This window comes from Alkaliflexus imshenetskii DSM 15055 (assembly GCF_000517065.1).
Classification (GTDB): domain Bacteria; phylum Bacteroidota; class Bacteroidia; order Bacteroidales; family Marinilabiliaceae; genus Alkaliflexus; species Alkaliflexus imshenetskii.
Map to the genome: position 1 here is coordinate 2,680,436 of NZ_KI912105.1, position 115,343 is coordinate 2,795,778.

101 protein-coding genes, 1 tRNA gene, 1 rRNA gene, 1 CRISPR repeat array and 1 other annotated feature (2 of these 105 running past the window's edge) are annotated in these 115,343 nt (G+C 44.0%); of the genes, 70 read left to right on the top strand and 33 right to left on the bottom strand.

Features of this window, described 5'->3' with window-relative positions; all coding sequences use genetic code 11:
- Positions 1-134: a sequence feature (23S ribosomal RNA rRNA prediction is too short), on the top strand; it begins 134 nt to the left of the window's first position.
- Between the two features lie 166 nt (positions 135-300).
- A 5S ribosomal RNA gene (gene rrf / locus ALKIM_RS0111325) occupies positions 301-411 on the top strand.
- Positions 412-587: 176 nt separating this feature from the next.
- Here the strand turns inward: rrf and ALKIM_RS19915 are convergent.
- Both ALKIM_RS19915 and ALKIM_RS0111335 read right to left on the bottom strand, forming a co-directional pair.
- Positions 588-704, bottom strand: a complete 117-nt coding sequence (locus tag ALKIM_RS19915) for a transposase (protein ID WP_449353783.1) — start codon at positions 702-704, stop codon at positions 588-590.
- A gap of 477 nt (positions 705-1,181) precedes the next feature.
- Positions 1,182-1,682, bottom strand: a complete 501-nt coding sequence (locus ALKIM_RS0111335) for a hypothetical protein (RefSeq protein WP_026474755.1) — start codon at positions 1,680-1,682, stop codon at positions 1,182-1,184.
- A gap of 333 nt (positions 1,683-2,015) precedes the next feature.
- Here ALKIM_RS0111335 and ilvA point away from each other — a divergent pair, with 333 nt between their 5' ends.
- A complete protein-coding gene (gene ilvA / locus ALKIM_RS0111340; RefSeq protein ID WP_026474756.1) occupies positions 2,016-3,257 on the top strand; it encodes a threonine ammonia-lyase IlvA in 1,242 nt (413 codons plus the stop codon).
- Positions 3,258-3,311: 54 nt separating this feature from the next.
- On the opposite strand, the gene fabD is transcribed toward ilvA, so the two are convergent.
- Together fabD and ALKIM_RS18335 are read right to left on the bottom strand one after the other, a co-directional pair.
- Positions 3,312-4,193 carry an ACP S-malonyltransferase gene (gene fabD / locus ALKIM_RS0111345; protein ID WP_026474757.1) on the bottom strand — a complete coding sequence of 294 codons (882 nt, stop codon included), beginning with the start codon at positions 4,191-4,193 and terminating at the stop codon, positions 3,312-3,314.
- A gap of 266 nt (positions 4,194-4,459) precedes the next feature.
- Entirely contained in the window at positions 4,460-5,962 is a 1,503-nt protein-coding gene (locus tag ALKIM_RS18335) for a M28 family metallopeptidase (RefSeq protein ID WP_162148812.1), read from the bottom strand.
- Positions 5,963-6,495: 533 nt separating this feature from the next.
- Between ALKIM_RS18335 and rpsL the strand changes: the two genes are divergently transcribed.
- The 36 genes from rpsL (at position 6,496) to ALKIM_RS18340 (ending at position 30,987) form a co-directional block, all read left to right on the top strand.
- Complete coding sequence (gene rpsL / locus ALKIM_RS0111355) at positions 6,496-6,906, top strand: 30S ribosomal protein S12 (RefSeq protein ID WP_026474758.1); 411 nt, start codon at positions 6,496-6,498, stop codon at positions 6,904-6,906.
- Positions 6,907-7,024: 118 nt separating this feature from the next.
- A complete protein-coding gene (rpsG, locus tag ALKIM_RS0111360) occupies positions 7,025-7,501 on the top strand; it encodes a 30S ribosomal protein S7 (protein ID WP_026474759.1) in 477 nt (158 codons plus the stop codon).
- 24 nt (positions 7,502-7,525) lie between these two features.
- Entirely contained in the window at positions 7,526-9,634 is a 2,109-nt protein-coding gene (gene fusA, locus ALKIM_RS0111365) for an elongation factor G (protein WP_026474760.1), read from the top strand.
- Positions 9,621-9,962: a 30S ribosomal protein S10 gene (gene rpsJ / locus ALKIM_RS0111370; RefSeq protein WP_449353782.1), complete on the top strand. Its 342-nt coding sequence runs from the start codon at positions 9,621-9,623 to the stop codon at positions 9,960-9,962. The genes fusA and rpsJ overlap by 14 nt, the downstream gene beginning before the upstream one ends.
- Before the next feature lie 21 nt (positions 9,963-9,983).
- Positions 9,984-10,601 carry a 50S ribosomal protein L3 gene (rplC, locus tag ALKIM_RS0111375; protein WP_026474762.1) on the top strand — a complete coding sequence of 206 codons (618 nt, stop codon included), beginning with the start codon at positions 9,984-9,986 and terminating at the stop codon, positions 10,599-10,601.
- The gene (rplD, locus tag ALKIM_RS0111380) at positions 10,601-11,230 is read left to right on the top strand and encodes a 50S ribosomal protein L4 (protein WP_026474763.1); all 630 of its coding nucleotides are present in this window, start codon (positions 10,601-10,603) and stop codon (positions 11,228-11,230) included. Before rplC ends, rplD begins: the two co-directional genes overlap by 1 nt.
- Positions 11,231-11,241: 11 nt before the next feature.
- Positions 11,242-11,532 carry a 50S ribosomal protein L23 gene (gene rplW / locus ALKIM_RS0111385; protein ID WP_026474764.1) on the top strand — a complete coding sequence of 97 codons (291 nt, stop codon included), beginning with the start codon at positions 11,242-11,244 and terminating at the stop codon, positions 11,530-11,532.
- Positions 11,533-11,537: 5 nt separating this feature from the next.
- Complete coding sequence (rplB, locus tag ALKIM_RS0111390; protein WP_026474765.1) at positions 11,538-12,362, top strand: 50S ribosomal protein L2; 825 nt, start codon at positions 11,538-11,540, stop codon at positions 12,360-12,362.
- A 20-nt stretch (positions 12,363-12,382) separates the two neighbouring features.
- On the top strand, positions 12,383-12,652 hold the full coding sequence (rpsS, locus tag ALKIM_RS0111395) for a 30S ribosomal protein S19 (protein WP_026474766.1): 270 nt from the start codon (positions 12,383-12,385) through the stop codon (positions 12,650-12,652).
- A 34-nt stretch (positions 12,653-12,686) separates the two neighbouring features.
- Positions 12,687-13,103 carry a 50S ribosomal protein L22 gene (gene rplV, locus ALKIM_RS0111400; protein ID WP_026474767.1) on the top strand — a complete coding sequence of 139 codons (417 nt, stop codon included), beginning with the start codon at positions 12,687-12,689 and terminating at the stop codon, positions 13,101-13,103.
- A 7-nt stretch (positions 13,104-13,110) separates the two neighbouring features.
- A complete protein-coding gene (rpsC, locus tag ALKIM_RS0111405) occupies positions 13,111-13,854 on the top strand; it encodes a 30S ribosomal protein S3 (RefSeq protein ID WP_026474768.1) in 744 nt (247 codons plus the stop codon).
- A gap of 32 nt (positions 13,855-13,886) precedes the next feature.
- Positions 13,887-14,318, top strand: a complete 432-nt coding sequence (gene rplP, locus ALKIM_RS0111410; RefSeq protein WP_026474769.1) for a 50S ribosomal protein L16 — start codon at positions 13,887-13,889, stop codon at positions 14,316-14,318.
- A gap of 3 nt (positions 14,319-14,321) precedes the next feature.
- Positions 14,322-14,519 (top strand): 50S ribosomal protein L29, encoded by a 198-nt coding sequence (rpmC, locus tag ALKIM_RS0111415; RefSeq protein ID WP_026474770.1) that lies wholly within the window; start codon positions 14,322-14,324, stop codon positions 14,517-14,519.
- 8 nt (positions 14,520-14,527) lie between these two features.
- The gene (gene rpsQ / locus ALKIM_RS0111420) at positions 14,528-14,785 is read left to right on the top strand and encodes a 30S ribosomal protein S17 (RefSeq protein ID WP_026474771.1); all 258 of its coding nucleotides are present in this window, start codon (positions 14,528-14,530) and stop codon (positions 14,783-14,785) included.
- 2 nt (positions 14,786-14,787) lie between these two features.
- Positions 14,788-15,153: a 50S ribosomal protein L14 gene (gene rplN / locus ALKIM_RS0111425; protein ID WP_026474772.1), complete on the top strand. Its 366-nt coding sequence runs from the start codon at positions 14,788-14,790 to the stop codon at positions 15,151-15,153.
- A gap of 21 nt (positions 15,154-15,174) precedes the next feature.
- Positions 15,175-15,495 carry a 50S ribosomal protein L24 gene (gene rplX, locus ALKIM_RS0111430; RefSeq protein ID WP_026474773.1) on the top strand — a complete coding sequence of 107 codons (321 nt, stop codon included), beginning with the start codon at positions 15,175-15,177 and terminating at the stop codon, positions 15,493-15,495.
- Positions 15,495-16,052, top strand: a complete 558-nt coding sequence (rplE, locus tag ALKIM_RS0111435) for a 50S ribosomal protein L5 (protein WP_026474774.1) — start codon at positions 15,495-15,497, stop codon at positions 16,050-16,052. The genes rplX and rplE overlap by 1 nt, the downstream gene beginning before the upstream one ends.
- A gap of 4 nt (positions 16,053-16,056) precedes the next feature.
- Positions 16,057-16,326 carry a 30S ribosomal protein S14 gene (gene rpsN, locus ALKIM_RS0111440; protein ID WP_026474775.1) on the top strand — a complete coding sequence of 90 codons (270 nt, stop codon included), beginning with the start codon at positions 16,057-16,059 and terminating at the stop codon, positions 16,324-16,326.
- A 65-nt stretch (positions 16,327-16,391) separates the two neighbouring features.
- Positions 16,392-16,787, top strand: a complete 396-nt coding sequence (gene rpsH, locus ALKIM_RS0111445) for a 30S ribosomal protein S8 (RefSeq protein ID WP_026474776.1) — start codon at positions 16,392-16,394, stop codon at positions 16,785-16,787.
- 16 nt (positions 16,788-16,803) lie between these two features.
- Positions 16,804-17,355: a 50S ribosomal protein L6 gene (gene rplF, locus ALKIM_RS0111450; protein WP_026474777.1), complete on the top strand. Its 552-nt coding sequence runs from the start codon at positions 16,804-16,806 to the stop codon at positions 17,353-17,355.
- A gap of 20 nt (positions 17,356-17,375) precedes the next feature.
- Entirely contained in the window at positions 17,376-17,732 is a 357-nt protein-coding gene (gene rplR / locus ALKIM_RS0111455; protein ID WP_026474778.1) for a 50S ribosomal protein L18, read from the top strand.
- A gap of 6 nt (positions 17,733-17,738) precedes the next feature.
- Positions 17,739-18,257, top strand: coding sequence for a 30S ribosomal protein S5 (rpsE, locus tag ALKIM_RS0111460; protein ID WP_026474779.1), 519 nt, complete (start codon positions 17,739-17,741; stop codon positions 18,255-18,257).
- A gap of 11 nt (positions 18,258-18,268) precedes the next feature.
- A complete protein-coding gene (gene rpmD / locus ALKIM_RS0111465; protein ID WP_026474780.1) occupies positions 18,269-18,445 on the top strand; it encodes a 50S ribosomal protein L30 in 177 nt (58 codons plus the stop codon).
- 30 nt (positions 18,446-18,475) lie between these two features.
- On the top strand, positions 18,476-18,922 hold the full coding sequence (rplO, locus tag ALKIM_RS0111470) for a 50S ribosomal protein L15 (RefSeq protein ID WP_026474781.1): 447 nt from the start codon (positions 18,476-18,478) through the stop codon (positions 18,920-18,922).
- 4 nt (positions 18,923-18,926) lie between these two features.
- Complete coding sequence (gene secY, locus ALKIM_RS0111475; RefSeq protein WP_044117905.1) at positions 18,927-20,264, top strand: preprotein translocase subunit SecY; 1,338 nt, start codon at positions 18,927-18,929, stop codon at positions 20,262-20,264.
- 18 nt (positions 20,265-20,282) lie between these two features.
- A complete protein-coding gene (gene map / locus ALKIM_RS0111480) occupies positions 20,283-21,062 on the top strand; it encodes a type I methionyl aminopeptidase (RefSeq protein ID WP_026474783.1) in 780 nt (259 codons plus the stop codon).
- 18 nt (positions 21,063-21,080) lie between these two features.
- Complete coding sequence (gene infA / locus ALKIM_RS0111485) at positions 21,081-21,299, top strand: translation initiation factor IF-1 (RefSeq protein WP_026474784.1); 219 nt, start codon at positions 21,081-21,083, stop codon at positions 21,297-21,299.
- A 97-nt stretch (positions 21,300-21,396) separates the two neighbouring features.
- Positions 21,397-21,513 (top strand): type B 50S ribosomal protein L36, encoded by a 117-nt coding sequence (gene ykgO / locus ALKIM_RS19645; protein ID WP_015361145.1) that lies wholly within the window; start codon positions 21,397-21,399, stop codon positions 21,511-21,513.
- Positions 21,514-21,524: 11 nt separating this feature from the next.
- Positions 21,525-21,902, top strand: a complete 378-nt coding sequence (gene rpsM / locus ALKIM_RS0111490) for a 30S ribosomal protein S13 (RefSeq protein WP_026474785.1) — start codon at positions 21,525-21,527, stop codon at positions 21,900-21,902.
- Positions 21,903-21,912: 10 nt separating this feature from the next.
- The gene (gene rpsK / locus ALKIM_RS0111495; protein ID WP_026474786.1) at positions 21,913-22,302 is read left to right on the top strand and encodes a 30S ribosomal protein S11; all 390 of its coding nucleotides are present in this window, start codon (positions 21,913-21,915) and stop codon (positions 22,300-22,302) included.
- 141 nt (positions 22,303-22,443) lie between these two features.
- The gene (rpsD, locus tag ALKIM_RS0111500; protein ID WP_026474787.1) at positions 22,444-23,049 is read left to right on the top strand and encodes a 30S ribosomal protein S4; all 606 of its coding nucleotides are present in this window, start codon (positions 22,444-22,446) and stop codon (positions 23,047-23,049) included.
- 9 nt (positions 23,050-23,058) lie between these two features.
- On the top strand, positions 23,059-24,051 hold the full coding sequence (locus ALKIM_RS0111505) for a DNA-directed RNA polymerase subunit alpha (protein ID WP_026474788.1): 993 nt from the start codon (positions 23,059-23,061) through the stop codon (positions 24,049-24,051).
- A gap of 6 nt (positions 24,052-24,057) precedes the next feature.
- Positions 24,058-24,576 carry a 50S ribosomal protein L17 gene (rplQ, locus tag ALKIM_RS0111510; protein WP_026474789.1) on the top strand — a complete coding sequence of 173 codons (519 nt, stop codon included), beginning with the start codon at positions 24,058-24,060 and terminating at the stop codon, positions 24,574-24,576.
- A gap of 170 nt (positions 24,577-24,746) precedes the next feature.
- Positions 24,747-26,051, top strand: coding sequence for a phosphopyruvate hydratase (gene eno / locus ALKIM_RS0111515; RefSeq protein ID WP_026474790.1), 1,305 nt, complete (start codon positions 24,747-24,749; stop codon positions 26,049-26,051).
- 191 nt (positions 26,052-26,242) lie between these two features.
- Positions 26,243-27,556, top strand: a complete 1,314-nt coding sequence (locus tag ALKIM_RS0111520) for a citrate (Si)-synthase (protein ID WP_026474791.1) — start codon at positions 26,243-26,245, stop codon at positions 27,554-27,556.
- A 194-nt stretch (positions 27,557-27,750) separates the two neighbouring features.
- Positions 27,751-30,987: a two-component regulator propeller domain-containing protein gene (locus ALKIM_RS18340; protein ID WP_044117906.1), complete on the top strand. Its 3,237-nt coding sequence runs from the start codon at positions 27,751-27,753 to the stop codon at positions 30,985-30,987.
- Between the two features lie 59 nt (positions 30,988-31,046).
- Here the strand turns inward: ALKIM_RS18340 and ALKIM_RS0111530 are convergent, their stop codons facing one another.
- The 3 genes from ALKIM_RS0111530 to ALKIM_RS18350 form a co-directional block, all read right to left on the bottom strand.
- Positions 31,047-32,795, bottom strand: coding sequence for a response regulator (locus tag ALKIM_RS0111530; protein ID WP_026474792.1), 1,749 nt, complete (start codon positions 32,793-32,795; stop codon positions 31,047-31,049).
- A gap of 237 nt (positions 32,796-33,032) precedes the next feature.
- Complete coding sequence (locus tag ALKIM_RS18345) at positions 33,033-35,399, bottom strand: T9SS type A sorting domain-containing protein (RefSeq protein ID WP_084555870.1); 2,367 nt, start codon at positions 35,397-35,399, stop codon at positions 33,033-33,035.
- A gap of 171 nt (positions 35,400-35,570) precedes the next feature.
- Positions 35,571-37,133: a helix-turn-helix domain-containing protein gene (locus tag ALKIM_RS18350; RefSeq protein WP_052345528.1), complete on the bottom strand. Its 1,563-nt coding sequence runs from the start codon at positions 37,131-37,133 to the stop codon at positions 35,571-35,573.
- Between the two features lie 209 nt (positions 37,134-37,342).
- Between ALKIM_RS18350 and ALKIM_RS0111545 the strand changes: the two genes are divergently transcribed.
- From ALKIM_RS0111545 to ALKIM_RS18360, 4 genes are all read left to right on the top strand, one after another.
- Positions 37,343-38,185: a hypothetical protein gene (locus tag ALKIM_RS0111545; protein ID WP_026474793.1), complete on the top strand. Its 843-nt coding sequence runs from the start codon at positions 37,343-37,345 to the stop codon at positions 38,183-38,185.
- A 182-nt stretch (positions 38,186-38,367) separates the two neighbouring features.
- Complete coding sequence (ettA, locus tag ALKIM_RS0111550; protein WP_026474794.1) at positions 38,368-40,059, top strand: energy-dependent translational throttle protein EttA; 1,692 nt, start codon at positions 38,368-38,370, stop codon at positions 40,057-40,059.
- 501 nt (positions 40,060-40,560) lie between these two features.
- Positions 40,561-44,304: a type II CRISPR RNA-guided endonuclease Cas9 gene (gene cas9 / locus ALKIM_RS18355; protein ID WP_162148813.1), complete on the top strand. Its 3,744-nt coding sequence runs from the start codon at positions 40,561-40,563 to the stop codon at positions 44,302-44,304.
- Between the two features lie 159 nt (positions 44,305-44,463).
- Positions 44,464-45,105 (top strand): transposase, encoded by a 642-nt coding sequence (locus ALKIM_RS18360; RefSeq protein ID WP_052345529.1) that lies wholly within the window; start codon positions 44,464-44,466, stop codon positions 45,103-45,105.
- Between the two features lie 737 nt (positions 45,106-45,842).
- Here ALKIM_RS18360 and ALKIM_RS0111570 read toward each other — a convergent pair.
- Positions 45,843-46,232, bottom strand: a complete 390-nt coding sequence (locus ALKIM_RS0111570; RefSeq protein WP_026474795.1) for an HU family DNA-binding protein — start codon at positions 46,230-46,232, stop codon at positions 45,843-45,845.
- 436 nt (positions 46,233-46,668) lie between these two features.
- On the opposite strand from ALKIM_RS0111570, the gene cas1 reads away from it, so the two are divergent.
- From cas1 to ALKIM_RS0111585, 3 genes are all read left to right on the top strand, one after another.
- Positions 46,669-47,598, top strand: a complete 930-nt coding sequence (gene cas1 / locus ALKIM_RS0111575) for a type II CRISPR-associated endonuclease Cas1 (protein ID WP_026474796.1) — start codon at positions 46,669-46,671, stop codon at positions 47,596-47,598.
- Positions 47,586-47,918 carry a CRISPR-associated endonuclease Cas2 gene (gene cas2, locus ALKIM_RS0111580; protein ID WP_026474797.1) on the top strand — a complete coding sequence of 111 codons (333 nt, stop codon included), beginning with the start codon at positions 47,586-47,588 and terminating at the stop codon, positions 47,916-47,918. The genes cas1 and cas2 overlap by 13 nt, the downstream gene beginning before the upstream one ends.
- A gap of 162 nt (positions 47,919-48,080) precedes the next feature.
- Positions 48,081-51,992: a CRISPR direct-repeat array (repeat unit 46 nt; unit sequence GTTGTTAGCAATCCACCAAAGGTACAATTTGAAAGCAATTCACAAC).
- A gap of 718 nt (positions 51,993-52,710) precedes the next feature.
- Positions 52,711-53,409: an energy transducer TonB gene (locus tag ALKIM_RS0111585; protein WP_084555871.1), complete on the top strand. Its 699-nt coding sequence runs from the start codon at positions 52,711-52,713 to the stop codon at positions 53,407-53,409.
- 85 nt (positions 53,410-53,494) lie between these two features.
- On the opposite strand, the gene ALKIM_RS0111590 is transcribed toward ALKIM_RS0111585, so the two are convergent.
- Positions 53,495-54,598, bottom strand: coding sequence for an adenylate/guanylate cyclase domain-containing protein (locus tag ALKIM_RS0111590; RefSeq protein WP_026474799.1), 1,104 nt, complete (start codon positions 54,596-54,598; stop codon positions 53,495-53,497).
- 393 nt (positions 54,599-54,991) lie between these two features.
- Here ALKIM_RS0111590 and ALKIM_RS0111595 point away from each other — a divergent pair, with 393 nt between their 5' ends.
- Together ALKIM_RS0111595 and ALKIM_RS0111600 are read left to right on the top strand one after the other, a co-directional pair.
- Positions 54,992-55,312, top strand: coding sequence for a DUF4870 domain-containing protein (locus tag ALKIM_RS0111595; protein WP_026474800.1), 321 nt, complete (start codon positions 54,992-54,994; stop codon positions 55,310-55,312).
- A 53-nt stretch (positions 55,313-55,365) separates the two neighbouring features.
- On the top strand, positions 55,366-55,833 hold the full coding sequence (locus tag ALKIM_RS0111600) for a WbuC family cupin fold metalloprotein (protein WP_026474801.1): 468 nt from the start codon (positions 55,366-55,368) through the stop codon (positions 55,831-55,833).
- Positions 55,834-55,981: 148 nt separating this feature from the next.
- Here the strand turns inward: ALKIM_RS0111600 and ALKIM_RS0111605 are convergent, their stop codons facing one another.
- From ALKIM_RS0111605 to ALKIM_RS0111620, 4 genes are read right to left on the bottom strand one after another with little or no spacing between them, the layout of a single operon-like run.
- Complete coding sequence (locus tag ALKIM_RS0111605; RefSeq protein ID WP_026474802.1) at positions 55,982-56,158, bottom strand: MarR family transcriptional regulator; 177 nt, start codon at positions 56,156-56,158, stop codon at positions 55,982-55,984.
- Positions 56,159-56,218: 60 nt separating this feature from the next.
- Complete coding sequence (locus ALKIM_RS0111610; protein WP_026474803.1) at positions 56,219-57,283, bottom strand: ABC transporter ATP-binding protein; 1,065 nt, start codon at positions 57,281-57,283, stop codon at positions 56,219-56,221.
- Positions 57,280-58,935 carry an ABC transporter permease gene (locus ALKIM_RS18365; protein WP_044117908.1) on the bottom strand — a complete coding sequence of 552 codons (1,656 nt, stop codon included), beginning with the start codon at positions 58,933-58,935 and terminating at the stop codon, positions 57,280-57,282. The genes ALKIM_RS0111610 and ALKIM_RS18365 overlap by 4 nt, the downstream gene beginning before the upstream one ends.
- 45 nt (positions 58,936-58,980) lie before the next feature.
- On the bottom strand, positions 58,981-60,000 hold the full coding sequence (locus tag ALKIM_RS0111620) for a Fe(3+) ABC transporter substrate-binding protein (RefSeq protein ID WP_026474804.1): 1,020 nt from the start codon (positions 59,998-60,000) through the stop codon (positions 58,981-58,983).
- Between the two features lie 452 nt (positions 60,001-60,452).
- On the opposite strand from ALKIM_RS0111620, the gene ALKIM_RS0111625 reads away from it, so the two are divergent.
- Both ALKIM_RS0111625 and hisS read left to right on the top strand, forming a co-directional pair.
- Positions 60,453-61,589 carry an acyloxyacyl hydrolase gene (locus tag ALKIM_RS0111625; RefSeq protein WP_026474805.1) on the top strand — a complete coding sequence of 379 codons (1,137 nt, stop codon included), beginning with the start codon at positions 60,453-60,455 and terminating at the stop codon, positions 61,587-61,589.
- A gap of 145 nt (positions 61,590-61,734) precedes the next feature.
- The gene (gene hisS, locus ALKIM_RS0111630) at positions 61,735-63,096 is read left to right on the top strand and encodes a histidine--tRNA ligase (protein ID WP_026474806.1); all 1,362 of its coding nucleotides are present in this window, start codon (positions 61,735-61,737) and stop codon (positions 63,094-63,096) included.
- A gap of 77 nt (positions 63,097-63,173) precedes the next feature.
- Here the strand turns inward: hisS and ALKIM_RS18370 are convergent, their stop codons facing one another.
- The 3 genes from ALKIM_RS18370 to ALKIM_RS0111645 form a co-directional block, all read right to left on the bottom strand.
- Positions 63,174-63,665 carry a hypothetical protein gene (locus ALKIM_RS18370; RefSeq protein ID WP_052345530.1) on the bottom strand — a complete coding sequence of 164 codons (492 nt, stop codon included), beginning with the start codon at positions 63,663-63,665 and terminating at the stop codon, positions 63,174-63,176.
- A 26-nt stretch (positions 63,666-63,691) separates the two neighbouring features.
- Positions 63,692-64,108, bottom strand: coding sequence for a hypothetical protein (locus ALKIM_RS0111640; protein ID WP_026474807.1), 417 nt, complete (start codon positions 64,106-64,108; stop codon positions 63,692-63,694).
- 279 nt (positions 64,109-64,387) lie between these two features.
- Positions 64,388-64,939: an RNA polymerase sigma factor gene (locus tag ALKIM_RS0111645; protein ID WP_026474808.1), complete on the bottom strand. Its 552-nt coding sequence runs from the start codon at positions 64,937-64,939 to the stop codon at positions 64,388-64,390.
- A gap of 180 nt (positions 64,940-65,119) precedes the next feature.
- On the opposite strand from ALKIM_RS0111645, the gene ychF reads away from it, so the two are divergent.
- Together ychF and ALKIM_RS20090 are read left to right on the top strand one after the other, a co-directional pair.
- A complete protein-coding gene (gene ychF / locus ALKIM_RS0111655) occupies positions 65,120-66,220 on the top strand; it encodes a redox-regulated ATPase YchF (RefSeq protein ID WP_026474810.1) in 1,101 nt (366 codons plus the stop codon).
- 230 nt (positions 66,221-66,450) lie between these two features.
- Positions 66,451-66,603, top strand: coding sequence for a hypothetical protein (locus tag ALKIM_RS20090; protein WP_173400721.1), 153 nt, complete (start codon positions 66,451-66,453; stop codon positions 66,601-66,603).
- 11 nt (positions 66,604-66,614) lie between these two features.
- Here ALKIM_RS20090 and ALKIM_RS0111665 read toward each other — a convergent pair whose 3' ends face one another.
- From ALKIM_RS0111665 to amrB, 6 genes are all read right to left on the bottom strand, one after another.
- On the bottom strand, positions 66,615-67,007 hold the full coding sequence (locus ALKIM_RS0111665; protein ID WP_026474811.1) for a DUF3859 domain-containing protein: 393 nt from the start codon (positions 67,005-67,007) through the stop codon (positions 66,615-66,617).
- Between the two features lie 7 nt (positions 67,008-67,014).
- A complete protein-coding gene (locus ALKIM_RS0111670; protein WP_026474812.1) occupies positions 67,015-69,222 on the bottom strand; it encodes a tetratricopeptide repeat protein in 2,208 nt (735 codons plus the stop codon).
- A 6-nt stretch (positions 69,223-69,228) separates the two neighbouring features.
- A complete protein-coding gene (locus tag ALKIM_RS0111675) occupies positions 69,229-73,080 on the bottom strand; it encodes a translocation/assembly module TamB domain-containing protein (RefSeq protein WP_026474813.1) in 3,852 nt (1,283 codons plus the stop codon).
- Between the two features lie 27 nt (positions 73,081-73,107).
- Entirely contained in the window at positions 73,108-74,877 is a 1,770-nt protein-coding gene (locus tag ALKIM_RS0111680; RefSeq protein WP_044118284.1) for a BamA/OMP85 family outer membrane protein, read from the bottom strand.
- A gap of 357 nt (positions 74,878-75,234) precedes the next feature.
- The gene (gene amrS, locus ALKIM_RS18375; RefSeq protein ID WP_044117909.1) at positions 75,235-76,254 is read right to left on the bottom strand and encodes an AmmeMemoRadiSam system radical SAM enzyme; all 1,020 of its coding nucleotides are present in this window, start codon (positions 76,252-76,254) and stop codon (positions 75,235-75,237) included.
- 65 nt (positions 76,255-76,319) lie between these two features.
- Entirely contained in the window at positions 76,320-77,732 is a 1,413-nt protein-coding gene (gene amrB / locus ALKIM_RS0111690) for an AmmeMemoRadiSam system protein B (protein WP_026474815.1), read from the bottom strand.
- A gap of 319 nt (positions 77,733-78,051) precedes the next feature.
- Between amrB and ALKIM_RS0111695 the strand changes: the two genes are divergently transcribed.
- Positions 78,052-78,124 (top strand) — tRNA-Lys (locus tag ALKIM_RS0111695).
- A 702-nt stretch (positions 78,125-78,826) separates the two neighbouring features.
- On the top strand, positions 78,827-80,071 hold the full coding sequence (locus ALKIM_RS0111705; RefSeq protein WP_052345532.1) for an APC family permease: 1,245 nt from the start codon (positions 78,827-78,829) through the stop codon (positions 80,069-80,071).
- 344 nt (positions 80,072-80,415) lie between these two features.
- Here the strand turns inward: ALKIM_RS0111705 and ALKIM_RS0111710 are convergent, their stop codons facing one another.
- The 5 genes from ALKIM_RS0111710 to ALKIM_RS0111730 form a co-directional block, all read right to left on the bottom strand.
- Positions 80,416-82,356: a tetratricopeptide repeat-containing sensor histidine kinase gene (locus tag ALKIM_RS0111710; protein WP_026474817.1), complete on the bottom strand. Its 1,941-nt coding sequence runs from the start codon at positions 82,354-82,356 to the stop codon at positions 80,416-80,418.
- Positions 82,357-82,466: 110 nt separating this feature from the next.
- Positions 82,467-82,967 carry a hypothetical protein gene (locus ALKIM_RS0111715; protein ID WP_026474818.1) on the bottom strand — a complete coding sequence of 167 codons (501 nt, stop codon included), beginning with the start codon at positions 82,965-82,967 and terminating at the stop codon, positions 82,467-82,469.
- Between the two features lie 206 nt (positions 82,968-83,173).
- Positions 83,174-83,539 (bottom strand): hypothetical protein, encoded by a 366-nt coding sequence (locus ALKIM_RS0111720; RefSeq protein WP_026474819.1) that lies wholly within the window; start codon positions 83,537-83,539, stop codon positions 83,174-83,176.
- Between the two features lie 563 nt (positions 83,540-84,102).
- Positions 84,103-86,574, bottom strand: a complete 2,472-nt coding sequence (locus tag ALKIM_RS0111725) for a helix-turn-helix domain-containing protein (RefSeq protein ID WP_026474820.1) — start codon at positions 86,572-86,574, stop codon at positions 84,103-84,105.
- 695 nt (positions 86,575-87,269) lie between these two features.
- Positions 87,270-87,716: a nucleoside deaminase gene (locus ALKIM_RS0111730; RefSeq protein WP_026474821.1), complete on the bottom strand. Its 447-nt coding sequence runs from the start codon at positions 87,714-87,716 to the stop codon at positions 87,270-87,272.
- Positions 87,717-88,000: 284 nt separating this feature from the next.
- Between ALKIM_RS0111730 and aspS the strand changes: the two genes are divergently transcribed.
- On the top strand, positions 88,001-89,764 hold the full coding sequence (gene aspS / locus ALKIM_RS0111735) for an aspartate--tRNA ligase (protein WP_026474822.1): 1,764 nt from the start codon (positions 88,001-88,003) through the stop codon (positions 89,762-89,764).
- A gap of 88 nt (positions 89,765-89,852) precedes the next feature.
- Here aspS and ALKIM_RS0111740 read toward each other — a convergent pair whose 3' ends face one another.
- Complete coding sequence (locus ALKIM_RS0111740; RefSeq protein ID WP_026474823.1) at positions 89,853-91,007, bottom strand: 1-acyl-sn-glycerol-3-phosphate acyltransferase; 1,155 nt, start codon at positions 91,005-91,007, stop codon at positions 89,853-89,855.
- 102 nt (positions 91,008-91,109) lie between these two features.
- Complete coding sequence (locus ALKIM_RS0111745; protein WP_026474824.1) at positions 91,110-91,457, bottom strand: carboxymuconolactone decarboxylase family protein; 348 nt, start codon at positions 91,455-91,457, stop codon at positions 91,110-91,112.
- 730 nt (positions 91,458-92,187) lie between these two features.
- Here ALKIM_RS0111745 and ALKIM_RS0111750 point away from each other — a divergent pair.
- The 3 genes from ALKIM_RS0111750 to ALKIM_RS0111760 all read left to right on the top strand — a co-directional run bounded on the left by ALKIM_RS0111750 (position 92,188) and on the right by ALKIM_RS0111760 (position 95,705).
- The gene (locus tag ALKIM_RS0111750) at positions 92,188-93,027 is read left to right on the top strand and encodes a universal stress protein (RefSeq protein WP_026474825.1); all 840 of its coding nucleotides are present in this window, start codon (positions 92,188-92,190) and stop codon (positions 93,025-93,027) included.
- Between the two features lie 178 nt (positions 93,028-93,205).
- Complete coding sequence (locus ALKIM_RS0111755; protein WP_044117910.1) at positions 93,206-93,661, top strand: SPOR domain-containing protein; 456 nt, start codon at positions 93,206-93,208, stop codon at positions 93,659-93,661.
- 142 nt (positions 93,662-93,803) lie between these two features.
- Positions 93,804-95,705: an amidophosphoribosyltransferase gene (locus ALKIM_RS0111760; protein WP_026474827.1), complete on the top strand. Its 1,902-nt coding sequence runs from the start codon at positions 93,804-93,806 to the stop codon at positions 95,703-95,705.
- A gap of 101 nt (positions 95,706-95,806) precedes the next feature.
- Here the strand turns inward: ALKIM_RS0111760 and ALKIM_RS0111765 are convergent, their stop codons facing one another.
- From ALKIM_RS0111765 to ALKIM_RS0111780, 4 genes are all read right to left on the bottom strand, one after another.
- Positions 95,807-96,952 carry a serine hydrolase domain-containing protein gene (locus ALKIM_RS0111765; protein ID WP_026474828.1) on the bottom strand — a complete coding sequence of 382 codons (1,146 nt, stop codon included), beginning with the start codon at positions 96,950-96,952 and terminating at the stop codon, positions 95,807-95,809.
- Positions 96,953-97,157: 205 nt separating this feature from the next.
- Positions 97,158-98,639: a dihydrolipoyl dehydrogenase family protein gene (locus ALKIM_RS0111770; protein WP_026474829.1), complete on the bottom strand. Its 1,482-nt coding sequence runs from the start codon at positions 98,637-98,639 to the stop codon at positions 97,158-97,160.
- 157 nt (positions 98,640-98,796) lie between these two features.
- Positions 98,797-99,747: a GNAT family N-acetyltransferase gene (locus ALKIM_RS0111775; protein WP_044117911.1), complete on the bottom strand. Its 951-nt coding sequence runs from the start codon at positions 99,745-99,747 to the stop codon at positions 98,797-98,799.
- A gap of 32 nt (positions 99,748-99,779) precedes the next feature.
- Positions 99,780-100,634: a 1-acyl-sn-glycerol-3-phosphate acyltransferase gene (locus ALKIM_RS0111780; RefSeq protein WP_235714409.1), complete on the bottom strand. Its 855-nt coding sequence runs from the start codon at positions 100,632-100,634 to the stop codon at positions 99,780-99,782.
- 374 nt (positions 100,635-101,008) lie between these two features.
- On the opposite strand from ALKIM_RS0111780, the gene ALKIM_RS18380 reads away from it, so the two are divergent.
- The 13 genes from ALKIM_RS18380 to ftsZ form a co-directional block, all read left to right on the top strand.
- On the top strand, positions 101,009-101,467 hold the full coding sequence (locus tag ALKIM_RS18380; protein ID WP_044117912.1) for a division/cell wall cluster transcriptional repressor MraZ: 459 nt from the start codon (positions 101,009-101,011) through the stop codon (positions 101,465-101,467).
- Between the two features lie 76 nt (positions 101,468-101,543).
- Positions 101,544-102,452, top strand: a complete 909-nt coding sequence (gene rsmH / locus ALKIM_RS0111790; protein WP_026474832.1) for a 16S rRNA (cytosine(1402)-N(4))-methyltransferase RsmH — start codon at positions 101,544-101,546, stop codon at positions 102,450-102,452.
- A gap of 59 nt (positions 102,453-102,511) precedes the next feature.
- Positions 102,512-102,886 carry an FtsL-like putative cell division protein gene (locus ALKIM_RS0111795; protein ID WP_026474833.1) on the top strand — a complete coding sequence of 125 codons (375 nt, stop codon included), beginning with the start codon at positions 102,512-102,514 and terminating at the stop codon, positions 102,884-102,886.
- 36 nt (positions 102,887-102,922) lie between these two features.
- Positions 102,923-105,013: a penicillin-binding protein gene (locus ALKIM_RS0111800; protein WP_235714410.1), complete on the top strand. Its 2,091-nt coding sequence runs from the start codon at positions 102,923-102,925 to the stop codon at positions 105,011-105,013.
- Between the two features lie 10 nt (positions 105,014-105,023).
- Complete coding sequence (locus tag ALKIM_RS0111805; RefSeq protein ID WP_044117913.1) at positions 105,024-106,490, top strand: UDP-N-acetylmuramoyl-L-alanyl-D-glutamate--2,6-diaminopimelate ligase; 1,467 nt, start codon at positions 105,024-105,026, stop codon at positions 106,488-106,490.
- A 45-nt stretch (positions 106,491-106,535) separates the two neighbouring features.
- Complete coding sequence (mraY, locus tag ALKIM_RS0111810) at positions 106,536-107,765, top strand: phospho-N-acetylmuramoyl-pentapeptide-transferase (RefSeq protein WP_026474836.1); 1,230 nt, start codon at positions 106,536-106,538, stop codon at positions 107,763-107,765.
- Positions 107,766-107,770: 5 nt separating this feature from the next.
- The gene (gene murD / locus ALKIM_RS0111815; RefSeq protein WP_044118285.1) at positions 107,771-109,105 is read left to right on the top strand and encodes a UDP-N-acetylmuramoyl-L-alanine--D-glutamate ligase; all 1,335 of its coding nucleotides are present in this window, start codon (positions 107,771-107,773) and stop codon (positions 109,103-109,105) included.
- A gap of 1 nt (position 109,106) precedes the next feature.
- Entirely contained in the window at positions 109,107-110,318 is a 1,212-nt protein-coding gene (locus ALKIM_RS0111820; RefSeq protein ID WP_026474838.1) for an FtsW/RodA/SpoVE family cell cycle protein, read from the top strand.
- Positions 110,319-110,323: 5 nt separating this feature from the next.
- Positions 110,324-111,418 carry an undecaprenyldiphospho-muramoylpentapeptide beta-N-acetylglucosaminyltransferase gene (gene murG / locus ALKIM_RS0111825; protein ID WP_044117914.1) on the top strand — a complete coding sequence of 365 codons (1,095 nt, stop codon included), beginning with the start codon at positions 110,324-110,326 and terminating at the stop codon, positions 111,416-111,418.
- 55 nt (positions 111,419-111,473) lie between these two features.
- Positions 111,474-112,865 (top strand): UDP-N-acetylmuramate--L-alanine ligase, encoded by a 1,392-nt coding sequence (gene murC / locus ALKIM_RS0111830; protein ID WP_044117915.1) that lies wholly within the window; start codon positions 111,474-111,476, stop codon positions 112,863-112,865.
- A gap of 107 nt (positions 112,866-112,972) precedes the next feature.
- Positions 112,973-113,704: a cell division protein FtsQ/DivIB gene (locus ALKIM_RS0111835; RefSeq protein WP_026474841.1), complete on the top strand. Its 732-nt coding sequence runs from the start codon at positions 112,973-112,975 to the stop codon at positions 113,702-113,704.
- 29 nt (positions 113,705-113,733) lie between these two features.
- A complete protein-coding gene (ftsA, locus tag ALKIM_RS0111840; protein ID WP_026474842.1) occupies positions 113,734-115,086 on the top strand; it encodes a cell division protein FtsA in 1,353 nt (450 codons plus the stop codon).
- 36 nt (positions 115,087-115,122) lie between these two features.
- A protein-coding gene (gene ftsZ, locus ALKIM_RS0111845; protein ID WP_026474843.1) for a cell division protein FtsZ crosses the window boundary here: on the top strand, positions 115,123-115,343 show its 5' end (the start). Its footprint extends 1,282 nt past the window's final position; 221 of the gene's 1,503 nt are visible here — the first part of the coding sequence; its start codon is at positions 115,123-115,125; its stop codon lies off the right edge, out of view.

The following is a 115,343-nucleotide window of genomic DNA, read 5'->3' on the forward strand; positions in this document are numbered from 1 at the left end:
AGTGCTGAAAGCATCTAAGCACGAAGCCTGTCTCAAGATGAGATCTCCATATAAGGGGCGTTAGAGACTATGACGTTGATAGGCTGCAGGTGTAAAGATGGCAACATCAAAGCCGAGCAGTACTAATTACCCGAAACTTTCTGAGCAAGGTTTATTTGTGGCTGTTTCTTTTTCGAGGTCAATATATCTATAACATAGAATTAGATATTGAGATATTAAGACAGATAGATAAGATGAAAGAGAAAAAGCACTTCATCTATTCATCTAAAAATCTATATCTTTAATCATCTAGTAAGGTATTCAGGTGGCTATAGCGTAGGGGTTCCACCTCTTCCCATTCCGAACAGAGAAGTTAAGCCTTACAGCGCCGATGGTACTGCGTAACAGTGGGAGAGTAGGTCGCCGCCGATTTTTTAAGACAAAGGAGTAGTTGAGCAATCAGCTACTCCTTTTTGTGTTTAAGCCCGTTGGTGCGTATGCAGTAAAACTGCAATTAACCACAAAGGCGCAAAGGGGTTTCGAAAAATTAACCACAAAGACGCAAAGGGCGCAAAGGGGTTTTAATGGGTCATATTTAAAATCTGGGTCTACGCATAAATTTCAGCTAATCTGTAAAGGAAAAATTTCACATCCGTTACACCTCTGAATTGTCTTCTGAAATCCTTTATTTTTGCATTGATTGACTCTGCTGCTGCATTTGTTATGGATTAACCACAAAGGCGCTGAGGGCGCAAAGGGGTTTGTTTTTGTATTTATCATTGATTGGCAGTTTATTTTCTCTTTTCAGATGTTATCTGGTGCTGGCATGGCTGAAGAGTGGTGTTATATTTAAATGCTATCCATTCAAAGTTGACTGTTTAGTTCAGCGCTTAAATTCTGTGGCTATACACTGTATGCTGAAAATGCTTGCTTCATTGGATCCGGACATGTTGTAAGTGAATTAGAGAAAGCTAGTTTTGTATCTTTTAACGGATCCATAGATGGCACGAGAATAGATGTTATTGAGATGCGATTATTCTTTATGTTTGACTTTTCGTGCAACAATCTCAATCTGACTTACATTGTTTTTTAATTAGGCTATGTGTTATGAGCAGAATGCAGATGCTATTTGCCGCTACTATCAAATAAAAAAGCCTGTCAGGTTTCTTCCCGACAGGCTTTCTGATTGGTTTAACTATTGCTTAGTTTGACATCATCACATTGATGTTTCTTAAAAGTTCTGGATAGTAGCAAGCAATAAGGCCGAGTGCATTGTCAACTGAAACTTGCTCAGTGGTGATTTTTGATTGAATTCTTAGAGCGTCACTCGAAAGAAATCTCTCATTTGTATCAACTGGATATAAAGAAAATCTCTCGTTAAGGGTGGTGGCACCAAACCCATTTTTTCTGCACACGTACATCACCTCCATTGCATGTCCTCGTACTATATACTCGCGGCAGCGTGAACGCTCATTCAGATAGATAACAACAGGTGCTTTTCCATTTTCATAGGTAAGCTGGAATTTACGCATTGTTTCTCTTCCGACAGTTTCTGGTTCAAGCTCAGTAATTGTGTAAGCACCAAGTATAGTTGGTGTTTCTCCTTGAACCGAAATCGGAGCGTTTTCTGCAAATGAGGTAGCAGATACAAATAAGAACATAGTTGCTGCAATAATGCCTGAGAATAAGTTTGCTCGTTTCATAGTTATGTAATTTAAAATTGTTTTTAATGTTTAACTGGTTATAAATTGACAATTCATGTACCAATTCATGTAATACATTAAAAAAGAGCGAAATGGTGGCTTTGGATTAATTATGAATATGACCGATATCGGATATGTGATGTTCGATTACGAACAATCTGTAAGTTCTTGTATGAAATCATAACATTTTTAGATGGATAATCATGCAAAACTACTGTGATTTTAGTTATTAATTATCGTAAACACCTGAAAAAGAGTGTGGTGATGGTTTGTAAATTAAAATAGTTTTTAGATACCAGAAATGGGATATATCTTTGTGATAAATTATAAGAAATGATAAGTAGTTCTAGTATTAATGCGGCTTATGACACTATTAAAGATATTGTGAGCCAAACTCCGCTGGTTTTCGACCCTATTCTTTCTGAAAGATATGGGGCAAATATCTATTTAAAGCGGGAAGATTTACAGGTTGTACGCTCATATAAAATTAGGGGCGCTTACAATAAAATAGCCAACTTATCTAAAACTGATAGGGATCGGGGGATTGTATGCGCCAGCGCAGGGAACCATGCTCAGGGTGTTGCATACTCATGCCATCATTTGGGCATAAGTGGACGAATATTTATGCCGTCAACTACTCCTAAGCAAAAAATCAGACAAGTAAGGATGTTCGGTAAAGAGCTTATTGAGATAGTGCTTGTTGGTGATACTTATGATGAGGCGTATGCTGCTGCAATGGATGATTGCCGCGAAAACAATACTGTCTTTATTCATCCTTTTGATGATGAACGTGTGATAGCCGGGCAGGCAACTGTTGGTTTGGAGATTTTAATGCAGTCTACCTTTCATGTGGATTACATGATGGTTCCCATTGGTGGAGGCGGGTTAATCAGCGGGGTAGGTTCTCTGTTTCGAGAGAAGAGTCCGGGAACGAAAATTATCGGTGTTGAACCTGAAGGTGCTCCTGCTATGAAGGCATCATTGGATAAGGGAGAACGTATCCGGTTAGAGAATTTCGAAAAATTTGTGGATGGTGCAGCTGTGGCAACTGTTGGGAAGCTCACTTTTGACATCGCACAGGAAGTCATTGATGACATGATACTGGTGCCCGAAGGCAAGGTATGCACAACCATTCTTCAATTGTATAATGAAGAGGCTATTGTGGTAGAACCGGCAGGTGCATTAAGTATTGCTGCGCTGAATTTCTATGCCGATGAAATAAAAGGAAAGAGTGTTGTATGCATAATTTCGGGTGGAAATAATGACATAACACGAACCGAAGAGATAAAGGAGCGGTCGTTGCTTTATGAAGGATTAAAACACTATTATATTATCAGATTCCCACAACGCTCGGGGGCATTGCGCGATTTTCTGAACAAAGTGCTCGGGCCGGATGATGACATCACCCATTTTGAGTACACAAAGAAGAACAGCAGAGAGCAGGGCCCTGCGCTCGTTGGAATTGAAACCAGATCAAGAGAGGATTACCTTGCCCTTGAGGAACGAATGCGAACTCAGAAGATCAATTTTAAATCGGTGAACGAGTCGCCCGATTTGTTCCACTTTCTTATATAAAACATAAAGCCTCACGAAATCTCGTGAGGCTTTATGTTTATTCAGCAACCGTGTTTATAAGGAGCTTATGCTTACAGCTTCTGCGTTGCGGTCTATTTTCTTGATGAGACCCTGAAGTACTTTTCCAGGACCAATTTCAGTAAAATGGGTCGCACCATCGGCCAGCATATTCTGAACGGTTTGTGTCCATCTAACAGGTGCAGTGAGCTGGGCAATCAGATTTTTCTTTATTTCTGCCGGATCTGTAAATGGAAGTGCATTCACGTTTTGGTAAACCGGACACACAGGTGCCACTATGTTGGTTTCTTCAATGGCTTTGGCCAACTCGGCGCGGGCAGGCTCCATCAATGGGGAGTGAAATGCGCCTCCAACCGACAGCTTTAAGGCTCTTTTGGCACCTTTTTCTGTCAGTTTTTCGCACGCTTTGTCAATGCCTTCAATAGAACCAGATATAACCAACTGTCCGGGACAGTTGTAGTTGGCAGCAACCACCACATCGTCGATTGAAGCGCAAACTTCTTCTACAACAATATCTTCCAGACCAACAATTGCAGCCATGGTAGATGGTTCTATCTCACAAGCTTTTTGCATGGCCATGGCACGTTGCGACACCAGTTTAAGCCCATCTTCAAATGATAAGGCGCCTGCAGTTACCAATGCTGAAAATTCTCCCAAAGAGTGGCCTGCGGTCATTTCTGGCTTGAAATCGTCAATGTTTTTTGCCAGAATAACTGAGTGAAGGAAAATGGCCGGCTGAGTCACTTTGGTTTGACGCAGATCTTCGTCGGTACCTTCAAACATCAGATCGGTGATGCGGAAACCAAGAATCTCGTTGGCCTTCTCAAACATCTCTTTTGCCAGGGGCGACTGCTCGTAAAGGTCTTTACCCATACCTACAAATTGGGCTCCCTGACCCGGAAATACATAAGCTTTCATGCGTTTACGATTTGTTTATGTTATTGGTCTCATGGAAGTTCCATGAGATAATATGCATTTGATTTTATGAGCTTTTTATTTACCCGCAGAACTTTCAAATGCATGCGTTTGTTGTTTGACTGTCAGAGCTTTCGTTCTTGCGACTGTGTTTTTTGAAGATGCAAATATATAATATATTACGAAACCGAATAGAGTGATTAGGTAATAGTTTTAAATGTTGCATTTTCAATTTTCTTTAAGCATATCCTGATAAAATGCGTTGTTCTCTAGTCATTTGCCAATTGCCACAATACACTAAAGCTGGCTTTTACAATAGCAGTCATTTTTGTGTAGTTTATTTTGTCGGCGTGGTCAAATGGACCGTGATAATCATCGTGTCCGCCGGTATGATACCACATAATTGGGATATCTTTACGGGCAAATGGCGCCTGATCACTTCCTTGAACGGGTCTGGCCACTGGCGCATATCTAATGTTCAAATCCAGATTTTGTGATTCATTGGCATCACTCGTCATCTCTTCCAGCTCTTTGTTGGCTTCGGTATAAATAAATGCGGTGTTCATGGTTGGGTTGTTTGGGTCGGGATCCCTGCCAATCATGTCATAATTGAGGTAATATTTTATTCTCTCCGGATTTTGGAAGCTGTTTACGAAATGTGTTGAGCCATGTAAGCCCCTCTCTTCGGCTGTCCATGCGGCAAACAGTATGGTACGTCTGGGCTTCACTCCTGCTTGGGCAAAAGCTTTGGCCAGTGCCACCACACCGATGGTTCCTGTAGCATTGTCGTCGGCGCCATTCCAAATATATCCGTCATATTCTCCCAGATGGTCATAATGGGCGCCTGCCACAATAAATTCATCTTTTATCTCACCTTCAATCATGCCTATCACATTGCGGCATTCAATAAGTTCACGATTGGTTTTTGTTGAGATAGTAACTTTTCTGTTGGTAAGCGGTCGTCCATTCCAGCGCACGTTGTTAATTCTTTGCGTTTCATCATCACTGTTTGTGAGCAAGGTCGTTAGCATATCTTTTGATATGTGAAAAACAGGAATTGGAGTTGCACCATCATTCGGCGCCAATTGTACCGCCTTCTTATACATGCCCGATGTATGCTTGGTAAGAGGCGTTTCAGATCTGTTGCGTGCCAGGTTGGGATGTGGCATTGATACTGGCCAGGGGGTATTTGGGTTATACTCTAGAACTGCTGAGAAACCAGCTTTGCGGGCTGTTTCGTTTTTTAGCGCGTTGATTTGCGCTGGAGACATCTCGCCAAACAACTTATACCCGTTTGACGTGGTGTCACTCATCCCCGGAAATCCTGTGATTCGCACCAATATCTGACCCGGCTTTGCCCCTTTGGTTTGATTAAAAGTGGCGTAATCAATGCCATATCCGCCAAAAAAAAGTTCACCATCCAATAACAGATCATTAACCACTCCTGCCGTCCTAAAGTCAACGTGGTGTTGATAGGTAGTTGTGTTTGAGTTGGCACTATTTCTTATTGCTATGGAGGCATCCTCAAGACTTGAAGTAACTAAACGAACTGTTTGGAAGTAACCCTCTTCGGCGTTTGCAGAGAAAGGCACTATACCAAACAGCTTCATCTGGCTGGCTATGTAGTCGGCGGCCATGTATGCACCCGCCGTTGCTGTTTCGCGTCCCGAGAACCAATCGGATGAGAGAAACTCCACCTGCGCCTCCAGCGCTTGTTCGGTGATGCTCTGAATGCCTTTTTGGAATGGAGAGAGTGGTTCATTCGCAGTCATGCTGAACACTTTGATTAGCATTATGCCAGTAAAAAGTAGTGATTTCATTTCTTTCATTAAAATAGAGTTCGTATTATATTATGGTATGTGAATTACAGATATGACAAGGCTTAAAATCAAAGTCAAATGAAGTTGAGTTTCCTGAGTTTGAGTGATAAAAAATCATAAAATCAATCAGAAACAGCTTATGGTTAGTTGAGAATTGAAATTGTTATTAATACCAAGGTGTATTGTGTGATTCAAAATAACAGATAATTTTCAAATTATAATATGATGTTTGCGCATTCATTCGCAGATATACATGATAGAATGAAGTCAGATTCTGTTTTATTCTGATTTTTAGGTTTTTTAGTTTTTGTATTGGCTAAAAAAGATTGCTTACTGTTGTGTTTTTATGCTGAAAATTAGTACTTTTGCACCGCTTTTTGTCTAAAAGTGCGAAAATGTTTGAGAATCAGTGGGATTTTTAGGTTAAAAAGAATACCTTTGCAACCCATTTGTCGATAGTCATTTATAGTTAAATCAAAGTTTATATGCCAACAATTCAGCAATTAGTAAGAAAAGGACGTAACAAGCTGGTTGACAAGAGTAAGTCTCCTGCGTTGGATTCATGTCCGCAAAGAAGGGGGGTTTGTGTGCGTGTATATACCACTACTCCAAAGAAGCCAAACTCAGCCATGCGTAAGGTGGCCAGGGTTCGTCTGACCAACGGAAAAGAGGTGAACGCATATATTCCGGGAGAAGGCCACAACCTGCAGGAGCACTCAATTGTGCTTGTTCGCGGCGGTCGTGTAAAAGACCTTCCAGGTGTTCGTTATCACCTTGTTCGCGGTGCATTGGATGCTTCCGGTGTAGAAGGCCGTACCCAGCGTCGTTCAAAGTACGGAACAAAACGTCCCAAAAAAGGACAAGTTGCAGCTCCTGCTAAAGGAAAAAAGAAGTAATTAACTGACTTGTAGTTTTGTTTATTGGTTAGTGTTTAGGTTGAGTAAATGGGTAAAGTCCTGTTGAAGAGTCGAATACAGCCAGTAATAGTTCAAAGCTAATAAACAAAAAGAAAGCATGAGAAAGAGTAAACCAAAAAAGAGGGTGTTGCTACCCGACCCAAAGTTTAATGATACTTTGGTTACGCAGTTTGTTAACAACTTAATGTTCGACGGGAAAAAATCCATTGCTTACGGAATTTTCTATTCAGCATTAGAGCAAATTAACGACAAGGCTGAAAAAGAGGGAAAATCAGTTTTGGAGATGTGGAAGAAAGCATTGGAAAATATCACCCCCAACGTAGAGGTTAAAAGCCGTCGTGTAGGTGGTGCTACATTCCAGGTGCCAACTGAGATTCGTGCCGAGCGTAAAGTGTCATACAGCATGAAAAACCTGATTCTCTTTGCGCGCAAGCGGAGTGGAAAATCTATGGCCGATAAATTGGCTGCTGAAATTGTTGCTGCATATAACCAGGAAGGCGGCGCCTATAAGAAGAAAGAGGACATGCACAGAATGGCTGAAGCCAACCGTGCTTTTGCTCATTTCAGGTTTTAATAATTTGTTGATTGAAATAAACTAATGGCAAAAGATCTAAAATATACAAGGAACATTGGGATTATGGCTCACATCGATGCCGGTAAAACAACCACTTCCGAGCGGATTCTGTTTTACACCGGTATCACCCACAAACTAGGTGAGGTGCACGATGGAGCTGCTACAATGGACTGGATGGAGCAGGAGCAGGAGCGTGGTATTACCATTACTTCTGCTGCCGTGAGTACCCAATGGAAATATAACAACGAAGAGTACAAGATCAACCTGATTGATACCCCGGGACACGTTGACTTCACCGTTGAAGTAGAGCGTTCGTTGAGGATTCTTGATGGTGCTGTGGCTCTTTTTTGTGCAGTAGGTGGCGTGGAACCGCAGTCTGAAACTGTATGGAGACAAGCCAACAAATATCATGTGCCACGTATCGGTTTTGTAAATAAAATGGACCGCTCAGGTGCCAATTTTTATGATGTGGTACGTCAGGTTCGTGAAGTGTTAGGTGCAAATCCTGTACCCATCACCATTCCAATTGGTGCCGAAGAAACTTTTCGCGGCGTTGTTGACCTTATCGAGAATAAGGCCATTATTTGGTATGATGATGATGTAATGGGTGCCCGTTATGAGCTTCAGGACATACCTGCCGACATGGTAGAGGAAGTAGAAGAGTGGAGAGGTAAACTCATCGAGGCTGTTGCCGAATACGATGATGAGTTGATGGAGAAATTCTTCGAAGATCCTGCTTCAATCGAAATGGAGCAACTTATTAATGTGATTCGTCAGGCTACCATCGAAATGAAAATCGTTCCGATGATGTGTGGTTCTGCCTTTAAAAACAAAGGTATCCAACGTCTTCTCGATAGCGTAATCCGTTTCCTTCCTGCGCCTAATGACATCCCTGAAGTTAAAGGAACCAACCCAGACACCGGTGAAGAAGTTAGCCGTCCAAACAACGAAGACGCCCCTTTTACCGCGCTCGCGTTTAAAATTGCTACCGACCCATTTGTGGGCCGTCTGGCTTTTATCCGTGTATATTCTGGTAAACTGGATGCAGGTTCTTATGTATATAACTCCAGAAGCGACAAAAAAGAACGTATATCGCGGTTGTATCAAATGAAATCTAATAAGCAGATGCCTATTGAGTCAATCTCAGCTGGTGACATCTGTGCCGGTGTAGGTTTCAAAGACATTCGTACCGGAGATACCTTGTGCGACGAGAAAAACCCCATCGCGCTTGAATCAATGGAGTTCCCGGATCCAGTAATCGGTATCTCTGTTGAGCCAAAAAGCCAGAAGGACATCGATAAACTATCTAATGGTCTTGCAAAATTAGCCGAAGAGGATCCTACCTTTAAAGTGCATACCGACGAAGAGAGTGGTCAAACTGTAATCAGTGGAATGGGTGAACTTCACCTTGAGATCATTATCGACCGTTTGAGACGTGAGTTTAAAGTAGAATGTAACCAGGGTCGTCCGCAGGTTAACTACAAAGAGGCTATTTCAGGTAATGTTGAGCATCGTGAGGTGTTTAAGAAACAGACTGGTGGTCGTGGTAAATTTGCCGATATCGTGGTGAGAGTATGTCCTATCGATGAAGGTAAAACTGGTCTTCAGTTTGTTGACCTTGTGAAAGGTGGTAATATCCCCAAAGAATATGTTCCTTCAGTTGAAAAAGGATTTAAAAACGCAATGCAAAATGGTGTACTTGCCGGATTTGCAGTTGAAAATCTGAAAGTAGAACTTCTGGACGGTTCTTTCCACCCTGTAGACTCCGATTCACTCTCATTTGAGATTTGTGCCCGTCAGGCCTTTAAAGCAGCTTCTGCCAAAGCCAGACCAGTACTTCTGGAGCCTATCATGCGTGTAGAAGTTGTTACCCCCGAAGAGTATATGGGTGATATCATTGGTGACTTTAACAAACGTCGCGGTCAGGTTGAAGGAATGGAATCCAAAGCCGGAGCCCGTGTTGTTAAAGCCCGTGTGCCCCTGGCCGAAATGTTCGGTTATGTAACCGCATTGCGTACCATCTCTTCAGGTCGTGCCACATCGTCTATGGAATTTTCACATTACGAGGAAGTGTCTAAAAGCATCGCCATCGAAGTTGTGAAGGAGGCTAAAGGTAAAGTTGAATTATTATAAGAACTCGTTCGCATATACCATTATGAATCAAAAAATAAGAATTAAGCTGAAATCATACGATCATAACCTGGTGGACAAGTCTGCCGAAAAGATCGTTAAAACAGTGAAGAGCACAGGGGCTGTAGTAAGCGGTCCTATTCCTCTGCCCACTCACAAGCGGGTTTTCACTGTGTTGCGTTCAACCTTCGTTAATAAGAAGTCGCGTGAGCAGTTTCAATTGTCATCTTACAAGAGACTTATTGACATCTACAGCTCAACAGCAAAAACTATTGACGCGCTGATGAAACTCGAACTTCCCAGCGGTGTGGAAGTAGAAATTAAAGTTTGATATTAATTAAATCACAAAGCAATGCCAGGATTAATTGGAAAGAAAATCGGAATGACATCCGTTTTCAGTGCCGATGGAAAAAATGTTCCATGCACTGTTATCGAAGCTGGTCCTTGCGTCGTAACCCAGGTTAAAAAGCTGGAAACTGACGGCTACGAAGCCGTTCAGTTGGCGTTCGACGAAAAACGTGAGAAGAGTACCACACAGCCCATGAAAGGGCACTTTCAAAAAGCAGGTACCACTCCAAAGGCCAAGCTGGTAGAATTTAAAGAGTTTGAGAATGAGTTCAAACTGGGTGATGTTGTCACTGTTGACATCTTTGGGGAAAATGGTTTTGTAGACATCACAGGTGTTTCAAAAGGTAAAGGTTTCCAGGGTGTGGTAAAACGTCACGGTTTCGGTGGTGTTGGTGGTCAAACCCACGGTCAGCACAACCGTCTGCGTGCCCCCGGTTCATTAGGAGCTTCTTCGTTTCCTTCAAGAGTATTTAAAGGAATGCGTATGGCCGGACGTACCGGTGGTGACAACGTGAAAGTTGAAAACCTGAGAGTGTTAAAAGTGATTCCCGAAAGCAACCTGTTATTGATTAAAGGATCTGTTCCGGGCGCAAAAGGTTCATATCTAATTATTGAATTGTAATGGAACTGAACGTAGTAAATATTAAAGGAGAAGACACCGGCAGAAAAGTAGAGTTACCAGATTCTGTTTTTGCCATTGAGCCCAACGATCACGCCATTTATCTGGATGTTAAACAGTATTTGGCCAATAACCGTCAGGGAACACACAAAGCCAAGGAACGTAACGAAGTGGCCGGTAGTACCCGCAAAATCAAAAAGCAAAAAGGTACCGGTACCGCTCGCGCAGGTAGCATCAAAAGCCCTGTATTCCGTGGTGGAGGTCGCATCTTCGGTCCCAGACCGCGCAATTATAGTTTCAAGCTCAATAAGAAGCTGAAGCATTTGGCTCGTTTGTCTGCACTTTCATATAAAGCTCGCAACAACGCCATCATCGTAGTTGAAGATTTTAACTTCGAAGCACCAAAAACTAAGGAATTTGTGGCTTTGCGCAAAAATCTCAAAGTAGATGGCAACCGTTCACTGCTTGTTATGAATGAGTTAGATCGTAACGTTTACCTGGCTTCCAGAAACATACAAAGATCAGAAGTAGCTGCTGCTTCAGGGCTGAATACCTATAGCATAATGAAAGCTCAATCTCTCGTTCTTACTGAGAGCGCCATTGGGCAAATCGGTAACATTTTTAACGCATAAGGAGGTCAGTCATGAGTGTAATAGTGAAACCTATCGTTACAGAAAAAATGAACAAGCAGGGCGACGCCCTGAACAGATACGGCTTTATCGTGAAGGAGGATGTAAACAAACTCCAGATCAAGAAAGCTGTTGAGGAGATGTACAATGTAACTGTTGCAGACGTAAACACTTTGCGCTATGCCGGTAAGAATAAAACCCGTTACACCAAGAGCGGGGTTATCAGCGGCCGCACAACGTCTTACAAGAAAGCACTGGTTACCCTTGTTGAAGGAGATAAAATTGATTTTTATAGCAATATCTAATCACAATGGCAGTAAGAAAGCTAAAGCCCACTACACCGGGGCAGAGACACAAAATTATTGGTGCATTTGATACGATTACCTCAAGTGTACCAGAGAAATCCTTGCTGGAGCCTTTGAAAAAATCCGGAGGTAGAAATAACACCGGAAAAATGACGATGCGTTACATCGGAGGTGGCCACAAAAGGAAGTATCGGGTAATCGACTTTAAACGTAACAAAGACGGTGTGACAGCAACTGTTGATTCAATCCAGTACGACCCCAACAGGAGTGCTCGAATCGCGTTGCTGGTATATTCTGACGGAGAGAAACGTTACATTCTTGCACCTAACGGTTTGCAGGTTGGAATGCAACTTCAATCAGGAGGCGGAATCGCTCCCGAAGTTGGTAATGCGTTGCCATTGGGCGAAATTCCATTGGGAACCATCGTTCACAACATCGAGCTGCAACCCGGAAGAGGAGGAGCCATGGCCCGCAGTGCAGGTACATTTGCACAGCTCGCTGCTCGCGAAGGAAAATACGTAGTATTGCGCCTTCCATCCGGTGAATCCAGAATGATTCTTACCTCTTGTCGTGCCACCATTGGTGCTGTCGGTAACTCTGACCACGCCCTTGAGAAATCAGGAAAAGCGGGTAGGAGCAGATGGCTGGGACGTCGTCCAAGAGTTCGTGGTGTGGCCATGAACCCGGTTGATCACCCAATGGGTGGTGGTGAAGGACGTGCCTCAGGAGGACATCCACGCTCAAGAAAAGGATTGCTTGCGAAAGGTTATAAAACCCGAGCTCCAAAGAAGGCATCCAGTAAGTACATTCTCGAGAAGAGAAAAAAGTAACCGGTTAATTTTTTAAGATTATGAGCAGATCGTTAAAGAAAGGGCCCTATATCAATTACAAATTGGATCGTAAGGTATCAGCCATGAACGACTCCGGTAAAAAAACTGTAGTTAAAACCTGGGCCAGGGCATCAATGATTTCCCCCGATTTTGTGGGACATACCATTGCCGTTCACAACGGAAACAAATTTATTCCCGTTTATGTTACCGAAAATATGGTAGGACATAAGCTGGGTGAATTTGCGCCAACGCGGACATACCGCGGTCACGGAGGTAATAAAAAACGTTAATTACCTCACAGTTTAATACCTTAATGTAAGAAAAATGGGTGCAAGAAAAAGAATAAAAGCAGAACAACTTAAAGAAGCCAGAAAAAGCCAGGCTTATGCCAAGCTGCGCAATGTGCCTACCTCGCCCCGTAAAATGCGGTTAGTGGTGGACCTTATCCGCGGTAAAGAGGTGAATCTGGCACTTGATATCCTTAAGTTTTCTACCAAAGAGGCTTCACGCCGGGTAGAAAAGCTCTTATTGTCCGCTGTTGCCAACTGGAAAGAGAAAAATGAAGGCGTACGTCTTGAAGACGCTAACCTTTATGTGAAAGAAGCTTTCGTGGATTCAGGCAGAATTTTAAAGAGATTAAGACCAGCTCCTCAGGGCCGGGCTCACAGAATTCGCAAAAGATCCAACCACGTAACTATTCTCGTGGACAGCAAAGAATCTAATGTAAACCAGGAAATTTAACAGGCAGATGGGACAAAAAGTAAATCCAATAAGCAACAGGTTAGGCATCATCCGTGGATGGGATTCTAACTGGTTTGGCGGAAAGAACTACGGCGACAAACTGCTGGAAGATTCCAAAATCCGCAAGTATCTTAATGCGCGTCTGGCCAAAGCCAGTATTTCACGCATTATCATCGAACGTACACTTAAGTTAATAACCATTACAGTTTATACCGCCCGTCCGGGTATCATCATCGGAAAAGGCGGTCAGGAGGTTGATAAGCTGAAGGAAGAGCTTAAGAAGATTACTGACAAGGAGGTTCAAATCAATATTTTTGAGGTGAAACGTCCTGAGTTGGATGCCATGATCGTTGCCAACAATATTGCACGTCAGCTGGAAGGTCGTATCGCCTACCGCCGTGCCATTAAGATGGCTATTGCTTCTACCATGCGTATGGGAGCTGAGGGTATCAAAATTCAGATTTCCGGTCGTTTGAATGGCGCCGAAATGGCCCGTTCTGAAATGTACAAGGAAGGACGTACACCCCTGCATACATTCCGTGCAGATATTGATTATGCCCGTAGTGAAGCGCTTACCAAAACCGGATTGATTGGTATCAAAGTCTGGATTTGCAAAGGCGAGATTTACGGAAGACCCGATCTTTCTCCTAACTTCAACGCTGGAAAAGATAGTGCTCCTGCACAATCAGCCGGTGGAAGAAAAGGCGGCCCCAACCAAGGTGGCGGCGGTTTCAAGAAGAAAAGAAAGTAATCATCTGTTAACCTTTAATCGATTCAGGAACGATGTTACAACCAAAAAAAGTAAAATTCAGACGGCAGCAGAAAGGAAAGATGAAAGGGATTGCCCAACGCGGACATGAACTTGCCTTCGGATCCTTTGGCATCAAATCTCTTCAAAGCAAGTGGATTACCGGCCGTCAAATAGAAGCGGCAAGGGTTGCCGTTACCCGTTATATGCAACGTCAAGGCCAGATATGGATTCGTATCTTCCCCGATAAACCAATAACCAAGAAACCAGCCGAAGTAAGGATGGGTAAAGGTAAAGGTAGCCCGGAAGGCTTTGTTGCTCCAGTTACCCCCGGACGCATCATCATTGAGTGCGACGGCGTTTCTTACGAAGTGGCAAAAGAGGCATTGCGCCTGGCTGCACAAAAGTTACCCGTTACCACCAAGTTTATTGTGAGAAGGGATTTTGTTGAATCTACAAATGCGTAAGCGATGAAAACTTCCGAAATAACAGAGATGACTATCAACGAGATAGAAGAGCGCCTGGATGCAGAAAAGCAGGAGCTTTCACGTATAAGTCTCAACCACCACATTTCTCCATTGGAAAATCCGATGAAGATCAGACATACACGTAGGAATATTGCGCGTTTGCTGACCATTCTGCGTCAGAAGCAACTTAATGAAAAATAATTAAGCAGATGGAAACAAGAAATTTGAGAAAAGAGCGTATTGGCGTTGTGGTGAGCGAAAAGATGGACAAAACCATCGTAGTGAGTGTTGTAGTTCGCGAAAAGCACCCCATTTACGGGAAGTTTATGAAGAAAACCAAGAAGTTTTACGCGCACGACGAACAAAACAACGGCCATGAGGGTGATACCGTAAAGATTATGGAAACTCGCCCCCTGAGTAAAACTAAACGTTGGAGATTAGTTGAAATCATAGAAAGAGCTAAGTAAACATGATACAGCAAGAATCCAGACTAAACGTTGCCGATAACAGCGGAGCCAAAGAAGTTCTTTGCATCCGCGTTCTTGGCGGCACCGGACGCAGATATGCCTCCGTTGGTGACCGCATTGTGGTAACTATAAAAAGTGCCGTTCCTGCTTCAGATATGAAAAAAGGAACTGTGAGCAAGGCCGTTGTGGTACGCACAAAGAAAGAGATCCGAAGAGCAGATGGTTCATACATCCGCTTCGACGACAATGCTTGTGTACTCCTCAACAATGCCGGTGAAATGCGCGGAACACGTATCTTTGGCCCCGTGCCAAGAGAATTGCGTGACAAGTACATGAAAATTGTATCTTTGGCGCCTGAAGTGCTATAATCTATAAAGATTCAAACAGCAATGGGAAAATTACATATTAAAAAAGGCGATGTCGTGATTGTGAACGCCGGAACCAACAAAGGGCAGGAAGGAAAAGTGCTCGAAGTGTTCCCTAGTAAGCAGCGTGCAATCGTGGAAGGCGTTAACATGGTGAGTAAACACACCAAACCCAACGCCGAAAGTCCACAAGGGGGCATCGTGAAAAAAGAAGCCCCTATTCACATCTCAAATCTGAACCTGAAAGATCCTTCCACCGGGAAGGCTACTCGCATTGGTCGCAGAGAAGGAGACAACGGAAAACTTGTTCGTTATTCTAAAAAGTCAGGAGAGGAGATCAAGTAATGAGCTATACACCTAGTTTAAAAAACAAATACAGAGACGAAATTGTATCAGCTCTCATGACTGAGTTCGGATACAAGAGCGTGATGCAGGTTCCACGCCTGGAGAAGATTGTTATCAATCAAGGCGTTGGTGCTGCTGTAGCCGATAAGAAACTCATCGAAACATCGGTGAAGGAACTTACAACCATTTCGGGTCAGAAGGCTATTGCCTGTCTTTCAAAAAAGGACATCTCGAACTTTAAGCTTAGAAAGAAAATGCCTATCGGCGCCAAGGTAACTTTGCGTCACGATAAGATGTATGAATTTCTGGAGCGTCTGGTACGAGTGGCATTACCCCGTATCCGTGACTTTAAAGGTATTGAAAGCAAGCTCGATGGAAGAGGTAATTATACCCTTGGTATAACAGAGCAAATCATTTTTCCTGAAATAAATATCGATAACGTGAGTAAGATTATGGGTATGAATATTACCTTTGTGACCTCAGGAAACACTGATGAAGAAGCTTATGCCCTCCTTCGTGAGTTCGGATTACCATTTAAGAATCTAAAAAAGAGCTAATTACATGGCAAAGGAATCAATGAAAGCCCGCGAAGTAAAGCGGGCCAAACTTGTAGCCAAATTTGCTGAGAAGCGTGCCCAATTAAAGGCAGAAGGTGATTATGAAGGCTTGCAGAAGCTTCCAAAAAATGCTTCACCAGTTCGTATGCACAACCGTTGCAAACTTACCGGACGTCCAAAAGGGTATATGCGTCAGTTTGGCATCAGCCGTATCACTTTCAGGGAGATGGCTGCAGCAGGTTTGATACCAGGAGTTAAAAAGGCCAGCTGGTAATGTACCGGCTGGTGATTGTTTAAATATTGTTCCGCAAGTCGGAATCAATTTAAATCCATTTATTTATGACAGATCCAATAGCGGATTTCCTGACCAGAATCAGGAATGCCATCATGGCACGCCATAAGGTTGTTGAGGTACCAGCCTCCAACCTTAAGAGAGAAATGACGAAGATCCTTTTCCAAAAAGGATACATCCTCAACTACAAGTTTGTGGATGACGGAAAACAGGGCATTATTAAAATCGCCCTTAAGTACGATCCCGTTTCAAAAACACCCGCAATCAAAAGTCTTAGCCGCGTATCTTCCCCAGGGTTGCGAAAGTATACCGGCTATCGCGAAGTACCCCGTGTACTTAACGGACTGGGTGTTGCCATTCTTTCAACTTCAAAAGGTGTAATGACCGATAAAGAAGCAAGAAATGAGAAAGTAGGCGGTGAAGTTTTATGTTACGTTTATTAAAAAAAGGAGGTAAGTCATGTCAAGGATAGGAAAATCACCCATCAACATACCGGCCGGAGTAAACGTAACTGTGAAAGAGAACCGGGTTACTGTGAAAGGTCCTAAAGGAGAATTGCAACAGCAAATTCACCCCGATATCAATGTTGAGATTAATGACGGTGTAGTTAGCATAACCCGTCCTTCTGATGAAAAACAGCATCGTAGTATGCACGGTCTTTACCGTTCGCTTATCAACAATATGGTTGTTGGCGTGTCAGAAGGTTTTGTGAAGAAGATGGAACTCGTAGGTGTTGGATACCGTGCTAATAGCAACGGCCAAATTCTTGAGCTCTCATTGGGTTATTCACACGCCATTCATATACAATTGCCTAGTGAAATAAAAGTGGAAGCTGTAACCGACCGGAAAAGTAACCCGATCATTACACTCGAGTCCATCGACAAACAACTTTTGGGTCAGGTTTGTGCCAAAATTCGTGCGTTGCGTAAACCCGAACCTTACAAAGGAAAAGGTATCCGCTTTGTGGGTGAAGTTATCAGGCGGAAGGCCGGTAAGAGTGCAAAAGTTTAATCGATTAATTACTTAGAGTTATGGCTTTTTCGAAATTAGATAGGCGATTCAAAATAAAGAGGAGCATCCGCAGCAAGGTGACCGGTACTGCCGAGAGACCGCGGATGACCGTATTTAGAAGCAATAAACAGATTTCTGTTCAGGTAATTGATGATTTGGCAGGTGTAACCCTGGCCTCAGCATCCTCCCTGATTAAAGATGTTGCTTCACAGAGTGGAACCAAGACAGAGAAGGCTGCCATGGTAGGCAAACTGATTGCCGAGAAGGCTCTCAGCGCCGGAATCACCGCAGTGGTGTTTGACCGTAATGGTTATCTGTATCATGGTAGAGTTAAACAACTAGCGGATGCTGCTCGCGAGGCAGGTCTTAAATTTTAAATCGATATGGCAGGAAATAATAAAAGAGTTCGTACAACTAACGACCTTGAACTTAAAGACAGACTGGTAGCCATCAACCGTGTTACCAAAGTTACAAAGGGAGGTAGAACTTTCAGCTTCTCAGCCATTGTTGTGGTAGGAAACGAAAATGGTATCGTGGGCTGGGGCCTGGGTAAGGCCAATGAAGTTACCACCGCCATTGCCAAAGGAGTGGAAGCCGCTAAAAAGAATCTTGTTAAGGTTCCCGTTATTAATGGCACCATCCCTCATGAGCAGGCTGCCCGCTTTGGTGGCGCCCGTGTATTCATGAAGCCCGCTTCACACGGTACCGGTCTTGTGGCCGGAGGTGCGATGCGTGCTGTATTGGAGAGCGCCGGCGTACACGATGTATTGGCAAAGTCCAAAGGTTCATCAAACCCTCACAACCTTGTGAAAGCAACTATTGAAGCTTTGTGCGAAATGCGCGATGCCAATGCAGTAGCTCAACACAGAGGTGTTACCCTGGATAAAGTGTTTAACGGTTAATCAAAAGTAAAATGGCTAAGATAAAAGTTACTCAGGTTAAAAGTAAGATCGGTGCTACCAGTCGTCAGAAAAAGACATTGGAGGCCCTGGGTCTGAAAAGACTTAACGTCACCGTAGAACATGAAGCTACCCCCCAAATTTTAGGTATGGTAGATAAAGTAAAGCACCTTTTGAGTGTTGAGAAATAATTGTTTTAACGCAGATTTTCAATTAAAGATATGGAACTTAATCAGTTAAAACCTGCATCAGGATCAACCCACCACGACAAGCGTATTGGTCGTGGTACCGGTTCCGGACACGGCGGTACCTCCACACGTGGTCATAAAGGTGCCAAATCCCGTTCAGGTTACTCAAAGAAAATCGGTTTTGAAGGTGGTCAGATGCCCCTTCAAAGACGGGTCCCTAAGTTTGGATTCAAAAACATTAACCGTAAAGAATACAAATCTATTAACATTGAGGTTCTTCAGGGCCTGGTAGAGAAGAACGGATGGAGTGTGATTTCTCCCGAAAACCTGATGGAAGCCGGTTTGGTCAACAAGAACGACCTGGTTAAAATCTTAGGTAAAGGAACAATCAGCGCCAAAGTAGAAGTGAAAGCCCATGCTTTCTCCAAATCAGCGGAGGCAGCAATTGAAGCAGCTCAGGGAACCGTTGTAAAACTGTAATTTGATGAAACTAGTCGAAACCATCCGTAACATTTGGAAGATCGAAGATCTTAGAGTCAGAATCATTACCACCCTCGGATTTCTGTTGATTTACCGTTTGGGTTCATTTGTGGTTCTACCCGGGATCGATCCAAATCAACTGTCGAGCCTGGCAGAACAAACGAGTCAGGGTGTATTGGGATTGCTTAATATGTTTTCCGGAGGAGCATTCGCCAACGCTTCAATCATGGCGTTGGGTATTATGCCCTACATCTCCGCATCCATCGTAATTCAGCTGTTGGGAATTGCCATTCCTTACTTTCAAAGGCTGCAGCGCGAAGGTGAAAGCGGTCGCCGCAAAATCAATCAGATAACACGGTATTTGACCGTCGTTATTCTGTTGTTCCAGGCACCCGGATACATTGCTAACCTTTACGCACAATTACCTGATTCTGCTTTCGTTACAACCGGATGGAGTTTCACCATTACTTCTACTATCATCCTGACCGCGGGAAGTATGTTTGTAATGTGGCTGGGTGAGCGTATCACGGATAAGGGTATCGGAAACGGTATCTCCCTTATCATCATGATAGGTATTATAGCCCAGTTACCTTTTGCACTATTCGCCGAGTTTGTTTCCCGTTTGGAAGAAGGTGGTGGTCTGGTTATGTTGCTCATTGAGTTTGTAGTACTGTTTTTCGTTTTCGAAGGCGCTATCTTATTGGTGCAGGGAACCCGCCGGGTACCCGTTCAGTATGCCAAACGCATTGTAGGTAACAAGCAATATGGCGGCGTTCGTCAGTATATTCCTTTAAAGGTGAATGCTGCCGGTGTTATGCCAATCATTTTTGCTCAGGCTATCATGTTTATTCCTATTACTCTGGCAGGTTTTGTGGATAGCGAAACAGCGACAGGTTTTGCAGCCGTATTTGCGAATTTTACCGGGTTCTGGTATAATTTTACTTTTGCACTGCTAATTATCCTGTTTACTTATTTCTATACCGCTATTACCATCAATCCAACACAGATGGCTGACGACATGAAACGTAACGGTGGTTTTATTCCCGGTGTTAAGCCCGGTAAAAAAACTGCTGAGTTTCTTGACTCTGTAATGTCAAAAATTACACTACCAGGTTCATTTTTCCTGGCTTTTGTAGCGATATTACCAGCATTTGCGATGATGGCAGGTGTAGAACAGAACTTCGCTCAGTTTTATGGTGGTACTTCACTATTGATTCTGGTTGGTGTTGTACTCGATACGCTTCAACAAATAGAGAGTCACTTGTTGATGAGACACTATGACGGCTTGTTAAAATCAGGTCGTATTAAAGGTCGCACCGGCGGTGGCGCTGCTGTATATTAATCTGGTGTAAGTAACAGCATGATTTATTTAAAGACTGATGAGGAGATAGAGTTGCTACGGGAGAGTAATCTTTTGGTAGCACGAACGCTTGGAGAATTGGCTAAAGTCATTAAACCTGGTGTTACTACGCTTGAACTGGATAAAATTGCTGAAACCTATATCAGGGACAATAAAGGTGTTCCGGGATTCCTGAATTATCAGGGATTCCCGAACACACTCTGTACCTCTGTTAACGAACAGGTGGTTCACGGCATACCGAATAATCAACCTCTTAAAGAGGGAGATATCGTATCAATTGACTGTGGTGTGTTGCTAAACGGATTTTATGGTGATAGCGCCTATACTTTTGAAGTAGGGCAGGTTAAACCAGAAATCAAAGCACTACTCGAAGCCACAAAAGCATCGCTTTATAAAGCCATAGAAATGGCTGTGGAAGGTCAGCGGATGGGAGATATTGGGTTTGCTGTTCAAAATCATTGTGAGAGTTTGGGATATTCGGTTGTACGTGAGATGGTAGGTCATGGAATTGGCCGAAACCTACACGAAGCACCTGAAGTACCCAACTACGGACGCAGAGGCTATGGCGTGAAACTCCGCAAAGGAATGGTACTGGCAATAGAGCCAATGATTAACCTTGGAAAGCGTCAGATTGTTCTTGAGAAAGATAAATGGACCATTTCAACAGTGGATAAAAGCGTTTCTGCTCATTTTGAACACACTATTGCTGTAGGAAAAAGTGAAGCAGATGTATTATCCAGTTTTAAATTTGTAGAAGAAGTATTAACTTTGCAGTCTTAAAAAAATAAAGAATCACTTATGGCTAAACAAGCCTCGATCGAGCAAGACGGCACCATCATTGAAGCCCTGTCCAACGCCATGTTTCGCGTGGAGTTGGAGAACGGACATGTGATCACAGCTCACATATCCGGTAAAATGCGTATGCACTATATCAAAATACTTCCCGGAGACAAAGTAAAGGTGGAGATGTCACCTTATGATTTGACCAAAGGAAGAATCAGTTATAGGTATAAATAATCACAGTAATTTGAAATTGGTTACGGGTTTAGTACAATAGTATCGGAACAACGTAACAGAAACAAACGACTGGCTTTAACCATCAAATATTAAACCGATGAAAGTAAGAGCATCAATCAAAAAGCGTAGCGCCGATTGTAAAATCGTTAGGCGTAAAGGTCGCTTATATGTGATTAACAAGAAGAATCCAAAGTTTAAACAACGTCAAGGATAAATATTTAGAATATGGCAAGAATTGCAGGAGTAGATATCCCCAGCAATAAAAGAGGTGAAATTGCACTGACCTACATTTATGGTATTGGCAGGAGCAAGGCAACTTCTATTTTGAATGAAGTTGGTGTGGATGTCAACATGAAAGTAAAAGAATGGAACGACGACCAGATAACCGCCGTGCGTGAGTTGATTGGTAAGACTCTCAAAACCGAAGGTGAGCTGCGTTCCGAAGTTCAATTGAACATTAAACGACTGATGGATATCGGTTGTTACAGAGGTATCCGTCATCGTATCGGTTTACCGGTTCGTGGTCAGTCGACCAAGAACAATGCACGTACCCGTAAAGGGAAGAAGAAAACCGTTGCAAACAAAAAGAAAGCTGGTAAATAATCATTGAAACATGGCAAAAAAGGCAGGAACACAAAAGAAAAGAGTTGTAAAAGTTGATGCACTTGGACAGGCGCATATTCATTCGTCTTTCAATAACATCATCGTTTGCCTTACCAACTCAAATGGTCAGGTAATTTCCTGGTCAAGCGCCGGTAAAATGGGTTTCCGTGGCTCTAAGAAGAACACCCCTTATGCCGCGCAGACTGCTGCAGCAGATTGTGCTAAGGTAGCCTACGACCTGGGATTGCGCAAAGTGAAAGTGTATGTAAAAGGACCCGGTAACGGTCGTGAGTCAGCAATTCGTTCAATTCATTCCACCGGAATCGAAGTGACCGAAATTATGGATGTAACTCCAATGCCTCACAACGGTTGTCGTCCCCCAAAACGGAGAAGGGTATAATTCCGTAACTAGTTGTTAACCATAAGTTTTTGTTTTGAATTTTGAATACTGGTAGGTTATACTTCAACCTTCCTTCTATAATCTTGCGGCTGTCATATTCAATTTTTAAAATCAAAAATTTAAAATCAAAAATTTAGTAGAATGGCTAGATATATTGGTCCAAAGACTAAAATTGCCCGTAAATTTGGAGAAGCAATTTACGGCCCAGACAGATACTTCGAGAAAAAGAACTATCCACCTGGACAACACGGTGTAAACCGTAGGAAGAAAACAAGCGAATACGGACAACAGCTTAAAGAGAAGCAGAAAGCCAAGTACACCTATGGCATCCTCGAAAAGCAGTTCCGTAACCTGTTTGAAAAAGCTAACCGCAGTAAGGGTATTACCGGTGAGGTATTGCTAACCCTTCTCGAATCAAGATTGGATAACACCGTTTTCCGTCTGGGTCTTGCACCAACACGTGCGGCTGCCCGTCAGCTTGTATCTCACCGTCACATTACTGTTGATGGTTCTGTGGTAAACATTCCTTCTTACCTGCTTAAAGCCGGTCAGTTGGTTGGTGTAAGAGAAAAATCAAAATCTCTGGAGGTTATTAATGCCTCTGCAGCAAGTTCAAGTGTTCATAAATTTTCGTGGCTGGAGTGGGATCAGCATACCATGACTGGTAAGTTCCTTAATGCTCCTGAAAGATCCGAAATACCTGAAAATATTAAAGAACAGTTGATCGTAGAATTGTACTCTAAATAATTTATTCTTATGGCAATATTAGCGTTCCAAAAACCTGATAAAGTTATCATGCTTGATGCTGATGACAAGTTCGGTCGTTTCGAATTTCGTCCTCTTGAGCCAGGATATGGTATTACTGTTGGAAATGCCTTAAGAAGAATCTTGCTCTCTTCACTGGAGGGTTTTGCAATATCCACCGTTAAGTTTGAAGGCGTGGATCATGAGTTCTCCAGTATCCCGGGTGTGGTTGATGATGTTACCGAGATTATTCTGAATCTGAAGCAGGTTCGCTTTAAGCAGGTGGTTGAAGGTGGTGATAGCGAAAGAGTTACCATCTCCGTTACTGGCAAAGAGCAATTCAAGGCTGAAGAGCTCAACGGTTCAATGACGAATTTCAGAGTGTTGAACCCTGAGTTGGTTATTGCCCGGATGAATCCCGAAGTCAACCTGCAACTTACTCTAACCATCAGCAAGGGAAGAGGTTATGTGCCGGCTGAAGAGAATCGTAGTTCCGATTTGGAATTTGGTACCATTGCCATAGATTCGATTTTTACGCCTATTCGTAACGTGAAGTATGCAGTTGAAAACTTCCGTGTAGAGCAAAAGACCGACTACGAAAAACTTCTTTTGGATATCACTACCGACGGTTCTATTCATCCAAAAGACGCTCTGAAAGAGGCTTCCAAAATACTTATCTATCATTTCATGTTATTCTCCGATGAGAAAATCACACTCGATTCGGATGAGAAGTTTGGAAATGAAGAGTTTGATGAAGAGGTATTACATATGCGTCAGTTGTTAAAAACCAAGCTGGTTGACTTAGATCTGTCAGTAAGGGCGCTTAACTGTCTGAAAGCTGCTGATGTGGAAACTCTTGGAGAGTTGGTTCAGTACAACCGAAATGATTTATTGAAGTTTAGAAACTTTGGTAAGAAGTCTCTTACCGAATTGGATGATCTACTTGTAAATCTAAACCTGAGTTTCGGTATGGATATTTCTAAGTATAAATTAGACAAGGAATAATTAGCGATGAGACATAGAAAGAAAATCAACCACCTGGGAAGAACCAGCTCGCACAGAAAGGCGATGTTAGCCAATATGGCAACTTCGCTAATCATGCACAAGCGGATCAAAACTACGGTGGCTAAAGCCAAAGCACTTAGAATGTATGTAGAACCTTTGATCAATCGTTCAAAGGATGATACCACACATTCACGTAGAATTGTATTCAGCTATCTGCAAAACAAAGAGGCTGTTTCTGAGTTGTTCAGAGAAATCTCTCAAAAAGTAGCTGGCCGTCCCGGAGGATATACACGCATACTTAAGTTAGGTAACCGATTGGGTGATGCCGCAGAAATGTGCTACATTGAACTGGTTGACTACAATGAGAACATGCTTTCAGCCAAAGGAGCAGCAGCTGACGACAAGAAGAAAACGACGCGTCGCAGCCGTACCAGAAAGAAAGAAGAGAGCGCTGTAGCGGCTTCAAAACCTGCCGAAGTTAAAGCTGAAACATCAGCTACTGAAGCAGAAAAGAGTGAAGAATAGTGACAGACAAATTAAGATGTCTGTTTAGATAAATCTTGAAAAAGGGATAAAGCCGCTATGTCTTTATCCTTTTTTTATGAGACCATGGATTGAAGGCTTCTGGTACCATTTATTAGACCGGAGTCGTGTTATTTTAATTGCAAACATATTTATCATAAATAACTAGTACTATGGGATTAATTGCAAACATCCACGGACGCGAAATCTTGGATTCTCGCGGAAACCCAACCATCGAAGTTGAGGTTACTCTTGAAAGCGGAATTATGGGACGCGCTGCCGTTCCGAGTGGTGCTTCTACCGGAGAAAATGAAGCGCTCGAACTTCGCGATGGCGACAAAAAAAGATACCTTGGAAAAGGTGTTTTGAAGGCCGTAGATAACGTGAATAACGTGATTGCGCCTGCACTCGTTGGTATGAGCTCTTTGGATCAGGTAGCTGTTGACCGCAAAATGCTCGAAATGGATGGTACCAAAACCAAAAGTAAGTTGGGTGCCAATGCCATGTTAGGTGTTTCTTTGGCAGTAGCCAGAGCCGCTGCTGAGTATTCAGGTCTGCCACTTTACCGTTACATTGGGGGCACCAATGCCAAAACATTGCCTGTGCCTATGATGAACATCATCAATGGTGGTTCTCACTCCGATGCGCCCATCGCGTTCCAGGAGTTTATGATTCGTCCTGTAGGAGCTACAAGTTTCCGCGAAGGTCTTCGCATGGGTGCTGAAGTGTTTCATGCATTGAAAAAAGTACTTCATGACCGTGGCCTTAGCACTGCTGTAGGCGACGAGGGTGGATTTGCACCTGCGCTGGACGGCACTGAAGATGCATTGAACAGCATCATTAAGGCTATAGAAATTGCCGGATACAAACCAGGACGTCTTGAAGAGGGTGGTCAGGTTTCTATCGCGCTTGACTGTGCCGCTTCTGAATTCTACAAAGATGGCATTTACGACTATTCTAAATTTGAAGGTCCTAAAGGTGCAAAAAGAAGCCGTGCCGAGCAGGTTGCTTTCCTTGCTGAATTGGTTGAAAAATTCCCTATCGACAGCATTGAAGATGGTTGCCACGAAGGTGACTGGGATGGTTGGGTGCTTTTGAATAAAACCCTTGGCCACAAATGTCAGTTGGTTGGTGATGACCTTTTTGTTACCAACGTAGAGTACCTGAAAAAAGGTATCGAACTGGATGCTGCCAATTCTATCCTTATCAAAGTGAACCAAATTGGTACACTTACCGAAACTTTGGATGCTATTGAGATGGCTCACCGCGCAGGTTATACTTCAGTTACTTCACACCGTTCAGGCGAAACTGAGGACTCAACCATTGCCGACATCGCTGTAGCTACCAATAGTGGTCAGATTAAGACTGGTTCTTTGAGCCGTTCAGACCGTATGGCTAAGTACAACCAACTGCTTCGCATCGAAGAAGAACTTGGCGAATCTGCCATCTATGGATATAAAAAAGTGGTTAAGAAGTAATTCGGAACCATTCTTATAAAAAAAAAGCTGTCCTGATTCTTTTCGGGACAGCTTTTTTTGTATCTTATAATCCTATTTCAACAGTTTTTCTGTTAAATGAGCAGTTGTTTTATCGAACAAAAAATATGTGAAGCTGTTTAAAATATGTGAAAATATTCTACTAATCATATCGATATAAAAAATATTTCAAGATGGATCATGTAAAACAGAAGTTAATCGAGGTAGGCCGTCCTAAAGCGGAGTTACTAAAGCGGCTTATTCGCGAAAAGGGAGATGCTGTCATTCAAAATGTCACGTTGGAGCAGGTGATTTCCGGAATGAAGGGAATGGTTGCCTTGCTCACCGATACATCCAAACTAGACCCTGCTGAGGGGATACGTTTCCGGGGTTATTCGATTCCCGAACTGCGCGAAAAACTGCCAAAGCTTCATGAAGGTGGCGAGCCTTTACCAGAAGGTCTGTTTTATTTGATGCTGGTAGGAGAGATTCCTTCAGAAACCGATGTGGATTTCATATCAAAAGAGTGGAGTCGCAGGGCGCAGGGTATTCCGCAGCATGCTTTTGATGTGATAAATGCCTTGCCCAAAAGTGCCCACCCTATGATTCAGTTCAACACGGCAATTTTGGCCATGAGTACCCAATCGCATTTCCGCAAGGCTTATATGGATGGAATGGATAAGAAGGACTACTGGGATCCGATGTATGAAGGGGTAATGGATTTGATCAGCCGTTTGCCGGTAATAGCCGCGTATATTTATCGCCGGGTTTATCATGATGAAAAGTACATATCGCCGGATCCCAATTTAGACTGGGCCGGAAACCTGGCGCACATGATGGGTTTTGAGAGTGAGGAGGTAAAACGATTGATGAGGCTCTATATGGTGCTTCATGCCGATCACGAAGGTGGTAACGTATCAGCACATGCCACGCATTTGGTTGGCACTGCTTTGTCAAACCCATATTATAGCTTCTCGGCCGGTATGAACGGTTTGGCTGGCCCATTGCATGGGATGGCCAATCAGGAGGTAATGCACTGGCTGCAAAGGCTTATAAAGGATATAGGTACAGAAACGCCAACCGAGGAACAGATTCGCGAATACACCCTTAACACACTTGAGCAAGGGCGGGTAATTCCTGGATATGGTCATGCCGTTTTACGGAAAACAGATCCGCGATTTACCGAACAACTCAATTTTGCCAATAAGTACATTCCCGATGCGCCATTGATTCAGCTGGTTAGAAAAATATATGAGGTGGTACCCGGAATTTTGGAAGCTACCGGAAAGGTTAAGAATCCCTATCCAAACGTAGATGCCATATCCGGAAGCTTATTATACAGTTACGGCATTAAAGAGTTTGGAATATATACCATGCTTTTTGGCGTTTCCAGAGCATTGGGCGTGCTCACTTCACTTATATGGGATCGAATGTACGGCTTGCCACTCGAGCGCCCCACATCGCATACACTTGATTGGTTTATTGAGAAAACAGACTTTGTAGAATAACCATAACAGATGAAACATTCAAATACCCCTTTCGTAATCATTTGGAAGGGGTTTTATTTTTGGTGTTTATTAGTTTGTTGCTACTCGCTATTTTAGCATATTTGTGAAAATAAATTAAACAGATTGTTGTGCCAGGTCATTTGTCTTTAGTATTTACCTTTATTTTTTTAATTGCAGGAATTCAAGCCCCACTGATGGGCTCTGTTTCTTCGGTGCAACAATTTACCATAGCTGATGGTCTGTCAAATAGTTCTGTTAATGTTGTTTTTCAGGATAGCCGCGGTTTTCTGTGGATAGGCACGGAAGATGGGTTAAACAGATATGATGGATACCGTTTTGATGTGTTCAGATATGATGCATCTAAAAATGACGCCATATCAGGTAACAGAATTGTTGCCATTGCCGAAGATGGCTTTGGCAATATATGGGTAGGAACACGTAACCGTGGTATTAGTGTATTAAGCCGCGAAACAGGACGTTTTACTCAGTATCGACACGACAAGCGCAACGCAGGTTCACTGCCTGAGGATGGTGTTTATGCATTTCATATATCAAGAGATGGTTCGGTATGGGTAAAGACCGAGAAATATTTGAGCCGTTTTCGTGTTGAAACTGGTGATTTTCTATCGTATGGTCATTACGCAAACGTTTTTAAGCCAACCCAGGCGGTTCGTTTCGACATAGTGGAAGAATCTGACTCCACGTTTCTGCTGGGCACGGGCGACGGGCTAAATCGATTCTATAAAAACAGCGGCCTCTTTGAGCGCATACACACATCAGGCTATTCGGGCGAGCAGTGTTTGGATCCGGTGTATGAGATTCAACAGTTAGGGCGTGGGAAGTATTTGGCTGCCACCAAATCAGGATTGCGGTATTTTGAACCAGGTGTTTTTATGATGATGGTTGCTGCCCGCAATCATCATGGCGGAACATTGTCGGCTAATGCCATTTGCAGCGATAGGTTGGGGCGCATTTGGATTGGCACCAACAGAGGTCTGGAGAGTTTTATTCCTCAGCAATTTGCCCATCAGCCCGTTGTTATGAAGCGATTTGACCTGACTTCAATTGTTCCGCATGAGGTTACCTGTATTTTTGAAGATTCCTCAGGCTTAATATGGGTTGGCACACGATTTAAAGGATTGTTTAAAGTCAATGCCAATCCACCGGTTTTCTCGTTTATTGGAGAAGGTGATGAAAGGGAGTGGCCATTGCAGTCGTATAATATCCGATCTGTTATAACCGACAGGTCAGGCAAAGTGTGGGCGGGCACACTGAATTCCGGTTTATATGAAATTGACAGAAGCCGGGGTACTTTACGACACTTTATTATAAACCAGCAGACCTTCAGAGATAGAGACGATGCTGTGGAGAGCATTTATGAGGATAGCGTTGGCAATTTATGGATAGGAACCAACTCCGGTTTGTATATTCTGGATCAAAACCGCACAGCTGTGCGCGAGTTTCATTACGGTTATGATATGAAGTTTGCAACGCTTTTGCGCAATAACAGGATAAACTCAATTATATCGGATAGTACCGGCACCATGTGGCTAGCCACGCAATTCGGACTTTACTCTTTGCGCAATGGCCGAATGACCAGTTACTTCAAGGGTAATGGTGCTGATGGTTTGCTGTCGGATGAAATAAATGCATTGACCATTGACATGCATGGTAGGATTTGGATAGGCTCAACAGGAGGAGTAAACTATTATGACCCTAAAACAGGCAAAATTGTTGCCGTTGAACTCAATAATGGAAAGCAGGTATTCAATGAACAGGTACTCTCGCTCTCATGTGATCAGACTGGCAGACTATTGATAGGTACACGCGCCGGACTCAACGTGTTAAGTTTTGGCGATGACACCTTAACTTCGATAGAGCCGATTTCCGGATTGAGTAATGAGATGATAGCCAGCGTGATGACTGACGATAAGCGACGCGTTTGGGTTAGTTCAAGTCGTGGCATCTCAATGTTGTCTGTTGATGGAGTTGTCAGGAGTTTTGACAATACAGATGGATTGCCAGCAGAGCTGTTTAATATAGGCAGCGGTTTCCGTTCTTCGGATGGAGAATTGCTTTTTGGCAGTGTAAACGGCTTGTGTTGGTTGCATCCAGACTCCATCCGGGTGAACCTGTATCGTCCTAGAGTAGCGCTCACCGATATTTCGGTGTGTAAGCGAGGCGATTGTGAACCACTAAAAAATGGACGTCTGGAAGAGTTGAAACTCAAGTTCAGACCGGGCATGATGCTTGAGGTAAGTTATACAGCACTTGAATTTACCCAACCGCATAAGAACAGCTATATGCTTATGCTTGAGGGGTATGATAAAGATTGGCGACCGGTGACCACCAGCAATACGGTTGCTTTTTCTAATCTCACGCCCGGTCAGTATACCCTGCGCATAATGGCGGCAAACAACGATTTTACCTGGAACAATCAGCCGTATGAGTTGCCCCTCATTATCACACCGCCGCTTTGGATGACCAATTATGCCTATGCGTTTTATCTTTTGGTAATTGTGTTTGTGATGCAGATGCTTGTGAATTACCGTATCAGACATTATAAAAAGGCAAACCGGTCACTTACCGAAAAGAGTATCGATAAGCAGCGGCTTGAAGAGCAACGAAAAGCACTCGCTTTAATTAATCAGAATCTGACCGACAGCATCAACTATGCCACCCGGATTCAGTCGGCAATGATTCCTACTGAGAGGGTATTCAGGTTGCATTTTTCCCACTCTTTTATATACTTCCGTCCGCGTGACCTTGTTAGCGGTGATTTTTATTGGTTATGTGAACGCCAGGACAAGTTGTTTGTGGCTGCAGTGGATTGTACGGGTCATGGGGTTCCTGGCGCTTTTATGTCAATCATAGGCATGGATTTGCTTAAGAATATCATTGTGAGCTCAGGAGTGGATTCGCCCTCCACAATATTAAAGCTACTAAGCCGTGAACTGGATAACACCTTGCGTCAGAATGATCATTCACCTGTAAGTCAGGATGCCATTAAGGATGGCATGGATATGGTCTTGCTTGTGATTGATCGTAATAATCAGACAATGGATTTTTCAGGTGCAGTTAATGGATTGTATCTGGTTAGAAACAATGAAATGCAAACCTTTAAAGGCGACCGTCTCCCTATCGGACGACTACCCGATGGGATGGTGCCTGAATACACCGAAACACGCATCTCCCTTGAGAAAGATGATGTGGTATATCTCTTTACCGATGGCTATGTGGACCAATTTGGGGGTGATGAGATGAAAAAATTCAAATACAGACGCTTCCGACATCTACTGCTGAACATCCATGGATTGGAGCCTGACGACCAGAAGGCCATTCTGCATCAGAAACTCGAAGATTGGAAAGGAACTCACGAACAGGTGGATGACATCCTTGTAATCGGTTTTAAGCCTCTAAGTACTACTTAAGGGTGTATAAAAATTGAGTTTAGCTGGTAATGATTGTGGCATAGATTAATTTACAGGGGTTAGCACGTGAGGTGTTTTTTAATTTTTTGCAGCAACTCATCCGGCTGAAATGGCTTACTAATGTAGTCATCCATGCCTGCAGTCATGCATCGCTCTTTATCTTCGGGGAAAGCGTTGGCTGTGACAGCAATAATAGGCACATGTGTATTGGTACTTTTTTCGAGTTCGCGAATTTTCTGTGTGGCTTTGAATCCATCCATTATCGGCATTTGCACATCCATGAGAATCAAATCGTACTTTACGGTTCCAAACTTCTCCAGAGCCTCTTTTCCGTTAGATGCAAAGTCAATTTTCTTTACATCGTTTCTGATGTATAGGTTGATGATTTGTTGGTTGCTGAAGTTGTCTTCAACCAGAAGGATGTGTGCATCGGCAAGCTCAACTTTTGTTTTAAAGATATTATTTGCTATGCGCGGAGATTCAACATACGCAGCGCTATCATCATTGTTATAGGCATTTTTAAAACTGGCGCCAAATTCAAAGATGGTGGCATCGGGTTTTGGAATGATATTTAAGGTGTGGCCATCTACTTCAATCATCTTTTGGGTGATGCCCAAATCAAGGATGCTAATTATTTTTCCAGCGTTTAGCTTTATCAGATCCTGATAGTTAAAGAAGCTTTCACCTGAGTGTGTGTCGCTTTTTGCCGAAGCGTAGATAAAGTCACTTATGAGCCTGAAGGTTAGTTCCACCCTGCCCGGCATGCTCTCTTCCCTTCTCACTTCCAGTGTGATGTGTTTCTGATTGCTGCTGTTTTGCCTCACAATGCTGTTGATGAGATTAAGCAGTATTTGTTTGATTTTAATACTGTTGCCTGTTATTTGTGAGGGAATATCCGGTGCCAGTGACAGGTTAAAACGCACTTTTGAATTCTCATACGGGAAAAGACGAAGCACATTGTTGAGGGTGTCGTACAGATTGAAACTCTTTTGCTCGTTGTTGTCGTTTATGCCTGATTTTGAAGCCATCACCAGATTATTCACCACGCTTACTAGATTGTTGGCTGAAGCATGAATGGTATTGATATAATCTTTCTGCTCTTCGGTCATTGGGGTTGATTCAAGAATATCCAGAATGCCCGTGATGTTGCTAAGCGGTGTGCGTATCTGGTGCGACAAACGCGACAGCAAATCCTCCTGTGCATTGTTTTTGTTCTGTATGTCGAGGATGATGCGTTCCTTCTCGAGAAGCACTTCGGAGCGAATGAACTGAAAAGCAAATGCAGTCAGAAACGCCACCAGATATATTACAATAAAGAAGATACCCGTTTGCATTGAGTAGTATTGCAAGAATAAACCAAAATCCTGAAGCAGGTAAATGTGTAACGCCATTATTAATACGAGAGAGACAGACCAGTAAGTTCCTGTGCCCCGCCCTTTGAGCGCTGTGGCATAAAATGGGAAAAGTACAGACCACACAATGCCAAGCCCGGTATTACCTCCAAACATTATAAAAAATGAGCAGGAGATAAACACAATAAAGAGTAAAAGACTTTGCGGAAATGTGCCGTTGAATTTTCTCAAATAGAGATGGCTTAAAGCCAGAATAAAACTGAGCGACAAAAAGGGAATAGCCAGTTCAACACGCTCCACGGCCAGGGACCAAATGCCTTCGGCCAGCACTATCATTGTAAATGCAAAGCTTGCAAAGTTTAAAACGAGAGATTTGGACTTGGAGTCCATATCCGATTTTTCATCGGCTTCGGAAATAAATAAGCCGATTAGTCGGTTAAGGAGATTAATGGGCATGCTGCTACTTTTTATTATGATGTTTGAAACATTGTTATCTGGGATAATGCTGCTTTTATTTGAAAGATGATTTCAAATGCTTAATCAATATTATCTTTTGACTCAGGAAAAATAGTTAAAATTCTTTATAATAGTTTTATGTGTTGAAAATATCTTTGGGTGAGTTGATTATGAAAAAAAAACTCCCTGACCGGGGGAAATGGACAGGGAGTAGTTTATTGTTATGATATTTAGATATTAATGATATTTAAGCAAAGTGGTTGTGTAGTAATCCTTGCTATTAATTTTTAAAATGTATGTGCCAAAACAATTACTGGTTAGTTCGGCATTTAGTTGGATTTTCTGCCCCGGTAGTGTTTCTTTTGTTTGTTCGCCAACAAGTCGTCCTGTGCTGTCAAATAGCTGTATATTCACTTTGCCTGTAAAGTTTCCGGAAACGGTAACAGGCATTCCTTTCTTTACCGGATTTGGATAAACGAGTATTTCTGATTCATTAATTTCTGCATTAAGTTCATCATTCAACTCAAAATTTACTGCATTTTTCAGCAGATCGTAAGGTGTGTAGTCAGTTGAGAGTACATAAATCGCATAGCCTCTGGCAGGCGCTTCAACCCACACACGTCCATCACTGTATACCTGAGTTGTTTGAGAGTTATCGAACGCGTTAACAAGTGATTTATTGCTCCAGTTTGACCATCCCGATGGTGTTGCATTTACCCATAAGCCTTTGGTTGTGGTCGAATTGTTAATTACCACTATAGCACCATCCTTTGTGCCGTTGCCCTGACGGCGAGCCACATATACATCATGCGTATTGGCGGCGGGGTAAGGGTTTCCGTTTTGGCTTAACACCGAAATGGTTCCGTTAAGATATGTTCTTCTAACGTGTATGAGTTTTACAATTTCGGCCTGAAGCCATCCGGGAATATTTACCTGGTGGGATGCATCATGATTGTCGAGCAGGGTAACGCCATAGAGGTGTGGATAGAAAAGACAGGGACGACCTTCATGAGTCAGTAGATAAGCATAGCCCAGATGCCAGTCTTTTGTAACCCATTTGTCGTGTTCTTTTCCAGTGTCATGGTTCTCAAGAAAAGTAACAACCGATGTGCCGGGTAAACTATTGCCACTGTTGTTTCTAATTAGTCCGGCATGATTTAGCCAGTTCATATTAAAATTTGCATCACCATTACACATATCGGTTAATGTAGCTTTTAATGGAAAGTCAAAGGCGTCAGTATCAGCACCATACGATGCAATGTTGTTAACCCAGTTTTTAATGCTGGCAGCAGAGCCCCAATATTCACCAACAATAAAGCGTTGACTGCCGTTAATCAGTGGTAGGCTGTTAATCCATGAGGCGGCATAGGATTCTTGAAAGCCTCTCACGAAATCAAGACGGTATCCGTCAAATTTTATTACATCAGAGAGCCATGTGCCCCATTCATTCATGCGCTGCTGCACAATAGAACTAAAAGTGTTCAGGTCGTTACCAAAGCCTTTGGTATTTGTAATGATTTCATCACCTGCACCCCAGTCCCCCAGCCAGTCAAACTCATCAACAGGATGGAAATGAGTATAGTTCCATGTCCAGTTTTGCTCTCCGGCTCCAGTTTTGGCAGGGAATGAGAGTCCGGTGTTGGTATAAGCTTTTAGTTGAGTGGTGGCAAGATTCTGCCCGTTATGCCATATCTCGAATGGGTAGTAGCCCCTTGTTTGATCTCCCCAGTTCCAGTTGCTACCAGATTCTGTGCGGGATGTTAGTTTAATGATGATATCTTTTCCGCCCGGGGCAGTCACTTTAAATTCATCAATATCGTCTTGATAATTGATGAAAGCTCTTACTGTTTGTCCTGAACCAGGGAACGTGTTGTAATGACCTCCTCCATTATTTGGCTCTGTTTCCCAGGTGTATGTGCTGTTGAAACCGGAGTTGTTATAGTCAATTTGTATGTCATACGCTCTGGATTGGTGAGATGCGTTGAAGTCCAAATAATATCCTTTAAACTTAATAAAGTAATCGCCTGCGGTGGCATTTGGTATCACCCAAGTAATTTCGTTTGTAGGATATGGAACATATTGTTGCCCGTTGCGGAAAGCTTCGTCGAAAACGTATTGTTTCACAGCAGGATTTATTTCGGCGTCTTCGTCAGATGAATAGATGTGGTTGAGAATGATATCGGCATATACATTTACTTTAGGTTTACCCTGCGATACGTCGTGCATTGCTGAAATCATGTTCTCAAGCTCACTTCTGCTCCCAAAGCGGGTTTCTATACTGCCTTTCTGATTGTAGTTACCAAGATCATAATGGTCATAAATGCCATAACCCATATCATAAATACCCCAATTGCCCTTAGCGGGAGATGGGATCCATATTCCGGTAATCCCCCAGTTTTTAAAGTCAAATGATTTGTTGGTGAGATTGTTCCACCACAATCCTTTTTTATTTTGGGCGTCAACGGGCACATCCCAGTAAAAGGCCTGGAGCATCACATCATTCTGGGCTTTAACCAGTATATTTCCTGTAAGGAAAAGGCTAATAAGCAATAGCAGATTTGCCTTGCCAGTAAATGAACTTAATAGGTTCTTGTTTTGTGTCATTTTGGAGAGATTTTAATAAAACTTGATTTATTAAGATTTTTTCGGCCGATATAAATCAAGGCAATATTGAGAAATCCTTGCTCAAAAAACGACTTGCTTTATGTTTTAGGACTTTTTTACAGATGAGAAAAGGTTTAATTTTGTGAAATAGGACGTTTAAGTGTCACTTTTTCAATTGATATTTGCAGAGTGGCTTTTAAAATATTCACGGGGAGAAAGTCCGGTGCTTTTTTTAAATGCAAGGTTAAAAGTCGATTTGGAGTTAAAGCCAGCTTCTAATGCCAGATAAAGGAAGGTAAGGTTTTGCTTATCGTTTTGATTTATCAGAGATATAAACTCATGTATGCGAAATTCGTTAATAAAGTCTCTGAAGTTATGATGAAAGCAGTCGTTAATAACTTTTGAAACGATATATGGCTTTGAGTTCACCAGCTCAGAGAAGTCGGACAAAAGCAGATCTGGATTTTTATACGGTTTCAATTCAACCATTACCTGGCGTATTTTAAATAACAAAGCCATGTCATTGTATTCTGTATTGATATTTTTTTGCTCTGTTTTGGGCTGAGAGAACACGGATTCATTTAATATGGCAGAATAAAATGAAGAGAATATCTGGAAGGGAGCAATTGAAAACAGGATATTGAAAAAATAGTCAGGTATGGTAGTTTTGGCTTTGGCGCATATAACCAGGATTACAATTCCAATTGAGACTGTGAGAAAGCTAAGCGCTGCCAAATGAAAAATAAAAAATCTATCATCTTTCAAATTAAAACTGGTTGAATTTTCATTTTGCGTTGAAATTGGTGTTGAAATTTCTGGGAAGTATTTTAACCAATACTCCCGGGCAAGTGGTTGACTCCCTTTAATATGTTTAGATGTTTTGATAGCTATAAATGACAGATAACCGATAAAAATAATTGAAGTAGCCAAAATAATCAGAAAATCAACGAGCGTTAGATAGAGGTTGACATGTAGACTGAATAGCTTATCGGGCAGGAGGTTTAAAGTTCTGAGAATGGCAATAGCAGAGACTACAATGGCGGGTGCAAAATGTGCAGTCGAATATTTTTTATTCTTTTGAGCAAAGGCATTATAGACCCATAATATGAGAGGGCCTGCGAGCGTTAATCCAATTTGAAAAATCAGAAGAAGTTGTAGCTTTTGTATAAGATTGGAGTTTTCGTACAGAATGGTTCCAGCAAAAACCATTATTAAAAACAGAATCCACAAGCTGAATGATTTAATCTTTAAACTGTCACAGTGTTCTATTCTGAAGAGAACTACAATTAGAAGCAGACCGTTTAAAATGCCTGCTGACAGAATGAAGACATAAAATGGAATTGATTTTCGACCACCTAAATCCTGCCAACTTTCGATGGTGATAAGTTTTGTTAATTGATATCGGTCAGTAATTATTCTATTCGGAAGGTATGTATTCTCAGGTCCGGTTTCAATATTCATCCAATTGCCTCTTGAAAACTTATACTCCAGAGTATCGATGGTGAAAGGAACCTTCACGGAGAGTTTGCCATCAGTGCGACGCTGAAGTGCGTATTGTGGGTCGTTAATTATCCAGTTGTTAAAGTTCCCGCATACAAATATTGTGTCATTGTCTGGTGTGTTGGCAGGTAAAGATTCGATAATGATGGTAATGTCTGATGTTGAATTGTTCGAAAATCCATTCAGTATTCCCAGGGTCAGATAGAATAATACAGCCAATGGGTGTTTTAACATTGGTATTTGTATTTTAACATATTTGGTAGCGCTAATTTATAAAAAATACAAACCAAACGCATGTATGTTTGCAAGCGAAATAATTTTGTGCTTGATAATCACCGATGAAAATTTATCATAGAATTTTTTAGGACTGATAATGAAACCATCCCTCTCACATCCGTATAAGTTCAAATTATACACCGAGTCATAAACTTAAATTTATACCAATGAAGAAAGTGCTCTTGTCGGCTCTGATTGCCTGTATGGCATTACTGGCTTCGGCCCAGCAACATGTGCCGGTTTTAGATGATTACCAGAGGTTTCTGAAATCCAAGACGTATGTAGTGCTCGACGATGCGTTGATGAGCGATTATAACATGCGCATCCGTGAAATAATGGCCCGTTCGTGGAACATCACACCATACGAAGTCATCACCTCCACAGAGTTTGAGAAGATAAAAAACAATCCGGACCATTCGTTTTTGCTTACCACCATTGTCACCTTTGACAAGGACAAAACAAAAGCCCGTTACAACTTTTTAAGCCTGCTGATGGGGCAGCCCAAGGCCGATGTGCGCACCATGCCCGATTTGTGCTCATTGCCATTGTCATATCTTCGCGTGGATGAAGAGAGTTACCACTACAAGCTGGAGGCTTTTGTTCTTTTCATGCAGAACCACGTTAAAAATGTACTTGCCAATGAGAAACTGATTGGCGATAAGGGATTTCGTCAGTATAACCGCGAGCGTGGCAGTTTGGCAGGTAAAAAGCTGCTTCTCACCAAAGAGGATCTGGCACGAGAGTTACAGAACCCCAAAACCATTGCAGCCAACTATCCTTATGAGTTTGAAATTGTAACACGCGAGGAGATTGCAGCAGCCATTGCACGTCAGGATCCTGATGTGGTGTTTCTGCATAAAGTAGGTCCCGAAGGCACACGCATACGTGCTAGGGTTTATAAACTGCTTGTTGGCGCTGCCGATTCAAAGCTTTATTATTGGGATTATCAGATGATTAAACATGCTACTGATGATGCCTTTCAAATGAAAGACTTGAAGCGTTTGAAGTAACAGTAAAAGATTGATAGAGCTGTTATGCCCAAGTGTGAACAGTCAACCACGAATAGACGAAACGGATCTGATTTATCAGGTTCGTTTCTTTTTTTGAATCAGTTGCTTTTGATAACTTTGCCATCTGTTTTCGCACACCGTTTTTGTGCGAAACATTACTTATGTGATTAATTTAAAACTATATGTCAGACGATAAGAAGATTATTTTTAGCATGGTTGGGGTAAGCAAGGTTTATCCGCCCCAAAAGAAAGTGCTTAGCAACATTTACCTCTCGTTCTTCTATGGCGCAAAAATTGGCGTGATAGGTTTGAACGGTTCAGGTAAATCTACTTTGTTGAAAATCATCGCCGGTCTTGAGAAGAACTTTCAGGGAGAGGTCACATTCTCACCAGGATATTCTGTTGGTTACCTGTCTCAGGAGCCTGAACTGGACGAAACAAAAACAGTGCGTCAGATTGTGGAGGAGGGTGTTCAGCCAATCGTAGATGCGTTGAAGGCTTATGAGTCGGTTAACGAGCGTTTTGGTGATCCGGAAGTGCTCGAAAACCCCGATAAGATGGAAGCATTGATGAATGAGCAGGCCAAACTTCAGGAGCTTATCGACCAGTATGATGCCTGGAACCTCGATAGCAAGCTGGAACGCGCAATGGACGCACTTCGCTGCCCGCCCGAGGAGCAGTTGGTGAAAGAACTGTCGGGAGGTGAGCGCCGCAGGGTGGCATTGTGCCGCCTGTTGCTTCAGGAGCCCGACATTCTGCTGCTGGATGAGCCAACCAACCACCTGGATGCCGAGTCGGTTCAGTGGCTCGAAATGCACTTGCAACAGTACAAAGGTACCGTTATTGCCATCACCCACGACCGTTACTTTTTGGACAACGTGGCCGGATGGATTCTTGAGCTTGACCGCGGTGAAGGTATTCCGTGGAAAGGAAACTACTCATCGTGGCTCGACCAAAAATCAAAACGTCTGGCTCAGGAGGAGAAACAGGCCTCAAAACGCCGCCTGACACTTGAGCGTGAGCTGGAGTGGGTGAGGATGGCGCCCAAAGCACGTCAGGCCAAGTCTAAAGCACGTTTGGCTGCATACGAAAACCTGTTGAAAGAGGACGTGAAGCAGAAAGAGGAGAAACTCGAAATATTCATCCCCAACGGACCCCGTCTGGGCGAAAAGGTGATTGAGGCACACAGCGTATCCAAAGCTTTTGGCGAGCGCTTGCTTTTCGATAATCTGGAGTTCTCATTGCCCCGCAACGGAATTGTGGGCGTTATTGGTCCCAACGGTGCCGGTAAAACTACGCTCTTCCGCATGATTATGGGACAACAGACTGTGGATAAAGGCACTTTCGAAGTTGGCGAAACCGTGAAGGTGGGTTATGTGGATCAGTCACACGCTGCCATCGACAACAGCAAATCGGTGTATGAAGTGATTTCCGGCGGACAGGAGACCATTCGCCTGGGTGGACGCGAAATCAACGCACGCGCCTTTTTGTCTCGCTTTAACTTTGCCGGTGCCGATCAGGAGAAAAAATGCGGCATGTTGTCGGGCGGTGAGCGCAATCGCCTGCACCTGGCAATGACCTTAAAAGAGGAGGCCAACGTACTGCTGCTGGATGAGCCTACCAACGACATCGACGTGAACACACTAAGAGCGCTCGAAGAGGGTTTGGAAGATTTTGCAGGTTGCGCCGTGGTTATCTCTCACGACCGCTGGTTCCTCGACCGTATTGCCACCCACATCCTGGCCTTTGAGGGCGATTCGCAGGTGTACTATTTCGAAGGCGGCTATACCGACTACGAAGAGAACAAGAAAAAACGCCTTGGCAACGCAGACCCCAAACGGATTCGTTACCGCAAACTGGTTAAAGACAGCTAGTCACGATATTCATTGAGCTATGCACAACTGCCTCATCCGGATTTTTATCTGGTGAGGCAGTTTTTTTATGTGATGGAGGTTTATTTGTTCTGAAGAATTTCTATTAACAGTGCATGTGTTCTGAAAAGTGGTCTGCATGGTTTCTTTTAAACGAAAAGCGAGACAAGTTGTCCTGTCCCGCTTTTAATGTTTTCACAACGGAATAATCCTTATTGTGAATTGCTTCAAATTGTAACGCAATTTTACAATAATTTCAGTAATTTCCAAAATTATTCATCAGATGATTATTCTTGACGCAAGGAAGTCATCCGATAAACCATTAACACGCTTTTCAAGTGACCATTAAGAAACAAATTATAAACAGATGAATTATTGTTTATTACAGCATGGATTTATTGCATTCTGATACGATAATACAATTCAAATTTATTTTTAAAACCCTTCATGGGATGACTATAACCACCATGCAAATGTCATCCCATGAATATTACCCTTAACTATATGAAAAAAATTTTAGGACTGGATTTAGGCGCGGCATCTATTGGCTGGGCAATTATTAGTGAGGAAATTGAAACTGATAAAACTAGAGTAGAGATTCTAGGAATGGGCAGTAGAATCATTCCTTATGAGGGAACTGAAGGAAAGGATTTTGCTAAAGGAACAGGTGAAAGCCGTAATGCACTAAGAACTAAAGCGAGAACAATAAGGAAAGGTTATGATCGCTATCAATTAAGACGGAAATACTTGGTTGAAGAGCTCATCAAGAATCAGATGTATCCAGATGACGTATTACGACATTTACCAAAATTACAGTTATGGGAATTGAGAAGTGAGGCAGTCCACTCGCCAGTCTCTTTGAAAGAACTTGGACGGTTGATGCTTTGGTTAAACCAGAAAAGAGGGTATAAAAGCAGTAGAAGTGATGCCAACTTAGGGAAAAAGGATACAGATTATGTAGCCGTTGTAAAATCCAGACACGAAAACATCAAGGAACTCAATTATAGCATTGGACAATTCTTCTATAAAGAGTTATTAGCTGATAATTCCTATAAAGTAAAAGAGAATATTTTCCCTAGAGAAGCCTATATCGAAGAGTTTGACGCAATTTGTAAAACTCAGCAGGTTGCTCATTCTAACGTTTTAACCAACGAACTGATAAAAAAAATCAGGGACGAAATCATATATTATCAACGACCATTAAAATCCCAAAAAGGTTTAGTGTCCGTTTGCGAATTTGAAGGTTTTTGGCGTAAAGGCAAAGATGAAAAGGAATACTTTGTAGGGCCAAAAGTTGCTCCTAAAAGCTCACCCCTATTTCAGTTGGCAAAGATTTGGGAGAATATTAACAATATTAAAATAGGTTCGCGAACTGGTGGAGAAATAAATATAACCAACGAACAAAAGAGAGCAATTTTTCAACACTTAGATAATAACGATAAATTGACTTCTTCAGATTTACTAAAAATTCTAAAACTTAAAAAAGATGAATGCTATGTCAACAAGCAGTTAACTAAAGGTCTAACAGGGAATATTACAAAGCATGCTATCAGACAATGCTTAGGTGATTTAGCAGCTAAATATGATAACCTACTAAAACTTGAATTAGATATCAATGTATTGCCAAATGAGGGGTATTTATATGACCGAAAAACAGGTGAAGTTTTGGGCAGTAAACCTATTCTGGTTATTGATCCTAAGGTCGAGTACGAACCCCTTTATCAGTTATGGCACACCATTTATTCGATAAATGACAAAGATGAATGTAGCAGGGTTTTACAATTGAAATTTAATATTGAAAAATCAGTAGCCGACCAACTAGCAGCGATAGATTTCACAAAGCATGCATTTGGGAATAAATCAGCAAAAGTAATACGTAAGATATTGCCATACTTGATGGATGGCGACGGCTACACAGATGCAATGAGTTATGCTGGATATAATCATTCAGCCTCACAAACCAAAGAAGAAAATTTGCAGCGCCAACTATTAGATTATTTGAAGCCAATTCAAAAAAACTCGTTGCGCCAACCAATAGTTGAAAAGATATTGAATCAAATGGTGAATGTTGTAAATTCAATAATTGAGAAATATGGTAAACCTGATGAAATTAGAATAGAATTAGCCCGGGAACTTAAGCAAAGTAAAGAAGAACGGAATGATGCTGATAAGTCAATGAGCAAACGACAACGAGAGAATGAATTCATTGCTAAGCGTCTTGAAGAATATGGGCTGCGTGCGACAAGAAACAACATAATAAAGTGGCGGTTGTACGAAGAAATGGATAATCAGGATAAAAAGTTAAATGCTATATGTGTGTATTGTGGTCAGCCTATCTCATTAACACAGGCAATTAGAGGCGATGAGGTGGATATTGAACACATTATACCAAAATCAAAACTGTTCGACGATTCGCAAAGCAATAAAACACTAGCGCACAGACACTGTAATAAGACAAAAAATGATCTTACAGCTTATGATTTCATGAAGAGTAAACCAGAAGCTGTTTTTAATGAATATGTAGTACGAGTTAATTATTTATATGCAAATCATATCATTAATAAGTCGAAGCGAGATAAGCTTTTAATGACAGAAAGTAAAATTCCGGATAATTTTATCGACCGTCAGTTGCGCGAGAGCCAGTATATTGCCAAAAAAGCAAGGGAGATATTGCAAACGATCTGTTATAACGTATGGTCAACCAGTGGCACCGTCACTGCTGAACTTCGTCATTTATGGGGATGGGATGATGTGACAATGAATCTACAAATTGATAAATACCGTGAACTTGGATTAACTCATTTTGTAGAATGGGAAAGCGACCATGGAAAAAACAAACATCAAAAAGAAGTAATTACTGATTGGACAAAAAGAGACGACCACCGACACCATGCAGTTGATGCATTAACAATTGCCTGTACCAAACAAGGATATATTCAACGATTTAATACATTAAGCGCATCTAAAACGCGAGAGGATATGTTTGCTGAAATTGAGAAACGCTCGCTTGAATTTAAGGAGAAACGCTCACTGTTGGAGAAATATATTATAGGAGAGCAACCGTTTTCAGTATTAGATGTTGAAAAAGCGGTAGCAAGTATTCTTGTATCGTTCAAGGCAGGTAAGAAAGTTGCAGTTTGGGGAAAACGAAAAGCTGGGAAAAGAGGAAATAAAAAAGTTGTTCAAGATAGAATTATTGTACCTCGTGGTGCTTTGAGTGAACAATTTGTATATGGAAAAATCAAAAGGCAAGAGCCAGATAGACCAATAAAATATATATTTGAGAATCCACATTTAATCTTCAAGCCAAAAATAAAAGCAAAAGTTGAAGAAAGACTATCAATATTTGATGGAGATGTAAGAAAGGCTTTAGCATCCCTAAAAAACGATCCTGTTTATCTTGATGAAAATAAAGAGGTTGTTTTGGAGAAGGCTACCTGTTGGAAAGATGAGTATGTTTTAAAATACCCTGTAGATATTAACTTCAACAAAATAGATAAAGTTGTTGACACCAAAATAAAAAAAATACTGCAAAACCGCCTATTAAAATTTGGAGAAAAAGAAAAAGAAGCTTTTAAAGATGTTCAGCTTGAGGATAAAACTATAATTAAATGGTATGAGCACGAAGGCTTGGAACGACCAATTAAATCCGTTCGTTGCTTTACAGGTTTGGCGGCCGTTGTTCCGGTTAAAAAGGATGAGAATGGGAAAGATATAGGATTTGTAAAACCTGGAAACAATCATCACATTGCCATATATACCAATGCTGAACAAAATAAGCACCAACATATTTCCACGTTTTGGCATGCTGTTGAACGCAAAAAGTATGGGATACCTGTAATTATAAAAAACACAAACGAGGTTTGGGATTTAATTCAATCCAAACCTGAAGGGACATACCCGACAAGTTTTTTAGAAATGCTTCCGCCTCCGAATTTTAAACTACTGGTTAGTATGCAACAAAATGAGATGTTTTTATTGAATATGCCAGAAGAATTGAAAGAAAACTTAGATCTAAATAAAAAAAGCACACTTAGTAATTATTTATATCTGGTCTGGAGCCTTTCCGATAATGACTATTGGTTTAGACATCATTTGGAAACTAAAAACTCAGAATTAAAGAGTGTTGTTGGAGCAAAAGAAAGTAACAGATTTTATAGATTTAAGAGTCTTAGTTCTTTTTTTTCCACTAATCCAATAAAAGTTAGGCTAAATAATTTGGGTGATATAATAGGTGTTGTGCAATAAAACAAACCAAAAACTGCTCTATTTTATATTAGAATTAAAGCAGAAATGCCGCGTTATTGAGGGTTTCACTTTGAGTGAAGCCCTCGATAAAAAGAAAATGAAACCCTCAATATAAAACAACCAGACAAGAAAATATAACCACTGTAAACCCCTAACCCCATGCATTTCGAAGCCAATCACTGCTACCACATCTATAATCAGGGTAATAACCGCCAAAAGATATTCTTTAACAGGGAGAACTATCTCTATTTTCTCACCAAAATTCGCCAGCACATTTTGCCTTATGCCAATGTATTGGCATGGTGCCTAATGCCAAATCACTTTCATTTAATGGTGAGGGTAAATTTTGTTGAGATAGAAACTGAAAGTCCTGCCAGTACTCATCCGATGACTTCAAGTCATCGGATGAGTTATAACGCTCAATCAGTTATCAATAAAACAGCATCATTAAACCAATCCATTGCCATCATGCTTCGCTCATACACCAGGGCAATTAACAAATCAAGGAATTTTTCAGGAAGTTTGTTTAGGGCAAAGACCAAAGCTGAATGCCTTACGAATCACAACGGTATTACCCCATCGTTTTTTAACAGCCACCAGGGCACGTTGATTTACACCCCCGACTTATTGCCCGATTATTTGCAAACCTGTTTCAATTACATACATCAAAATCCGGTCAAAGCCAATTTAGTTAGGAGTATTGCGGAGTGGGAATTCTCCTCAGCACCCGATTTTTATGACAACCGGAAAGGGAGTTTGGTGAGTAAAGAGTTAGCATCGTTGCTCGGCATTTTATTGTAGTTGTTAAATTATTGAGGGTTTCACTTTGAGTGATGCCCTCAATAAAGTGAAGCTTCCTGTAAAAGGTAGATTAACCTAATCATTCATCTGATGACTCCAAGTCATCGGATGAATAGTGCAAGAATGTAAAAAGGTAGATTAACCTAATCATTCATCTGATGACTCCAAGTCATCGGATGAATAGTGCAAGAATCTAAAAAGGTAGATTAACCTAATCATTCATCCGATGACTCCAAGTCATCGGATGAATAGTGCATGAATGTAAAAAGGTAGATTGACCTAATCATTCATCCGATGACTCCAAGTCATCGGATGAATAGTGCATGAATGTAAAAAGGTAGATTGACCTAATCATTCATCCGATGACTCAAAGTCATCGGATGAATAGTGCATGAATGTAAAAGGTATATTAACCTAATCATTCATCTGATGACTCAAGGTCATCGGATGAATAAAAAATAGGAGCCCCACACCATGTGAAGCTCCTATAGCCATTTTAAAATCCTGCGGTTAACTATTACAAAAACTTATAATGAAATGTTATTCTACCGGCATTAAAACCATTGTAAAATGGTTTTTAAAAAACATGCAGCATATTTGGATTAAAACATGCGCATGTTTTGATCGAAACCACAGCATGTTTTGGTTAAAACCACAGCATGTTTTGACCAAGATCACAGCATGTTTAGGGTGAAACATGCAGCATGTTTTGTTTTGCCATTTGTAGTAGATAAATATTACTGGGAAACCTTTTTAAAGCCGGCATTTTCTAATGCGTTAACAATGCGTTTCCCGGGTCGATAGTTCACGCTTACTCGTTTTATAGAATTAGCAGAGAGTTTCTCGGCCGTGTCAGCACCATTGCTGCTTATTGAAGGGTATAGACTTCCGAGTTTTTCGAGCCTGACCACCCTGCTTTGCGACAGCTTGTTTTGAATCACATTTTCAAGTGCAATGATTACGCCCCGGATATCGGCTTCTGAAAGGGCACTGAATTTCTCAATATCAGCAACAAGTTCGTCAATAGTTGCTTCTTTTCCGAACACAATCTGTGCATAGAACTTTTTGTCGCCACCCCCTATAACTCCGGGTTGACCTTTTTCAACTGGTTTAAAATCAATAGCCATAATTGTTAGAATTAAGGATTTAAAAATATCGCAGGGCTTTTAAAATGACTGCTTTATGTTTATGGAAAACCTGATTGCCAGCCTCTTTCAATGGGTTTCGGGATATTGAATGCCGGTAAAGTCAGGTAGTATATCTTTTCATGTAGCTTATAACGCAAATATGTTTCATTATTGTATAGTAGGGAGGAATTATTTTTATTTTTTTATGCCATTATGTATATCAGGGCTTTGGTGTTGCAGTTTTTTTACTAAAAACTACAGAGTGATTATAACCATTTGCGCATCAATTACGTAACTAATTTTAACAATTTGAAGTTTCTGTAGTTCATATACCATTCCTGTTATATGGAATGGTTAGTTATTAACTGATGATTTTGAGCTTACCGTGATAAATATTCGACGGATGCCTCAAAGTCGTTTGATGAATGTGTCTATCATGATTAAGAAAACACTCTATTTTGGCAACCCGGCGTACCTGAGTACCCGTAACGATCAGCTTGTAATCAATCTCCCGCAAGCCAATGGGCTTGATGATTCGAGTAATAGAAACACCATTCCCATAGAGGATATTGGCGTGCTTATTACCGACCATCAGCAAATAACTATTACGCATGCTCTGTTAGATAAACTGGTAGCCAATAATTGTGCTATAGTAACTTGTAACAGCTCACACCATCCGCATGGTTTGTTACTGCCTCTTGACGGCAATAGTGTGCAGTCTGAGCGGTATCGTCACCAGTTACAAGCATCAGTGCCTCTTAAAAAGCAGATGTGGCAGCAAACCATCAGGGCAAAAATCGAGAATCAGGCCGAATTGCTCCGAAACTTGTGTGGCGTTGCCACGGATAACATGATGCACTGGGCCGGAAGCGTTTCCTCTGGCGATGGCGAAAACCATGAGGCCAGAGCCGCCGCTTTTTATTGGGCTAATCTGTTTCCTTTTGCCGGATTTAAAAGAGGAAGAGAGGAAGATCCGCCAAACAATTTGCTCAACTATGGTTATGCCATTCTAAGAGCAGTTGTGGCCAGAGCATTGGTGGGTTCCGGTCTTATGCCCACGCTTGGTATACATCATCACAACCGATATAACGCCTATTGTTTGGCCGATGATGTGATGGAACCCTATCGGCCTTTTGTTGATAAAGTGGTTCTTGAAATAGTTAAAACTGCTACCAACTATACCGAATTGACCAAAGAGATAAAGTGGAAGTTGTTAAGCATACCACAGCTCGATGTGATTATTAATGGCAAAAGGAGTCCACTCATGGTGGGTGTGTCGCAAACAACAGCATCGGTTTATGCTTGTTTTGAAGGCAGCATCCGTAAAATTGCCTATCCTCAATTTCCTGAACCATGGAACGATTAAATGAGTATAGGGTTATGTGGGTAATGGTGTTTTTTGACTTGCCAACCGAAACCAAAAAGGATCGGAAAATCTATAGCGACTTTCGAAAGAAAATGCTGAAGGATGGCTTCGTTATGTTTCAGTTTTCGATATATATACGCCATTGTCCTAGTCGCGAAAATGCAGATGTGCACATAAAGCGGGTTAAAAAGATGCTGCCCGAAAGGGGCCACGTGGGCATTATCAGGGTAACTGACAAACAATTTGGTGAGATGGAGCTATTCATTGGCAAATCGCCTGAAAAAGTTGAAACACCATATTTGCAACTTGAGTTGTTCTAAATAGTAATCAAATCATAAAGCAAATTGAGGGCTTCGCATTAAGCGAAGCCCTCAATTTAAAAACAGTTCCTTACCAGTACTGTTTCCCAAATTGCCAACAACATTTTTCAATCCTAATTTTCGAGGTAAATTACAAACATCCAGGCGATTGTGTTGGGGTCTGTTGTTAGCAATCCACCAAAGGTACAATTTGAAAGCAATTCACAACACATTTGTGTTATCACAAAAAGTACAAGCAGTTGTTAGCAATCCACCAAAGGTACAATTTGAAAGCAATTCACAACATAAGCGGTCAAAGAGGCGTTTTAGGAATGTTGTTAGCAATCCACCAAAGGTACAATTTGAAAGCAATTCACAACTCTGCTGAATCAATTGCACGTATGTAATCGTTGTTAGCAATCCACCAAAGGTACAATTTGAAAGCAATTCACAACTTCTTGGTCGAGCTCTTCGACTATTATGTGTTGTTAGCAATCCACCAAAGGTACAATTTGAAAGCAATTCACAACCAGAATGGGGTGCTGAATCTGATAAGCTGTGTTGTTAGCAATCCACCAAAGGTACAATTTGAAAGCAATTCACAACTGACCCCGGTTGTGGTGTCTGTCGTGATGGGTTGTTAGCAATCCACCAAAGGTACAATTTGAAAGCAATTCACAACATGGCTGGACATGCTATATCTGTCGGCAATGTTGTTAGCAATCCACCAAAGGTACAATTTGAAAGCAATTCACAACAAACTTTTCAGTTTGTATCCCTTTTTTGTGTTGTTAGCAATCCACCAAAGGTACAATTTGAAAGCAATTCACAACGTACCAACTGCAAGATTATCAGGTAATTAGTTGTTAGCAATCCACCAAAGGTACAATTTGAAAGCAATTCACAACAGGGTTCTTTGTCTATTCACCAAAAATGAAGTTGTTAGCAATCCACCAAAGGTACAATTTGAAAGCAATTCACAACACAGTGCAGGCAGAGGCTCAGGTACAAGCGGTTGTTAGCAATCCACCAAAGGTACAATTTGAAAGCAATTCACAACAGGAAATTTATGACCCCGAAACAGACCCGAGTTGTTAGCAATCCACCAAAGGTACAATTTGAAAGCAATTCACAACAGAAGCACATCATTTCTCGGATTAGTCAGGTTGTTAGCAATCCACCAAAGGTACAATTTGAAAGCAATTCACAACTTCCGCGTAAGATGCCTGATGGTTCCCGCGGTTGTTAGCAATCCACCAAAGGTACAATTTGAAAGCAATTCACAACACAGGGGCTCCTACTATTACAGGTGTAAATGTTGTTAGCAATCCACCAAAGGTACAATTTGAAAGCAATTCACAACTTCCTTGCGTGTTGTTGGTTGCCGTGATTATGTTGTTAGCAATCCACCAAAGGTACAATTTGAAAGCAATTCACAACACTGCTCAATATGTAAGGCGCTATCAGATTGTTGTTAGCAATCCACCAAAGGTACAATTTGAAAGCAATTCACAACGCATGAACACACCGGAACGCCTTTTTCAATGTTGTTAGCAATCCACCAAAGGTACAATTTGAAAGCAATTCACAACAATTCTTTGCTCACTGAAAGCTCCTGTCGTGTTGTTAGCAATCCACCAAAGGTACAATTTGAAAGCAATTCACAACTCAACAAACAGGTCGGCAGAAGTAGCGGCCGTTGTTAGCAATCCACCAAAGGTACAATTTGAAAGCAATTCACAACACCTCGCCGTCTGGATGGTAAGTGGTAACAGTTGTTAGCAATCCACCAAAGGTACAATTTGAAAGCAATTCACAACAATGTCGCTGCTGCCAATGAAAGAAGTGATGTTGTTAGCAATCCACCAAAGGTACAATTTGAAAGCAATTCACAACTCAATGTAATGTGGGGGTATTTGCTTGGACGTTGTTAGCAATCCACCAAAGGTACAATTTGAAAGCAATTCACAACTTGATGACTTACATCTCCCGGAAGCTGAAAGTTGTTAGCAATCCACCAAAGGTACAATTTGAAAGCAATTCACAACATGTTCTTCTTCGTATTTGCGAATAACAAGTTGTTAGCAATCCACCAAAGGTACAATTTGAAAGCAATTCACAACCGTTCATTAAAAATGGAGGCGAAGGCAAAGGTTGTTAGCAATCCACCAAAGGTACAATTTGAAAGCAATTCACAACTGAAGATTACTCAGGATGAGTTTGAACACTGTTGTTAGCAATCCACCAAAGGTACAATTTGAAAGCAATTCACAACAGATGTGTTTGAAGCTCAGGAAAGGGCTTCGTTGTTAGCAATCCACCAAAGGTACAATTTGAAAGCAATTCACAACTATAGGATATACTACATCAAATAGGGTTAAGTTGTTAGCAATCCACCAAAGGTACAATTTGAAAGCAATTCACAACTGCTCTATTGCCTTTAATGTCGATACCAATGTTGTTAGCAATCCACCAAAGGTACAATTTGAAAGCAATTCACAACAAGAAGCCCTGAAATATAACCACCCCCGCGTTGTTAGCAATCCACCAAAGGTACAATTTGAAAGCAATTCACAACAAAGAGGCACCTAATAATTTTAATGCCTTAGTTGTTAGCAATCCACCAAAGGTACAATTTGAAAGCAATTCACAACATGGTCCAAGTTTATTGAACCCAGCCGTAGGTTGTTAGCAATCCACCAAAGGTACAATTTGAAAGCAATTCACAACCCGGAAAAGCATTACATGGATGGCGGATGGAGTTGTTAGCAATCCACCAAAGGTACAATTTGAAAGCAATTCACAACTTGGTAACGGAGGCGGAACTAACGATATGGGTTGTTAGCAATCCACCAAAGGTACAATTTGAAAGCAATTCACAACAATGCAGTTTCAAGTTCATAACTGCGATTGGTTGTTAGCAATCCACCAAAGGTACAATTTGAAAGCAATTCACAACTAATTTTCGGGGGCAATCGGGGAAAGTGTTGTTGTTAGCAATCCACCAAAGGTACAATTTGAAAGCAATTCACAACAGTTGAAACCATCCCCGTCGTAACTGTGCCGTTGTTAGCAATCCACCAAAGGTACAATTTGAAAGCAATTCACAACGCGGTGGATGGCTTCAAACGTGGAGATAAAGTTGTTAGCAATCCACCAAAGGTACAATTTGAAAGCAATTCACAACATTACGGACTTTTCAAAGTTTCTGCATTCGTTGTTAGCAATCCACCAAAGGTACAATTTGAAAGCAATTCACAACCCAAGGATGTATGATTAAACGAAAAAAGAGGTTGTTAGCAATCCACCAAAGGTACAATTTGAAAGCAATTCACAACTATAAATCTTGTACCAGATTGGGTTATATGTTGTTAGCAATCCACCAAAGGTACAATTTGAAAGCAATTCACAACAGGATGTGTCTACCAGGCAATTCAACCCATGTTGTTAGCAATCCACCAAAGGTACAATTTGAAAGCAATTCACAACATGGATTTGCCTGTGAGGGTGAATACAATGTTGTTAGCAATCCACCAAAGGTACAATTTGAAAGCAATTCACAACTAAAAATTTTGGGGGCCGTTTCATAATCAGGTTGTTAGCAATCCACCAAAGGTACAATTTGAAAGCAATTCACAACAGGTAGCTGTGAACTATGTCACCGATATGAGTTGTTAGCAATCCACCAAAGGTGCAATTTGAAAGCAATTCACAACGTGGCACGGTGGCACGTGTTTTTAGGGTCGTTGTTAGCAATCCACCAAAGGTACAATTTGAAAGCAATTCACAACAATATGACCGCATTGACCTGCATGCGGTGGGTTGTTAGCAATCCACCAAAGGTACAATTTGAAAGCAATTCACAACTAGTCGATGTCAAAAATGATTACAACAGAAGTTGTTAGCAATCCACCAAAGGTACAATTTGAAAGCAATTCACAACCTAAAGGCCGATGGTGTTACAGACAAGACAGTTGTTAGCAATCCACCAAAGGTACAATTTGAAAGCAATTCACAACTAGTGGACATATAGCGACTAAAATTTATGTGTTGTTAGCAATCCACCAAAGGTACAATTTGAAAGCAATTCACAACTGCTTTCCGCACCGCAACATCACTTTATCGTTGTTAGCAATCCACCAAAGGTACAATTTGAATTGTAGCGCAGCGGAAATCGGCGGAGCCAAAGCAATGCATACTTCCGCTAAGTGTGTCACATCCTTCATCATCCTGTTAGGCGGTTGTTCCACTCATTTTTCAAGTTCTCAAAATGTTGGCATATCGGTTATTGTCCATATATTTGTGCTAGTTGGTAATGCGGGTAAGAAAGTGCCATTAACCGCGGGAGGAGGGACACTGACAGCTGAATAAGACCAGCGTATTGCCAACAATCCCGATTAAAAAGAGAGGTAGCCTATGACTATCTCTCTTTTTTGGTTATCAAACTCTACGCTACTGAAGAGCCTTCCCATTGTTCTCGTTAATTGGGAGCCGTGTGCAACTGGTGAAGATTTCCAAGTTTTACCTCAACTATTGTTACCACACTCACATTGTTATCAGCAATTCCCCTTCGCAGTAATTAATTATTTAATACGTTGATAGTTTGTATGTGCCTGTGTTAATGTTTGTTATAATAATAATGATACATGGAGGCTATTGTTGACTTCCATTTAGACCTGTCATCGATTTAGTCTTCAACATTTTGGTATGATAAACGCGTCATGATAAAAAGGTTGTTTCTTTCGATTTACACTGATTTTAAAAATATATTAATCCATGACCTGTTTCATTTTACCAATGCAAATTCATTAAGATGAAAAGGAGATGGTTGGTTTTGTGTTTGTTTATGGGCGCTTTTCATCTGGCGGCAGAGTGTCAGGAGCTACCCGAAACAGTGGTTGAATCTCCCAGATTCAATCCAAAAGAGCGCGTGAGGAGAACTGAAACGGTCGGAAAACCGGCATTATGCTGTTACATGGAAAGCAATTTGGAGTATCCTTTAGAGGAGCAACAGTGTGGCAACGAGGGTGTTGTGGTTGCCATATTTGTTGTAGATCCCGATGGAAAGGTTGCTGATGTGGTGATTGAAAACTCTGTCTCCAGAGAACTCGACAGATGTGTGAAACGATGTATTACATCTACTTCCGGGCAATGGTTGCCTGGCAGGGTAAATGGTGTGGCGGTGCCAATGGAAAGCAGGGTGAAAGTGAATTTTGATATCCGTGGCAATGGCACACACCAGGAGATGGCCAATAAGTATTTGTTGGTGGCAATTCGAAAGTGTAATCGGGGTGACTGGCTAAGTCTTAATCCTGATATAAACCGACACAGGGTGACCAGGAAGTACAGGCAGGCGCATGAAAATTTGGTGCTGGCCGATAGGTACGCTCCCAATCATCCAGCTATAAAGCACTGGCATGTGGTGGTTTATGAAAGGCAGGAGGATTTAACCCGAATGAAGACAGCAATGTTTGAGCTTGATGATATCTTGCTGCATGCACTAAACGAATAAGGGCCTTTTAAAAAAGATTAGTTGATTTACCGGGCTGGTGGTTTCTTATCGTCAGCCCAGTTTTTTCAGGAGTTATCCGAGGTGTTTACAACATTTTGTCTGTCTGCAATTCCTTGGTTTTGTTTGCCCTTGATTGGAGGGGTCTGTGCAGATAGTACATGTTTACGGCTCCTTTGCCTTTTACTTTGCGGGAGATGCGGCGCACCAGAACGTAGTAATCATTGATAAGCTGGTAGGTGGAGTGTGATACGTTGATTTGCATCGGGTCGCAATAGGATTGCATGCGCGATGCGGTGTTAACGGTATCACCAAAAATATCGAAAGAGAGGTTGTTTTCGCTGATGATACCCGCCACAATGTCGCCCGAGTTTATGCCGATACGTATTTGCCAGTCGATGTGATGTTTTTGGTTGTGCTCCACAATATATTGTCGCATGCGTTCGGCCATTTTAGCGGCTATCAGGGCGTGATTTTGTGGGTTGTGCCACATGCCACTCACCGCCAGGTAGGCATCGCCAATGGTTTTTATTCGGGTACAGTTGTATCGCTCGGTTATCTGATCAAAGGCCGTGAAAATGGTCTGTAACTCGTCGAGCAACCTTTTGGGCGACATCTTTTGCGACTTTACAGTGAAGTCCACCAGGTCGGCCATTATCACTGTCACATTTTTAAACCGTTTAGGGGCTATGTCACCATAGTTTTTCATGGAGTCCAGAATTTCGGCAGGCAGCAGTCCCTTAAGCAGTTGGTCGCTTTTTTTCTTCTCTTCCTCCAGTTGGTGTTTTTGGTGCTTCAGCTCGTGCAGGGTGCCTGCCAAAGTCATGGCCGTATGCACGCGTGCCAGAAGCTCCTGAGGTTCAATGGGCTTTTTGAGATAGTCGATTGCGCCTGCCTCCAGCGCTTTTTTTACGTGCTCCGGTTTCGAGAATCCGGATACCATAATAATTGGTATTTCAGATGTGTTGGGATTGGCTTTAAGCGTTTGCAGCGCCTCCATACCCGAAAACTCAGGCATCTCCCAGTCCAAAAGAATGAGGTCGGGCTTCAACTTCATAGCCATCATAAATACTTCATAGCCGTTGCGGGCACGGAAATATTCCGCACCATTAAACATGGTTTCAAGATGGCTTATCATAAAATCCACCAGGTAGTCCACGTCGTCGGCAATGAGTATTTTTGGTTGGTTCATTGTGTTTATTGATTCAGCAGGCGAAATTAATAAAATTTAATCATTTATAACGTTTTGTTTCTTTTCTTGCCCGCATGTTTTTTGTTTAATTAAAACACTATTTTTGAGCTTAATGATAGAATGGGAGTGTGAGTTTTAGGTGTTGTCTGATTATAAGTAAAGTAGTTTTTTAGATGTGTAGAAGTTAGATAAGGAGATGTGCAGATGAGTCAGAAGAAAAGAGGTTTTATCTTCAAATGCTCTACAAAATCTGGCTATCTTAAAACCATACTGTCTCACATCATTTTATATCTGACATTTAAGTTTATTACATTTAAAAACCAAAAGGTGTTATATAGGGTTTAAACGTAACAAGAGGTAGAAACAGTTTCAATTATTTTAAAAATCTGAACAATGACAGAAAAAAATTTCGCAATGCTATGCCATTTGTCGGCTCTTGCCGGGTTTATTATCCCTTTGGGAAACATTATCGGCCCGTTGGTGGTCTATTTACTTAAGAAGGATGAAATGCCGGAGGTAGAGAGAGAGGGCAAGGAGTCGCTGAATTTTCAGATAACTTTAACCATCATCGCCTTTGCTGCATTTTTTATTCTTGGCTTCCGCCTGGCTCTTCTGATTCCTTTGGTAAACCTGGTGTTTGTAATTCTTGCATCGGTTGAAACATCAAATGGCCGTCCGTATAAATATCCCTTCAAGTTTGAATTGATAAAATAGAGGCATATATAATTGTAACAGCCTGATGGATGTTATATCCTAAACCAAATCACATGAAGCTGATTGAACAGAAAACCATTGACATGGTAGTGGAGGAGGCGCGGGTGAGTAGCCGCAAGCGTAAAAATTTTAACTACCATGTGCATCTTTCCGATCCAATTAACAGGATGCTCAATGCGCTGGAGCCTGGAACTTATGTGCAGCCACACAAACATGAAGATCCCGATAAGCGGGAAGTGTTTGTGATTCTCACCGGCCGTATGGGGGTTTTTATTTTTGATGACCATGGCAACGTGATCGAAACGGCTGTTTTGGATCGCGATGCGGGCGTTTATGGCATCGAAATTCTGCCCGGCACATGGCATGCCGTTGTTTCACTGGCTCCGGGCTCCGTGGTCTATGAGGTTAAAGACGGGCCTTATGAGCCGTTAAGCGATAAGAATTTTGCCGCATGGGCACCCAAAGAAGGAGCTCCTGAGGCCGCAGCATATCTGGCCAGTTTGGAGAAACTCATTGGGTAGTGCGAGACTGATAGATGGGAGCAGAGCGATTGGCGGTACACGTGAGGTTAAACAAATGTGTGTTTTAAATAATGATGCCGGCTTTAGAGGTTTCTGAACGATTCATAAAAAAAATCCCCCCGACTGTGGCAGTAGGGGGGTGTTTTTTTTATTTAGGCTCCCAGAAGCATCTTTTGGGCGAAACAATCTTTTCATCTTTCTGCAGTTGCTTCATCCCTTTTTCAACCTCTTTTTTGTCGATGCCGCTGAGTTCGGCAATCTCTCCGGCTTTCAATGGTTTACCGGCCTTCTTCATTGCATCTAAAATGGCGTCTGTTGTATTCATTTTTGTGGTTTTTATGTTTCATGCGAATTTAAGTATTTCACTACAGAAATTAAAATCGCATCAATCATTATTCAGCACCGAATAGCCGTTCTCACCTATCTTTAAATACTGTTTTTTTTGCAGATTGGCGGGCTCGGTGGCCAGATGCACTAATATCTCGGCGCTTGGTTTATCAGGAAGTGCCGTTGTGCAAATAATCTCAACGTATTCACCCATAAATCTAATCTTATTTATTTCTGCAGGGATGGCACCATCGGTGTCAGCATCTGCCAACTTAAAGGCTGTGGGGCGAATTGATACAGAGATAGTTTCATCGGCACTCTGTTTTATTCCCTCCGGTAATTGAAGCTCGCCCAGCGGTGTATTTAGCTTTTGGTTAACAATTGTTCCCTGAAGGATGTTGGTTTTTCCGAAGAAGTTGGCCAGATAAGCGTTACAAGGGTGATGGTACACATGCAGGGGTGTGCCGTTTTGTATGTTACGGCCATTTTGCATCACCACAACCCTGTCGGCAATGGCAAGCACATCTTTGGTGTCATGGGTGACGAATATGGCTGTAGTGCCCGATTTTTTCAGAATGGCACGCACATCTTCCCGAATTTCATTTTTTTTCATCGTATCGATGTTGGAGAATGGCTCATCGAGCAGGAGAATGCGCGGATGGGGCGCCAGAGCACGCGCCAGCGCCACCCGTTGTTTCTGTCCACCCGAAAGCTGATGGGGATAGCGTTTTTCAAATCCTGTGAGACCGGTCAACGCAATGGCCTCTTCAGCGGCTTTGGTGCTTTCACTTTTACTCAGTTTGAAGAGTCCGAAGGTGATATTTTCCCAAACGGTTTTGTGAGGAAAAAGTGCGTAATCCTGAAAAACAATGCCAATGCCGCGCTTTTCGGGAGGCATCATACGGTTGTCATCAAAAAGTGTCTGGTCGTTGATGGTGAGCTTGCCTTTGTCGGCAGTTTCAAATCCGGCAATGATACGTAAGGCTGTGGTTTTGCCACATCCGCTTTCTCCCAGCAATGCCACAATCTCACCCTTGTTGGCGGTTAAACTGAAATTTTCCAGTGCCGGATGTTTGGTTCCTGTATAGGTCTTTGAGATGTTATCGGCATGAAGAATCTTCATAGTTTGTTGTTTTTCAGAGTGTGGTTTAACAGGAAAACGGCTATAAGTCCTATGAGTATGATGATGAGTGACGCTGGTGCTGCTTCGGCAACACGTTCATCCGATGCAAATTCAAAGGCTCTGATGGCCAGTGTGTCAAAGTTAAACGGGCGCAGTATCAGGGTGAGCGGCAGCTCTTTAAGTACATCAATAAAAACCAGAAGCGCAGCCGACAATATGCCGGGACGAATCAGTGGCAGCACGATTTTGCGAAGTGTCTGAAAATTCGTCATGCCAAGTGAGCGCGATGCTTCATCCAGCGAATGAGATGTCTTCTCCATGGCGCTCTCCACATTGTTGAAGCCTACGGCCATAAAGCGCACCATATAGGCGAAAATTAAGGTGAACCATGTGCCGGTTATCAACATACGTATGGCTCCGGAGGTGACTGTGGAAATTTGCAGGTCGAGCCAGATGAAGGGAACCAGTATGCCGATGGCCACAACAGCCCCCGGAATGGCATAGCCTAAAGTAGCCATACGCGCCAAAAAGCGCGTGAGTTTAGATGGAAAGGTGCGGATGGTGAATCCAATTAAAATGGCTGCCACCACAACCACAACGCTGGAGATTGTTGCCAGCAAAAAACTGTTCTGAACCAACGCAAAAAAGCGGTTGTCGAGCACCAAATGGGCTGTTTGCCACGTCCAATATACCAACATTGCCACGGGCAGCAAAAAGCCAAAAAGCACCGGAAGCGTTGTAACAATCAACGCCATCATGCCAGCCATCCCGCTAAGGTGTTTTTTCAGGATGGGCTTGTGACTGCCGCTTACCATGTCGTATCGGCGATTGCCGCGTTGAACCCTTTCGGTTAACATCAGCAAGAGGACAAAAAACATAAGTATGCCACTCAGTTTGATGGCTGAAACCGGACTCCCAAAGGCAAACCACGCAGTGAAAATGCCGGTAGTGAAGGTGTCAACGCCAAAGTAGCTTACCACGCCATAGTCGTTGAGTACTTCCATGAGTGCCAAAGAGACACCGCCCACCAGTGCGGGACGCGCCAGCGGCAGCACAATTTTACAAAATACGGCAAAAGTTGAGCGCCCAAGCGAGGCTCCGGCTTCGCTGATAGATGCCGATTGGCGTGTGAACCATGTTTTTGCAATCAGAAATACGTAGGGATAAAGCGACAGGGACAAAATCACGATTGCACCCGGAAGCGAGAGTATGTTGAAGAAGAGGAATTGTCCCGTTTCAACACCCATGTTGTTTCGCAGGTACACATAAAGTGGCGAAGTGTAATCGAGCATCGCCACCCATGTGAATCCAAGTATGTATCCAGGAATGGCAATGGGTAAAATGAGTGCCCATACCATAATTCTGCTGCCCGGAAAGCGGTACGTGCTTACGAGCCAGGCCGTGGATGTACCGATTAAAAACACCAGAAATCCAACCCCGAGAAGCAGATAGAGGGTGTTTGCCAGATAGCCGGGCAACAGATTGGAAGTGATGTGACCCCATGCATGATCACCGGCCTTTAGCAGATGGGTGAAAATTATCAGCAATGGGAACACCACAGCCATGCCAATGATAAAAGTGGCTACTGACCAACGGTTGAAATAGTTTTGCTTTCGGGCAGGATTAAATTTTTCGGTTAAAAATCTGAACATCTTGATCTGTTTGTCCGCAAGTAAGCGGTTTTTGGAGGGGCTGGTCTATTCCCAGCCCACAGTGTTGAAAATAACCATTGCCTGGTGCAGGTGCTGTCCCAGTTTGTGCAACGGCAGTGTGTCAGCTTTAAATGTGCCCCAATCATTAAGCAATGCAGGCCATTCAATATTCGGATTTACAGGATATTCAAAGTTCTCTTCGGCAAAAAGAGATTGTGCGCGATTTTCGAGCAGGAACTCAATTAACTTGTTGGCATTTTCATAATTGCGGGCATTGGCGGCAATTCCCACACCACTGATGTTTACATGGGTTCCGCGACCGTTTTGGTTGGGAAAATGGATGCCCACCTGAGCGGCTACTTCGCGTTCTTCGGCGTTGGAAGAGTTCACCAGCAGACCTATGTAATAGGTGTTGACGATGGCTATGTCACCCACTCCGGCAGCAATGGCCTTCACCTGGTCGCGATCGTTGCCACGTGGCGTTTGGGCCATGTTGGCAACCAGTTTGTGTCCCCATTGTGTGGCACTATCGGTGCCCAGCGCTGCAAGGATGGATGCCATTAGTGTCTGGTTGTAATGGTTCTGTGATGAACGTACCAAAATCCGTCCATTCCATTTGGGGTCGGCCAGTTGCTCATAACTGTCCAGCTCCGATGGATTCACCCGCTCTTTGTGATATACTATCACACGGGCGCGTTTTGTGAATCCGGTCCAGAAATCCTGGTCGTCGCGGTAATGAGAGGGTACTATTTCTTTGATTTTTTGCGACTCAAAAGGTTGCAGAAGACCCATTTCGCGTGCCAGTATCAGGCGCCCCGCATCGGCCGTAATAATAAGGTCGGCCGGCGATCGCTCGCCCTCCATCTGAAGTCTGTTGATAAGCTGATCCGAATTGGCTTTTATGAGGTTTACCCGTATGCCGGTTTGCTGGGTAAACTCGGCAAACAGAGCTTCGTCGGTACGGTAATGACGACCTGAGTAAACATTCACCTCCTCGCCGGAGGGGCCGCATGAGGTTGCAACAAGGGCAATTGCAGCAATAATTAAATGGATGGTATAACGCATAAAAAATCTGGATTAATGAACTGTTTATCAAGGTTTGTATAGCAAAATTTGATTTTCCGGCAGTTGGTGATAATTGTTGTCGGCGAAAATCTTACTGTTTTAACCATCGGCAAACAACATAAACAGTTGTTGATTTTACAATTATTTCATTCAAAACGTGTGATTACATTCCTAACAAACAATGATAGGTGCCAATGGGTTTATGTTTGGAGGGAAAATCTAATGTAATAGTTGTTAAAAAGATGTTTCAACGAAACAATGTTTTTCAATTTTCACTGCCACTTATCGTGTGGTCGTAAAATCATTGCCACATTTTGCGTACACTTTACGATGCCCGGGTATCAATTCACGGTGTTTGGCGACCAACCGTTTTGTTGGTGTGAGGTATTGGAACTATTTTTGTTCGCCAAACCAAATATTTATAAGTTTTCTAACCCAAGTTTTTCCATTTTATGAGGTTGTCATTAATTCTAGTTGTTTTAGGCTTCTGCTTTTTACCGGCAACGGGTCAGTATCAAAGCAGTTTCAGAGACTTCAGATTTCTCGAAATTCGTGGCCATACCGGCAATCATCTCTACACCGGCGAAGAGTTGAAGGATGTGCTGGCCAACGGTTATGGATCTGTTGAGGTTCGTTACGGCTGGCAGAGTGCCAACCCCGATGGCTGGCAGAGCATGTATCTTTACCCTGCCTACGGATTGGGTTGGTACAGTGGCTTTGTGGGTAACCCTGAGCAACTGGGTAAACCCGGAGCCGTTTATGGTTTCATCTCTTTTCCGTTGTTTAATCACCACCGCCACCAGATGATGATTGAACCTGCTTTTGGGCTCAGCTATGATCTGAAACCTTATGATGAAGAGACCAATGCCCATAACGATGCCATCGGGTCACGGTTCAATGTGTATTTCAACTTCAATATAGGAGCCAGATATCGGTTAAACCGAGAGATAGATCTCACCTATGGCCTCGATTTTACCCATTTTAGCAACGGCCGTTCCTTCCGACCCAATTCCGGTCTTAATATGTGGGGGCCAAACGTCGGGTTCAGATACCATTTCAATACAAAACAGAACAAAGTTGATAACTCAGCCTTTCCGAAAGTGATTCTCGATAGTCGCCCAATGTTGACACATTTTAATCCGGCAACCCCTATTCGTAAGGGTGAGATGCTTGTTTATGCGGCTGGCGGCATTGTGCAAAATGATGAGGATAAAGGAACCAACAAACAACATGGCACTTTTACTTCATTTGCGGAGTATAATTACCGGCTCAATATGAAAAGTGGTTTTGCTGCGGGCGTAAACTGGTTTTATGATGGGAGCCTTGTGAGCAGTTATGATGCATATTCGCATCACTTTTATGGTGTGCATGCCGGATATGATTTCATGTTCTGGAATTTCAGCTTTCGGGTACAGGTTGGAACATATTTACACAACCAGGCCTTTGATATGAAAGGCAATTTCTTTTTCCGTCCGGCGCTAAAATATGACATCAACAAACGTTTTTTTGCGCAACTTGGCCTTAAAACGATGGCCGGCTTCAAAGCCGATTGGGTTGAGTATGGTCTTGGGGTCAGGTTGTTTAACTGATGGCTTCATGAAATCAAATCTCCTCTGAGTAGTCGGAAAATGATCCATCTGTTGTACCTTTGCGTTTTTCAATAATATTCTATTAATGCATCCGGCCATTCTGAATAAATGGCCCGGGTTGATCCGGTAAATATTTTCATTTTTTATGGCTCAGAAACCATCAATTCCCAAAGGGACACGTGATTTTACACCTGCCGAAATGGTGCGGCGCAATTTTATTTTTGATACCATCAAAGGGGTGTTTCAGATGTATGGCTACATGCCCATTGAAACCCCTGCCATGGAAAACCTCGATACATTGCTTGGTAAGTACGGCGAAGAGGGGGACAAGCTGCTCTTTAAAATCCTTAATTCAGGTGATTTTCTTTCCAAGTCGGATGCGGCACTTTTAGCTGCTCGAGATTCAAACCGCATCACTGGCCAAATAAGTGAGAAAGGTCTGCGATATGACTTGACTGTGCCGTTTGCCCGTTTTGTGGTACAGCACCAAAATGAAATCACACTGCCTTTTAAGCGCTATCAGATACAGCCCGTTTGGCGTGCCGACCGTCCTCAGAAAGGCCGTTACCGCGAGTTTTTTCAGTGCGACGTGGATGTGGTAGGCAGCGATGGCCTTATCAACGAAGTGGAACTTATTCAAATTGTGGATGAGGTTTATCGTAAACTAAATATCCGGGTGGTGGTGAAGCTGAACAACCGTAAGGTATTGGCCGGCATTGCTGAAATTATTGGTGAAGCCGACCGGATGGTTGATATCACTGTGGCTATCGACAAACTTGATAAGATAGGCCTCGACAAAGTAAATGCCGAACTGCACGAACGTGGCCTTACACCGGAGGCCATTGATAAACTTCAGCCAATTCTTGCTCTGTCTGGCAGCAATGGGGAGAAACTGCAATCGCTTTCGCAGATTCTAAGCCAATCGCCCACCGGATTAAAGGGGGTTGAAGAGCTTACAACGGTTTTGAAAATGGTGGACACGCTTAAGTTGCATACACCTGTGGAGCTTGACTTAACGCTTGCCAGGGGACTGAATTACTATACAGGCGCTATTTTTGAGGTGAAGGCTCTTGACGTGGAGATTGGAAGTATCACCGGCGGTGGACGGTACGATGACCTTACCGGCATCTTTGGGTTAAAAGGGGTGTCGGGCGTTGGTATCTCTTTTGGAGCCGACCGCATTTTTGATGTGATGAACCAGATGAATCTTTATCCCGACACTGTAACGGCTGCCACGCAGCTGCTGTTTGTTAACTTTGGTGAGAAGGAAGCAGCGCACTGCTTGGGACTGGCCACCTTTTTTCGCAACAAAGGTGTGCGCACCGAACTATATCCCGATGTGGCCAAGATGAAAAAACAGATGTCCTATGCCGATAAAAAGGGTATCCGTTTCGTAGCTATGGTGGGAGAGGACGAAATCAACAACAATAAAATAACCCTGAAAAACATGGTTTCGGGCGAACAACAAACGCTCACACCCGAGGAGGCTCTAAGCTTAATCGGTTAATGTTATTAGGAGATAAAAAAAGTCCGGATGGTTATTGGGTAGCCATCCGGACTTTTGCTTATAAACAATTAACTCCCTTATATTCTCGAGATAAACTGATTTTTTTCTTCCTGAGATTCTATGCTGGCATTTGACTCACGGATGACTCTTATCAGACGTATTCTGAATTCATGCTCGGCTTCGTATAGCAATATCACCTGATCGATGGTCAGTATTTGTTTGAATTTCTGGTGGTAGTGCCGGTCGAGCCGTGCCTCTTCCCAACGCAGTTGCATCTGCAGGTCGAGCGATGCCTCTTTTTGTGCCGCAGTGAGCTTCTCCATGTTCTCTTTTAACTCAATACGTGCAGTACTGCGACGGGTAATCAGGCTGTCTTTCTTTTGCCAGTATTCATTGTAAACCGGCCAGAAGCGCTGCGCAACCGCACTGGTGAGACCAATGCGCTCGGTAATAAATGCCGCTTTTTGTGCCTTTATGCGCTCAATTTGTTCAGCTTTTGGGCATTTGGTTTGCGCTTCTATGCTAAACGATAAAATGATGGCGAATAGTGTAATAATTAAGCTTTTCATAAGCTATGTCAATTAGTTGGGGAATTTCAATAAAACAGGGTAAGCATAATCAAATCTTCATCATCAATGCCTTTGAACAGGATGCTGTCGGGCATAATTTCAATGTTTGAGATCCCTTTTTCGGTGATTATCTCAAGCAACTCGTGCTCGCCGTAATAGTCGCCGGGCGAGAAGTTGAAAAATCCACCATTGCTGATGGTTTCCTGATTAAACTGTCCGGGGTAAATGCGTTCCGGAAGTTGCTTATAAAGCAGTGCAATGATAAGAAATGCAGCAGCCATGCCTATCCATGGGGCAATAAGCGATAGCTTGGAGCCTATTTTATGCTTTTCAGGGCTTTCCAAATCAATTTGTCGCATCAGGCGTGCGTCAAACCCTTCGAAGTAGCCATCAGGTACTTCAAAAGGATGTTTGGTATTCCATTTTGGTATGTCTTCACTCATGTTGGTAATCTTTGATAAACGCAATTCCGGAAGGTTTGCATTTTTTAGACCATGTTATATTTAAAAAGTTTAATCTGTTGTAATCAGGATGTTTAAAACAGATGTGAGGTAATTGGATTTGAAATGGTTAGATGTGTGTGGTTCACTCGTGAAGATGTCTGTAACTATCTTCTTACCCACCTGGCTCCCTCACCATCTTACATCCAAACACCTTTTTAGCTAAAATCTCAACATCTTTCTATCTCCCATCTATACATCTAATATCTAAACATCTCAACATCAAAACAACTCTTTATCAATGAGTGCTTCAATTTTACGCACTGCATGAAAATAGGAGGCTTTTAGAGCTCCTACGGAGGTGTTCAGGATTTCGGCCATCTCTTCATACTTCATCTCATCAAAATACTTCATGTTGAATACCAGTCGCTGCTTGTCGGGCAGAGTAAGAATACTTTTCTGAAGTCTTTTTTGAATTTCATCGCCATTGAATAGCGGATCCTCGTCCAGTTGACCAGACATCACCGACTCCAAATCATCGAATGAGTTGAGCAGTTCTGTTCGTTTTTTGTTTAAATGGTTGAGCGCTTCATTGGTGGCAATGCGATAGAGCCAGGTAAACAATGCGGAATCACCGCGAAAGTTTCCCAGATTTTTCCAAACCTTGATGAAGGTGTTTTGAAGAAGATCATCGGCATCCTCATGAATTATGACCATTTTTCGCAGATGCCAATACAGACGTTGCCGGTATTTCTCTACCAGCATCGAAAAGGCCTCTTCGCGTTGCCGCGGAATCTGCGCCATGGTTAATATTTCCTGATCGGTTGGATGCATGAATGGTGCTTTCAGTGTGCGAATGTACAAAAAAGTTATTGGAGACGTGAAGTTTGATTCGGATATCACTGTTGAACCTGAGTGGCATTTTGTTAAGAATTGCAATAGTAATATAATTGATGCCCGAAATGCTGAAAATTTGATGTACTTTTGCACGCTGAAATTTAACAATCTAATCTCATGGCCTTAAAGTGCGGTATCGTAGGTCTTCCCAACGTGGGAAAATCAACTCTTTTCAACTGTTTATCCAACGCCAAAGCGCAGTCGGCAAACTTTCCTTTTTGCACCATTGAGCCCAATTTGGGTGTTATCACTGTGCCCGATGAGCGGTTGACAGAACTTGAGCGTTTGGTAAAACCGCAGCGTGTGGTTCCTACCACCGTCGAAATTGTGGATATTGCAGGTCTTGTGAAAGGTGCCAGCAAAGGCGAAGGGCTTGGCAATAAGTTTTTGGCCAATATACGTGAGACCGACGCCATTATTCACGTGCTGCGCTGCTTCGAAGATGACAACGTAACTCACGTGGATGGTTCTGTGGATCCGGTGAGAGACAAAGAGGTGATCGATATTGAGCTTCAGCTCAAGGATTTGGAAACAGTGGAAGCCCGCCTTCCAAAAGTTGAGAAAATTGCCAAAACCAGTAAGGATTTTGATACGAAAAAACTATATGAAGTGCTGGTGAAGTATCGCGAGGCTTTGTTGCAAGGCAAGTCTGCCCGCACCGTTGAACTCACCGAACCTGAGCTAAAGGTGTCACGCGAGTTGTTTCTGCTTACCAATAAGCCGGTGATGTACGTGTGCAACGTGGACGAAGCCTCTGTTGTAATGGGCAACAAACACGTGCAAGCTGTTAAGGAAGCCGTTAAGGACGAAAACGCCGAAGTGTTGGTGATTGCTGCACAAACAGAAGCTGACATTGCTGAACTGGAGACTTTTGAAGAGCGCCAGATGTTCCTCGAAGACTTGGGCCTCAAGGAGTCGGGTGTAGCCAAGTTGATTCGTTCAGCATACCGATTGCTCGAACTTCAAACCTATTTTACGGCAGGTGAAAAAGAGGTACGTGCCTGGACTTTCCATAAAGGATCACTCGCTCCGCAGGCGGCAGGGGTTATTCATACCGATTTTGAGAAAGGGTTCATTCGTGCTGAGGTTATAAAATACGATGATTATTTGAAATATGGCTCGGAAAATGCCTGTAAAGAGGCCGGAAAGATGAATGTGGAAGGGAAGGAGTATGTGGTTTGCGATGGCGACATCATGCACTTCAGGTTTAATGTGTAACATTTATCTTGCATTGACAGCGCTAATGAGTCATCCGAATTGAAGCCTTAAATGGCTCATAGTCTTGAAAAAAAAGAGTTAAATAATTATAAACAGAGTTTTTGCTGTTGGTGAAATAGCAATTTCTTTCTTTATTTGTATCGTTACAGTAATTGTTGAATGTACATTTAGTGGCATATTTTAATAACAGTTTGTAAGTTAATGAGAAAGAAAGATTAATAATTAGAGTGATGAGATTTAATATGTTTAAAACGGAGGAGAAAGAGACTGAGGTCATTGCGAGGTTAAAAAGAAAGATTTTGATCTATTCAATTGTAGAAGTTGTAATTGTTTTGGTGTTGATAGCTTTTGGCACTTTCCTGTTTAGCATCACTCTTTCGTAGTTTTTCCTAACCTATTCCATTATTTGCAGGGAGAATGTTTTTCGCGCAATCTCCTTCCCGTCGAGCCAGGAAATTAATTCCCATTCTCCGGCTTTATCTTCGTAGGGTGGCCACACCGTATCTCCCAGAAAAAAAGACCAATCGTTACTATTTACAAATTCTTCACCGTCAAATGGCGGAGCAATATCTCCTTCCTCATTAAAAAATGGAGGATGGTTAATTGTAAAGGACAGTATTGAGCCTTTGGCTTTCTTAATTTTCAACACGTATCCAAATTCTATTTCAGGAGTAACCGGAATCACAGTTGTTATCTCTTTTAATTTTGGCAATTCCCGCGACGCCCTGTCCCATGTTTCGTATATCCCGTAGCTGTAGAGTTCAATTTGCGGCTTCTTCTTTGGCATAATTGTTCTAGAGGTTGTTAAGATAATATCTGAGTTGATCCATCATTATTGGGATGTCTGTTTCATCCACATGATGCTGAATGAGTATTTGCCTGTCATTTTCAAAAGCATCGAGAAATTCTTTGATCGAATGACCGGGATGCGTCACGCTTTTCTGGTACCAGTTTAGCGCTTCCTGACGCTTGCCTTCACACCATTTCACATGCCCCATGTTCATGAAGTCGTGCTGATTTGGGTTGTCGTTCAGCAGTTTTTGACAATACTTTTCGGCCTGATCAAACTTTCCCAACGCCAGCGCACACCATACAATGGGGCGCCACACTTTTTTGTTTGATGGATCCAGATACTCCACTTTGAAATAGTATTTCAAAGCATCGGTAAAGTTCTTGGTTTCGAGGAGGCAATGACCAATGCTCACTTGGGTGTGCAGATTGTCGGGCGCTACCCGTTCGGCCTCCAGATAGTACTCAAGGGCTTTTTCAGGATTCTTCAGATGGCGGTAACAGAGTGCAATTTTTTTCAGGTTCCACAGTTGGCCGTGGTTAAACAAATCGGCTTGCAGGTATAGCTCCAGCGCCTGCTCATGTTGTTGCAGCTGTTGGTAACAAAAGGCTTGCTTTTGAAGTATCTGCATCGATGGGGTGCTCTTTTTTGCCAGCTGATTAAACACTTCCAATGCTTCGGCATAGCGGTCTTTTTCAAAAAGGTACTCGCCCAGTTTCAATAAAAGGTCATCTCCCGGAAACAGAAACTGAATGAACCAGCGGTTGTGAAAATCCATTTTCCACGAGAAGGGATCTTCAAAGCTGTGGCGCTGTCTGTGTACCCTGAAAAACCGGTAAAGATCCTGAATGTATTGGTTTGAGATGGCGAGTGCCTGCTTTTCGTGCTGTATCAGCTCATCACTCTTCTCTATTTCGCGTATGGCGCCCAGTTCGGCCAAAAACATCTGTCCCATCATCTCCTTTTGAGCCGAAGGCATTTGTGGTATGCTCAGGATGAGTGAATATTTGTCGGAATTGCAGAGTATTCCCGATTCGGCCATTCCCTTAAGCAAATCGGGATTGCGAAATGGCCCGCTTTCGTGCTTCAGTATGTCGTTTACAATGGGGCTGGGATAGCTAAAAGGCAGAAACCAATTGTCGATGAGGTTGAAGAAAGAGAAGTGTTTCAGCATCCTGAAAGTGGATAGAAACAGGTCGGCTCCTTCCATCTGCAATTTGGAGAACTCCTCAAGTTTGCCCATCAGTTCGGGTGAGTCAGAGAGGATGTTTTCCCAATCGGGATTTTTGCCTTCCTGGAAGCTTTCGCCTAAAATATTGTCCAAATCAAGCCGGTTTCTGAGGTTTGGGTGGATTCTGGCCACTTCCGGTAATATTTCATCGGTCAATTTGCGGGCAAGCTTTTCTGTTTCTCGCGTTCGGGTAAGCTGAATGATGATGGATTGCAGTATCTGAATCTCTTTGTTGTTCGATTTGAGGGCTTCGAGTTTTTGTAATGCAGTGGGATATAGGTGAAGCCGCTTGTCGTAGTTGTAAAGCACTAAAAGCAGACCGGTCAACGCTCTTTGTTTTACTTCCGGATTGGCGTGACCCGTCAAATCAAAAAGCAGCTCAACTGCTTTAATGTTGAAGTAATGCATCAGATGGATGGTGATTGCGCTCACCATCACACATTGCCTGTCCCATGGCAATCCTTTGTCCGAAAAGAGGGTGTTGGTATCATCTGCGAATTTGTAAACCTTCTCATCGGTTAAAAGAAGTGAGAATAGCGTTTGGTATCCTTCACTGAGAATTTCTGAGATGGGCAACTCTTCCTCGTGCATTAGGGCGCGCTTGTCGAGCTCGGCAAAGCAGGCAGCCAGTGTATCGGTGAATAGTGATGCCGGAACAGATTCGTACTTGCGGCGCAATTCGCAAAAAGGCCCCTGCCCATATCTGGTGAAAAGGGTCAGGAAAATGTCGTCGGCAAGTTTGAAGATGTCGGCCACCAGATGGTTATATATTTTCTGACGTTCGGGATCGGTGAAGCCTTCTACAGTATAATGCAACAGGCTTTTGTAGGTCATCTCGATGTTGTAATGGGTATCAATCAGCTCACTTTTGTGGGTGTCTTTTACCACCTCGCGCAACATATCCAATGCTTCTTTAAGCCTTTTAAGGTTAAGCAGAGTGTAAGTTTTTGATTGTTTTTTACGTATTGCTGAGTGTTCCATCTGTTTTTACCTTTCAAATTTTATGATTACATCCACACCAGAGTCTTTCACATCGCCATGCATCAACCGTAGCGAGAGCCTTCTGCTCAACTCATACTCCAGCGTTATGGTTTCGGGTGTGATGGCGTCCTGACCCGATTGTCCAAAGCTGCGCTGGTAGGTGACAAAAAGGTTGTTTGTGATGTATTTTCCAACCATAAAGGTAGTGTTTTGCCAGTTATCTCCTGCATCAATTTCAATCATGTCGAGGTTAAAGGTGGAGCCAATGGTTTTGCTCAATTGTGATGAAACCAGCCCCGTGAGCAGGCGCGAAGGTACCGCGTTGGATACCCCCTCCTGGTTGCCGTAGCTTAGCTCGTCAAAGGGTTGCCCAAAAAGCAGATAGGCCATGGCATCGGCCTCGGGTATGGATTGCCGGTCGAGTTCAAACTGGATGTCGGGGTCGGATGCTCTGCCACCTACAATGAGCATCAATTCGCGCTTTAATCTGTCACGGGTTCTGAAAGCATAAGCAGCCCGCAGGTTAAGCTGCGGATCAAAGGCATCTCCACCTGTAAAAGTGAGTTCCCCTTCGCGCACATTGAGTTTTTTCCCATAAAGGGTATAGAAACCCCGGTGAACCCCCAGCGTGCCAAAGAGCTCGAATGCCTCACTGTTTTTAACAACGTCGAGGTTTCCATAGAGCTCCATCTGCATGTCGGGTGAACGCAGCCAGGTGTTGCGCGGCACATCGAGTCTGATGGTGCCGGTAACCTGTTCCATGATGCCCGATTTAGGTTCGGTGCGTTGTCGCACTGTAAGGGTGGTATCTGTTAAAATCACATCACCCGAACGCTCCTTAAGTGCCTGAACCAACAATGGGTCATTCAAGTCGGCTGACTCATGGGCTAGTTTCATGATGGCCGGAAGGTTAAAGCTGGATCGCAACACTTTGATATTTCCGCCAAAGCGCGGGTTGTGATCCACATCCCTGAAAAAGGCATCGGCATCAATTTGAATTTGAAAATCACGATGACGGGTTAAGTAGAATTGATTGGCACGCAGATTCATATTGGCCGACTTCATTTTACCTGTGAAGAGTGAAGAGTCCATTTCTACAACTCCACTGGCCAGAAGTGTGCCATTGAAGTGGCGCGCAAAAATCGTGTCAATAAGGATTTGGGTGTCGTCGATTGAAAGCTTCAGGTGCAAATCCTTGTAGTCGATGCCATATTTTGGCAAAGGTAGTTCGCCATTTGTGATGTCGATTTTTCCTTTTATGATGGGGCTGCTCACATGCCCTTCACCGGCTATGTCAAAGGAGAGCAATGCTTTTGGTTGCTGCACGCCAGGCATGGTTTGAAAGAAGCCGCTCAACCTGGTATTGCTGGCCAACAGGTGTGCTTTAAACGTTTTGGGCCACGATATGAGAAGGCTGTCGTTCAGGGAGATGGTCAGTGGCGATGCGGCTCTGATTTGGATGGAATCGCCAGTAGCATTGTAGATGGCAGCCCGAATGTGGGCCGTATCGCCCGGAAAGTGCAAATTTGCCTTAAATCCGGAAATGGCCAGGGGGTCGGCTTCGATGTTGACGAGGCTCGTGTTTCCGTTGATGGTGAAGGATTGGTGGTTGCCGTTAACGTCAAGATTTAGGGTTGCACGACCTTTCATGTATTGCTCCGAAAGGCCGAACATTGAAAGCATCTCCATGTTAAAATCCTTGATGCGGGCATTGAGTCTTATGGAGTCTCCCTGTTGGTAAACGGCATCAATACCCAATTGAAACAAAGCGTCGCGTTTGTCGTTAAGAATAAAATCATTAACTGCAACACGTTTGTCGGAGTATGTGATGCGGGCAGGTGTGTCTGAAGTTTGTAAATGGGCAAATGGTGTTGTCAGCGATAGTTTTTCCAACATCACATCCATCACATCGCCAAGGTTTCCCCTTGCAGCCAGATCAATTATATAGTCGGCAGGCAGGTAGGCTATAAGTTCTGTAGCCCAGAGTGAGTCTGCCAGCGAGGCATTTATTCGCAGGGAGTCCGACTTAAATCCGGATATTTCAAATCCTGAGGCATTAATCAATGCATTAACAAACGGCGTGTTTTTTTGCCATAAACCATCTGAGTTTAGGTGTAGATGGTTAACAGTGAGCGTTGTATCCATTTCAATGTGCGAAGCAATGGCGTGCAGGTTGAACGTGAGTGAATCTGTTCTGCCACCCAATTTAGCGTCAACGGTGAGCGTGTCCCAGCTAACCGGCTGTGTCACGTAGTGCTCAAATGCCGATGTGTTGGCAATTTTGCCTTTAAGATGCGCGCGTACATTGCCCTCAAAATCGTAGATGGCGTTCAGTTGTGCTGTGAGCGACTGGTTTGAAATTGATAAAGTGTCAAGTGTCAGCCTTTTATTTTCGTAATGCCCGAAAAAAGTCAGCGAGTCAACCGGGATATGTTCAATGATGGACTGGGATATTTTTGCGTTGAACTTTGCCGATCGCTGTTCGGAAGCAATACCCTGCCCCGTGGCATTGAGGTATAAAGTCAAAAGCGTACTGTCAGCATATTGCGGCACAATGGTGTGTAGCGCCAGATTTTTGGTGGAAAGCTCAGCCTTAAAAGGGCCATTGGGCGTGTTCAGGTCAAAGTCGGCAAGCAGGTCAAGGGCGCCAAAAACACCGCTTATTCGGATGTTTGCATTGGTTTTGCCCGCAGCATAACGCAGTTCCATCAAACCCCTCTCCAGAAAATAGTTTTCCCAACTGGTGCCATGCATGTTACCCGAAATAGTAAGTGGTGGCGACGACTTTTTGATGCCGTTGCCGCGGATGTTCAACTGGGTATTGAGCACCAGAGGTATTGGCTCTGTTTCTATCCAGTTATTTGGTCGCAGATTGCGGATGTCGAGGTTTAAATCAACGGGTACTGTGTGCCGCAGTGAATCGCTAAGCAGTGCCGAAAACTGTTTTACCATGCCGTTTAAGGCGATGGATTCATTGCTGTGGGCAACTCTTATTCGGAACTTCAACGTGTCGTCCTGGTTTGTGGCTTCAAAGTGTAAGTCTGGGGTGGCCGGCAGTTTTATGTCGGGCAAAATAAAGTCAAATTCCTTCATGTGGATGTCTGGCCACTCCAATTGAGCGTTAAACGCGTCGAGGTCTTTGTAACGCGCATCCAGATTAATCTCATTGAGTGCAGTTGTCAGCCTAAAATCGCTAATGACCCATTGCTCAAAGTCAGACTGTATGTTTACAGTGAAATTTTTCAAGATGAGGTTGGGGGCATGGCTTTCAAAGCTGAAGGTTTTTAGATTTAGTGCCAGCTCATTGGACGAATAAAAAGCGCTGAGGTTAAGTGTGAGGTTATCAATCCTCCCGGGAGCCAACGACTCCGGAATGTTGAGATGAACCTCTCCTTCTGTTATGAGCAGGGCTTGCAATCTTACCGAATAGGGGAATGGCGCAGCAGCAGTAGTATCAGCAGGTGTCTCTGAAGGGCGTATGAGCCGCGAGAAGTTCCAAACGGAGTCTTGGTCGAGTTCAATGTTAACCCTTGGCCTGAGGAGTTCTATTTCATCTATTTTAATCTGTTTTTTAAGCAGAGCGAGTGGGGTATATCTTAGCTTAAGGGCATCAAAGGAGATGAGCGTGTCGCCATCCAAAAAAAGAACAGAAAGGTTTCTGATTTCGAGGTTGGTGAAGAAGTTACCTCTTATCTCGTCAACGTGTATCGCCCCATTGATGTTTTCGCCCGCAATTTCAATGGCTTTTTCCTTTACAAAATTACGAAACCACGCTGTTTGAGTCACGGCCAGGGCGCCCATCACCAGTAAGAATAGTGAAAGAAAAAACCAGAGTATGATGTTGAGCGCTTTTCTCATCTGTAAATTAAATCTAAAACATAGGGACTAAAATGCGTGTCCAATATTCAGGTGAAACTGCCATTTTGCGGAATCGTCCCATACGGGACGAGCCACATCAATGCCAATGGGGCCTATGGGCGTGGCAAAACGGATGCCACCGCCAGCGGCATAGCGTATCTCCGAGAGCGTAAAGTGCGACGCCTGACTCCAAACATTTCCCGCATCCAGAAAGGCAACGATGCTCAGCGGCCCTGCTATCTTGATGCGCGGTTCAAGAGAGGCTTCTATCATGCTCTTTCCACCGGCCGGAATGCCCAATTCATCGGTTGGCCCCAGCTGTTGACGCCCCCATCCCCTCACCGAGCGACTGCCTCCGGCAAAAAAACGCTCCTCAACGGGTATCGTTTTTGCGGAGCCGGTTGGGTTTACCGTACCTGCTTTTAGTTTTATGGCCAGTATCAGATGGTCACTAAGCCTTTGGTAGTTTTTTGCTTCAAACTGATATTTCAGAAAGGGATATTTGCCGCTGAATATAGAGGTGTTCGCTTTGGCATTTACGGCTACAGTCCACCCTCTTGCAGGGTCGAAACGTGGTCGCGCATTGTCATAGAGTAATCCGGTAGCCGCACCTGTTTTGGTGTATGTGCGGCTAAGTATTGTCAGGTCTTCAATGAGGGCCAGAGAGGTGGTGTCTAACCGCACTGTTTCTGAATAGAAGTTGAGTGAGCCGCTGAGCTTATCGGTAATTTTGTTGAGCAGAATCAGGTTTGAGCTGTAGCTGAAAAGCTCATAGCCGGGTTCTTTTTGTTTCTTTATGGATGGCGAAAAAGCAACGGTGGAGTTGGGGCTGAAAGCTGCCGGTTGTGTCAGTGTGGCCTCCACCCGGTATGGTTCCAAAGCCGAGTGTTTGGCGTAGAGATTCAGTCGTCTGGCGCCGCCGGTAAAGTTGAGCACCTGAAAATCTACAAACGTGCGAAACTGGTCTTCCCTGCCATAACCCACCCCCACACGCGTGGAAGTGCGCGGGGCTTCTGTGATGTTGATTTGCACTGGAATGGTGTCTTTCATGTCGCGCGAAAGCATGGCCCGCACCGAAGCAATACGGAATGTGCCCAGCTGATATATCTGTTGTTGCGATCGGTTGAGCTTCTCTCTGCTGTACACATCACCCGGTTTGTAGGCAAGCTGCCGCCTGATGATGCGTTCAGGTGTCCGCTTCTGTCCGCTGATGGTGGTTTCGCCAAAATAGCTCTTTGGCCCGGGGCTCAAATTCCAAATTACATGCGCTGTATTGACCGCAGTATCTGCGATAATTTCCGGCTCCAGCTCAGCGTATGCATAGCCATTCTCCACCATGCGTCGTGTGATGAGATCGCGGTCGTTCCAAATAAGGTTATCCTGAAAACGCTGACCTACGCGCACCTGAAGCAAACTACGCCGGCGCGTCGACAGCTCCAGCAACCGCTTGTTCATGAGTGTGTCGGGGCCGGTGAATGCTACCGAATCAATAACCACTGGTTCGCCTTCGGTAAGTGGTATGGTAAGTTCTGCCTTGCGACCATTTCTGCGCAGTTTTACAATCGGTTCCCCAATTTGTATGTGGATAAAACCTTCGGATTGATAGAAATGTCTCAACTCCCTCACATTCATGTTGTATGCGTCTGTGTTGAAGTACGAAGGGGTTTTTCCAAAGAGCTTTTTTCCGGTCCAGGTTGCTGCAGTAAACGATATTTCGGAAGATAATTCTTTGTTGCTGTAGGTTTTGTTGCCACTAAACTTCAATTTTCTTAGTTCAGGGTCAACTTGGCCGCTCATGTTAAAACAGATGGCGGTCAGAAATGCAATTGTGAATATTTTAAGGGTGCGACGTTTCAATCAAATTTGGTTTTTAATGATGGATTAAAATTAAGCTAATTATCAGAGACTTTTAAATTTAAATGCAGAGATAAATTGAATGTTTGAAAGCTTCGTTATCCGTTTCAATGGTATTGAAAATAGACCATCAAAATCGTTGTGTTAAACAATTATGTATGCTTATTTTTGAACAGTTATCACTCTACGTTCAAAGATAGAGATTTTATCTGTTTTCCGGAATCCATAACCATGCCTTTGGCTATAAATGCGCTGTTAACACGCGTTGGTATAGCTTACTTCTAACTGTTTGCTCATCTGTTAATCAAATATGCCCGGAATTATGGTTTCGCATACCGGACAGGTGTTTACCCGAAGGTGATTTTCCATCAGATGGTTTCCCCTTCGGATGATGAGGTTGGTGTTACAGTTGTGACATCTGGTTTTTTCCAGGTCGTTTCCGGGCATGTTGCCGGTGTAAACGTATTTTAGGCCGCTGCGGGTAGCAGTTATGGCAGCCTTTTCTATGGATTCAACAGGAGTGGGGGAGAGATGGTTCAATTTGTGCGACGGAAAGAACCTGCTGAAATGCACCGGGGTGTCCTCAAAACCGTTGTCAACCAGCCAACAACACATCTTCTCAATCATCTCAATGTTGTCCGTCCAGCCCGGAACAATGAGGTTGGTGATTTCGAGCCATATGCCGGACTCTTTTATGGTTTGCAATGCTTTTAGCACTGGTCTGAGTGATGCGCTGCACAGCTTGTGATAGATGGCATCGTCAAAACATTTGAGGTCGATGTTGGCAGCGTCAATCACCTGACAAAGCTCCCTCAATGGCCTGGTGTTGATGTATCCCGACGATACAAGAATGTTGGCTAATCCGGCATTTCGCGCTATGCGGGCAGTGTCGAGCATGTACTCATAAAAAACCACCGGATCGGTATAGGTGTAGGATATGGAGGTGCAGTTTTGATTTTTAGCGGCGGCAACCAGTTCCGCGCTTGTGAGCCAAACCGCATTTAGGCCGTCAGGTGGCGACTGTGAAATGGTATGGTTTTGACAGTTAAGGCAGCGCAGGTTGCAGCCGTTGGTGGCAACTGAAAATGTGGATGTGCCGGGATGGAAATGGAAAAGGGGCTTTTTCTCGATGGGGTCGATGTTTATGGCACATAGGTTGCCATAGGCCGTTGTAACAAGCTTTTTATTCACATGTTTGCGGGTGCGACAAATACCAGTATCTCCCTCACCGAGCAAACAGGCGTGAGGACAAAGCAGACAGCGCACTGAGTGGTTCTCAACCCGCCACCATGAAGCATCATTATAACTTTGTGACGTCATTGTTATACGTTTGACTTGTTGCGTACGATTTGAGTCGGCTGGCCATCATCACTCAAGATATATACTCAACTCTCTTCTTTTATGACGATGGCTTCATAGATGTAAATGTCTGCATTTTTCCAGCCATCAACACCAATGCCTGCCTTATCGCGTGCGCAGCGACGCAGCATCTCCAGCCTGTCCCAGTTCATGCGCTCGGCCACCTGCGGCAGAAAGGTACCGTGTCCGTGTTCGCTCTTTACAATGATGCCGTGCTTTCCCGGTATAATCTCTTCAACGCTGTTGACTTTTACAGGCGGCGTCAAAACAGATATCTCGATGGTGGCATCGGGTAGCTTTTCCTTTTGAAGGGGTCTGAACCGGTTATCGTCGAATGCGGCGGCTCTCGCACATCGATCCACCACACGCCAGAGAGGCTCATCTTCTCCAATATGGCCGATGCATCCTGCAAGTTTTCCTGCTTTGTATAACGACACAAATGCCCCGGCTGGTTTTTGCAATGACGGAGTTTCTGAGACTGGTAAATCATCTGTGGCAGTGCCATCAAAATAGGAGGTAATGCTTGCCCTGGCGCGCACCAGCAGCTCCTTTCGGTTGGCAACCGACAATGAAAAATCAGCTGCATGTTTATTAACAGCCATAATGGCGTGATAACCTACTACACTGCTTTTGTCGCCTATGGGAGTGTCCCCAGAGTTTTCGTAGAGCACATTCTCAAAGGCAATGTTGTTGCATTCTGTGGTGATGTAAAGCATTGTTAATACCGCCGACCAGCCGCATAGCGAGGTTGTTAACCCTTCAATGTGCTTCGATTTATGCAATTCAAGGGTTTTCAGTAAACTGTCAGGGTCGTTTTTGAGTATGGCATTGGCAGTCTCCCTGTCAGTTGCCACAGCATCATCGTATGTGGGATAGTGTGAAAAATCGGTGCTGATGATGAACAGGTTTTCCGGCGTAAACCAAGGCTTCAATACTTGCGCCATCTCTTTGCAGGTGGCCGGGTCGCGGGTGCCAATCAGTATGGGAATAATGTTAAATGGTTGATTTAAATGGTATTGCAGCAGTGGTAGTTGTACTTCGAGGGCATGTTCCTTTTCGTGCGCCATGGGGTTAAAGGCAAAGAATGGCGAACTCAATGCCAACTGCTCAGCGGTGGATGTATCTACCTTCACCTCGCCCAATGGTGTCCTGAAAGCGGTGCCAAGATAGATTGATGCTCCATCGAAGCCCATCCGGTGGCTCGAACCGATGAGGAAAATCCGCTTAAACCCACTGTTTGGCTCAATCAGACTGATGCCTGCCGCCGCAACCCTGCCCGAATAGATGTAGCCGGCATGCGGAAGTATCAGCCCTCGCAACTCTATCGGATGGCTAATCTCGGGCAAATCATCAAACAAAAGCGCTATCTGCGCACGAAGCTTCAATGGATCCTCGTCATAAAATAATCCCGAAACAGCAGGTTCTCGTATTATCTTCATGGCCTGATTTTTTGTTATCAAAAAAGTTGTTCTTATTCAAATATACTATAGATACTGTTAGTCTGAGTGCCGTAATTCGCCACCCTTCAAAAGTCCGATAAAACACATTTTTTGTAGGTTTTATCTATCTTTCATTAAAGTTACGGAAAATTTACCCGAATTGCTTAAAAAAATTATCATGTTCAAATTGCTTTAAATGCGATGGTTAGGGTGATGAGGTTGTAGGGTGTCAGAAAAAAACTCATTTTTTTTATTTTGTTGTGTTGCGAGATTAAAAATAAGCACCTATTTTTGCAACGCAATTAAGCAAAACAGGGATGACTCAGTAGCTCAGTTGGTAGAGCACATCCCTTTTAAGGATGGGGTCCTGAGTTCGAGCCTCAGCTGAGTCACAAGAGAAGAGAGAGATTGTCGCGCAGATGGTCTCTCTTTTTTTATCGTATAATGTTGTTGGGTTTGCGCCACGATGTGGCAAAATTTTTCAGCCAAAATCCGCGCCGTTAGGTGCGAACGTTCGGTAGAAAACATGTTCGATGCCAATCGCCCGCCCCAATGGGGGCGGAACATGCATCATGTACATCTCCTTTCTACCGAGCGTTGACCCCTGACGGGGTCGTGAACATGGCGCAACATAATTGCAATAACCTTCTTCAATAAAAACCTTTGCGCCTTCGCGTCTTTGTGGTTATTTACCTGCTTCTTTGTGGTTTACAAATTAAGCTGCCCCTTCAGGGCGCCATGTTTTCCTGCAATTAATCACCCGGGGCGCTGCCGCCGGGCTGAATTAACTAAGGCCTTCAGCCTATCCATCAAGACAATTCACTTTTCAAAAAAAACTTTGCGCCTTCGCGCCTTTGTGGTAAATAATGCACCGCTGCCGCCGGGCTGAATTAACTAAGGCCTTCAGCCTATACAACAAGACAATTCACTTTTCAATTAAAACCTTTGCGCCTTCGCGTCTTTGTGGTTAATTTCCTGCGCCTTTGTGGTTAATGGTTTGCGCCTTTGCCGTTGAAATTGCATATTTACAGTCTCACTTTAAGCGAAGCCCTTAATCTAAAACCCCTTTATTTTCAAATGAAATATTTATCAACATGACAAAGACCAAAGAACTCATTCGCGCCCTCACCTTGAAAGATGCCGTGGGCGTTGGATTAGGTGCCATAATTGGCGCCGGCATATTTGTGGTGACCGGCGTGGCTGCCGGCGTGTCGGGGCCTGCATTTATTGTGGGACTGGTGATTGCCGGATTCATTGCCGCCTTTAACGGGCTGAGTTCGGCCCAGTTGGCTGCGGTATATCCACAGTCGGGTGGCACCTACGAGTACGGCTACCGGTTGCTGACTCCCGGTTTTGGCTTTTCGGCAGGATGGATGTTTTTGATTAGCAAGCTGTCGGCAGCAGGGGTGGTGGCCATCGGCTTTGGAAGTTATTTTCACCAGTTGGTGCCTTTGGTTTCACCCGTTTATTACTCTTTGGCAGCCGTGCTTCTGCTCACCCTGGCCAACTACATCGGCATTCAGAAGGCCGGACGAATCAATCTGGTGATTGTGTCGGTCACGCTGCTGTCGTTGCTCTATCTGGTATTTAGTGGCATCGGGGCGGTTGATGTACAAAACTTTAAGCCGTTTGCGCCTTTTGGCTTCATGGGCGTTGCCGAGTCGGCGGCGCTGCTCTTTTTTGCCTTTACGGGGTACGCACGCATCGCCACCTTGGCCGAGGAGGTGCGCGAACCTGAAAAGACCATCCCAAAAGCAGTCATCATCACCATTGCAACCGCCATTCTGCTTTACGCCGCCGTGTCGCTGGTGGCCATTGGTGTGATTGGTGCCGGCGCAATGGCCAGTACGGCCTCGCCCTTGCAGCGTGTGGCCGATGGGCTCACAACACCGGGCGTATCGCTGGTAGTCACGCTGGGCGCTTCCACCGCCATGTTGGGCGTTTTACTGAGCCAGATACTCGGCATCAGCCGGATGATGCTGGCCATGGGGCGCCGCAGGGATTTGCCCGCATTCTTCGAGGCCATCCACCCAAAGAACCGAGTGCCACACGTTGGCATCTTCATCACCGGATTCATCATTCTGATGCTGACGCTGTTTGGAACTTTTGAGTTCATTGTACGGGCAGCTACTTTCACCATCCTGCTTTACTACAGTATTACTAACATTGCCGCGCTGAAACAGCCAAAGACGCAGCAGTTTTATGGCAAGGCAGTGCCTGTGCTGGGACTTATCGGCTGTTTGGCCATGTCGGTGGCGTTGCCAATAACTGTGATGGCTTCGGGTGTGGGACTTCTACTGATTGGTTTTGGTGTGCGGTATGTGGTGAAGCGGTTTTAACCGCAAAGGCGCTTTTAATAACCACAAAGGCGCGAAGGCGCAAAGTTTTTTTTGAAAAAAGTTGTCTTGTTAGATAGGCTGAAAGCCTTATTTAATTCAGCCCGGCGGCAACGCCCCGGGTAATTAATTGCAGAATAACACGGCGCCCTGAAGGGGCAGCTTAAACTTTAAACCGCAAAGAGGCAGGTAAATAACCACAAAGGCGCGAAGGCGCAAAGTTTTTTTAAAGAAGGTTGTAACAATTATGTTGCGCCATGTTCATAGACCCCTTTAGGGGTCACCGCTCGGTAGCAAGGAGATGCACATGATGGCTGTTCCGCCCCGATGGGGCGGGCGACTACCCATTATTTAACCTGCTCCTGCTCAATGGTTACCTGTGTTTGTTTCTGGATGGCGGTGGCAGGCATGATAACCCTGAAGGTAGAGCCTTGCCCTAGTTGGCTTTCTACTTCGATGCGGCCATTGTATATTTTCACAAAATCGCTTACGAGCGATAAGCCAAGCCCCTGGCCGCGCTCGTTGCGTGTACCCCACTCGCGGCTTGTGCCGGTGAACACAAAGAGCTTCGATTTTTGTTCTTCGGTCATGCCAATGCCGTTGTCGGTGACTTCAAGCGTTACGTGATTGTTGGTGTAATCCAGATTTATGGCCACCTGACCATTCTCGTGGGTGAATTTTATTGCATTGTTCACCAGGTTGCGAATGATGGTGCCCCAGCAGTTACTATCGCCCTCAACATCTATTTCGGGTTGGGGTGCGTTGAGCAACAGGTCTATTTTTTTCGACTTGGCCGTTTGCCCGTACACGCCGATGACAGTTTTGGCCAGCCCCACCAACTCCACAGGCTCGTTGCGCACCTGGTAAATGTTTTGTTGGTTCACACTCCAGTGCAGCAGGTTGTTGAGCAGCGACTCCACCTCGCGCGAGGTGGTATAGATGGATTTGTTTATCTCTGTGGCTTCGGCAATTTCGTTCTCCTTTATGAGGATGTTTGCCATATCGGCCAGACTGCTGATGGTGCCAACGGGACCCCGCAAATCGTGTGATATTATTGAGAAGAGCTTGTCTTTGGAGAGGTTGGCTATTTCAAGATTCTTTTTGTTACGCTCAAGTTCACGCCTTTGGCGCATCAGTTTTTTGTTGAGATTGTTGTTGCGCTGGTATGCCCGAATTACATAGAACAGAAGCACACTGATGATGAGTAGCCCTGCGCAGATGAGGTATATTGTTCTTTTAGCCACCAGATTGTAGGTGGTAAGTTTATCTACTTCAGCCTGTTTAAGTCCTACTTCAAACTCCGTACGCATGTTGGCCATGCGGTTGATTACGTCCATGTTTACAAGGCTGTCGCGCAAGGTGTAAAACTCTTTCAGGTAGTGATAGGCTTTGGTGTAATCGCCGGTTGAGCTGTATAACAGGGCAAGATGCTCATAAATATCCCTGTTGTTTTCCGCATTTTGTAATTTATTGGCCAGCGACAACGCTTTTAGTCCATAATTGGCGGCCATATCCATATTGCCTGATTGGAGCTCATTTTTTGATGCATATATGTTGTAAGTTGTTAGCGTATAATAGTCGTTGGTATCTTCTAATATATTAAAGGCTTTACTAAGGAAGAATCTTGCCGAATCAGGTTCGTTTAATCTGATATATAATGCTCCAATATTTCCATATGTGTATGCCGCTTCAATTAAATGATTGCCTGCTTCAAAATACTTAATGGCTTTTTTGTAATACAGTTTTGATGAATCGTTTTGTGAGATTTGATAATATATGTTTCCAAGTTGCAAATAATAAACAGATAAATATCTATGACTGTCAGTAGATGCTAAGAAAGGGAGAGCACTTTTAATATATTGTATGGCTTGTTCATAATTATTTCTCAATCTAAATACATCAGATAATGCATAATAAGAATATCCTACCTCTTTTTGAAAGTTATTATCGAGGGCAATTTGCAGGCTATTTTGCAAATAGGTAAGCGCTTCTTCCGAACTGTTTAGAAAAATAAGAGACTGTCCTTTCTCATAGAAGCCATAATACTGATAATATGGATTCTTGGCCTTCTCGGCCTTTTCAATCAGTTTTTCGGATAGTTCAAGACATGTTTGGAAGTCAGAAGTGTTGTGGATGGCTAATAGCAATAATTCACATTGACGTAAGGTTGATAATTCTGTTTCGTTTTCCAATACCCAAATGCAACTGTCGGCCACAGCTTTATCCCGTCCATGGGCGGTTAGCCCAACAGCACATGATAAAAGTAGTATGATGACAATGCGATACATAACAGGATATTTGGTATCTAAAAATATAAAAAAAGTCCTGTAATTTTTACTTTTACAGGACTTTATATAAAATTAAATGTATTGCTGCTTTGAATTTTAATGCAAAAGACTTAGGGCACTCTAATGAAAGGAGGTAGAGGGTCTCTTGTGTCAATGCCTTTAATGTCAGGGTTTTCGTATAGTTTGCGGGTGTCAGGTATCTCAACAGAATATGAGATTTCGCCTTCACCTTTGTAACCTACTTTCGCCACCCAGGTGCCCCTGGCTACTTGCTGAGGTTTTTCGGCAAGTAGAAACAAATCACCGTTCAGGTTCACGTTGGTTATATCTTTAACACCCGATTTGGGGTCTGCCTGCCACACAATTTCCGCACCATACCCTGCACGAGTAAATATGCTTCGTCCCTGTTGGCCTGAGCCATCACTGTAAACCAATTCCCCATCTACTATCGATACCGTGATGGTAACTGATTTATAAATTGTATCAATGTCACCAATGATGGATTCGCTGGTTGCAAAGTCTGCCGCATCGCTGATTTCATGTTCAGAAAGCTGAGAGCAACTTGCCAATAACAGGCCTAAAGCAACAAAAAACAATGAGAACTTTTTCATTAAGTTAACGTTTTTAAATTAGGTGGAACTTACTGTCCGTATCAAACGGAGCACACTCGCATGATGAGTGTTTGTTCCTGATTAAGGTTTAATACGTATCATGCACGCATCTAAAAGCCCTTGCCATTTTGGCTAAACAGAATGGCTGAATTGTCAATCATTCAAATGCAATTTGACTGATTTCTATCGGCTTTGATTTTTAATACTTAGGGTACTCTTAATCTAGGAGGTGGTGGGTCTCCCAATTTCTGTGCCGTCATATCCTCTTCGTGGGCGCAATTTTCGCATTTCAACACGTTCACATCGTAAGATATTTCGCCTTCGCCATGGTCGGCAGCGCGTGCTTCCCAATGGTCAAAATCCTTTTTGCGAGGTTTGCCGTTGATAATAGAGGTATCACCTTTAATGATAATGCCGGTAATTTCGGTGAGTCCTGAGCATTTGTCGAGCTTCCAAACAATCTTGGAGCCGGGCTTTGCATGTGAGACAATGCTCTTTCCGCAATGCCCTTCCGAGTCACGGTACTCAAGATTCCCGTTTACCTGTTTCAGGTAGATGGTAACTTTTGCCATAAGGGTTTGTTTTTAGTTTAAAAAATATCTGTTCGGAATTATTCTTAATTTTTTTGCAGAGGTTGTTGCTGAATAATTTTAATGCATTAAAGTCAAAGCTGCTGTACACGCCATGCACATTGGGTTTTAAGCGGCCGCCAAACTCATCGCGAAACGGTTTTGGCGCTCTATGGCATTGCGAATAGATAACTGATTATCCCTTTGTGTACTCAAGCCAAAAACATGAATTGCACTATTGACAACTTATTCACTCTCTGCTTATAGAATTATTAATAATTCAAACATTAGGTATAAAAATAGTAAAAAGATGAATTGAACCAACTCTTTATGTTGAGATATATTATTTATTGAGGGTTTCACTCTAAGTGAAGCCCTCAATAAAAGAAACATTTGAAGCCCTCAATAAATGATTAGATTGTTTTTTTCTTCCGTTTTATTACATCTGTCACTCTAACCATATAACATCTAACCATAAACATATTGAGGGTTTCACTCTAAGTGAAGCCCTCAATAAAAAGAAAGAAGTGAAGTCCTCAATAAATGATTACTAACCATCTAACCATCTAACCATCAAGCCGCATGTGGGCCATCACCATGCGTATCTCGCCAAATGAGAAGTCATTGCCCAAAGCAATTTTGGCTTCGGTGAGGCTGGCAAATTGCTGGTTGTTCAATCGCTCTTTTATCAGCTCTACCCGCTCGCGAGGCATCAGTTTTTGTATCTCAATGTCGCCCTTTTCAATGGCTACAGCCAGATGTCCTTCAATGGTGGTGGTTGCCAGGCCGCGTTTTTGCGCAATGGCATCGGTTGAGAGTCCCATCTTAAACAGATCGAGTGTTGTTTTCCAGGTGGGAATTTTTGGCTCCTTGGGTTTATCCGGCTCACGTGAGAAATCGAGTTCGGTGGTAGCCATCTTTTTATCTACCCGGTAGGTCTGAATCAGTTCCAGAATCTCTTTTCCATAGTGGTCGGCCTTTCGTTTGCCCAAACCTTTAATTTTCAGCAACTCTTTGATGGATGTCGGCATTTTGTCGGCAATCTCAATCAACGTTTTGGTGGCCATCACAATGTAAACGGGCATCATGGCCTCATCGGCCTTGTTGTTGCGCCAGGTGCGTAGCAGCGCGTAAAGTTCGGGATGGGCCGATGCCGTCACGTTTGTCTGGGTGCTGCGGGTGGCAGCTTTTTTGGCCACGGCCTTCTCTATCTGGCTTACCGATTTGGCCGAAAGGTATCTGCTAATGGTGAACCCGCCGCTACAGGCGAAGAGGCAGGCACGGTGGGTTTCGTAACTTTTGGTGATGCGCTCCAGCGTGTCTGTGAGTGTTTTGCGAATGGCTTTGTTGTCGGTTTCGGGCTCTGGCTCATCAAGTAGCTTGCCTACTGTGGCATTCAACTGTTGCAAAAAGTAGTCGCTTCCTTTTTGCACGCGCTCTTGCAGCATGAGGTTCTCCTCTACGGGTGTTTGCTGATGATAGAGGCTTTGCAGCTGCGACTTGAACTTCTCGGCCACAGCAGTGATTTTTTCCTTAAACTGAAGGATGGTTTCGTTGAGCACATCGGGCATGGTGCCAACCACCACCTGACTGTGATTTGCCACCTCTTTGTGCAGGTAACTCAGTTGTCGCCACAATATACTGAAGTCAAACAGTTCGGTGATAAGCTCCTGCTCGTATTCCACCTTCAACTGTCTGATGCGCTCCGGGGTGGGCGAGTGGTTGCTGGCCTGCTCAATGTAGCTGTTAACCGATTGGCTGCTGATGATGCTTCTTTCGTTGATGGGCGAGGCGAGCACCACTCCTTCGAGGGTGCGGCAGCGACTCAGCGCCACGTAAACCTGTCCGTGGGCAAACGCAGCGTTGGCATCAATAATGGCATGGTCAAAGGTAAGCCCCTGACTTTTATGGATGGTGATGGCCCACGCAGGCTTGAGCGGCATCTGTACAAATTTGCCAATAATGGATTCTTCAATCTCGTTGGTGGCTTCATTGATGGTGTATTTGTAGTTTTGCCACTCTACCGGCTCCACGGCAATGGGCTCCTCCAGGTCGTCGCACTTCACGTAAACGGTATTGTCAGTGATGCGCTCTACAATGCCAATTTTTCCGTTGAAGAAAAGCTTCTCGCGCGACACATCGTTTTTGATGAACATCACCTGGGCGCCCGGTTTCAGCGTCAGCGATGCTTCGTTGGGGTATGATGATTCGGGAAATTCCCCTTCGGTACTTGCCCGGAACGTGTGTGGCTTGGTGGGGATGGCATCCAGTTTCTCCCGGTTGATGGATTCGGCCTGTCGGTTGTGCGAGGTGAGGGTGATGTATCCTTTGGGCGCTTCAAAGTTGGGGATGTGTCTGCTTTGCAATATGTTTAGCCCCACAGGCGTGAGGCGGTTTTCTCTTATTTGGTTCAGCAGGTCGATAAAAATGGTGTCGCTCTGCCTGAAAATGTGCGTCAGCTCAATGGTCTCGGGCGGAAACAGCTCCAGCACCTTGCTCTGAAAAAAGAATGGCCCTTTGTAGTAGGTTTGAAGCAGTCGCCACTCGTCATCTTTTACCACGGGAGCCAGCTGTTGCAGGTCGCCAATCATCAACACCTGCACCCCGCCAAAGGGGCGGGCACGGTTGCGGAAGCGGCGCAGCACGCCATCAATGGCATCCAGCAAATCGGCCCGTACCATACTAATCTCATCAATCACCAACAGGTCGATGCTACGGATGAGGTTCAGCTTTTCCCTGCTGAAACGGTAACTGTTTTCGGGCTGCTGCTCCTGTTGGGGCAGGTATTGGTTGGGTATCTGTGGGCCAAACGGCAGCTGAAAAAAGGAGTGGATGGTTACACCTCCCGCATTGATGGCAGCCACGCCCGTGGGCGCCACCACAGCCATTCGCTTGGGCGATTGCTCACGAAGTTTCTTAAGAAAGGTGGTTTTTCCCGTTCCGGCTTTTCCGGTTAAGAAGAGATTCTTGCCGGTGAATTCGATAAATTGGCGGGCCAGGTCGAGCCGGGAAAAGGTGTTTGTTTCACTTAATGACATGCTGCTCAAATTTGTCCTATAAAGATAGCCGTTTTTGGTGAACTGCAAAGGCGCAAGAAATTAACCGCAAAGGCGCAGGTGATTAACCGCAAAGGCCCGAAGACGCGAAGGTTTTTTTGAAAAATGAAATTGCTTGATGGATAGGCTGAAGGCCTTATTTAATTCAGCCCGGCGGCAGCGCCCCGGGTGATTCACCGCAAAGGCGCAAGGGCGCAAAGTTTTTTTTTGAAGAGTGAATTGTCTTGTTGTATAGGCTGAAAGCCTTATTTAATTCAGCCCGGTGGCAGCGCCCCGGGTGATTAATTGCAGAAATACATGGCGCCCTGAAGGGGCAGCTTAAATTGTAAACTACAAAGGCGCAGGTAATTAATTATAAAGACGCGAAGGCGCAAAGGTTTTTATTTGAAAAAGGTTGTTGTAATTATCTATCGCACCTCAGGTTTAATACTGTTTTTCTGTTACCGCACCACCACTTATCACATCTGCAAAATATGAATCACCTAACCCCTCAACTCACTCTCCCTCAACCCTAACTATTAACCCCCAACTCAAAACCCTCAACTAATAACCCTAAACCCTAAACCCTCAACCCCCAACTCCCAACCCCCAACCCAAAACTCTCAACCCTCAACTCCCCACCCTCAACTATTAACTCCCCAACTCAAAACTCCCCCAACTCAAAACTAACAAACCTCCTACCTCTTCCGTTTGAAAAACTCTCTCACCAATTCGCTGCACTCATCTGCCATTATGCCGCTTAGAACCTCCGTTTTGGGATGCAGTGGTGAGGGACTGAGACGCAGGTATCCGCGTTTTTCGTCTGCGGCGCCAAACACAATGCGGCCAATTTGCGCCCAGTTTAGTGCGCCGGCGCACATGGGGCAGGGCTCCAGTGTGACATAGAGCGTGCAGTTGTTGAGGTATTTGCCGCCCAGGTTTTCGGTGGCAGCGGTGATGGCCAGCATCTCGGCGTGGGCAGTTACATCGTTGAGCGTCTCGGTGAGGTTATGTGCCCGGGCAATGATGCGTCCTTCGCTCACAATCAATGCCCCTACCGGCACTTCGTCCTTGGTAAATGCCTCTTTGGCCTCTTTGTAGGCCTGTTGCATAAAGTAGCGGTCGGTGAAGTCTATTTTATTCATTCAGTTGTGTAGGTGTTTAGATGTCAGAGTTTATGTGTTGGTTTTTATGATGTTTTAGTTTTTTAGTCGCTAAAATTCGGAATAGCATACGTCTGGTCTAATGTGAGAATGTCATGTTCAAATAACAGAAAAAGGTACATCCCCCAATGTTTTATTAAACATTAAAATCAATCTATCCAATTTTATGTGTATCATTTTTTTTCTTCCTATTTTCGCAAAGATATTCGAATTTATACAAATCGGTGAAAACGGGCTTTTTTGCTCATAAAGAAAATATAAAGAATATGTACAGAACTCATACTTGTGGTGAACTACGGATTTCTGATGTAAACAAACAGGTGACTCTGTCCGGATGGGTGCAGCGTGTGCGTAACCTGGGCGGCATGACCTTCATCGACCTGCGCGACCGCTATGGCATCACGCAGTTGGTGCTTAACACCGAAACGCAGCCCGACCTGAGCCGCACTGCCCGCGAGCTGGGTCGCGAATTTGTGATTCAGGTGGTTGGCTCTGTGGCCGAGCGCAGCAGCAAAAACAGCAAGATACCAACCGGTGATGTGGAGATTATTCTCGACAAACTGAATATCCTCAACAAGTCGGCTGTTCCGCCATTCACCATCGAAGATGACACCGATGGTGGCGACGAGTTGCGTATGAAATACCGTTACCTTGACTTGCGCCGTAACCCCGTGCGCCGCAACCTGGAGCTGCGTCACCAGATGGGAATTGTGATTCGCAACTACCTTAATGAGAAGGGTTTTTTGGATATTGAAACGCCGGTGTTGATCAAATCTACGCCGGAGGGTGCCAGAGATTTTGTGGTGCCATCGCGCGTTCATGCCGGGCAGTTCTATGCCTTGCCGCAGTCGCCACAGGTGTTTAAGCAGTTGCTGATGGTGGCAGGTTACGACCGCTATTTTCAGATTGTGAAGTGTTTCCGCGATGAGGATTTACGTGCCGACCGTCAGCCCGAGTTTACCCAAATAGACTGTGAAATGGCCTTTGTGGAGCAGGAAAATATCCTCAATACTTTTGAAGGATTGACCAAACACATGTTTAAAACCATCAGAGGCGTTGAGATAGAAGGTGATTTTCCGCGTATGAGCTATGCCGATGCCATGGAGCTTTATGGTTCCGACAAGCCGGACATCCGCTTTGGTATGAAGTTTATCGAACTTACCGATGCGGTTAAAGGCAAAGGCTTTAAGGTGTTTGACGATGCCGAATATGTGGGCGGCATTTGTGCCGAAGGGTGCGCAGCATATAGCCGAAAGGATATTGATGCACTCACCGACTTTGTGAAGCGCCCACAGATTGGTGCCCAAGGTTTGATTTATGTGAAATACAACACCGATGGCACCCTGAAATCATCGGTTGATAAGTTTTTTGATGAGGCTGAGCTTAAGCGCTGGGCTGAACGCATGGGAGCAAAAGAGGGCGACATGCTGCTGATTCTTGCCGGTGTCAAAACCAAAACACAAAACGCGCTGTGTGAGTTGCGCCTCGAAATGGGCAACCGCCTTGGCCTGCGCGACAAAAATGTGTTTGCACCCCTTTGGGTAGTTGATTTTCCGCTTCTGGAGTGGGATGCCGACACCAAACGTTTCTATGCCATGCACCACCCGTTTACCTCGCCCTTAAAGGCCGATGTGGCCTTGTTGGATAGTGATCCCGGCAAAGTGCGCGCCAACGCCTATGATTTGGTGATAAATGGTGTGGAGTTGGGAGGTGGTTCCATCCGTATCCACGATGATGTGTTGCAGCGTCGCATGTTCGAGGTGTTGGGCTTTACCGATGAGGAGGCTCAGGCGCAGTTTGGTTTCCTGATGAATGCCTTCCGTTATGGCGCACCGCCGCATGGTGGCATCGCTTTTGGTTTCGACCGTCTGGTATCTCTCTTCGCCGGTGTGGACTCCATACGTGATGTGATTGCATTCCCCAAAAACAATGCTGCCCGCGATGTGATGATCGATTCACCTTCGCCCATACATCTGAATCAACTGGAGGAGCTAAGCATTCGCCTGGATGTAAAAAACAACCCGCAATAGCAATGCTTTCACCACATATACAAAAAAGAGACCCGAAGCGACTCATTCAGCAGCTTCGGGTCTTTTTTTTATTTTGAATTTTTTGGTTCTAAACCATGGAGTACGACCGCTTGTTAACAAGTGGGTTGGCATACATTTCCAGAAGTGTCTGATAAATGAACTCCTTGTCGCCACCTCTGGCACGGTTCACATGGTCGTTGATATATTCAAGAAACACGTTTTTCTCTGCTTCTGAATAGTGTGTTCTGTATTCGTCAAAACCATTTAGGATGTCCCAGGCGATGTAGTTGCCGGGCCAAAGATGGTAGTTTTTATGCACGTGTTTGTCAATCACTTCGGCAAGAGCGGTATATTGGTCGTTCTTCACCGTAAGTGCCGAAATGGGATCCAACTCATCAATCAAGGGCTGACCAAACGAGAAGTGTACGCGTCCCTTCCGGCCTCTCAGACCTGTTCCCATGTGGCGCAAATCATCATCCTTGGTCTTCTGGTAGTTGGGATTGTCACGTTTTTGTTGAAACTCGAGTGCTTTCAGATAGTCACAAGGATCATACTCATAGGAGATGGAGACAGGTACAATGCGCAACGCCTTGAAATTGTCAATCAACGCATTTTCTCCGCTGATGTTAAGCATTTTCAGGAGACTTACCTGGGTGCGATCGTTTCCGTCCTTGGAGCGACCTTCGCGCTGGGCAATCCAGATACTATGGTTTTTCGAGTTTAATGTATAACGGATGTAGGATGATAGCATTCTGGAGCTTTCCATCATCTGCTTCACGGGCAAGTTACGCTTCACAATAAAAGTACGGTTCAGCTTAACCAGATCGGTAATCCAGGGGAAAATCAGCAGGTTGTCACCAATGGCTATTTCAGTGGTGTTGAAACCGTTTTCAACCAACAACACATTCAGGATGGCAGGATCCAAAACAATGTCGCGGTGGTTGGAAATAAAAAGATAGGATGCAGCCGGATCAAGTTTATCCAAACCTTCGAGTGTAACGCCCTTGGTAGTGCCGTTAATCACTTCTTTTACGTAGGCCGAAATAACTTCTTTCTGAAACTGCTGGATAGATGTCATGTGCATCAACTTATCCATGAAATGAGTAGGCGGAAGATGTGGATACAGAAAACCCAGTAGCGTTAAAAACGACTGCTCATTTTTTAGACGATTGAATACTGTTTGAATCTCATGATCCTCGTATGGTCTGATGGATTCAAAGTCCAATTGTTGATCGTTCACCATTTTTTGTTTTGACAAATTTGTGCAAAATTACATTAAACTATCAAGTTTAAGAAATTTATCCGAATAATAAAAGTCATGTTCAGGCCTTTGTTGAGCCTTTATTTATTGGCCTGAGTTCAGTAAATCCCAATATTCCAAAGCGCGACGTGTGTGGGGAATTACAATGGTGCCACCTACAATATTGGCCACAGCAAATATCTCAAGCATCTCTTCGGTGGTTACACCTTGTTCATAACATTTTTCAAGATGGTATTTCACGCAGTCGTCGCAGCGCAGAACCATGGAGCTTACCAGCCCGAGCATCTCTTTCACTCTTGTCGAAAGTGCCCCTTCGGCATAGGTGTTGGTGTCCAGATTGAACAGCCTTTTTATTACCAGGTTGTCGGCTGAGAGGATTCGTTCATTCATCTTGGCCCGATACTCCCTAAACTCGTTGATCTGATTACTCATGATGTGAATATTTTATGGTAAAATTATTGGCGCAGCAAATCCACCGCAGAATCATGCAAAAGTGATGCTTTGCCTTCTATTTTCCAAACAACAACACATGGTTGATGTAAAAAAATAGTTTGTCTTTCACAATACAGTTTTATGATATTCGGAATGACTTTGTAACTGTTTAAATTTACTATTTAAAACATGGTATTGATGCTAAGTCTGCTGTATTTTAGATAGATAGTGTAGTTTATAAAGATGATTGAATTGATCTTATTGTCTGTTTAGTCAAATCTATCAGTTTAAATATCCTATGCCGCATTGCGTGACTTCGCTTTGCTCTTCATTTAATAGTCTAGTAATCTTTAAATCAGATTGATATGAATTAAAACAGTCACTATGAATGGATTGTACTGTGCTATGCCATACCGTACGTGGCCGAGTGTGCTTATTGGTTCAAATTTCAATGCTTTTGAACTTTTCATCAACAAATTCACTGCCTGATATAAATAGGTTGGTTTGGTTCGATATGTCTATTGCGTTGATAATGTGCAAAGTGAAGACGGTTGTCTGTTCTTTATTTTTCAATAACCTTTTGGATGCAAGGCTCGTAAAAATTAGAAATAATTAAATATTTTTATATAGTCCAATTGTCTGAATTTTTGATGTAATTGGATTATTGTTTAACCATCGCCACTTTGATATTTAACCAAATAATAATAACCACCATTTAATTCATCAAGCCATGAAACGCATATTGGTTCCTGTCGATTTTTCTGAGGATTCCGTCTTCGCCATCGACGTAGGTGTGGATGTTGCCAATTATTTTAAAGCCAAACTCAGGTTAATGCACGTGCGTACAGGTAAGCGCTACCACCCGCTTTTTGCACAGGATAACCCGCAACTGCTTTTGTCCGATCACGACATAGATTTTATGGAGTATCTGATGAAAAGGGCCAAGGAGAAGTACAAGGTTGAGAATGGTGAGCTGGATTTTAAAATACGTGAAGGCAACGTGGTACGCGAAATAACCAATCAGGCCCATTACGACGGCTCCGGGTTGATTGTGGTGGGTACACATGGCGTTTCCGGATTTGAAGACAGATGGCTAGGTAGCAATGCCTATCGCCTGGTAGCCAATGCTCCCTGTCCGGTGCTTACGGTTCGCAAAGAGATGAAGTTCAACCGCGCGCACAAAATTCTTCTGCCAATTGATACGGAGAAGGTGAGTCGCCGCATTGTGCCTCATGTGGCCGCATTTGCCAGGCTGATAAATGCCGAAGTTTATGTGGCAGGCGTGTTTAAGCGCTCGCGCTGGTTAATACCTTCGCGAATCACGGCATACGTGCATCAAGTGGAGCGTTACATGAAAAAAAGCAGTGGCGTTACCTACCACACTACGCAAATTGATGGAACCGAAGGGCCTCAGGATATGCTTAACTTTGCCCACGAAAAGGGCATTACGCTTATTGCATTACCTGTGAGGCGCTCTTTAAACCCATTCGAGAGCGTTTTTCATCCGTTTGCCAATGAATTGCTTAATCTTTCTGATCTTCCAATATTAGTTGTTCCTGAAAGGGAATAATCTTGTATATTTGCAGGAGGATTTTTGACGCTTTTTCTTTTTATATAATAAAGGCACGATTTTGGATAGACTTTTACACGTTTGAATTTTAAGGCTATTTAAAAGGTTTCTGATTTCTGAATAGAATTGGAGATTGTGATTTTGAAAAAGAGTGAGTGTCTGAAAAAGATTAATCAATATGATGAGACTGATATTTGGTTTGGTTGTTTTTTTATCAGTTGTCCAGCTTTCGGCGCAGGACAGAAGTAATACCACCCCGTTCGAAAAAGTGAGGGAACGTAATTTCAGCGATGGGAAAATTGAAATCAGACAGGCAGCCGGTATCGAACAGTTACTGAACCACCACATACAGAATAACAGAGCCAATCCCGGCGTCGAAGGTTTTCGTATTCAGCTCTATTCGGGCACGGGTGCACAAAGCCGCCAGGAAGCACAAGAGGTAAGAACACGCCTGTTGAGCCTGTTTCCCGACGAGAAAGTGGTGGTAGAATACAATGCGCCGTTCTGGCGGGTGCGCGTGGGTAGTTTTCGTCACAAGCATGAAGCATTGCCTTTACTCAGAAGAGTAAAAGCCCCTTTCCCTAACAGTTACATTGTTCGGGATCCTGCCATCAGACCTGAGGAGTTCAGATAAAATACAGCCCGCTTGGATTCAAGCGGGTTTTTTGTTGCCATAATTCTGAACAAAATTCATCAGTAGCTTATTCAGACAAATTGTTATCAGATAGAAAAATAGACCTAAATTTGCATACCATTTTAAAGTTCAATTTTGCGATATGAGTGATCAGGTTAAACATGAGTGTGGAATTGTATTGATTAGGCTGCTTAAGCCGTTGGAATACTATGCGGAGAAGTATGGAACCTGGAGGTACGGGCTTAATAAGCTCTACCTGTTGATGGAGAAACAACACAACCGCGGCCAGGATGGCGCCGGGGTGGTAAATCTGAAGCTGGACCAGCCGGCCGGAAAGAAATACCTGTTCCGTGAGCGTTCAAACCTGAGTAATCCCATCCAGGATGTATTTGCCCGCATTTTTAAGCATTTTGCCTACGACGACGGACACAATCACGAACTCTTTTGTAACCCTGCATGGGCAAAGGAGAATTTGCCTTTTGCCGGCGAACTCTATCTGGGCCACTTGCGATACGGTACTTTCGGAAACAGCTCTCTCGACTATGTGCATCCGGTGATGCGCGAAAACAACTGGCGCTCGCGAAACCTCGTGCTGGCAGGCAATTTTAACCTCACCAACGTGGACGAAATTTATACTGCCTTGGTTGAATTGGGGCAGCATCCCAAAGATTATACCGATACCGAATTAATTCTCGAAAACATCGGCCATTTTCTGGATGATGAAAACCAGCTTCTATTCCGTCAGTTTAAAAACGAAGGTTTCACAAACAGGGAGATATCCAACCTGATTGAGCGCGACATGGATGTGCGTAAAATTCTGGAGCGCTCAAGCCGCCGCTGGGATGGTGGATACGTTATTGGTGGATTGATGGGGCACGGTGATGCATTCGTGACACGCGACCCCTGGGGTATTCGTCCGGCATCGTATTATTATGATGATGAGATAGTTGTGGTGGCATCTGAGCGGCCGGTTATTCAAACGGCACTCAATGTGAGGGCCAACGATGTGGTGGAACTCAAGCCCGGGCATGCCCTCATCATTAAAAAAGATGGCAGGGTTACCGAGGAGATGGTGAGTGTACCACAGCAGCGACGTTCGTGCTCCTTCGAACGTATTTACTTTTCACGTGGCAGCGACAAATCCATATATAAGGAGCGCAAAGAGTTGGGGCGCCTTCTTGCACCTGCCATTCTCGACATGGTTGATCACAATCTCGAGGATACGGTGTTTTCATATATCCCAAACACTGCCGAGACGGCTTTCTTTGGTATGATGGAAGGCATAAGGGAGCATCTTGTGCACTGGCGCATAGAGGAGATGCGAAAACTAGGGCCAAACCCTGACCTCAAACGCATGGAAGAGATTCTCTCACGTGAGCCCCGCATGGAAAAAATCGCAGTTAAGGACGTGAAAATGCGTACATTTATCACCGCTGACTCCTCGCGCGATGACCTTGTGGCTCACGTGTACGATGTGACCTATGGCATTGTGCGCAACACCATCGATACACTGGTTATTATTGACGACTCAATTGTTAGGGGAACCACACTTAAAAAGAGCATCCTCAAAATACTTGACCGTCTTCACCCAAAGAAGATTATCATTGTTTCATCGGCACCGCAAATACGCTATCCCGACTGTTACGGCATTGATATGGCCAAGCTTGGCGATTTCTGTGCGTTTATGGCCGCTATTGAGTTGCTTAAGGAGAATGGCATGGCGCATGTGATTCAGAATGTGTACGAGCAATGCAAATCACAGCGCAACCTGCCCAAAGAGGAGATGGTTAACTATGTGAAGGACATCTACAGGCCTTTTACCGACAAGCAGATTTCGGCCAAAATTGCTGAGATGTTGAAACCTGTGGGTATTGATGCGGAGGTGGAAGTTGTATTTCAAACGGTGGATAATCTGCACGTTGCCTGTCCTAACGATCATGGTGATTGGTATTTCACCGGAAACTACCCCACGCCGGGTGGAAACAAAGTGGTAAATACAGCATTCATAAATTATATTGAGGGCAAAAACGCAAGGGCATATTAGTATCCGGGAAGAGGTTCTTGATAAGTTTAGAGGCTGAGGTTTATTAGATTAAGAAGTTAAGGAGAGGTTGCCCCCTTTAGGGTCAGCCTCTTTTTTTATGGCTAATTGTTTTGCTCCACGATGTGTAATGCCGCCTGCAACCAGGTGTAGGCATCAACGGGGTGTTCGTTTATCCGCTGCTCGCTGCGTAGGTGCCCCAGACGAACAACTACCGCATTTTTATCAGGAACCACAAAAATATATTGACCCAGAATGCCGCGTGCATAGGGTATCTGCATGTTGTTGATGCGCATTATCCACCATTGGTATCCGTAATGGTTGTTTGGTTTTCCATTTTTATCTGTAAGATGGGTTGCTGCGCTAACCGTGGCTTTAACGTAATCGACAGGTATCAGTTGCTGTCCTTCCCACTGCCCGTCGTTTAAAACCAATTGACCTATGCGTGCAAAATCACGAGCTTGGCTGGTGAAACAGCAGTACGCTTTTTCAGTACCATTCTTTTGGTCGAGCGACCAGAGTGCAGGGTTCTCAGCGCCCAGGGGCTGCCACAACCGCTCCGACAGGTATTCGGATAGTGTTTTTCCGGTTGCTTCCGCTAAAATCAGTGCCAAAAGCTGGGTGTCGCCACTTCGGTAATTAACAGTTTGTCCGGGCTTGTCAACAACTTGCACCTGCTTCATGAGTTGTGGTATGTTGTTGCCGTAATAAGCTTTGGTGGTAATGCTAAAGGCCGAACTGTATGTTTCGTCCCAATTGCTGCCCGAGCTCATGGTGAGCAGGTGGTGAAGCTTAAGCCCTTTGCCATGCAGGTTTGGATAGTCGGGAAGCAACTCGTCGATACTCTGGTTTATATCGTGCAGATAGCCATCGGCCAAAGCACAACCAACCAACAGTCCTACAATGCTTTTAGAAACAGAGAAGGAGTTTACAATTTGGGTGTCGTTAAAGCCATCGGCATAATATTCAAACAGAAGGGAGTCGTTTTGGATAACTACAAAGGCTGTGGTTTGCATCAATTCCAGTGAGTCTATTATATGACGCTGCATCTGGGCAAGGTTGTAGTTTGCCGATTTTGGCCACAAACGGGGATTTTCATTTGCTACCGTGCGGTTGTGAAAAATCTGATAATCGAAAATGCCCGGATGCTGGTGAATGATGGCCTTTTTAAGGTAGTAAGGCATGAAAAGCCAACTCAGAGCCGGGATGAGCAATACAACGATTATGGTTATCTGAATTTTTCTTTTCATCTGTAAATGGTTTTTAGTTTAATGTAGGATTACCAGCCCCGACTTATCGGGGTAACTCGCAAGATGAATTTTGGCTCCGCCGATTTTCAATTTGTCCGTGTTTCCCGACTAGTCGGGACATGTTGTGTTAAACGAATCTTGATCGTTTCATTTTTTTACTAAAGCAGGGCAATGTCACATCATCAACCAATAACCACACAACTGGTTATTCGGGCTTCCATTCTCTGATGTATATGTCTTCGGGGAACGCTTCTGGCTTGTATATTGAGCGCTTACCAATGGAACGCAAACACTCCTGAATGCCCTCGGCCACGCTGGGGTGCGGATAGAAAATTTTCAATACTTCGCCCAGACTGTTGCCCTGATTGATGAGGTGCGCCACTGAAACGATGTAGGCCGATGCTTGCGGCCCTGATGCACGCATACCTAAAATGCGTTGAGTTTCATCATTGCTCACAAGTATTTTGATGAATCCGGTGGTGCTGCGCATGGCAATGGCTCTGTTTATGAGCTTGTTGGAGTAGTAGGCTGCTTTGTAGGCCACACCTTGTTTTCGCAGCATTTTTTCGTTGGCACCAACAGCTGCCACTTCCGGCTTAAAAAACATCAAGGTGCTCATGTGGGAGTAATCCAGCGGATAACCTGTTTTTCCGGCCATTCGTTCAACGGCCTTCCTGCCTTGTAACTCGGCAACACTGTATAATTGAGAATGACCTGTTACATCCCCCGCAGCATAAATATGTGACGGTTTACCATCAATCAAAACCTGGCAGTTGTCGTTAATGATAAGGGTGCCTTTGTCTGATGGTTCGAGTCCGGCATTTTCGGGTTTTATGGAGTAGAGGTTTGAATCTCGGCCTATGGAGATGAGGGCTACATCTACTTCAAGTACTTTGCTGTGCCCATCGTCATAATCCAGAATTACCTCGAGATGGGAGGGGTGTTTCACCAGTGTGCGCAGTTGTGCGGTATGGTGAATGGTCACGCCATTTTTGGTAAGGTTCTCAGCTACATAGTCGCTCACGTCGTCATCCTCATAAGGTAAAACCCGGTTTGCCCGGTCAAGCAGGTGCACTTCTGTTTGTTTGAAGTTGGAAAAAATGGTGGCAAATTCACAACCTATGATACCTGAGCCGATGATGAGGATGCGATCAGGGAACTGTTTGAGCGATAAGATGCCGTTGGAGTCGATGATGCGCTCCCCATCTACAGGAATTCCTGGATATTCGCGTGGCTTGGAGCCGGTGGCTATCAGGAAATTATCGCCTTGTATCAGCGTTTCATCGGCAGCGCCAACAACCTTCACTGTGTGCGGATCCACAAATGATGCCATCCCCTGCACAAGTGTGATGCCGCCTTTTAGGTGTTTGCTCCGTGCAAAAGTCTCGATTTGGCTCCGCATTTGGTACTGCTTTTCTTTTGCTGCCTGAATAACCGTGTTGCGCACTTTTTTGTAGTCAACTGTTAAGCCGCCGGCGCGGTATCCACGATCCACGCGTGCTGCAATGGAGTAATCGAGCGATAGCTCATACATGGTTTTGGATGTGAGTGCGCCGTTCATGATGCCAGCACCTCCCAGATTACCACTTTCAATCATGCATACATTCATGCCAAAATCAACCCCGCGAACCGCTGCGGAAAAACCTGCAGGCCCACTCCCGATTATAACCAAATCAAATCTTTTCATATTTTCTTCAAAAACTTACATCTCTTGTGTCTTTTGCACGATACATCTGACATTTCAGTAAACCATCACTTAAAATTAGCCAAAAAACGGCAAAGCCGCACGGATTGTTTTAATTATTCCATGCGGCTTCGATATTTTATTGCTTTTCAGGTTGTGATTAATCGTGCGAATCGTTGGGATTATAGGTCTCAACGTGACGATCTACCTTGGCCTGATATACTTCCTTAATGGTGATGATAATACCGGTCTCTTCCACTTCGCCAAACTCATCGTTTACGGCAGTACCAAAAGTTTTCATGGATGGAGAGAGGTTCATGTATGCATTGAACAGTGGCGGGATGTTTTCGCCCAGTTCACGCACGCGTTTGCTCAATACTTTGTAGTCTTCGGTAAAATTGTCGCCTAGAAACATCTCCTTAATCATTTCCGGACTAACGGTTGATTTCACAGGTGTTTTTGGGGTTACCAATCCTCTTTTGTCGCCAAAGTAAAGCTCCATGAATGCGCGAATAAGGTCTCTGGCCTCCAGGTTGTATTGCGTGTACATGGTAACTTTACCAAAGAAGTAACTCATGTGGGGATTGTTTACCATCAAAGAGCCCAATCCGTCCCAAAGGTTATCAAGGGCAAAGAGGCTCTTGGCACCCATTTTGCTCGACTGGTAAAGCGGCTGCACAAACGAACGACCCAGCTCAATGGTATGGGGAAGATATTCATTGATAAACTCATCCGAGAAATTGAACATGTGTGCAGTGGCAATTTCCAATTCGCCATTGGCATCTTTTTTTAGGTTATCGCACATGATGTATCGATAGCCGCCAAGTATCTCCTTCTCTTTCGGATCCCAAACAATTAATTGTCTGTAAGGGATTTCACTTGTGTCGTAGTAATCCAGATCTATCTCTTCGCCGGTGCCACCGCCTGCTGCCCTAAAGGTTAATTCTCTTAAGCGACCAACTTCGCGTAGTAAATTTGGCGCCTGCTCGGCAGAAAAATCATAAATGCGATTATCCCCTTTGTTGGTTTTTCTCACAAAAATCTCCTTGGTCAGTTCGGCTTCCAACAGATGGGTGGGAACCGGGGGGATTACTTGTTTAATGGAACTCATTTAAATTGATTGATTTGTAATTTGATGCAAAATTAGTTGATTTTTACCAAGTCATAGGCTGTTTGCTTTATTTTTTCAGCCCATAACGGAATATTGGCATCTGCTTCAATGGTTTTCCATGATATGGGATTGCCAAATCGGATGGTCAGATTTTCGCCTCTTTGATTGTAAAACTCATCGGCCAGATAGAGCATTTCAATGTTGGCTTTTATGCCAAGTCGTTTGCGCCAGTTGGCCAGATTATAAAAAAAGTTTGAGTTACGTCCGGTTATGTGCACCGGCACAATGTCGCGCTGGTGTTGTATTGCTTTTTTCACAAAGTTTTTCTTCCACTCCAAATCCATAATGCCATGTTTTTGCTTTCGGCTTACAAGGCCTGCCGGAAACATAAGTATTTGTGCGTTGGAACGGTATGCTTCTTCCAGCGCCAGTGCGGCATTTTTTGAGTGTCCTCCGTGTTTGTTTATGGGCAGGAAAATGGTATCCAGACCTTTAATGTTCATCAATATGTCGTTAACCGGAAATTTCAGGTTTTGATACCGCTCTCCTACAGCCGTGAGAAAGGCTATGCCATCCATGCCACCCAGCGGATGGTTTGATGCAAACAAAAAACGTCCATCTTCTGGCAGATTCTCCAGACCAATGGTGTTATAATTCACGCCAAAACCATCCAGTATGGCTTGTGAAAATTCGAGCCCTTTTTTACCGTGGTTTTCCTTCAGAAATTGATTTATCTCCTCCTGATGAGTTATGCGTTTTAGATAACGGATGATAAACCCGGGGATTATTTTTAGCAGTTTTGGATTTTTGCTGGCAATAACTTTCTCGATATCAATACGAAGTGCTTGTTCTTCGCCAAGAGATTCTATCTGTTCGGTTGCTTCCACTTTCTGATTCTGATTATTTTTTTCTGATAACGAACAACAATTATACGAAAAAAACAGGTAAATGGTTTCCTATTTAATGTCACCATGGGTTTTTATCTGTTACTCACGCCGGGTTTAACTTGTTTCAACGTGAGTTGCAGTGTTGCCTGTTGCAATTGCGACATTAACCGCTATTGCATGGCTTTGTTGCATTGCAGTTTCTTACAACTTTGTAAGCATCTGCTTTTAATGCTATGTGCGACAGAAGGGTTGGTTTACATAGGTTTTTCTTATTTCCGCCTATTCTCGAATAAAAAATAACAACAAAGTGGGTTGAAGTGGTTGATTGTGGGTTAAAAATATATTACTTTTACGAGCAGAAGTGTAAATATGCAATGATCACATTTATAGGCGATTTTGAGTGTAGGGCCGATGCCAAAGGGCGCATCGTGCTTCCGGCCACCTTTAAAAAGGCAGCCGGAGCCGATGAGTTGCGCTTTGTGGTGCGAAAGGATCTGTTCGAGAATTGCCTGGTGATGTACCCGTTTGATTATTGGGAGGAGGAGTTGGAGAATTTGCGCAGGCGTCTCAATCCCTATAATCGAAAACACAAGCACTTTTTACGTGATTTTTTTCGTGGTTCGGCCGAGGTGACGCTCGACGGCAATGGCCGTTTTTTGGTGCCCCGCCGGTTGATGGATCTGGTTGGAGCCGACAGAGACGTGGTGTTGGTAGGGGTGGATAGGCACATAGAGCTCTGGTCGGTTAATGCTTATAGTGCCATTGCTGATGACCCTGCTGCACTGGCTGACCTGGCAGAATCGATTCTTGGTCAACCCGATAAAGAGGTGTGATTTTGTCTCCCTGCTTCAGCGATAAGTCTGTTATTTTTGATTTAATTGGTGTTTCTTTAATATATTCTCAACGCACATGAGTTTTGCCTATCACATACCGGTTTTGCTTCAACCTTGCATCGATGGTCTTAACATCAGACCGGATGGTACTTATGTGGATCTTACTTTTGGAGGTGGGGGACATAGCCGTGCCATCCTGGAAAAGCTTGGACCCGAAGGAAAGTTGATTGTGTTTGATCAGGATGAGGATGCCTGGGAAAATCGCATAGATGATGAACGGGTGGAGTTTGTCCGGCACAATTTCCGGTATCTGTATCGGTTTCTGAAGTATTTGGATGCCATACCGGTGGATGGCATTTTGGCCGATTTGGGTGTGTCGTCTCACCACTTCGACGAAGCTGACAGGGGTTTCTCGTTTCGCTTCGAAGGGGATTTGGACATGCGCATGAGCCGGCAAAACCCGCTCACTGCCGCAACCATACTGAATACCTACAGTGAGGAGCAGCTCACGGAATTGTTTCGTTTGTATGGCGAAGTGCCGTCGGCCCGTCGTTTGGTAAATGAAATAGTGCGGTTCAGGGCTGGCAAGCCATTTGAAACCACGAGCGAGCTTAAAGAGGTGGCATCTAAGTTTGCACCCCGAAAGGATGCTGCACGGTTTCTGTCGCAGGTGTTTCAAGGGTTGCGCATCCAGGTGAATGGTGAAATGGATGTGTTGAAGGAGATGCTCACAAGTACCCTCGACGTGCTGAAGCCCGGCGGTCGCCTGGTTATAATATCTTACCACTCTTTGGAAGACCGCCTGGTTAAAAACTTCTTTCGTACCGGTGACGTGGCAAAATCGGAAGTGGAAACCAATTTGTATGGGCATGCCGATGTGCCTCTGAAAACGATTACCCGCAAAGTGGTGGTTCCCTCCGATTCGGAAATTGAACAAAACCCGCGCGCTAGGAGTGCCAAGTTGCGAATTGCTGAGAAAAACTGAATATAGAGGAGTTGTGTATTGATGAATGAATTGTTACAACCTATTGTCAGTAATGTGATATGAGCAAAAATAAGAATATCAATGATTTTGATTCTGGTAAAGAAGCCATTCAGGATATTAAAGGCTATACTTTTAAGGACTTTATCAATGGGCAATATTTTAGCAGCGGCTCGCTGACAAAACACTGGCCATATTTGTTGTTTCTGGTTTTGCTGGCATTTATCTATATCAATAACCATTACAGCGTTGAGAAATTGTTGAAGGAGCAGGTAGCTCTTACTGCCGAAACGCAGGATTTGAAATATGAAGCCATCACTACTTCATCGGATTTGATGCAGATGAGTCGTCAGTCGGAAGTTGTACGGAGGGTGCAGGAAGCCGGATTGGGTTTGGAGGTGCTGAAAACACCACCTAGAGTTTTAAAAGTGGATTAACAGGGGAGGGAGTTTATGGCCATAAAAAGAAGCATAATGTTCAGGTTAGGGATTGTCTATCTCTTTTTCATTGGACTTGCTTTGTGGTTGTTGTTTGAGTTGATAGCGCTGAAGACTTTTGAAGCTGATAAATGGAAATCCAAATCCAGACAGGTCGAGCGCAGCGAGAATATTGTCGAACCCAATCGTGGTGACATTCTCGATATCAATGGTCGCAAGCTGGCATGCTCAGTGCCCAGCTATCGGCTCTATATGGATATGCTGGCCGAGGGTTTAACCGATGGGGTGTTCAATGCCAGCGTGGATTCTCTGTCCATTCAGCTTTCCCGTTTTTTTCGTGACAAAAGTGCCGCCGCCTATAAGCGTGAGCTGCAAGTAGCACGCCAGCAAGGACGCAGATACTACATGGTGCATCCGCGCCGTATATCCTATACCGAACTTCAGGTTGTAAAGGATTTTCCAATATTCAGGTTGGGACGAAATCGTGGTGGTTTTATCCCCGAGCAGTACGATCAACGCAAGCAGCCATTTGGCTCGCTGGCATCGCGAACCATAGGTAAACTCTTTGGCGAAAGTTCCAAAGGGGGCATGGTTGGACTTGAGCGTGCCTACGATGATGTGTTACGCGGAACTCCCGGAACCAGCGCAATGAAGCGCATCTCGGGTCGTTGGGTGCCCGAAGTGGTTGTGCCTCCGGTGGATGGTTTTGATTTGGTTACCACACTCGATATTGCCATTCAGGATGTGGCCGAACACGCTCTGCGCAATCAGCTCATCCGCCACGATGCCCATCACGGTGTGGCCATACTCATGGAGGTGCAGACTGGCGCCATCAAAGCCATCGTGAACCTTCACCGCCAAAGCCGGGGTGTGTATGTGGAGGATTATTTTAATTATGCCATTGGCGAATCTACAGAGCCGGGATCTACCTTCAAATTGGCAACCATGATGGCTGCGCTCGAAGATCGTGTGGTAAGGTTAACTGACAGCATCGACACAGGCAATGGGGCGCATCGCTTTTTCGACCGTATCATGCGGGATAGTCAACAGGGTGGGCACGGCCGATTGAGCATTCAGGAGGTGTTTGAAAAGTCGTCGAACATTGGCATTTCACGTATTATTTTTGAGAATTATAAAGATAACCCCCGACGGTTTGTGGATAGACTTTATGCCATGAGTTTAAATAAACCTTTAGGCATCGAAATCATTGGTGAAGCCAATCCGGTAATAAAATATCCGGGCGATAACTCATGGTCGGGTGTAACTTTGCCATGGATGTCCATTGGTTACGAAGTGCAGATGACGCCACTGCAAACACTCACTTTTTATAATGCAGTAGCCAACAGAGGTACCATGATGAAGCCGATGTTTGTGAAAGGACTGAGTCGCCATGGACGAATGGTGGAGCGTTATTCTCCGCATGTGTTGAATTCGTCCATCGCATCGCGTGAAACCATTGAAAAGGCCCACCAATTGTTAGTTGGTGTTGTGGAGCGCGGCACTGCAACGAACCTGCGTAACAGCCGCTACTCCATAGCAGGCAAAACCGGTACCGCACAGGTGGCCAAAGGCACACAAGGTTATCAGAGTGGCGGAGTAGAGTATCAGGCCTCTTTTGTGGGATATTTTCCTGCACATAAACCGCGCTATTCTTGTATCGTTGTGGTTACAGCGCCATCAAACAACGTCTATTATGGCAATGTGGTGGCAGGTGCTGTATTTAAAGAGATTGCTGACCGGGTGTATGCTTCAGGATATGGCTTTTTTGATCCGCCGGCAGCCGAAAAAGTTTTTACAAGTGAGGTATTTCCTTATTCAAAAGGTGGTACATTTGAAGATCTTACAACCATTTTTGAAACCCTTAATTTTCCTGTGAAGGAGAAGAACCCAATCAACGGCTGGGTATCTACGCAAGCTGGGGAGAGTGGTGTTGTTTTCAGAGCCAAACCGGTACCGTCTGGTCTGGTGCCTTCGGTTATTGGTATGGGTGCCAAAGATGCGGTGGCTCTTCTTGAGAATGCTGGTCTTAACGTTCATTTTCAGGGCGTGGGTCGGGTGGTCTCTCAATCCATTCAGGCTGGTGCGCCTGTGCGAAAAGGCAGTACAATTTTTTTGAGATTGGATTAACAAACCCTATATGAAGCAACTTAATCAATATCTTGAGGTTATTACACCCGTGGGTGTGTTGGGACAAACCAATGTGCCTGTCAGCGAAATCACTTTCGATTCCCGAAAAGCGGGTGACGGGAGCATGTTTGTGTCCATGCGTGGCGCCAGTGCCGACGGCCATGAGTTTATTCCAAAGGCCATTGAAGCCGGATGTAAGATAGTGGTTTGTGAGGCGGTTCCTGAAGTTACTTCGCCACAAGTAACTTATGTGCAAGTTGAAGATACAGCTGAGGCATTAGGCCTTCTGGCTGCTTTTCATTACGACTATCCTTCGCACGCCTTAAAATTAACTGGCGTTACCGGTACAAACGGAAAAACCACCATCGCCACTTTGCTCTACAGGCTCGCATTGGGCATGGGCTATAAAGCCGGTTTGTGCTCTACTGTGGCCAACTATGTGAATACAGAACGTATTGATACAATGCTTACAACCCCCGATGCGCTCACACTGCAACATTTGATGCGCCAAATGGTGGATGCTGGTTGTGACTATTGTTTTATGGAGGTGAGTTCGCACGCGGTGGTTCAAAAGCGTATTGCCGGATTGAGGTTTGCCGGTGGCATCTTCACCAATCTATCGCACGATCATCTGGATTATCATGGTACGTTTGATGCCTATCTGAAAGCCAAAAAAGGTTTTTTTGATGGATTGGAAAAATCTGCTTTTGCTCTTACCAATCTGGATGACAAAACCGGCCGTGTGATGCTTCAAAATTGTAATGCATCAAAACACACCTATTCCCATCGCGAAATGGCCAATTTCAAGGTGAAAGTTATTGAGAGTCTTTTTGAAGGGATGCATCTCGAGATGGACGGACGTGAGCTATGGACACCTTTTATTGGCATTTTTAATGCTTCAAACCTTGTGGCTGTTTATGGTGCAGCTATACTTCTGGGGTGGGACAAAGAACTGGTGTTAACTACACTTAGCACGCTTATGCCTGTTGATGGCCGATTTGAGACCATTCGTTCAGCTGGCGGTGTAACGGCTGTGGTGGATTATGCCCATACACCGGATGCGCTTACAAATGTGCTGGAAGCCATAAACCAAATTCGGCAGCCGGGTAATGAACTTATTACCGTGGTTGGTGCAGGCGGTAACCGGGACCCTTTCAAAAGGCCCGTGATGGCAGCCGAAGCTGTAAAGTACAGCTCACGTGTTATCCTCACATCCGACAACCCGCGTTTTGAAGACCCTGAGACCATTATCTCACAGATGATGGAGGGTGTAGTGTTTAAGGATCGTATCAAAGTTCTGTGCATCACCAACCGAAAGGAGGCGATTCGTACCGCCTGTACCATGGCCAGGCGTGGCGATGTGATTCTTATTGCCGGAAAGGGGCATGAAACCTATCAGGAAGTTAAAGGCGTGAGGACGCATTTTGACGATCGTGAAATTGTACGTGATTTTTTTAATCAAATCGATAATCAATAAAGTAAAGAATTCCAATCTGTAATCAACTAAACGATATTATCTGACATGCTTTTTTATTTATACGAATATCTGCAATCCATTAATTTTCCCGGAGCCGGAATGTTTCAGTATATCTCCTTCCGTTCGGGAATGGCAGTGATTTTAGCCCTGCTCATTGGCACAATCATGGGAAAAAGGGTGATTAAAATGCTGCAAAAGCAACAGATAGGAGAAGTTGTTCGTGACCTTGGTCTTGAGGGTCAGTATCAGAAGAAGGGTACACCAACCATGGGGGGGGTTATCATTATCACATCCATACTGATTCCGGTGCTACTGTTTGGCCGCTTGAACAATGTGTACGTCATTCTGATGATTGTGACTACCCTTTGGCTAGGTATAATCGGGTTTCTCGACGACTATATAAAGGTGTTCAAGAAAAATAAGGAGGGATTGGCCGGACGCTTCAAAATTATTGGGCAGGTAGGTCTTGGTGTGATTGTGGGTTTAACATTGTATTTCAACGAGGATGTGGTGGCACGTATCAAAACGCCTATTCCTGACCAGTATATTTCAACGGATGCCGGACAGCAGCCTGCCGTAAAAGTTGAGACCATAAAAGCACCGGTTACCAATGTGCCATTCTTTAAAAATAACCGCATTGATTATACCTCTTTCGTCGGCTTTCTGGGCGAAAAAGCCAAAAGTTGGGGATGGGTATTATTTGTACTGGTAGTCATTTTCATCATCACAGCCGTATCAAATGGCGCTAATATGACCGATGGCCTCGATGGACTGGCAACCGGGGTGTCATCCATCATTGGAGTCACCCTGGGAATATTTGCTTATGTCTCCGGACACGCCATTTATGCTGATTATCTAAACATTATGTTTATTCCACACTCTCAGGAGTTGGTGGTATTTATGAGTGCGTTTATAGGTGCATGTATCGGCTTCCTGTGGTACAATTCGTTTCCTGCACAGGTGTTTATGGGCGATACCGGAAGTCTTACAATCGGGGGTATCATTGCCGTTTTTGCCATTCTTATCCGCATCGAACTGCTCATTCCCATTCTATGTGGGGTTTTCCTCGTCGAAAACCTCTCGGTGATGATTCAGGTTTCCTGGTTCAAATATACCAAACGTAAGTATGGCGTAGGTCGAAGGGTATTTAAAATGGCTCCCTTACACCATCACTATCAACTAAAAGGATATACCGAATCAAAAATTGTGACCAGATTCTGGATTGTGAGTATCATTCTGGCTGTTTTAACCATTGTTACGCTTAAAATCAGATAATGCCAATGATAAAGGAGTTTGTCATACTGGGTGCAGGTGAAAGTGGCGTGGGAGCCGCTTTACTGGCAAAAGCGAAAGGCTTAAAGGTGTTTGTTTCCGATAAGGGTGATATTCCCCAAAAGTATCGCGACGAACTCATCTGCAATCACATTGATTTTGAAGAGGGCAAGCATTCCAATGAGCGCATTCTCAATGCAGCTGAGGTGGTTAAAAGTCCGGGCATTCCTGATTCAGCTCCTCTGGTGGTTGCCTTGCGTAACAAGGGTATTTCGGTAATCTCTGACATTGAGTTTGCCGGAAGGTTTTCAAAGGCGCACATGATTGGAATCACCGGCAGCAACGGAAAAACCACCACCACGCTGTGGTTGCATCACATCCTGACGTTATCCGGTTTGGATGCCGTGCTTTCTGGCAACGTTGGTGTGAGCCCCTGCCGTGAACTTGTGGCGCGCGATCCGGATGTTTTTGTGATGGAACTGAGCAGTTTTCAACTCGACAACATGTTCAAATTCAGAGTCAATACGGCCATCCTGACAAACATTACACCCGACCATCTGGATCGATATGATTATAAATTTGAGAATTACATACAGTCCAAATTTCGCATCCTTCAAAACCAAACAGAGGAGGATAGTTTCATTTGGTGTGCCGACGATCCGGTGGTGCAAAAGCATTTCGAGCGTAGCATGACTCCGGCAATTTCTCTGCCTTTCTCCTCGGATGATGATGGTGCAGCTTATGTTGATGGTCACGACCTGATAATTGCTGCCGATGAGCGCAGGGTGCGTATGCCGGTGGAAAAACTGGCGTTAAAAGGACGACACAATTTGTTTAACGCATTGGCTTCGGGTTTGGCTGCGCTTAAAGCGGGAGCCTCCCTTGAAGCCGTGATGCTGGGTCTTAGCACCTTTAAAGGGGTTGAGCACCGTTTGGAACATGCCGGAATAGTAGATGGCGTTACATATATAAACGATTCAAAAGCTACCAACGTGAATTCGGCCTGGTATGCGCTAGAGAGTATGGATAAACCGGTTATCTGGATTGCCGGTGGTACCGATAAGGGAAATGATTATGAGGAGTTGATGCCGCTTGTGAAAAGCAAGGTGAAGGCTCTGATTTGTATGGGCGTTGACAACAGCAAACTGATATCGGTTTTTGGGGAGGTGGTGCCGCAAGTTTGTGATACAAAAAGTATTGATGAGGCGCTCCAGCAGGCACGTGCCATAGCCAAATCCGGTGATGTGGTGCTTTTATCTCCTGCCTGTGCCAGTTTCGATCTGTTTCAGAATTATGAGCACCGTGGACGATTGTTTAAAGAGATTGTTATGCAAATGATGTGATATGGGAAATCTTTTTCGTAAATATGCCAAGGGTGATAGAGCTATATGGCTTGTTATAATAATCCTTTCAATAGCATCGCTTTTGTCGGTCTATAGTGCCACCGGATTTCTTGCATATAAATATCAGGGAGGTAACACCTCATATTACATGTTTAAGCAAATGGGCTCGCTGGCTTTTGGTATCGGCGTAATTCTGTTTGTGCACCGCATACCTTATGTGTGGATAGCTCGCTTTGCTTACATTGGACTCTATTTTTCGGTCTTTTTGCTGCTCATCACCTTGTTTTCGGGGGTAAACCTTAATAATGCCTCTCGTTGGCTCACCATACCGGGCATAGGCATTACTTTTCAGCCTTCCGAAATGGCCAAACTTGCTATCATTATTTATGTGGCTAAAATGCTGGCTCAGCATCAGAAGGAAGATGAACCTGCCAAAGAGGCTTTTTGGCCTTCAATGGTGCATGTGGTGTTGGTGGCAGGGCTTATTTTTACGGAAAACCTCTCAACCTCCCTGCTTGTGGTGGCTGTAACCGTGGCCATGATGTTTGTTGGGCGCGTGCCGTTTAAATATCTGGCAGGTACTGGTTTGGTTGCAATTGGCCTGGTGGCACTTTCCATAGTGATTGCTCCCAAAGTATCGTTCCTGCCCCGTGCCAAAACATGGTCTTCACGGGTAGAGCAATTCCTCAACCCCGAAAATGCAGAAAAATCATCTACCTATCAATCTGATCAGAGTAAGATCGCCATTGCCAGTGGTGGAATTTTTGGTAAAGGCCCTGGTAACAGCGTGCAGCGTAATTTCATTCCCCATCCATACAGTGATTTTATTTTTGCCATTATAGCCGAAGAGTACGGATTTTTTGGGGCTTTTATTATTATCATCTGTTATCTGTTGCTACTTGGACGCATTGGTACAATGGTGCGTGCCAGCAACCGCACATTTCCGGCCTTTATGGCATTTGGGTTGGGGCTGATGCTTGTGTCTCAGGCATTTGTTAATATGGGTGTAGCGGTGGGTATTTTTCCTGTTACGGGACAGCCCTTGCCGCTTGTGAGTCTTGGCACTACTTCTGTGCTCTTCACATGTGTGGCTTTTGGATTGATTTTGGGTGTGAGCCGTCACAATATGGAACAGGCCGATTTGGCCAGACAATCATCAAAAAAGGAGGCTGTGGATGAGGCTAGCCTTCAAACTAACGAAATTTCAGCTTGACGATTATGGTACCACGTATTATTATTAGCGGAGGAGGAACCGGAGGACATATTTTTCCGGCTATTTCAATTGCAGATGCGCTTAAACGGGAGATGCCCGATTGCGAACTGCTCTTTGTTGGTGCCAAAGGCCGTATGGAGATGGAGCGTGTGCCTGCTGCCGGTTATGAAATTGTTGGGCTGCCGGTTGCGGGGTTTCAAAGGCGTATTACTTGGAAGAACGTCACCTTCTTTTTTAAACTGGCGGCCAGTATGTTTCAGGCGAGGAAGGTGGTACGACACTTTAAGCCCAATGTGGTGGTGGGTGTTGGCGGATATGCCAGCGGGCCTGTTCTTAGGGCTGCTGCTGCGGCAGGCATTCCCACCGTTATCCAGGAACAAAACAGCTTTCCCGGAGTAACCAACAAGATTCTTGCGAAAAAGGCGGCTGCCATTTGTGTGGCTTATCACGGCATGGAGCGGTTCTTTCCGGCTCAAAAAATCATACTGACAGGGAATCCGGTCCGCAGTAATTTGTTAGATACAGTGAACCGTACTGAGGCCTATGCCCATTTCAACCTTAATCCGGATTACAAAACCATCCTGGTTGTGGGTGGAAGTCTCGGTGCTGGTAGCATCAATCGTGGAATGATTGAGTGTATTGGCATGCTCAAGGATGAACCGATACAAGTGATATGGCAAACTGGTAAATTCTACTTTTACAAGTTGCAGGCCGAATTGGCTGTTATGTACCTATCCAATGTTCATGCAATGCCCTTTATTCAGCGAATGGATCTGGCTTACGCTGTGGCCGATGTTGTGGTGTCGCGCGCAGGGGCAGGAACAATCAGCGAGCTTGCTCTCTTGGGCAAGGCATCTGTTTTGGTACCATCGCCCAACGTGTCAGAAGATCATCAGACCAAAAACGCCATGGCACTGGTAGATGCCGGTGCTGCTGTTTTGGTAAAGGATGCTGATGCGTTTGAGAAACTCTTACCCGCAGCAGTAGAGCTGCTTGGTGACAGTCATCGCATCGAAATGCTTCAGCAAAACATCAAACAGTTTGCCCGACCCAATGCAGATGCTGACATCGCCCATGAAGTAATGAGGTTGTTAAAGTAGTGGATTGCTCAAGGTTCTTGTTTTTGGGTAAACGTTTTAATGCTAATGATATAGGATGATTGAACAGGAAAAAATAGAGCGTGTCTGGTTCATAGGGATAGGGGGCATTGGAATGAGTGCCATTGCCAGGTATTTTCACATGAAGGGAATTCTGGTGGCCGGTTACGATCGCACACCTTCGGTAGTGACTGAAGCCCTTGAACAGGAAGGTGTTTCAGTGGTATTTAACGATGCCTGTGAATTAATCGATGAGGTTTTTCGTGACGCTTCAACCACACTCGTTGTGTACACTCCTGCAGTGGAACATTCCCAAAAACAGCTGGTTTGGTTTCGGGAAAATGGTTTTTCCGTGCTGAAGCGCGCCGAAGTTTTGGGGCTCATAACCCGTGAAAGCAAGGCTATATGTATTGCCGGAACGCATGGTAAAACTACCATTTCTACCATAACCACCCATCTTTTTCGTCAAAGCCGCCAAGGTTGTACGGCTTTTCTGGGTGGAATATCAAAAAATTATGCCACCAACTTTTTGTGGGATGGCAACTCCCCATTCACCGTGCTCGAAGCCGATGAATTCGACCGTTCATTCCTGAGGCTGAACCCTGCGTCAGCCCTCGTTTCTGCTGTTGATCCTGACCATCTCGACATATATGGCGACCGGGAGAGTTTTAGACAAGCTTTTATCGATTTTGGCCGTAAAATCTGTAAAAACGGATGCCTCGTGGTCAATGCCGCACTAACAGTTGATTGGCAACTGGCAGAAGGGGTAAAAGTTTACACCTATTCGGCTGCTCAAAAGGCCGATTTTTATGCCACCGATATCAGGATGGAGGATGGATATTATGTTTTTACCCTTGTGACACCAGAAGACAAAATAGAGAATTTAAAGATGGGAGTTCCGGGATTGTTAAATGTTGAGAATGCTGTTGGGGCGGCTGCTCTCGCACTTATCAACGGTGTATTGCCCGACGAGATTCAGGAGGCTCTTCCGTTGTTCAGCGGCATCGCCCGCCGTTTCGAGACGCATATCAATACGGGTGATTTAATCTATATCGATGATTATGCCCACCATCCTGAAGAGATTCGGGCTACTGTTAACAGTGTGAGGGCAATGTATCCCAACCACCGCATCACTGGCATCTTTCAACCTCATTTATATAGCCGTACCAAGGATTTTGCAAAAGAATTTGCCGTGGCTCTGGAGTTGTTGGATGAGCTTTTTTTGCTGGATATCTATCCGGCGAGGGAACTGCCTGTGGCGGGGGTCGATTCGGCATTAATTGGCAGCGATGTGAGACGCATACCGGTTCATTTATGCTCCAAAGAACTTTTGCCGGAAATGCTGTCGCTGCAACTGCCGCAAGTGTTCTTATCGATGGGGGCTGGCGACATCGACCGGGAAGTGGCTGCCATCAAGAAACGCTTAATGTCGTTAATCAATAAAATGTAGTTGTTCAAAAAAGATTGGAAGTTGTTGATAAATAATGCGATTGTTGTTTAAGGTAATCGTATTGAAATGTATATATTTAAACGGGGAAAGGGATTTTGTTCAGTACAATGAGGCGGATCGCTAACATATTGAAATGGGTATTGTTGCTGGGGTATTTTCCGGTAATGCTTGCCTTTGTGTCTGCAAGCAACCGGGCAGTAATCTGCTCCGATGTTCGGGTGGTGGTTCGGGATAGTCTGGAAACCGGATTTATCACGGCTGCCGAAATTCGTAGATCCATACTCAACCAGTATCCTGATTTGCTCGGTTCGCGCATGCAGGGGCTGAATATGAACGAAATGGAGGCTTTTGTCAGTAAGAGTAGTTTTGTGCGCAATTGCCAGATTTTTAACTCGCCATCAGGGGTGTTAAATGTGGTGGTAAAGCAGCATCAACCTATTTTGCGTGTGTTTGCATCTGATGGAACCTATTATCTTGACGAGTCCGGCCGAAAAATTCCGGTGTCAAAAAGATTCTCGGCCCGGGTATTGGTGGCCAATGGAAATATACCTGCCGATAGAACCGATTTGGTGAGAGTGGCTGGATTAATTGATTCTGATCCCTTTTGGAAGGCACAGATGGAGCAGATTTACATAAGGCGAAACAACGATTATGTGCTGGTGCCCAGAGTGGGGGATCAGCTGATACTTCTTGGCAAACCCGAAAAGGTGGAAGAGAAGCTCCGAAACCTCAGAGCCTTATATGACAGAGGGCTCGACCCACGCGAATGGAACAATTATCAGTTGATAAACCTTAAGTACGAAGGACAGGTGATATGTTCACGCAAACGCGATTTTTAATGTAATGACAATTCTGAACAACGAGTAATATGAATCAGGAATCAAAAATTATTGCTGCCATTGACATTGGAACGACCAAAGTTGTTGCCGTTGTTGGACGTAAGCATGCCAATGGCCAGATTCAGGTGCTGGGCATCGAAAAGGCGCTTTCAACCGGTGTCAAACGGGGCGTTATTCTTAATATTGAGGAGACGGTGAATGCCATTCGGCAAGCTGTTTCCGGACTCGAAGCCCGTCTTGAAATGCGTATTTCCGATGTCTATGTTGGCATGGCCGGATACTCCATGAAAAGTATTACCAATCGTTGTTATCGCTTCATCGACCCCAATGATGAAATTACCACTTTTGATTTGGAGCAGCTGCTCAGCGATAGCCATCGCATATCATTGGAACCCGGCGAAAAGGTGATTCATGTGATTCCGCAGGAGTATAGTGTGGACAATGAGATGGGAGAGAAGAATCCGGTGGGTATGTTTGGTCACAGACTCGAAGGCAATTTCCATGTGGTTATTGGCCGTATGGCGTCGCTTAAAAATATTGAAAAGTGCATCCATCGTGCCGGCTTGCGACTAATGGGTGTCATACTGGAACCATTGGCCTCCTCCTACGGTGTGTTGTCTGAAGAGGAGATGGAGGCCGGTGTGGTCATGATTGATATAGGCGGCGGCACCACTGATTTTGCACTCTACTACGATGGAATTATCCGTCATACTGCTGTAATCCCATTCGGAGGTAACGTGGTAACCAACGACATCAAGGAGGGCTGCTCAGTACTTACCAAACAAGCCGAATCACTTAAAGTGCAATTTGGCTCTGCCATGGGCAGTATGGCACGCGAAGATATGGTTGTGGCAATTCCCGGCATGGCAGGATGGGAGCCAAAAGAGATATCATTCCGAAATTTGGCCTGTATCATTCAGGCTCGTATGGAGGAGATTATCGAGTATGTGATGCATCACATCGAACTGTCGGGGTATTACGATAAGTTGGGAGCCGGCATTGTGGTTACCGGAGGTGGCTCATTGCTCAAGAATCTGGCTCCACTCATTAAGCTAAAAACCGGACTCGATGTGCGCATGGGTTGTCCGGATAAATTTCTTGCGCCCGAAAAGATTCCCGGCCAGGAGATGGCACTCTATTCAACGTCAGTTGGTCTGTTGGTAAGTGCGGGCGTTTACGCGTCAAACCGTGCGGTTGAACAAAAATTGTTTGATACCCCTGAAGAGGAGGTGAAGAAACAGGCATCGGTTAAAAAACAGGTAAAACAAAAAGCGCCCAGAGTGAGAGAGGGAAGGGAAGGCAAATATACTACCGGCGATTTATTTGATAATTTCAAAAAGACCATTGCCGGTATCTTTGACGAGAAAGATGTTGAAATGTAGTATCACCGGCATCCTGATGGCCTAAATGTAAAGCGTATGACAGAGGATTTGATGAATTTTGAGATTCCGGGGCACCGTTCTTCAATCATAAAAGTAATTGGTGTAGGTGGAGGTGGCAGTAATGCGGTAAATTACATGTACAGCCTTGGTATCAAGGATGTAAACTTTGTTGTATGCAACACCGACGCACAGGCGCTGGCAAATAGTCAGGTTCCCATCAAAGTGAGGCTTGGCGAAACTCTTACCGAAGGCCGTGG

Excerpts from the sequence above, each read along its gene's own strand:
- amrS (WP_044117909.1), bottom strand. The coding sequence starts at position 76,254 with ATGACGTCACAAAGTTATAATGATGCTTCATGGTGGCGGGTTGAGAAC.
- rplV (WP_026474767.1), top strand. The coding sequence starts at position 12,687 with ATGGGTGCAAGAAAAAGAATAAAAGCAGAACAACTTAAAGAAGCCAGA.
- rpsK (WP_026474786.1), top strand. The coding sequence starts at position 21,913 with ATGGCAAAAAAGGCAGGAACACAAAAGAAAAGAGTTGTAAAAGTTGAT.
- ALKIM_RS0111530 (WP_026474792.1), bottom strand. The coding sequence starts at position 32,795 with ATGCCCATTAATCTCCTTAACCGACTAATCGGCTTATTTATTTCCGAA.
- ALKIM_RS18340 (WP_044117906.1), top strand. The coding sequence starts at position 27,751 with ATGGGCTCTGTTTCTTCGGTGCAACAATTTACCATAGCTGATGGTCTG.
- ychF (WP_026474810.1), top strand. The coding sequence starts at position 65,120 with ATGGCCTTAAAGTGCGGTATCGTAGGTCTTCCCAACGTGGGAAAATCA.
- ALKIM_RS0111680 (WP_044118284.1), bottom strand. The coding sequence starts at position 74,877 with ATGAGCGGCCAAGTTGACCCTGAACTAAGAAAATTGAAGTTTAGTGGC.
- rpmC (WP_026474770.1), top strand. The coding sequence starts at position 14,322 with ATGAAAACTTCCGAAATAACAGAGATGACTATCAACGAGATAGAAGAG.
- rpsD (WP_026474787.1), top strand. The coding sequence starts at position 22,444 with ATGGCTAGATATATTGGTCCAAAGACTAAAATTGCCCGTAAATTTGGA.
- cas1 (WP_026474796.1), top strand. The coding sequence starts at position 46,669 with ATGATTAAGAAAACACTCTATTTTGGCAACCCGGCGTACCTGAGTACC.
- rplD (WP_026474763.1), top strand. The coding sequence starts at position 10,601 with ATGGAACTGAACGTAGTAAATATTAAAGGAGAAGACACCGGCAGAAAA.
- aspS (WP_026474822.1), top strand. The coding sequence starts at position 88,001 with ATGTACAGAACTCATACTTGTGGTGAACTACGGATTTCTGATGTAAAC.
- amrB (WP_026474815.1), bottom strand. The coding sequence starts at position 77,732 with ATGAAGATAATACGAGAACCTGCTGTTTCGGGATTATTTTATGACGAG.
- murD (WP_044118285.1), top strand. The coding sequence starts at position 107,771 with ATGATAAAGGAGTTTGTCATACTGGGTGCAGGTGAAAGTGGCGTGGGA.
- ALKIM_RS0111335 (WP_026474755.1), bottom strand. The coding sequence starts at position 1,682 with ATGAAACGAGCAAACTTATTCTCAGGCATTATTGCAGCAACTATGTTC.
- ALKIM_RS18335 (WP_162148812.1), bottom strand. The coding sequence starts at position 5,962 with ATGACTGCGAATGAACCACTCTCTCCATTCCAAAAAGGCATTCAGAGC.
- rpsN (WP_026474775.1), top strand. The coding sequence starts at position 16,057 with ATGGCAAAGGAATCAATGAAAGCCCGCGAAGTAAAGCGGGCCAAACTT.
- ALKIM_RS0111670 (WP_026474812.1), bottom strand. The coding sequence starts at position 69,222 with ATGGAACACTCAGCAATACGTAAAAAACAATCAAAAACTTACACTCTG.
- ALKIM_RS0111625 (WP_026474805.1), top strand. The coding sequence starts at position 60,453 with ATGAGGTTGTCATTAATTCTAGTTGTTTTAGGCTTCTGCTTTTTACCG.
- rplN (WP_026474772.1), top strand. The coding sequence starts at position 14,788 with ATGATACAGCAAGAATCCAGACTAAACGTTGCCGATAACAGCGGAGCC.
- ALKIM_RS0111730 (WP_026474821.1), bottom strand. The coding sequence starts at position 87,716 with ATGAATAAAATAGACTTCACCGACCGCTACTTTATGCAACAGGCCTAC.
- ALKIM_RS0111620 (WP_026474804.1), bottom strand. The coding sequence starts at position 60,000 with ATGCGTTATACCATCCATTTAATTATTGCTGCAATTGCCCTTGTTGCA.
- rplX (WP_026474773.1), top strand. The coding sequence starts at position 15,175 with ATGGGAAAATTACATATTAAAAAAGGCGATGTCGTGATTGTGAACGCC.
- fusA (WP_026474760.1), top strand. The coding sequence starts at position 7,526 with ATGGCAAAAGATCTAAAATATACAAGGAACATTGGGATTATGGCTCAC.
- ettA (WP_026474794.1), top strand. The coding sequence starts at position 38,368 with ATGTCAGACGATAAGAAGATTATTTTTAGCATGGTTGGGGTAAGCAAG.
- rplW (WP_026474764.1), top strand. The coding sequence starts at position 11,242 with ATGAGTGTAATAGTGAAACCTATCGTTACAGAAAAAATGAACAAGCAG.
- rpsE (WP_026474779.1), top strand. The coding sequence starts at position 17,739 with ATGGCAGGAAATAATAAAAGAGTTCGTACAACTAACGACCTTGAACTT.
- rpsC (WP_026474768.1), top strand. The coding sequence starts at position 13,111 with ATGGGACAAAAAGTAAATCCAATAAGCAACAGGTTAGGCATCATCCGT.
- ALKIM_RS0111645 (WP_026474808.1), bottom strand. The coding sequence starts at position 64,939 with ATGCATCCAACCGATCAGGAAATATTAACCATGGCGCAGATTCCGCGG.
- ALKIM_RS0111665 (WP_026474811.1), bottom strand. The coding sequence starts at position 67,007 with ATGCCAAAGAAGAAGCCGCAAATTGAACTCTACAGCTACGGGATATAC.
- rpsQ (WP_026474771.1), top strand. The coding sequence starts at position 14,528 with ATGGAAACAAGAAATTTGAGAAAAGAGCGTATTGGCGTTGTGGTGAGC.
- ALKIM_RS18365 (WP_044117908.1), bottom strand. The coding sequence starts at position 58,935 with ATGTTCAGATTTTTAACCGAAAAATTTAATCCTGCCCGAAAGCAAAAC.
- rpmD (WP_026474780.1), top strand. The coding sequence starts at position 18,269 with ATGGCTAAGATAAAAGTTACTCAGGTTAAAAGTAAGATCGGTGCTACC.
- rpsG (WP_026474759.1), top strand. The coding sequence starts at position 7,025 with ATGAGAAAGAGTAAACCAAAAAAGAGGGTGTTGCTACCCGACCCAAAG.
- ALKIM_RS0111545 (WP_026474793.1), top strand. The coding sequence starts at position 37,343 with ATGAAGAAAGTGCTCTTGTCGGCTCTGATTGCCTGTATGGCATTACTG.
- mraY (WP_026474836.1), top strand. The coding sequence starts at position 106,536 with ATGCTTTTTTATTTATACGAATATCTGCAATCCATTAATTTTCCCGGA.
- ALKIM_RS18345 (WP_084555870.1), bottom strand. The coding sequence starts at position 35,399 with ATGACACAAAACAAGAACCTATTAAGTTCATTTACTGGCAAGGCAAAT.
- rplR (WP_026474778.1), top strand. The coding sequence starts at position 17,376 with ATGGCTTTTTCGAAATTAGATAGGCGATTCAAAATAAAGAGGAGCATC.
- ALKIM_RS0111520 (WP_026474791.1), top strand. The coding sequence starts at position 26,243 with ATGGATCATGTAAAACAGAAGTTAATCGAGGTAGGCCGTCCTAAAGCG.
- hisS (WP_026474806.1), top strand. The coding sequence starts at position 61,735 with ATGGCTCAGAAACCATCAATTCCCAAAGGGACACGTGATTTTACACCT.
- ALKIM_RS0111585 (WP_084555871.1), top strand. The coding sequence starts at position 52,711 with ATGAAAAGGAGATGGTTGGTTTTGTGTTTGTTTATGGGCGCTTTTCAT.
- ALKIM_RS0111705 (WP_052345532.1), top strand. The coding sequence starts at position 78,827 with ATGACAAAGACCAAAGAACTCATTCGCGCCCTCACCTTGAAAGATGCC.
- murC (WP_044117915.1), top strand. The coding sequence starts at position 111,474 with ATGATTGAACAGGAAAAAATAGAGCGTGTCTGGTTCATAGGGATAGGG.
- ALKIM_RS0111710 (WP_026474817.1), bottom strand. The coding sequence starts at position 82,356 with ATGTATCGCATTGTCATCATACTACTTTTATCATGTGCTGTTGGGCTA.
- rplF (WP_026474777.1), top strand. The coding sequence starts at position 16,804 with ATGTCAAGGATAGGAAAATCACCCATCAACATACCGGCCGGAGTAAAC.
- ALKIM_RS0111600 (WP_026474801.1), top strand. The coding sequence starts at position 55,366 with ATGAAGCTGATTGAACAGAAAACCATTGACATGGTAGTGGAGGAGGCG.
- ALKIM_RS0111505 (WP_026474788.1), top strand. The coding sequence starts at position 23,059 with ATGGCAATATTAGCGTTCCAAAAACCTGATAAAGTTATCATGCTTGAT.
- ALKIM_RS20090 (WP_173400721.1), top strand. The coding sequence starts at position 66,451 with ATGAGATTTAATATGTTTAAAACGGAGGAGAAAGAGACTGAGGTCATT.
- murG (WP_044117914.1), top strand. The coding sequence starts at position 110,324 with ATGGTACCACGTATTATTATTAGCGGAGGAGGAACCGGAGGACATATT.
- ALKIM_RS0111775 (WP_044117911.1), bottom strand. The coding sequence starts at position 99,747 with ATGAGTTCCATTAAACAAGTAATCCCCCCGGTTCCCACCCATCTGTTG.
- ftsA (WP_026474842.1), top strand. The coding sequence starts at position 113,734 with ATGAATCAGGAATCAAAAATTATTGCTGCCATTGACATTGGAACGACC.
- ALKIM_RS0111740 (WP_026474823.1), bottom strand. The coding sequence starts at position 91,007 with ATGGTGAACGATCAACAATTGGACTTTGAATCCATCAGACCATACGAG.
- ALKIM_RS0111610 (WP_026474803.1), bottom strand. The coding sequence starts at position 57,283 with ATGAAGATTCTTCATGCCGATAACATCTCAAAGACCTATACAGGAACC.
- ALKIM_RS18350 (WP_052345528.1), bottom strand. The coding sequence starts at position 37,133 with ATGTTAAAACACCCATTGGCTGTATTATTCTATCTGACCCTGGGAATA.
- rplO (WP_026474781.1), top strand. The coding sequence starts at position 18,476 with ATGGAACTTAATCAGTTAAAACCTGCATCAGGATCAACCCACCACGAC.
- ALKIM_RS0111820 (WP_026474838.1), top strand. The coding sequence starts at position 109,107 with ATGGGAAATCTTTTTCGTAAATATGCCAAGGGTGATAGAGCTATATGG.
- rplE (WP_026474774.1), top strand. The coding sequence starts at position 15,495 with ATGAGCTATACACCTAGTTTAAAAAACAAATACAGAGACGAAATTGTA.
- ALKIM_RS0111760 (WP_026474827.1), top strand. The coding sequence starts at position 93,804 with ATGAGTGATCAGGTTAAACATGAGTGTGGAATTGTATTGATTAGGCTG.
- ALKIM_RS0111675 (WP_026474813.1), bottom strand. The coding sequence starts at position 73,080 with ATGAGAAAAGCGCTCAACATCATACTCTGGTTTTTTCTTTCACTATTC.
- ALKIM_RS0111725 (WP_026474820.1), bottom strand. The coding sequence starts at position 86,574 with ATGTCATTAAGTGAAACAAACACCTTTTCCCGGCTCGACCTGGCCCGC.
- rpsH (WP_026474776.1), top strand. The coding sequence starts at position 16,392 with ATGACAGATCCAATAGCGGATTTCCTGACCAGAATCAGGAATGCCATC.
- ALKIM_RS18380 (WP_044117912.1), top strand. The coding sequence starts at position 101,009 with ATGATCACATTTATAGGCGATTTTGAGTGTAGGGCCGATGCCAAAGGG.
- ALKIM_RS0111800 (WP_235714410.1), top strand. The coding sequence starts at position 102,923 with ATGTTCAGGTTAGGGATTGTCTATCTCTTTTTCATTGGACTTGCTTTG.
- rpsL (WP_026474758.1), top strand. The coding sequence starts at position 6,496 with ATGCCAACAATTCAGCAATTAGTAAGAAAAGGACGTAACAAGCTGGTT.
- ALKIM_RS0111770 (WP_026474829.1), bottom strand. The coding sequence starts at position 98,639 with ATGAAAAGATTTGATTTGGTTATAATCGGGAGTGGGCCTGCAGGTTTT.
- map (WP_026474783.1), top strand. The coding sequence starts at position 20,283 with ATGATTTATTTAAAGACTGATGAGGAGATAGAGTTGCTACGGGAGAGT.
- rplB (WP_026474765.1), top strand. The coding sequence starts at position 11,538 with ATGGCAGTAAGAAAGCTAAAGCCCACTACACCGGGGCAGAGACACAAA.
- ALKIM_RS0111795 (WP_026474833.1), top strand. The coding sequence starts at position 102,512 with ATGAGCAAAAATAAGAATATCAATGATTTTGATTCTGGTAAAGAAGCC.
- rplQ (WP_026474789.1), top strand. The coding sequence starts at position 24,058 with ATGAGACATAGAAAGAAAATCAACCACCTGGGAAGAACCAGCTCGCAC.
- ALKIM_RS0111640 (WP_026474807.1), bottom strand. The coding sequence starts at position 64,108 with ATGAGTGAAGACATACCAAAATGGAATACCAAACATCCTTTTGAAGTA.
- rplP (WP_026474769.1), top strand. The coding sequence starts at position 13,887 with ATGTTACAACCAAAAAAAGTAAAATTCAGACGGCAGCAGAAAGGAAAG.
- eno (WP_026474790.1), top strand. The coding sequence starts at position 24,747 with ATGGGATTAATTGCAAACATCCACGGACGCGAAATCTTGGATTCTCGC.
- ALKIM_RS0111745 (WP_026474824.1), bottom strand. The coding sequence starts at position 91,457 with ATGAGTAATCAGATCAACGAGTTTAGGGAGTATCGGGCCAAGATGAAT.
- ALKIM_RS0111805 (WP_044117913.1), top strand. The coding sequence starts at position 105,024 with ATGAAGCAACTTAATCAATATCTTGAGGTTATTACACCCGTGGGTGTG.
- rsmH (WP_026474832.1), top strand. The coding sequence starts at position 101,544 with ATGAGTTTTGCCTATCACATACCGGTTTTGCTTCAACCTTGCATCGAT.
- secY (WP_044117905.1), top strand. The coding sequence starts at position 18,927 with ATGAAACTAGTCGAAACCATCCGTAACATTTGGAAGATCGAAGATCTT.
- ALKIM_RS0111590 (WP_026474799.1), bottom strand. The coding sequence starts at position 54,598 with ATGAACCAACCAAAAATACTCATTGCCGACGACGTGGACTACCTGGTG.
- ALKIM_RS0111605 (WP_026474802.1), bottom strand. The coding sequence starts at position 56,158 with ATGAATACAACAGACGCCATTTTAGATGCAATGAAGAAGGCCGGTAAA.
- ilvA (WP_026474756.1), top strand. The coding sequence starts at position 2,016 with ATGATAAGTAGTTCTAGTATTAATGCGGCTTATGACACTATTAAAGAT.
- ALKIM_RS0111755 (WP_044117910.1), top strand. The coding sequence starts at position 93,206 with ATGATGAGACTGATATTTGGTTTGGTTGTTTTTTTATCAGTTGTCCAG.
- ALKIM_RS0111570 (WP_026474795.1), bottom strand. The coding sequence starts at position 46,232 with ATGGCTATTGATTTTAAACCAGTTGAAAAAGGTCAACCCGGAGTTATA.
- ALKIM_RS0111595 (WP_026474800.1), top strand. The coding sequence starts at position 54,992 with ATGACAGAAAAAAATTTCGCAATGCTATGCCATTTGTCGGCTCTTGCC.
- infA (WP_026474784.1), top strand. The coding sequence starts at position 21,081 with ATGGCTAAACAAGCCTCGATCGAGCAAGACGGCACCATCATTGAAGCC.
- rpsM (WP_026474785.1), top strand. The coding sequence starts at position 21,525 with ATGGCAAGAATTGCAGGAGTAGATATCCCCAGCAATAAAAGAGGTGAA.
- rplC (WP_026474762.1), top strand. The coding sequence starts at position 9,984 with ATGCCAGGATTAATTGGAAAGAAAATCGGAATGACATCCGTTTTCAGT.
- cas2 (WP_026474797.1), top strand. The coding sequence starts at position 47,586 with ATGGAACGATTAAATGAGTATAGGGTTATGTGGGTAATGGTGTTTTTT.
- rpsS (WP_026474766.1), top strand. The coding sequence starts at position 12,383 with ATGAGCAGATCGTTAAAGAAAGGGCCCTATATCAATTACAAATTGGAT.
- ykgO (WP_015361145.1), top strand. The coding sequence starts at position 21,397 with ATGAAAGTAAGAGCATCAATCAAAAAGCGTAGCGCCGATTGTAAAATC.
- ALKIM_RS0111720 (WP_026474819.1), bottom strand. The coding sequence starts at position 83,539 with ATGGCAAAAGTTACCATCTACCTGAAACAGGTAAACGGGAATCTTGAG.
- ALKIM_RS0111835 (WP_026474841.1), top strand. The coding sequence starts at position 112,973 with ATGAGGCGGATCGCTAACATATTGAAATGGGTATTGTTGCTGGGGTAT.
- cas9 (WP_162148813.1), top strand. The coding sequence starts at position 40,561 with ATGAAAAAAATTTTAGGACTGGATTTAGGCGCGGCATCTATTGGCTGG.
- ALKIM_RS18360 (WP_052345529.1), top strand. The coding sequence starts at position 44,464 with ATGCATTTCGAAGCCAATCACTGCTACCACATCTATAATCAGGGTAAT.
- ALKIM_RS0111765 (WP_026474828.1), bottom strand. The coding sequence starts at position 96,952 with ATGAAAAGAAAAATTCAGATAACCATAATCGTTGTATTGCTCATCCCG.
- fabD (WP_026474757.1), bottom strand. The coding sequence starts at position 4,193 with ATGAAAGCTTATGTATTTCCGGGTCAGGGAGCCCAATTTGTAGGTATG.
- ALKIM_RS18370 (WP_052345530.1), bottom strand. The coding sequence starts at position 63,665 with ATGAAAAGCTTAATTATTACACTATTCGCCATCATTTTATCGTTTAGC.
- ALKIM_RS0111715 (WP_026474818.1), bottom strand. The coding sequence starts at position 82,967 with ATGAAAAAGTTCTCATTGTTTTTTGTTGCTTTAGGCCTGTTATTGGCA.
- ALKIM_RS0111750 (WP_026474825.1), top strand. The coding sequence starts at position 92,188 with ATGAAACGCATATTGGTTCCTGTCGATTTTTCTGAGGATTCCGTCTTC.